Consider the following 115,343-nt stretch of genomic DNA (forward strand, 5'->3'; position numbering starts at 1 on the left):
GCCCATCTTCGCGATGGTTTCCATCACCAGGTTAATCGTCAGATCGCCGCCGCGAAAAGCGTGGTGAAAGGAGACCGTCATGCCGTCGCGTAAACCGGAACGGCGGATGGCCTCTTCCAGGCTGGCGCACAGTTTGTGGTCGCGCGGTTTTTGCGCTTGTAGATCCAATTTTGCCGCACTGTGGTAAGCGCTCAGTTCGCTTTCAGCGTGACGGCTCCAGGCGGCTACGCGATCCTGGCGTTGAGATTCATTTTTCTGCGTCATTTTTTTGCCTTATTCTTCGCGAATACCGGAAAGTTCTGCACGGGAGAGCACCAGACGGGCGCGTTCAATCACCGGGCTGTCGACCATCTTGCCGTTAAGGGAAACGACGCCGAGACCTTCGCGGGCGGCGGCTTCTGCGGCCTCAACGACCAGACGCGCATGGGCGACCTCTTTACGCGTCGGCGCATAAAGGTTGTGCAGCAGTTCTATCTGGCGGGGGTTGATCAGTGACTTACCGTCAAAGCCCAACTGTTTAATGTGGGCGGCTTCTTGCAGGAAACCGGCTTCGTTGTTGGCGTCGGAATAGACGGTATCGAAGGCCTGAATGCCGGCGGAACGCGCGGCCTGCAAAATGGCGCAGCGGGCGAACAGCAGTTCGGTGCCTTCCGGAGAGCGTTCGGTGCGCAGGTTGCGAACATAGTCTTCCGCGCCCAGCGCAATCCCGATCAACCGTTCAGAGGCGTGGGCGATTTCTACCGCGCGGGTAATACCCAGCGGCGATTCCACGGCGGCTAACAGGCCGGTACTGCCCGGTTCGCGACCGCAGGCGTTTTCAATGCGCAGAATTTCGTTTTCGATATCAATGACGTCCTGCGCGGTGTCGGTTTTCGGTAAACGCACCACGTCCGCGCCGCCGCGCACGACCGCTTCCAGATCGTTGACGCCCCATTCGGAATCCAGCGCATTCACGCGGACAATGGTTTCGACGTCACGGTAAAGCGGGTGTTGCAGCGCGTGATATACCAGACGGCGCGCCGCGTCTTTTTCGCGTAATGCAACGGAGTCTTCCAGGTCGAACATCAGCGCGTCGGCCGGGTAGATAAACGAATTGCTCACCATCGCCGCGTTGGCGCCCGGTACGAATAACATACTGCGGCGGGTGCGGGTTTTACGTTGTTGCAGAGAGGCGGAAATCATTGGCGATCCTCCCAGGGCAGAGCGGCAATACCGCTGGCGCGCGCCAGTAGCGTTTCCAGTCGGGCGCGCAAAATGCAGTCCAGAGCGCCTTTATCATCGACGTTCAGTTGTACGCCGCGCACGTCGTAGCGAGAAAGCACCTCCAGGATGGTGGCGCGAATGGCCTCGCCAAACTGTTTTTCAACGCTACTGTTGATTTGCAGGTCAATATCCTGCGTATCGAGCGGCGCAATGCGTATCATCACATCGCCGGACTCAAGCGTGCCTGCGACGGCTAGCTGGTTTATTTTCATTTTTCACCTGTTGCTAATACGGGGGACTTTTGACGGGCTGCCGCGCTGCCCGGATGGCGTTCGACCATGCCCTGCAAATAGCGCAGGGTGGCGTCGGGAACCAGCGGCGCGATAGCCGTGAGATCGTGTTTAACCAGCAGCTTGCGTACCCAGGAGGCGGATATCGGCGTCTCCTGGAAGCAAAGCCGCTCTATTTCCACCAGCGTAATGGGTGGGGCGGGAAGCGTTGGCGTCTCCAGCCAGAAACGCATATCAAGGTTGTACTGGGCGGTAACGGTGCAAAACGGCTCCGTACCGACAAAGCGGTGTGTGATGCCAAGCGCGGGCGCCAGATACTGGCGGAAAATCTTCAGGTCGATTTCGGTATAACAGTGATTAATGACGCTCTGCTCTTTAATGAAATAGCAGGGGAACGTCGCACGAGAAATAATGTATTCGGAGCCGCGGTGAACGGTTAAGCGCGGGATATCGGTAGTCCCTTTAAGGACCAGATCGAGTCGGTCTTCATAGGGAAAGCGTGACGTATCTTCTTTGACCAGGAACAGATGCAGCCAGTCGCACTGTGCCGCCGCCTGTTGGATCAGATAGCGATGGCCGTGCGTGAAAGGATTGGCGTTCATCACAATACAGCCAATTTTCTTTCCCTCATGACGCAATGTCGCCAGCGATTCCGCATACCGTTTCAACCGGGTCGCGCTATTTTCCATTAAGACCATCACGCCAGGGACGCTGGCTATCGTCGAAAAGCTGCACTGTTTAAACAGCGCTTCGTATTCCGTTTTGGTATAAATAAAAAGATGGGTGCAGTGCCGTTCCCAGGCGAGATTAATCAATTCCGTCGCCAGCGTTAACGCTAAGCCTTCGCCGCGTACTGATTCGCTAATGGCCACGCATTTAATGATATTTCCGGCAATACCGCCGCAGGCAATAAGACGGTCATCACGGCTGACGGTAATAAACACTTCTACAGTGGTATCGACGCTTAAATCATTCTCTTTGAGAAAGTGAGCGATCTCCGCCATTTTTTTATTTTCAGAGCGTTTTACCCGAGTGAATACATTATTGCCAAACATAGTAAGAAATATCCTGGTGATATGCTTGTTGCCACTTTTCTGTATATGTTGCGCTGTGTTGCAACTTGATAACTTTTTCTTTTCAGTCAGAGTGGGAGTATTTTTATGACGAGTTATTTATTTTTCTCTCTGACGTATACATCGTAAGGAGTATTTTGGTGGTAAATTTTGATTTATTTCACAAAGCGTTAGATGGTTTTTAAGTGTTTTATGGTTTTAAGTTTTTTAATTAATTTAATCGCCATTCCGGCGGTGGGTTTTAGTTGTTTAATTGATTTAATGTGGGGAATCTGTAACGATTGGTTTTTATATGCTTCAAGATACTCAAAACATTTTTATTACATTTGCGATAAATCTGAAGAGAAATGCCCATAAGGAACCTTAATGTCCTATCAGAAAAATAAAAAGCTGTTTCCTTTTTTTCGGCAACTCGCGTTTCCGTTACGTATTTTTCTGCTCATTCTGGTGGTTTCTGTTTTCATCGTGGCAGCGTTAGCACAATATTTGTCTGCCAGTTTCGAAGATTATCTGGCGTCCCATGTTCGTGATATGGCGATGAATCAGGCAAAAATTATTGCTTCTAACGACAGCATTATCGCTGCCGTAAAAAGCCGGGACTATAAACGCCTGGCGATAATTGCGAATAAACTGCAGCGCGGGACGGATTTTGACTATGTGGTGATAGGCGATCGCCACTCGATCCGGCTTTACCATCCGAATCCGGAAAAAATCGGCTATCCCATGCAGTTTACGAAACCCGGCGCGCTGGAAAGAGGAGAAAGTTATTTCATTACCGGTAAGGGCTCAATAGGGATGGCGATGCGCGCCAAAACGCCTATCTTTGACAACAAAGGCAACGTGATCGGCGTTGTTTCAATTGGCTATCTGGTCAGTAAAATCGACTCCTGGCGGCTGGACTTCTTATTACCGATGGCGGGGGTTTTTGTCCTGTTGCTGGTGGTATTAATGCTGCTTTCCTGGTTTTTCGCCGCGCATATCCGCCGACAAATGCTGGGCATGGAGCCGAAACAGATTGCGCGCGTGGTACGCCAGCAGGAGGCGTTATTTAGCTCGGTTTATGAAGGGCTGATCGCCGTTGATCCGGAGGGACATATTACCGCGATTAACCGCAGTGCGAGAAAAATGTTGGGGCTGCCGTCGCCGGGGCGTCAGTGGCTGGGCAAGCTGATAGCGGAAGTCGTCAATCCGGCAGACTTTTTTACCTGCCAGATCGCGGAAAGACGCCAGGACGTGATGGCCAACTTCAATGGCCTGAGCGTCATCGCCAATCGTGAGGCTATCCGTTCCGGCGAGGAGCTGCTGGGCGCTATTATTAGTTTTCGCAGCAAAGATGAAATCGCGACGTTGAACGCGCAGCTAACCCAGATTAAACAGTATGTTGAGAGCCTGCGCACGCTACGCCATGAGCACCTGAACTGGATGTCGACTCTGAACGGCCTGCTGCAAATGAAAGAGTATGATCGGGTCAGAGAGATGGTGCAGGGCGAATCGCAGGCGCAGCAGCAACTTATTGATAGTTTACGCGGCGCCTTCGCCGATCGTCAGGTGGCCGGTTTGCTGTTTGGCAAAGTTCAGCGCGCGCGTGAACTGGGGCTCAAGATGGTGATTGTTCCCGGCAGCCAGCTACATCAACTGCCGGAGGGGCTGGATAGCACGGAGTTCGCCGCCATCGTCGGGAATCTGCTGGATAACGCGTTTGAGGCGAGTTTGCGTACACAGGAAGGCGACAATACCATCGAACTTTTCCTGAGCGACGAGGGCGACGAGGTGGTGATAGAGGTCGCTGACCAGGGCTGCGGCGTTCCTGAAGCGCTGCGGGAAAAAATTTTTGAACAGGGCGTAAGTACCCGCACCGACGAACCCGGTGAGCATGGTATCGGGTTATATCTGATTGCAAGTTATGTGGGGCGCTGTGGCGGGGTCATTACGCTGGAAGACAATGATCCTTGTGGCACCTTATTTTCTTTATTCCTTCCGAAAGTGAAAAAAAACGATGACAGAACCATTAACCCTATTGATCGTTGAGGATGAAACGCTGCTGGCGGAGATGCACGCAGAATATATCCGCCATATTCCTGGCTTTAAGCAGATATGGCTGGCGGGCAATCTGGCGCAGGCGAGAATGATGATTGACCGGTTCAAACCTGGATTAATTCTGTTGGATAATTATCTGCCGGATGGGAAGGGGATTACGCTGCTGCATGAATTAATGCAGTCGCGCTATCCCGGCGGCGTTGTGTTTACGACCGCCGCCAGTGACATGGAGACGGTAGCGGAAGCGGTACGTAGCGGCGCGTTTGATTATCTGGTCAAACCTATTGCTTATGAGCGTTTGGGGCAGACGCTGACCCGCTATCAACAGCGCAGACGTATGCTGGCGAGCGCGGATAGCGCAAGCCAGAAGCAGATAGATGAAATGTTCAACGCCTATGCGCGCGGCGAACCGAAAGGGGATTTGCCGACAGGTATTGATGCCTTAACCCTTAATGCGGTGATGAAGCTGTTTGCCGATCCAACCGTACGCCATACGGCTGAAACGGTCGCGCAGGCCTTAACGATAAGCCGCACCACATCCCGACGCTACCTGGAATATTGCGCGAGTCGGCACCTGATTGTCGCAGAGATTATTCATGGCAAAGTGGGCAGGCCGCAGCGTATTTACCACGGCGGCTAAGCCTGGTTTAAGATGCCGGGGCGATGTTTTCCCTCGCCCCGGCTTACCGGCTATCAGCTGCCAGTAACGCTGGAAGAGGCGCCTGGCACCATAATTTCCGTGGCGATAATGACGATCAACAGACCGACGATGACCGGAACGGACGTGCGCTTCACCACTTCAAACGGTGATATTTTAGCCATCCCGGCGACAGCGACCACGACGCCGGAGACCGGCGAAATCGTGCGCCCCAGGTTTGAGGCTTGCAGCATTGGGATGGATAAATAGGCTGGGTTGATACCGGAGGAGTGCGCCAGTTTAGGGATCATCTCAACAAAGGCGTAAAAAGGCGCATTGCCTGAACCGGTGGTCATCGCGGCCAGCATGGTTAAAATCACTAATACCAGCATCAGAATAATGCTGGCGGAACCAAAAGAAGTGGCAATCGAGATCAGACTTTGGATAAAGCCAATGGTGCTCAGCCCCTGGGCGAAAACGCCCGCCGCGACCAGCAGCATCACAACGCCGGCAAACGCATCCGCCATGCCGCGATAAGCCACTTCCAGGCCGGAAAACACATTTTGCGTGTTGAAGCCGCGCACGAATTCCAGCACGGCGGCCAGCAGCATACAGATCACCAGAATGGTAATAATGTGCAACTGCGGCCCCCATTTACCGTCAAAAATCAGTACGCCGATAATGGGCGTGAACGGCAAAAGGGCATAAAACGCCGGGGCCGTGGTGGTAATCTCCGCCACGTCCAGCATCTCATGTGAAATGTTCTCTTTTTTATCCAGATAGCGTTGCCAGAAAAAATGCGCAATCGCCATACCGATAATGGCGGCGATGGAAATCGGCAGCGTGGTTTTGAACGCAAAATCGATTAACGGCATCTCCGCCGCTTTTGCGGCTAAAACCACATCGCCAGACGTTGGCGAGAGGATGATGGCGGCCGGCGAAGCGCAAATAGCCGCCGCCGCGCCGCGGCTAATGCCGACGTTGACCATCACCGGGAAGAGAGTAGCCATGAGCAGTACGCCAAGCCCCGTCGCGGAAGAGACGGCCAGCGACATCAGGCAGGCGACAAAATAGGCGGCAATCATCAACAGGTAGGGCGAGTTTATGTACTGTAAAGGTTTCGACGCTAGCTTCACGACCATATCATTCGCGCCGATATGCGTCATATAGGCGGCAAAGCCGCACAGCATCATGATCATCATGCCAAGATCGCCGCCGCGACTCATAAGCAAAATTTTGATGTATTCAACAATATCTGTTGCGGTATAGCCGGTACTGGTTTCGCTGGCAGGTAATACCTTATGCCCCATCAGCGCGCTGATAATAAGCAGAACCAGACCGCCGACAAATAAAACGCCAGTGGCGGAATATCCCTTAATGATGTAGCGCGCTACACCCACAATAACGACGACTCCGATAAGGAGCTCTATAACTGTTAGCATTGTTTCCCCTGTCTTATCGACACCCAGAGTAAAAATAAGAACCACAAAAGTGGTATAAAAATGTACCGAATAAAGGATGGCGCCTTACTGATTAAAATCACGGCGCGGTTATTTTTTCATGTCATCGCTAAAGATGAAATATGCTTATACGAATTTTCTGTAGCGCTATAAGTATTAATTTATTGTTATTTTATTGTTTTATTTGTTGTGCTTTGTTTTGTGTTTTTTGTGAAAGCTTATTAAGGAGCGCGCGACGGTTCTGAGTGCTAAATCAAACGCCGTTAACCCGATACTCTCTCAGATTATTCTCTGTTTATAGTTTGTTAAGATTTTATTCAGGTTAATGTTGTTATTATCACAGTCGAATTTTTGAACGGTATGGCTGTTGTGATGATTATCAGAAAGTATTTTCTTATTATTGCTCTCCTTGTTATGCCATGGCTGGCTATTCCTTCAGTCTCTGCGGCGGATAAAGGGTGGTTTAACACGTTTACCGATAACGTCGCAGAAACGTGGCGACAGCCTGAGCATTATGATTTGTATGTCCCCGCCATTACCTGGCATGCGCGCTTTGCCTACGATAAAGAGAAAACGGATCGCTATAACGAGCGGCCGTGGGGCGTTGGTTTTGGTCAGTCGCGCTGGGACGACAAAGGCAACTGGCATGGCCTCTATATGATGGCCTTTAAAGATTCATTTAACAAATGGGAACCCATAGGCGGTTATGGCTGGGAAAAAACCTGGCGACCGCTGGAAGACGATAATTTTCGTCTGGGACTGGGCTTTACCGCAGGCGTTACCGCGCGCGACAACTGGAATTATATTCCCATCCCTGTGCTGTTGCCTTTAGCGTCGATAGGCTATGGTCCCGCTACCTTTCAGATGACCTACATTCCGGGTTCGTATAACAACGGAAACGTCTATTTCGCCTGGATGCGTTTCCAGTTTTGACGGGGAAGGGCATTGTTCTGTTGTGAATTAAAAAGCCTTAAAAAACAATAAGTAGATAGGGTTTGCTAAAAATTAACGCGATATTTATCACTTTTTCGCAAAGTTCGACTGGACAAAATGCATCACAATTGTTGTACTGGTATCCGACACAGCATTTGTGTCTATTTTTCATGTAAAGGTAATTTTGATGTCTAAGATTAAAGGTAACGTTAAGTGGTTTAATGAATCCAAAGGATTCGGTTTCATTACTCCGGAAGATGGCAGCAAAGACGTGTTCGTACACTTCTCTGCAATCCAGACCAATGGTTTTAAAACTCTGGCTGAAGGTCAGCGCGTAGAGTTCGAAATCACTAACGGTGCCAAAGGCCCTTCCGCTGCAAACGTAACTGCTCTGTAAGCATACGTCCGACAGCAAGATTTCAAAACCCGCCCTTTCGGCGGGTTTTTTTTGCGCTTAACGCGCCGCTGCGGCGGAAAATAGCCAGAATGCCAGCGCCGTCATGGCAAACGAACCCAACAGGTTAATCAGCACATTCAGCAGCGCCCAGCCAAAGCGCCCCTCTTGCAGCAAGAATACCACTTCGGCAGAAAAAGTAGAAAAGGTCGTCAGGCCGCCGCAAAAGCCAGTCGTAATGAGCACTTTCCACATCGGATCGATATGTGTCATGCGGTTAAACCAGGCGAACCCCATGCCGATAATAAACGCGCCAAGCAAATTTGCTGTTAGCGTACCGATGGGAATCGCCTGATGAAGCGGATTAAAACGCATACTGAGCATCCACCGGGCTACGCTCCCCGTTCCACCGCCGATAAAAACTGCTAAAAGAAGCTGTAACACTGCCGAATCCTTTATTTAGTTGCTATACAGGAGGAGTGTAACGCCGAACACGCATAATTGGCGAGTCCTGACAGAGGTGTGGGAGGGGATATGTTCGTTGCAGCCGGGCAGTTTGTGGTGAGTTCTGTATGGGAAAAGAATGCGCAAGTTTGCGTTTCGTTAATGGCTCAGGCGGCGGGCCGCGGCGTATCGCTTCTGGTGCTGCCTGAGGGGATATTAGCGCGAGATGACATCGACCTTGACCTGCCGATTCGCGCCGCGCAGCCGCTGGATGGCGCGTTTATGACGCGGCTTCAGGAAGAAAGCGCTCATAATAATATGACGACGATATTCACTATCCTTGTCCCGTCAACGCCTGGACGGGCGGTTAATATGCTGGTGGCGCTACGGGCGGGTCACATTGTCGCGCGTTACGCGAAGCTGCATCTCTATGATGCGTTTTCGATGCAAGAATCCCAAAGTATTGATGCCGGAACCGTTATCGCGCCTGTGCTGGACGTGGAGGGGGTTAAGGTGGGGCTTATGACCTGTTATGACCTGCGCTTTCCGGACATGGCGTTAGCGCTGGCTTTACAGGGGGCTGACGTATTGGCGCTGCCGACGGGCTGGGTTCGCGGCCCGTTGAAAGAGCAGCAGTGGTCGACGCTGCTGGCGGCGAGAGCGCTGGATACCACCTGCTATATGATTGCGGCCGGGGAGTGTGGTAATCGTAATATTGGTCAAAGTCGTATTATCGATCCGTTGGGGGTAACGATAGCCGCGGCAGCCGATCGTCCGGCGCTGATCGTCGCGGAAATATTCAGAGAACGAATAGACCAGGTGCGGGAGCAACTTCCTCTTTTGCAGCAACGACGATTTGCGCCACCGCAATTATTATGATGTTTTTTTACGCAAAGCTTGATTCACCTTGTTACAGATTGCTATTGTGTGCGCGCGTCGAAAGACCGTTAATATTCTCAGGTTAATCCGGCGCGTTACGCAGCCTGTTTTTAGTGAAGAAGGTATCTATGGGTGAGATTAGTATTACCAAACTGCTGGTGGTTGCCGCACTGGTTGTTCTGCTGTTTGGTACCAAGAAGTTACGTACGCTGGGCGGAGACCTGGGCACGGCGATTAAAGGATTCAAGAAAGCAATGAACGATGAAGACGCGGGCGTTAAGAAAGACGTCGACGGTAGCGTTCAGGCTGAAAAACTCTCGCACAAAGAGTAATTGCGCGATGCGCTTGCTCCGCAGAGTAAAAAAACCGGCGAGTTGCCGGTTTTTTTTGCCTGAAATGTAAGCGTCTATTACACGATCATTTCACTTCCATGCCTTTGGCCTGGAGATCAGCATGGTACGAAGAACGTACAAAGGGGCCACAGGCGGCATGGGTAAAGCCCATCGCCAGGGCTTCCGCTTTCATCTCGTCAAACTCTTCCGGGCTGACATAACGCTGTACCGGCAGGTGATGGCGGCTTGGCTGTAGATACTGACCAAGCGTCAGCATGGTAACGCCGTGACGGCGTAAGTCGCGCATAACCTCAATGATTTCCGCATTGGTTTCGCCTAAGCCCACCATCAGACCCGATTTTGTCGGAATTTCCGGGTGCGCTTCTTTGAAGCGTTCCAGTAATTTCAGCGACCAGTTGTAATCGGCGCCCGGACGAACCTGGCGGTAAATACGCGGCACGTTTTCCAGGTTGTGGTTAAACACATCCGGCGGCGTCGCGTTAAGGATATCCAGCGCGCGATCCATACGTCCACGGAAGTCTGGCACCAGGGTCTCTATTTTTATCTCCGGGCTTTTGGCGCGGATGGCAGTGATGCAGTCAGCAAAATGCTGGGCACCGCCGTCACGCAGATCGTCACGGTCGACAGAGGTGATGACCACATAGCGTAGCGCCATGTCGGCGATCGTTTGCGCCAGTTTCTGCGGCTCTTCCGCATCCGGCGCAACGGGGCGGCCATGGGCGACATCACAGAACGGACAGCGGCGAGTGCAAATGGCGCCAAGGATCATAAACGTAGCGGTACCGTGGTTGAAACATTCAGCCAGGTTTGGGCAAGACGCTTCCTCGCAGACAGAATGCAGGCCATTTTTGCGCATTGCGGCTTTGATGCCCTGGATACGGGTAGAATCCGCCGGAAGTTTTATTTTCATCCATTCCGGTTTACGTAGTAGAGCGTCGCGCTCTGTGACCACATTTTTAACCGGGATAAGAGCCATCTTATCGGCATCGCGGTATTTTACACCGCGTTCCATCACAATGGGTTTACTCATAGCGTGCGTGTTCCAGTTGCGAATAACGAAGGAAAGCGTTTCAATTCAAGGGAAAGTTGTATTTATCAACTATTTTTGAATTTGTGACACGCAGTATATCATTGATAAGGGCCATAAAGCAGCCTGACAGCCCGGCAAAATGTAAAATAGTTGTTGTTTTGTGCTGTTTGCCCATATCTTCCGTGACCTGAATGCAACATTTTTGTCAGAACGCCTCACGGATGATATCAATGACGTTCTCCAGCACCGGATCGCGCAGACTCAGTTTATTGTAATGCAGCGAGAACTCGACCTGTTCACTATTCACCGGCGCGTAGGGAAGGCGTTCAAGCGGCCAGCAACGGCTAAATAAGTCGTAGAAGCGGGTGGGCATCAGTCCCAGCAGATCGCTGCTGGCGATCAGCGAGGCAATGGTAAAAATATTGTAGCTGCTAAAACTGATTTGCTGATCGGGAAATGTCTCCTGCAGTCGCTGGCGCAGCAGGGAAAGATGTTGTCCCTCCAGCATCAGAAAGGTGTGATCCGCGCTGTTCAGTCTCTCTTCAGTAATGGCGTTCGCCAGACACGGGTGATGCTGGCGGCAGACAATCTCAAGCGTATCGCTAAACAGGACGTGATGCTGAATGCTCCGGTTGTTATAGCTATGGGTATTGATAATGAGATCGGTCTGAAACTGACTAAGCTGGCTTTCGGCATCGTCTACCGGAATGTTGCGCAGCAAAAGCTGAGGATAACGCGGCCTGATGGCCTGGTAAATAATCGGCATCACTAGCGCGCCGACCGAAGGCGTCGTGCCAATTGTAATGGTGCGTTGCTTATCATAGCTGCCCGTAAGATCCAGGGCGCCAAGAATAGATTCCAGCCCCTGGCTGATGTATTCGTGCAGATGCGTAGCATACGTCGTGGGCGTTACGCCCTGGCCTTTGCGAATAAACAGCGGATCGGGAAATATAGTCCTTAATTTTTGAATGGACTGGCTAATGGCTGACGGCGTCAGGTTAAGAATTTTCGCTGCATTGACGATCCCTTTATGGACATATACGGCCTCGAAAATCGTCAACAGATTGAGGTCAATATTTCTCAGTGTTCTGAAAATTTGCGGTTTGTCTTGTAGGTGTTGATCGGCCGGTTGTCTTTCTGCCTGATTATTATCACTCACGCTCTGGCTCCGAATTCATTCGTATTATGAATAATAGATGAAATAGTATATTTTGCATTTATGAGTTGGTTTCAAAATTACTCTTATGAATGTATTTTTAGTCATTTCAATAAGATAAGTAACAGCAAGGCCGGGATTTTGTTCACGGAAAATTCCTCATCATGAGGACTGAAGAGGCCATGCCGCCTGGCGGCTACAGCAGGGATATAACGAAAATATAGAAAGCGGGGGGAGAAGTAAAGCATTCAAATCATATATGATTAATGACCCATAAATTTCTTGGGCCATTATATTTTACGCATTAAGCAGCAATATATTCATACGGTGGATTATTTAGCAGAGCTAAAATATTCGCCAGCAAGCGGGGCGCAATATTATCCGTGGTAGCGTCTTCCTTCCACTGCGTTATTTTAGCCATTTCCATGCCGGCATAACCACACGGGTTGATACGCAGGAAAGGAGAAAGATCCATGTTAACGTTTAGCGCTAAACCGTGGAATGAGCAGCCGCGACGGATACGTAAACCCAGCGAGCAGATTTTCTTTTCACCCACGTAGACGCCCGGCGCATCGGCGCGCGGATGCGCCTCAATACCCATTTCAGCCAGCGTATTTACCACGGTCTGTTCAAGTAGGGTGACTAAATCACGCACGCCCAGTTTACGTCGTTTCAGGTTAAGTAAAACGTACATTACCTGTTGGCCCGGACCATGATAGGTCACCTGTCCTCCACGATCGCTCTGCACAACGGGAATATCGCCAGGCATCAATATATGTTCCGCTTTACCGGCCTGGCCCTGGGTAAACACCGGGTAATGCTCAACCAACCAGATTTCATCATGGCTGTTTTCATCGCGCATATCGGTAAAGTTATGCATGGCCTGAGAGATAGCTTCATAGGGCTGAAGGCCGAGCTGGCGGACAAGGATTTTATCCTGATACAAAACGGCATCTCCGTAGAGAATGAAAAAAGAGAGGAAAGTATATCACAGCGGGGGAGGCGGGGAGTTACCCGGATAAGACCGGGTAACCGTCTGGATGTATTACAATACCATTCGCACGATATCAATATTGCCCAGTTCTTCGTACAGCGTTTCAACCTGTTCAATATGGGTGGCATTAATGGTGATAGAGACCGAGTGGTAGTTGCCTTTGCTGCTCGGTTTTACCGTCGGAGAGTAATCACCAGGCGCATGGCGCTGTACCACTTCAACCACCTGATCAACCAGCTCAGGTAACGCCTGCCCCATTACTTTGTAAGTAAATGGCGTAGGGAATTCAAGCAGTTCGTTAAGTTTGGTTTTCATGTCAGCTCCGGCATTACGTAAAAAAAATAACAACTCCCGCCACAGGGCGGGAGTTTTACTGATGCATAGTATATGGGGACGAAAATCACACTTTCAAGCGTTCAATTTTTATCCAAACCAGTGATGGAACATTAATTTAATGTAATCAATGATTTTACCGAAGAAGTTCCCTTCCGGGATCTCTTGCAGTACGACCAGCGGACGCTGCTCGATGGTTTTACCGTCCAGCTGGAAGTTGATGGTGCCGACTACCTGGTTTTTCTGCAGCGGCGCGTGCAGTTCTGCGGTATTCAGTACATAGCTCGCTTTCAAATCTTTCATGCGACCGCGAGGGATCGTCAGGTAAACGTCTTTATCGACGCCCAGCGAGGCGCGATCGGTATTACCAAACCAGGCGGGTTCAGAGGCGAACTCTTTACCAGCCTTCAGCGGATTAACGGTTTCAAAGAAACGGAAGCCCCACGTCAGCAGTTTTTTGCTTTCTGTTTCACGGCCTTTATAGGTCCGTCCGCCCATCACGGCGGAAATCAATCGCATCTGGCCTTCGGTTGCGGAAGCGACCAGATTATAGCCCGCTTTGCTGGTATGGCCGGTTTTGATGCCGTCCACATTCAGGCTGTTATCCCACAGCAGACCGTTACGGTTTAACTGGCGAATGCCGTTAAAGGTGAACTCTTTTTCTTTATAAACGGCATATTCGTTAGGCACATCGCGAATTAACGCCTGACCAATCAGCGCCATATCGCGAGCTGAACTGTATTGTCCGTCGGCGTCCAGGCCGTGTACGGTCTGGAAGTGGGTATTTTTCAGCCCCAACGCGTTCACATAGCTGTTCATCAGCCCGACGAAAGCATCCTGGCTACCGGCGGCGAAATCAGCCATCGCCACACAGGCGTCATTGCCGGATTGCAGATTGATGCCGCGTATCAACTGAGAGACCGGTACCTGCATTCCCGGCTTGAGGAACATCAGCGAGGAGCCTTTAAATACCGGATTGCCGGTGGCCCAGGCGTCATTACCGACGGTAACCAGGTCGGTTTCTTTAAATTTACCCGCTTTCATTGCCTGTCCGATGACGTAACTGGTCATCATCTTTGTCAGACTAGCCGGGTCGCGACGTTCGTCGGCGTTTTGTTCCGCCAGAACTTTGCCGGAGTTGTAGTCGATCAGGATGTAGGATTCCGCATCGATCTGCGGAACGCCCGGGATCATAGTTTTGATATTCAGGTCATCGGCATGTGCGGTTGAGATAAACGCGGCACAAAGCGCCGTGGTGAGCGCCATGCGCTGCATAAAACGAGCGGAAAAAGTGGTCTTCATGGTCTGAACTACGACGTCCGTGATGAAATTAAAAAAAGAGCCCTACTATAGCAAAAGCATAACTGGCAGGCATCTGACTTTCCGCGTGACTTTGTTAATGTCATTTACAGAAATTGACAGTACAGATACCTGCGATCGGTTACTGCGCGCTGGCGATAAAGGACTGTAATTGTGCTTCTGTTTGCAAACGTTGCTGTAACGCGCTGGCTTCGGCTTTACTGGCAAAAGGCCCCAGTTGAATACGCCAGACCGCGCCGTTTTGTATTACGCGCCCTGGTACGCTGAACTGCTGGCTTAAACGCTGTTGGTACTGCTGCGCACGCGTTTGATCGCTGACGGCGCCGACCTGGACGACGAAACGACCGCTCGCCGCGGTGGCTGGCGCACTCACCGGGGCAGCGGCGGCAGGCGCGCTTACCGGCGTCGCAGTCGCTGGAGCCGTCGCTGGAGCCGCCACCGGCGCGGAAACCGGCGCTGGCTGTGGCGCCGGCGTCGGTTCATTACCCTCCAGCACGCCAGGCGCCAGCGTGGTCGGCGCGCCGAGGAAGCCGCTGCTGCTCACCGGCGCGCCGGTGGTATCGTCACTTTTCAACGTGGAATTACTGACCGGAAGAACGTCGCCTTGCGGTTGCGCAGGCGCTGAAGAGGCGCTTCCCATTCCGCCGCTTAAATCAGGGCGCGGGGGCAGAGCGTAGGTCTGTTTCGCCACCGTCGTACAGGCCATCCCCGGGCCGGAGAGCGAACCATCCGGCGCCACGATAATAGGGTCAATCCGTACTTTAGTATTATTCGAGGTATTCAGACGATCCGCCGCCGCGCGGGACAGGGAGATGACCCGATCGGTGCCATAGGGGCCGCGATCGTTAATACGCACGACGATCATGCGACCGTTGGCCAGGTTGGTGATTCGCGCATAGCTGGGGATAGGCAGTGTCGGATGGGCGGCGGTAAGCTGCATCGGATCGAACATCTCCCCGGAGGCGGTTAAATTACTGCCGGGTTCCGCATCATAAATAGCGGCCAGGCCAGCCTGGCTAAAGCGGGACGGGTCCTGAACGATTTTATAACTTTTACCGTCACGCTGATAATCCTGGTTTGCGGTCGGATTCAGAGGTTCATAACGCGGTTCCGCTCCGCTGATTTCCACAGTCGGACCATTACATACCGCAGGTTGCGGCGCGACGGTGGTTTGCTGCTGACCGCCGTCATTAGTACATGCCGCGAGTAGTACTATCCCTGCCGCGACGCAGATTACAGGCAACTGCTTACGCATTGCGCACCCCTTATACGCTTTTCGACAACATTTTTCTGTGGGTGTGGATCGACATCACAATCCCGAACCCGGCCATCAGCACAATCAGTGCGGAGCCCCCGTAGCTGACCAGGGGTAAAGGTACTCCAACCACAGGCAGAATACCGCTCACCATACCAATATTTACGAAGACATAAACGAATAATATTAACATTAATCCGCCAGCCATCACGCGACCAAATGTAGTTTGCGCTCTGGCGGCAATCCACAGACCGCGCATTATTAGCAAAATATAGAGCGCGAGCAGAATCAGGATGCCCACCAGACCGAGCTCTTCCGCCAGTACCGCGAAGATAAAGTCGGTATGGCGTTCGGGTAAAAACTCCAGCTGCGACTGGGTGCCGTGGAGCCAGCCTTTACCGCGCAGGCCGCCTGAGCCAATGGCGATTTTAGACTGAATAATATGATAGCCCGCGCCCAGCGGATCGGTCTCCGGATCAAGGAGCATCATGACGCGCTGGCGTTGGTAATCGTGCATCAGGAAAAACCACAAAATAGGAATAAACGCAGCGATCAATACAATGGCGACCCCAATTAAGCGCCAGCTCAGGCCAGACAAAAATAGGACAAAGAGACCGGAAAGGGCGACCAGAATAGACGTCCCCAGGTCCGGCTGGGCGGCGACCAGCAGGGTAGGCATAAAGATTAATACCAGGGCGATGGCGGTATTTTTCAGCGAGGGCGGGCAGACGTCGCGGTTAATAAAGCGGGCGACCATCAGCGGCACGGCGATTTTGGCTATTTCCGAAGGCTGAAAGCGAACGATTCCCAGATCGAGCCAGCGCTGCGCGCCTTTGGATATTGCGCCAAAGGCATCAACGGCGACCAGCAAAATGATACAAATGATATAGAGATAGGGCGCCCAGCCTTCATACACGCGCGGCGGGATCTGCGCCATCACCACCATGACCACCAGCCCCATCGCAATCTGACCGATTTTACGCTCCATCATGCCGATGTCCTGGCCGCTGGCGCTCCAGATGACCAACGCGCTGTAAACCAGTAACGCCAGCAGAATGAGTAGCATCGTGGGATCGATATGAATTTTGTCCCAGAAGGTTTTTTTGTTCGGATTATCCGTCATGATTATTGGTCCTCCGCCGCTGCAACCACCGGGTTTTCCGCAGGCAAATGGGTGTTGTTGTCGCCCAGCATGATGTGATCAAGGATTTGGCGCATGATCGTGCCTACTGCCGGGCCTGCGCCGCCGTTTTCAAGGATGATCGCGACGGCGACCTGGGGATTGTTATACGGCGCAAAGGCGGTCATTAATTTATGGTCGCGCAGGCGCTCGGCGATTTTATGCGCATTGTACGTTTCGTTGGCCTTCAGGCCAAAGACCTGCGCGGTGCCCGACTTCGCCGCGATTTTATAGGGCGCGCTGGCAAAATATTTATGCGCCGTGCCGTTAGGGCGGTTGGCGACGCCATACATGCCATCTTTCGCAATTTCCCAGTAGCCGGAGTGAATATCGCCCACCGGCGGCTCATGCGGCTGTACCCACGGCACCTGTTTACCGTTTTCCGCGGTGCTCATTAACAGGTGCGGGACTTTAACTACACCGTCGTTAATAAGGATCATCAGCGCCTTACTCATCTGAATCGGCGTTGCCGTCCAGTAGCCCTGGCCGATGCCCACCGGAATCGTATCGCCCTGATACCACGGTTTTTTAAAGCGTTTCTGTTTCCACTCGCGGGTCGGCATATTACCAGAGCGCTCTTCTGCGAGATCAATTCCGGTATAGTGACCATAGCCGAACTTACCCATCCATTCTGACAGGCGATCGATCCCCATATCATAGGCCACCTGATAGAAGAAGGTATCCGCCGACTCTTCAAGGGATTTGGTGATATTCAGATGCCCGTGGCCCCATTTTTTCCAGTCTCGGTAGCGTTTCTCAGACCCTGGCAACTGCCACCAGCCAGGGTCGAAAAGACTGGTGTTACGGGTGATGACGCCAGCGCTTAACGCCGATACGGCGACGTAAGGCTTAACGGTAGAAGCGGGTGGGTAGACACCCTGAGTCGCGCGGTTCACTAATGGCGTGTTCGGGTCGTTAAGCAGCCCGGAGTAATCTTTGCTGGAGATGCCGTCCACGAAAAGGTTAGGGTCGTAACTTGGCATGGAGACCAGCGATAGCACGCCGCCGGTACGCGGATCGGTGACAATCACCGCCGCGCGACTGCCTGCCAGCAGCGTTTCAATATACTGCTGGAGCTTGAGATCCAGCGTCAGGTAGATATCGTGTCCGGCCTGCGGCGGCACCTCTTTAAGCTGGCGAATAACGCGGCCGCGGTTGTTGACTTCAACCTCTTCATAACCGGTTTGCCCATGCAGAATATCTTCATAGTAGCGCTCAATGCCCAGCTTGCCGATGTCATGGGTGGCGGCGTAGTTCGCCAGTTTGTTTTCTCTGTCGAGACGCTCGACGTCTTTATCATTGATTTTCGATACGTAGCCGATAACGTGGGTCAGCGCCGATCCGTATGGATAATAGCGGCGTTTATAGCCTTTGACTTCGACGCCCGGAAAACGGTACTGGTTGACAGCAAAGCGCGCGACCTGAACTTCCGTCAGGTTTGTTTTCACCGGAATAGAAGTAAAGCGATGGGATCGGGCGCGCTCTTTTTTAAAGGCGGCGATATCGTCGTCGTTTAAATCGACCACACTGCGTAGCGCATCCAGCGTTTGCTGAACGTTATCCACCTTTTCCGGCATCATTTCAATCTGATAGATAGTGCGGTTCAGCGCAAGGGGAATGCCGTTACGGTCGTAGATTATCCCGCGGCTTGGCGCAATTGGCACCAGCTTGATACGGTTTTCGTTCGAGCGGGTCTGGTAATCGGTAAAACGGAGAATTTGCAGATTATACAAATTGGCGATCAGTACGCCGGTCAGCAGCAAAATACCCAAAAAGGCGACCAGCGCCCGACGCACAAACAGTGCGGACTCAGCCGTATAGTCACGAAAAGAATTTTGTCGTTTCATCCGCTGCTTAATCTTCTCAAGACTTCACGATCACTCACGGTGATAAGGGTGGTTGGTTGTGATGCTCCACGCCCGGTACAAACTCTCCGCAACCAGAACCCGAACCAGCGGGTGAGGGAGCGTTAACGCCGAGAGCGACCAGCTCTGTTCCGCTGCCGCTTTGCAGGCGGGAGATAATCCTTCCGGGCCGCCAATCAGCAAACTGACGTCGCGCCCGTCCTGTTTCCAGCGCTCCAGCTCATTGGCTAACTGCGGCGTATCCCACGGCTTGCCTGGAATATCCAGGGTAACAATGCGATTCTTACCGGCGGCGGCCAGCATCTGCTCGCCCTCTTTGTCGAGAATGCGTTTGATATTCGCGTTCTTGCCGCGTTTGCCCGCAGGGATTTCGATCAGCTCAAAGGGCATATCTTTCGGAAAACGACGCAGATATTCCGTAAATCCCGTTTGAACCCAGTCGGGCATCTTCGTGCCGACAGCGACAAGTTGCAGCTTCACGCATTAACTCCAGAGTTTTTCCAGTTCATACAGGCGGCGACTTTCTTCCTGCATGACATGCACAATCACATCGCCCAGATCGACGACAATCCAGTCAGCCGCATTTTCGCCTTCGACGCCCAACGGCAGCATACCGGCCGCGCGCGACGACTGCACCACGTGGTCGGCAATAGACATAACGTGACGGCTGGAGGTGCCGGTACAAATAATCATACAGTCGGTGATACTGGATTTACCCTGAACATCTAAGGCGATGATGTCCTGACCTTTCAGGTCATCAATTTTGTCGATAACAAAATCCTGGAGTGCTTTACCCTGCAAGTTTTCCCCCTGGGTGAATAATTGCGTTATAACGATAGAAAAAAGGCCAACAGGCTGGACCGGTAAGGCGTTGCGAGTTAACGCTAACCTTCCGGCGGGACGCCGTGTAGTATACCTGAATCAGCGGCGATACCGGGACTTATGTCGCCGGATCGGCGTTTAAAACCAGATTATCATCCCATCCCACGTCACAGAAAGCATCGCCATTTTTGTAAAACAATTTCTGCAAAGCTCTGCAAGGTGAAAAAAGCCTGGCTGCGGAGAATAACAGCCTGTCGGGGGCTGTCAATGGGCGAAACCGCTGCGGCGAGAAAAAACGGAAAATTCATCACTCAGGCCGCCAGACGGCACGACTATTTAATACTTTCAGGGTGGCGAACCCTTCGCATATGTCGATTGTGCTCCAGCATCCCTGTTCTACCCGGAAATGCCATAGCGAGGCGGCGGGCATTGCGAGCAGGCGGGCAATCAACAGGCTGAGTACGCCCTGATGGCTGACGATCAGCAGGTTCTGGCAATCGCTGAACGCGCCGAGTCGCGAGATAAAGCGCTCTACGCGCCGGGTAAAAGCCTGAAAACCCTCGCCATTGGTCGGAACCGCATTCTGCCAGTCCGTACACCAGGCGGCATAGCTTTCGGCATCTTCATGGGTGAGGTCGCGGTGATGGCGCATTTCCCAGTCGCCGAAGTACATCTCATTAAGCTCAGGTAAGATGTGTTGCGGCACATCCCGGCCCTCCAGTACGAGCCGGGCGGTATGGCGCGCGCGCTCCAGCTCGCTGCATAACACCCGGTCAAATGGCGCGTGGCGCAATAAAGTATGTAGCGTTTTCGCCTGGCCAATCCCTTTTTCCGTTAACGGCGTGGGAGCATGTCCGCTATACAACCCGGCGACATTGGCCTCGGTTTCGCCATGACGCACCAGCCACAATCGCATGGTATTCCTCATGAGGTTAAATGCGCAAAACATGATAATGCCCCTGATTGCGCAACGTTTTTTTCACTAAAATAGCGTTTTTTGGCCGGAGGCATAATGGCGTTATTCAACAGCGCGCATGGCGGTAATATTCGGGAAGCCGCGACGGTGTTGGGCATCTCGCCTGACCAGTTACTGGATTTTAGCGCAAACATTAATCCGCTGGGTATGCCTGTCAGCGTGAAACGCGCGCTTATCGACAATCTGGACTGCATTGAGCGCTACCCGGACGCCGATTATTTTCATTTGCACCAGGCGCTGGCGCGTCACCATCAGGTGCCGGCATCGTGGATACTGGCGGGAAATGGCGAGACGGAGTCAATCTTTACCGTGGCGAGCGGTCTTAAACCGCGTCGTGCAATGATTGTCACGCCAGGTTTCGCGGAGTATGGCCGGGCGCTGGCGCAAATTGGCTGTGAAATTCGTCGCTGGTCTCTACGCGAAGCGGATGGCTGGCAGCTTACCGATGCCATTCTCGAGGCGTTGACGCCCGATCTGGACTGCCTGTTTCTGTGTACGCCCAATAATCCTACCGGCCTGCTGCCGGAGCGGCCGTTATTACAGGCCATTGCCGATCGCTGCAAATCGCTGAACATTAACCTGATCCTGGATGAAGCGTTTATCGATTTTATTCCGCATGAGACGGGCTTTATTCCTGCTCTTAAAGATAATCCGCATATCTGGGTGCTGCGTTCGCTGACCAAATTTTATGCCATTCCCGGCCTGCGGTTGGGATATCTCGTCAATAGCGATGACGCGGCGATGGCGCGGATGCGTCGCCAACAAATGCCGTGGTCGGTTAACGCGCTGGCGGCGCTTGCCGGTGAGGTAGCGTTACAGGATAGCGCCTGGCAACAGGCGACCTGGCATTGGTTACGGGAGGAGGGCACCCGGTTTTATCAGGCGCTTTGTCAGCTCCCCCTGCTGACGGTTTATCCCGGGCGGGCAAACTATCTGTTGTTACGCTGTGAGCGAGAGGATATTGATCTGCAGCGACGGTTGCTGACGCAGCGGATTTTAATCCGTAGCTGCGCTAACTACCCGGGGCTGGACAGCCGCTATTATCGTGTGGCGATACGCAGCGCTGCGCAAAACGAGCGTCTGCTGGCGGCGCTGCGCAATGTGCTTACCGGTATAGCCCCTGCTGATTGATGTAGTTCAGCACGTTTTCCGGCAACAGATCGTCGCAGGATTCGCCTTTTTCCAGCCGTTCGCGGATGAGGGTTGCGGAGATATTAAGCCAGGGCGTTTCCGCCAGGTAAATTTTACCGGCTGGCAACTGGTGCAGATCGTCCGGCGTATGGGTCAGATGCTGTTCCAGCCACTGCTGGTGTTGCGCCTGCGTCATTTCAAGGGGATAGCCCGGACGACGACAAACGATCAGGTGAGTGTTATCAAGGATGGTGTCGTAATCATGCCAGGTGGGGAAGTTAAGTAGCGAGTCCTGGCCGATAATAAACGCCAGCGGCGCTTCGGGCCCCTGTTCTTCGCGCCATGCTTTCAGCGTTTGCGCAGTGTAAGAGGGCGCGTTTCGCTGTAGCTCGCGTTCATCCAGCGTAAAAAGCGGCTTATCGGCGATAGCCAGCTCCAGCATATATTTACGCTGCGCGCTGGAGGCTTCCGGCTGGGGGCGATGCGGCGGCACATTGTTAGGCATAATAATCACCCGCGATAAGCCGATCAGATTCGCCAGCGTTTCAACAGGTTTAAGATGTCCATAATGCACCGGATCAAAGGTGCCGCCGAATAAAGCCTGTAACGATTTCATATCACCCATCAATAAATACGTCTGCCAGCGCCTTATGGCAGAGCAGGAGCGACAGCCCTTCAAGGTCTGCCCATACCGACTGACCATAATCCTGTTTGAGCGTAATTTCTGTACGCGTCAGTAACTGCACGGCCTGGCGAAGCTGTGCAGGATGGAGACGCTGCAACGCGTCGCCGATCATGGGGCGACGGTTTTGCCAGACCCGGTGTTTATCAAACAGCGCGCGTAACGGCGTATGCGCGGACTGACGTTTGAGATTGACCAGTAGCAGCAGCTCTCGCTGGAGGGTGCGCAGCAGAATAACCGGTTCGCTGCCTTCAAGGCGTAGCTGTTGCAGGATATGCAGCGCGCGTTTGCTTTTCCCCATCAGTAACGCATCCACCCAGTGGAAAGGGGTAAAGTGGGCGGCGTCATTGACGGCCTGCTCCACGCGAGGAAGCGTTAACTTACCGTCAGGCCAAAGCAGCGACAGCCGTTCCAGCGCCTGCGCCAGCGCCAACAGATTGCCCTCATAGCAATAGCACAGCAGTTGGTTCGCGGCGTCATCCAGTTGCAAATTCTGTGCTTTCGCTCTGGCGGCCACCCAGCGGGGAAGCTGCGCCTGCTCCGGCGTCTGACAACTGACCTGAACGCTACGGTCTGCCAGCGCGGTATACCAGGCGGCGTTTTCCTGCGCTTTGGTGAGCTTGTTTCCGCGTACTATTAATAACAGGTCGTCATGCAGCAGCTCGCTCAGGGTGGCGAGTTGCTCGTTCATTGCCGCGTTAGGCCCGTTTTCCGGCAGTTGCAGCACCAGCGTTTGACGGCTGGCGAACAGGCTCATCGCCTGGCAGAGTGAGAAAAGCGATCCCCAGTCGGTACTGGGATCGAGAGTAAAAGCGTGGTGCTCTTCGAAGCCTTGCGACGCAGCCGCCAGACGAATAGCGTCCTGACTTTCCTGCAGCAGCAGCGGATCGTTGCCCAATAATAGATATGCCGCACGCAGCCCTTCGTTGAGCTGCGCGCGGAGTTGTTCAGGATACAACCTGATCATTAGTTACTCAGCGTAGTGGAGACGCGTGCTGGCGTAGAGGCGGGCGCCGCCGTCTCATTGTCGGCGGTAGCCTCCTCTTTCGTCGCCTGAATATCCGCCGCGCGGACGCTGGTCAGCTTACGAATCAGCTGTTCAGCGGCTTTGTCATACATCTCCTGAACGATCATGGCCTGCTCGTTATCCTTCGCCAACGCCATCTGCGGGTTATCGAAGAACGAACGGTACACTTTCGTGCTGATAGGATAGATGTCATGGCCCGGAATCAATACCGAGGCATTGACGGTCATTACCATCTGATATTCCGCCGTCTGGCCATCCTGGAACACTGACGCCGTATCCTGCGAAATAGTCACCGTTCCAAGCCGCAGAGACGGAACGTCTTTGCGCGTTGTGTCTTTATCAAGCAGGTTTACGTTATTCAGCCGTAACTGATTACGTACCGCACGACTTAGCGGACCGTTCGGATCGCCGGAATCGAGGATCATCGTTTTCATTGAAGCCGGAACCTGCGTAGTGCTACGCAGATGCCAGCCGCATCCGGCGGTGACCAGCACCGCCAGAGATAACAACAGTGTTACCAGATATCGCACGCTTCCTCCCGCGCTTAGCCAACAACCAGATTGAGGAGTTTACCCGGAACGTAAATCACTTTACGCACGGTAACGCCATCAAGATATTTTGCCACCAGATGTTCCTGGCCTGCACGTTCACGCACCTGTTCTTCGGTGGCATCCACCGCAACGGTGATCTTACCGCGAACTTTACCGTTAACCTGCACGACAACCAGCGTGGTGTTTTCCACCATTGCCTGCTCGTCGGCAACCGGCCACGGCGCGTTGTCGATATCGCCTTCGCCGCCCAGTTCCTGCCACAAGGTAAAGCAGACGTGCGGGGTGAACGGGTTAAGCATACGCACGACGGCCTGCAGCGCTTCCTGAAGCAGTGCGCGGTCTTGTTCGCCTTCCTGCGGGGCTTTCGCCAGTTTGTTCATCAACTCCATGATCGCCGCAATGGCGGTGTTGAACGTCTGACGGCGGCCGATATCATCGGTCACTTTGGCAATGGTTTTATGCACATCGCGACGCAGCGCTTTTTGATCTTCGCTCAGTGCATCGACGTTCAGCGCCGCGACAGAACCTTTAGCAGTGTGTTCGTAAACCAGCTTCCAGACGCGTTTAATAAAGCGGTTTGCGCCTTCTACGCCGGACTCCTGCCATTCCAGAGTCATATCCGCCGGAGAAGCGAACATCATAAACAGGCGTACCGTGTCCGCGCCATAACGTTCAACCATTACCTGCGGGTCGATACCGTTATTTTTCGACTTGGACATTTTACTCATGCCAGTGTAGACCAGCTCATGACCCGCTGCGTCTTTTGCTTTGACAATGCGGCCTTTTTCATCGCGCTCGACGATAGCGTCAACTGGCGAAACCCAGTTACGTTCGCCGTTCTCGCCGACATAATAGAACGCATCCGCCAGTACCATGCCCTGGCACAGCAACTGTTTAGCCGGCTCGTCAGAGGTGACCATGCCCGCATCGCGCATCAGCTTATGGAAGAAGCGGAAGTAGAGCAGGTGCATGATGGCATGTTCAATACCGCCGATGTAGATGTCGACCGGCAGCCAGTAGTTTGCCGCTTTCGAATCCAGCATTCCTTCCTGATACTGCGGGCAGGTGTAACGCGCGTAGTACCATGACGATTCCATAAAGGTGTCGAAGGTGTCGGTTTCACGCAGCGCCGGCATACCGTTAACGGTGGTTTTCGCCCACTCAGGATCGGCTTTAATCGGGCTGGTGATGCCGTCCATGACGACATCTTCCGGCAGAATAACCGGCAGTTGATCTTCCGGCGTCGGCAGCACGGTGCCGTCTTCCAGGGTGACCATCGGGATCGGCGCGCCCCAGTAACGCTGACGGGAAACGCCCCAGTCACGCAGACGATAGTTCACTTTACGTTCGCCGACGCCTTTTTCCGCCAGTTTATCGGCAATGGCGTTAAACGCCGCTTCAAAGGCCAGACCGTCGAACTCGCCGGAGTTAAACAGCACGCCTTTTTCGGTCAGCGCCTGTTCGGAAAGATCCGGCTCGGAACCGTCGGCGGCCAGAATCACCGGCTTGATGGTCAAACCGTATTTGGAGGCAAATTCGTAGTCGCGCTGATCGTGACCCGGAACGGCCATCACCGCGCCAGTGCCGTACTCCATCAGCACAAAGTTTGCCGCCCAGACCGGGATCTCTTCGCCAGTTAACGGATGAATCGCTTTATAGCCGGTGTCGACACCTTTTTTCTCCATGGTCGCCATTTCGGCTTCGGCCACTTTGGTGTTACGGCATTCGTCGATGAACGCCGCCAGCTCGGCGTTATTCGCCGCCGCTTTTTGCGCCAGCGGATGACCGGCGGCCACTGCCAGGTAGGTGGCGCCCATAAAGGTATCCGGACGGGTGGTATAGACGGTCAGCGTGTTATCGTAACCCTTCACATCGAAGGTGATTTCCACGCCTTCAGAGCGGCCAATCCAGTTGCGCTGCATCGTTTTTACGGTATCAGGCCAGTGGTCCAGCTTATCCAGATCGCGCAACAGCTCGTCTGCGTAAGCGGTGATTTTGATAAACCACTGTGGGATCTCTTTACGCTCAACTTTGGTGTCGCAGCGCCAGCAGCAGCCGTCGATCACCTGTTCGTTGGCGAGAACGGTCTGATCGTTCGGGCACCAGTTAACGGCAGAAGTCTTCTTGTACACCAGGCCTTTTTTATACAGCTCGGTGAAGAACTTCTGTTCCCAACGGTAGTATTCCGGGGTGCAGGTCGCGATTTCACGGCTCCAGTCATAGCCAAAACCCAGCGTTTTGAGCTGGTTTTTCATGTACGCGATGTTGTCGTACGTCCACGGCGCCGGCGCGGTGTTGTTCTTCACCGCCGCGCCTTCCGCCGGCAGGCCGAAGGCGTCCCAGCCGATTGGCTGCAGCACGTTTTTGCCCAGCATACGCTGGTAGCGGGCAACCACGTCGCCGATGGTGTAGTTACGTACGTGGCCCATGTGTAGTCGGCCAGAAGGATAGGGAAGCATCGACAGGCAGTAATACTTCTCTTTGCTCTCGTCTTCGGTCACTTCAAATGTGCGCTTCTCATCCCAGTGAAGCTGTACTTTGGATTCTATCTCTTCCGGGCGGTATTGCTCTTGCATGGCAGCCAGTAGTCCTGTTTTCGATACAGCTACAAATGTAGCTTTAGAGGTGGTGTTTAGATCCGCATAGCATAGCCCAAACACGCACGTCAAAACAGGGGGTAGAACATTTGTCGCGCCAGGCGTCCATGAGCAGGTGACGCAAAATGCGACACGACTGAGGCAAATTACCGCAGTTCCTGTCATCGCCAGATCATCTCATGAAAATAAAGTCATATAAATCATGTTGTTAAAAAGTGGCACGTCTTTTGATTAGGGAAGACAGGACTAAAGCAAAGGAGTTAATCGTGAAAAAAAATGCAGTGGTGATTCACCCTCAGGATTGCGTCGCGACGGCTATTACGGCGCTCAAGGCCGGCGAAACCGCCACAATGTTCATTGGCGAACGCGAGATAAGCGTTGTGTTACATCAGGATGTGCCATTTGGCCACAAATTCGCCATCTGCGATGTGCCTTTTCATGGCGAAGTTTATAAATATGGCGAATCTATTGGCCGCGCCACTCAGGAAATAAAAAGTGGCGACTATGTGCACGTCCACAATGTGGAAAGCGAACGCGGACGTGGTGACTGGAAATAATATAAAACAAGGGAAAATGATTATGAGCAATGAGACTTTTTTGGGTTTCCGCCGCCCTGACGGCCGTTTTGGCATCCGTAATTATGTACTGATTTTACCTACCAGCGTTTGTGCGAATAAAGTTGCCCGGGATATTGCCCGGCAGGTAAAAGGCGCGACATGGGTGAATAACGATTTTGGCTGCTGCCAGGTAGCAGGCGATGCGCGTCTGACGGAAAAGACATTGATTAATGTGGCGAATAATCCCAACGTCGGCGCTATTGTGGTTGTGGGCTTAGGCTGTGAAGGCGCGGAGCCGCTGCGCATCGCAGAAGAGATTACCGCATTTGGCAAACCGACTTCCTGCATTACCATTCAGGAAGAGGGCGGCACGCTTAAATGTCAGGCCAGGGGGATTTCGCTGGCCCGCGACTATGCGCAACAACTCTCCATGCAAAAACCGCAGCAAGCGCCGGTTAGCGAGCTGCTGCTGGCGATGGAGTGCGGCGGGTCAGATACGACATCGGGGCTGGCGTCTAACCCTTCCTGCGGGGTCGCCTCGGATAAGCTGATACGCTGTGGCGGAAGCTCAATTCTTTCTGAAACGACGGAATTTATTGGCGCCGAGCATGTGATGGCGAAACGCGCGGTGACGCCGGAGGTTGGTCAACAGCTCATTGATTTAGTGGTCGGCTGCGAGGCGCGAGCAAAAGCGCTGGGCGAGGATATTCGCGGGGGACAGCCGACGCCGGGCAATATTAAAGGCGGGCTGACTACCATTGAAGAAAAATCGTTAGGCTGTATGCATAAAGCAGGTCATGCGCCGCTACAGGGCGTACTGGAATATGCCGATAGCCCAACGCATCCTGGCCTGTGGATTATGGATACCCCGGGGCAGGATATTGAATCTATTTCCGGCATGGTGGCGGGTGGAGCGCAGATCGTTATTTTTACTACCGGTCGCGGAACGCCTGCCGGTAACCCAATAGCGCCGGTAATAAAAATTACGGGTAATAAAGCAACGTGGGAAATGATGCAGGACAATATTGATATTGATGTGTCCGCCATTATGTCTGGCGAGGCTTCTATTACGCAAATGGGCGAGGAAATTTATCAGGAAATTTTACGCGTCGCGAATGGGAAAACGACTAAATCAGAAGATTTAGGTCATAACGAATTCTCTATTTATAAGATCGCGCCGACGTTCTGATACCAAATCGGGCAGCACAAGCTGTCCGGTTATCTCCTGGGAATAAGCTATGAAAATTAAAAAAACACTGGAACGTTTTCCTGGTGGTATGATGGTTGTACCGCTGATCATCGGCGCATTGTTTAAAACCTTTGCGCCGGAGGCGCTGGAAATAGGCGGTTTTGTCACCTCTATTTCGCATGGCGCAATGGCGATTTTAGGCATGTTTTTAGTCTGTATGGGCGCGGATATCCAGTTTAAAGCCGCGCCGAAAGCGTTGAAAAAAGGCGCTGCGATCACCTTTGCGAAATTTGCCAGCGGCGTGATTATTGGCATTCTGGTCGGGAAATTTTGCGGCCCGGATGGGTTATTAGGTCTGTCGGCTTTAGCGATTATTTCGGCGATGACCAACTCGAACAGTGGGTTATATGCCGCGTTGGTGGGGGAGTACGGCGATGAAACCGACGGCGGCGCGATTGCGGTAATATCGTTGAACGATGGTCCCTTTTTCACCATGCTGGCGTTAGGGTCGGCAGGCATGGTGTCGATACCCTTTATGAATCTGGTGGCGGTTATTATTCCCATTATCATTGGCATGATTTTGGGCAATCTGGATGAGGACATGCGCAAGTTTCTTAAACAGGGCAGCGTGGTAACGATTCCCTTTTTTGCCTTTGGGTTAGGATACGGTATTGATTTTGCACGACTTATCACGGCAGGCTCTTCAGGCATTTTACTGGGACTCATGACGGTGGCGATTGGCGGATTTTTTAATATTTTCGCCGATCGTCTGACGGGAGGCAGCGGCGTGGCAGGCGCGGCGGTATCCACCACCTCTGGCAACGCCGTCGCGACGCCAGCGGCAATCGCGCTGCTCGATCCGCATTTTACCGACCTGGCGTCGACGGCGGCGGCACAGGTGGCGGCCTCGACGATTATTACCGCTCTGTGCGCCCCCTTCCTGACCGTATGGATAAAAAAACGCTACGATCGTAAACTGAACCCAGCCGCCGCAGGCGGTTAGCGTTTCGGCGGAAAATAAATCACGACGGGCGGTCTCGCCCGTTCATAAACCAACAGGATGGTGAGTGATGAATAAGACGAAAGATATAGCCGCATCTCCTCTCTGTTTTGTCTCTCCTTACCCGCAACTGGCAAAGGCTGCCGAGGCGCTGGTCGCGCAGTTGGATTACGCCGTCACTATTCATCAAACGACGCTTAATCGTATCCTGGATGAGCTACCTTTATTAGAGTCCCGTGGGCACCAAGTACTGATTAGTCGTGGCGGATGTGCGGAAATATTAAAAAAGCACAGTAAATTACCGGTAGTCGAAATTAAAATGTCCGGCTACGACATTCTTGATGCGCTTATCCCTTTTAAAGGACAAAAAGGCACTGTCGGTATTGTCGGCTTTTCCAGTGTGATCAAAGGATGCGCGCGCGTAGCGGAACAGTTAAATATTAACTATAAAATTTTTACCTTACAGGGAAATGATAAAGAAACGATTTCTTGCCTGAAGCGGCAATTAGCGTCCACGCCATTAGATTGCATTGTTGGCGATACCGTTTGTCAGGATTATTTTTCACCGCTGGGCTCGCAATTCCGTTTACTTGATTCCAGCCCCGCCTCAATAACCGAAGCTCTGGAAGAAGCCCGCTCATTATATCTGGCTTTTCGCAGCCAATTACTCGAGCGTCATCATCTGCAGCTGATTCTCGATCAGTTTGATAAAGCTGTTATCACGCTTGATGATACCGGCGCGTTACTGCATTACAATAAATATGCGAGCCAACTTTTTAAAATTAACGCCTCCGGTGAGATTTATGACGCGTCTTTTCTGAAACAGGTATTGCTCCAGGAGCGGCATACATTACGTGAGGGAAAAACCGTCAGCGCGAAAGTCGTCGATACGCCGCAAGGCGCGATGGTGGTTAATCTGTATCCGGTATTTGCGGCCAGACAGTTAAGCCGGGTAGTGTTGACGATGCAAACCGTCTCCAGTTTACAGGGGGCGGAACATCATGTTCGCCGCCAGGAGCTGTCTCGCCGTGGCTTGAGCGCCCGCTATCATTTCGACGATCTGCTTACCGAAAACCCGGAAATGCTGCGTCGTCTGGCGATCATTAAAAATTATGCCGATACGGACGCGACTATCTTAATTAATGGCGAAAGCGGGACGGGAAAAGAGGTGCTGGCGCAAAGTATTCATAATGCCAGCCAACGCGTCAACGGCCCGTTTGTCGCCATTAACTGCGGCGCGATGGCCCCTCAGATTCTGGAGAGCGAACTCTTTGGCTATGTCGCCGGCGCATTTACCGGCGCGTCGCCGAAAGGCAAAATAGGCCTGTTTGAATTAGCGCACCACGGTACCATTTTTCTGGATGAGATTAGCGAGCTGGATAAACCGCTACAGACGCGCTTATTACGGGTATTGCAGGAGCGGCAGATTATGCGGCTGGGCTCAGACCAGATGATACCTGTTGATATTCGCGTGATTGCGGCGACCAATCAGACGTTAACGAAGCTCATTGCGGATGGGGCATTTCGCGAAGATCTTTACTATCGGCTTAACGTATTAAAAGTGACCACCATCCCGCTACGCAAACGTCCGGAGGATATCAAAGCCATCGGCCTGTCGCTGCTTACTAGTTTCAGCCAGCATTATAAACGCCCGGCACTAACGTTAACCCCGGCGCTGTGGCAAGAGCTTCAGCGCTTCGCCTGGCCCGGAAACGTCAGGCAGTTAAGCAATATTATCGAACGGCTGGTGCTCTCTATTGATCACTCCCCGGCAACGCTGGATGAGGGACGCCTCTTGCTGGACGATCTGGAAGAGGGGAGCCGACGCGAGCCAAGTACCTGCCACGACTGCCAGATGTTGGCTGGCGATTATAAAACGATTCGCCTGCGTATTTTGAGAAAATTATTAGAGGCGGAAAGGGATAATAAATCGTTAGTGGCGAAACGGTTAAATGTCGATCGTACCTCGCTGACGCGCTGGATACGTGAGTCGGCCTGACAAGAATTTACAGACTCTGTGGGCAGCCTTGCAAAGCGTAACGCAAATAACGTCTATTATTATAGGCAGTTAACGATCCAAGAGGTGAAGTGATGAACAAGGTTGCTCAATATTACCGTGAACTGGTGGCCTCATTAAGCGAGCGTTTACGCAATGGCGAGCGCGACATTGATGCGCTGGTGGAGCAGGCGCGCCAGCGCGTGATGCAAACAGGGGAGTTAACGCGAACCGAGGTGGACGAACTGACGCGCGCTGTCAGACGCGATCTGGAAGAGTTCGCCATGAGCTACGAAGAGAGCCAGGACGATAGCGTCTTCTTACGGGTGATTAAAGAGAGTCTCTGGCAGGAACTGGCGGACATTACCGACAAAACCCAGCTGGAATGGCGCGAGGTATTCCAGGATTTGAATCACCACGGCGTGTATCATAGTGGCGAAGTGGTGGGATTGGGGAATCTGGTGTGCGAGAAATGCCACTATCATCTGGCGGTTTACACGCCGGATGTGTTGCCGCTCTGCCCGAAGTGTGGCCACGATCAGTTCCAGCGCAGGCCGTTTGAGCCGTAAGGTTCATTATCGTGAGCGGACGGTTGCCGTCCGCCATGTTAAGCGTGTAGTTGGGCTTCCAGCCGGTAATAGCCATCGGCAAAGAGTGAAAACAGCGGCGTCAGGGCGGTAAATGCTTCGTTCAACCCGACTCCTGGCTGATTCCACTCGGCAAGTGAGGATAAAAACTGCGCGGCGCCTTCATCATCATTGCTAAAACCGGCATAAACAAATTCTGCACAAGTTGGGCACCAGGCTTCAGTGTAAAAACGAATCAGCGGCGAGCCATGCCAGGAGAGCGTATGAATACCGGCGTAAGAGTCGGGATCGTGGATAACGCAGGGACGAAGCAATGCTTTTCCGTTACGTACTGAAAACGTAATATGGGCTACGTCGTGCTGTAGCAGGCTGATTTCAGGTCTATTGTTACGCCAAAACATCGCTATTCATCCCTGGATTCTACTTTGCGCTTTATGCGTAGTATTGCAGCCGTTCCGCCAGCAAATCGACAAATCCCTGGCGGTCTACATCGACCATCACCGTCGCATTCGGCTTATTCCCCGTCAGGAAATAATAATCCACCACCGTCATCCCCTGGGTGTATTTCCCCTGGGTTTCCACGCCAACCCAACGCTCAACGGTGGTGAAAATCTCGGGTTTCAGCAGCCAGGCGATGGTGCACGGGTCGTGCAGCGGCGCGCCGACAAATCCCCATTTTTCGTCTTTGTGGTACTCCATAAAGAAGTCCAGCAGTTCGGCGACGATGGTGGAAATCGGGTTACCGATGGCGCGAAAGCATTCGATATCGGCGGCGTGAATCTGTGCCTTATGAGTGACGTCCAGCCCGGCCATCACCACCGGAATGCCTGACTGGAAGACAATTTCTGCCGCTTCCGGATCGACGTAAATATTAAATTCCGCAGCGGGCGTCCAGTTACCCAGCGCCATCGCGCCGCCCATGATCACAATGCGGGCGATTTTCGTATGCAGTTCCGGATGGCTATTCAGCAGCAGCGCCACGTTGGTCTGTGGGCCAGTGGAGACGATGGTGACTGGCTGTGAACTTTCACGCAGTGTTTTTGCCATCAGCTCAACGGCAGTGCCGCTTTGCGGGGCGAATGACGGCTCGGGCAGCGCCGGGCCGTCGAGGCCGCTTTCGCCGTGAACGTTATCGGCGATAATCAGTTCGCGCATGAGCGGTTTCACCGCGCCGCCCGCCACCGGAATATCCGGGCGTTTGAGCAGCGTCAGCATCCGCAGCACGTTGCGCAGCGTCTTATCCGGCGTCTGGTTGCCGGCGGAAGAGGTGATCGCTTTCACTTCCAGTTCAGGGGAGGCGAGGGCGAGAACGAGGGCGATCGCGTCATCATGACCCGGATCGCAATCAATAATAATGGGCAGTGCCATTGTGGCTCCTTGTAAGCGGTACTTTGTGACAAGGTTAACGCCCGGCTGGATACGTTTCGAGAAGCGAAGAAGTAAAGCGTGAGATAGCGCGCACTCTGACGTGCGCGCCGGGAAGATTAGTGCAGGATTTTCGCAAGGAAGTCTTTTGCGCGATCGGAACTGGGGTTAGCGAAGAACTCCTCTTTTGGCGAATCTTCGACGATTTTACCTTCATCCATAAAGATCACCCGGTTAGCCACTTTACGGGCAAAGCCCATTTCGTGCGTCACCACCATCATGGTCATCCCTTCGTTCGCCAGCTCGACCATCACGTCCAGTACCTCGTTGATCATTTCCGGATCGAGCGCGGAAGTCGGTTCATCGAATAACATGGCAATGGGGTCCATACATAGCGCGCGGGCGATCGCCACGCGCTGCTGCTGACCGCCGGAAAGCTGCGCCGGGAACTTGTTGGCATGCGCAGACAGGCCAACGCGCTCCAGTAGCTTCAGGCCTTTATCGCGGGCGGCGGCCTTATCGCGTTTCAGCACTTTCACCTGCGCCAGCGTCAGGTTTTCGATGATCGACAGGTGGGGAAACAGCTCGAAGTGCTGGAATACCATGCCCACGCGGGAACGCAGTTTCGCCAGATCGGTTTTTTTGTCGTTCACAATAATGCCGTTAACGGTAATTTCGCCTTTTTGCACCGGTTCCAGACCGTTGACGGTCTTAATCAGCGTGGATTTACCGGAACCCGATGGCCCGCAGACTACCACCACTTCACCTTTTTTCACTTCTGTTGAACAATCGGTCAGCACCTGAAAGTGACCATACCATTTTGAAACATTTTTCAGGGTAATCATTAAACTGTCCTTTTCTTCAAATAGCTGACCAGCAACGACGCGCTCAGGCTGATAACAAAATAAACGGCGCCGGCGAACAGAATCATTTCGACCTGAGTACCGTCACGCTCGCCGATAGTCGACGCGGTGCGGAAGAAGTCCGCTAGGCTGAGTACATAAACTAAAGAGGTGTCCTGAAATAGCACGATGCCCTGCGTAAGCAACAGCGGCACCATCGCCCGAAACGCCTGCGGCAGAATAATGAGCTTCATCGACTGCCAGTGGGTCATCCCCAACGCCAGCGCGGCGCTGGACTGCCCGCGGGAAATACTTTGAATACCGGCGCGAATAATCTCGGAATAGTAGGCCGCTTCAAACATGGAGAATGCCACCATCGCGGAGATCAGGCGGATATCGGTTTTCGGCGATAGTCCCAGCACGTTTTGCAGAAAGCCGGGTACAATCAGATAGAACCACAGCAGCACCATCACCAACGGGATGGAACGGAAAACGTTAACATACGCTTTAGCAAACCAGGCGATAGGGGCAAAGCTTGAGAGGCGCATGACGGCCAGAATGGTTCCCCAGACTATCCCCACGACAACGGCGGTGACGGTGATCTTCAGCGTGATGACCAACCCGGCCAGCAGGTAAGGCAGTGAGGGGATAATCGAACTCCAGTCAAATTCGTACATTATTTGCTCCCCACGTTGCCCGGCAGGCGGACTTTGCGTTCAACCAGGCTCATGACCAGCATGATAACGGCGTTAATCAGCACATAGGCCAGCGTAATGGCGGTGAAGGATTCCCAGGCGTGCGCCGAGTAATCCAACAGTTTGCCTGCCTGCGCCGCCATATCCACCAGGCCGATGGTTGAGGCAATAGCCGAGTTTTTCACCAGGTTCATCATCTCTGACGTCATTGGCGGCACGATAACGCGATAGGCATTCGGCAGCAGGACATAGCGATAAGCCTGCGGCAGCGTTAGCCCCATCGCCAACGCCGCGTTCTTCTGCCCGCGAGGCAGAGACTGAATCGCGGCGCGCACCTGTTCGCAAACGCGGGCGGCGGTAAACAGTCCCAGACAGATCATTGAGGAGAGGAAAAACTGAATATTGGGATCGAGTTCCGCCTTAAACCACATGCCAAGATCTTCCGGCAACAGTTCAGGCACCACCAGGTACCAGGTGAAGAATTGCACGATCAGCGGCACGTTGCGGAACAGTTCTACGTACAATGTGCCCAGTCCGGAGAGGAAACGGTTGGGAACGGTACGTAAAATGCCGAAAATAGATCCTACCAGGAAAGCGATAATCCAGGCGGTAATCGAAAGGGCTACGGTGACCTGAAAACCACTCCATAGCCAGCCGAGATAGGTGGTATTGCCGAAGGGGGCTTCCTGTAAAAAAATACCCCAGTTCCAGTCTATTGACATACATCTACTCCGAAAAAAAAGGGTAGCAGCGCTACCCTCGAAGATTGTTGCCCGGCGATCTGCGGTTTCAGGCCCGATGGGGAACGACCATCAGGCTTATAGTCTGTCCGTGCTGAGCGACAATCGAGAGGACAGGAGTCCCGTCCCATTTAGTTTTAGTTAGTTAAGCGCTTTATCATTCGGTGCTTTGAACAGGGCTTTCATCTCGTCAGACAACTCGAAATTCATGTTCAGGTTTTTCGGTGGGATCGGATTTTTAAACCACTTATCAAACCACTTTTCCGCTTCGCCGGAGGTTTGCGCCTGGGCGATGGTATCGTCCATCAGCTTTTTAAACTCAGGGTCGTTTTTACGCAGCATACAGCCGTAGGCTTCCTGGGACTGCGGTTTACCGACAATCTCCCAGTTATCCGGTTTCTTGGCTTTGGCGCGCTCGCCGGCCAGCAGCGCGTCATCCATCATAAAGGCGACGGCGCGACCGCTTTCCAGGGTGCGGAACGAGTCACCGTGGTCTTTCGCGCTAATAATACGCATCCCCATCTTTTGCTCTTCGTTAAGCTTATGCAGCAGAATTTCAGAGGTCGTCCCGGAGGTGACGACGACCGCTTTGCCTTTCAGATCCGGGAAATCTTTAATATCGCCGCCTTTTTTAGTCAGCAGTCGCGTCCCGACGACGAAAATCGTATCGGAGAAGGCGGCCTGTTTCTGGCGCTCAAGGTTGTTAGTCGTTGAACCACATTCAAAATCGAAGGTTCCGTTTTGCAACAGCGGAATACGGTTTTGCGAGGTGATCGGGATCAGCTTCACCTGCAGATCGGGCTTGTTAAGTTTCTTTTTTACCGCTTCCACAATGGCGTTGGAGTAGTCCTGGGAATAGCCGACCACTTTCTGCTGGTTGTCGTAATAAGAAAAGGGCACAGAAGATTCGCGATGCCCGACGACGATCACGCCATTTTTAGCGATCTTGTCCAGGGTGCTACCAGCGGCAGGCGCGCCATCTTCTGCGTGCGCAAGGCCCGCAGACAGTCCCATGACCAGCATTGCTGTGGTTAGCTTACGTAATTGCATATCCAACTCCTTTATCATCTGCGCCGTCGACGCATTGATAGCTATTGTGATGTTGTTATTGCCTGCAACTTGCGCGTGCAGTGTTATGTGTGTTTGTTAACATTTAGTGTGGCTTGTTGTAAATATTTTGCTGCGATATTGTTTATTTTTGCGAAGTGCGCCGCACCGTTCAGAGGCAAAAATCCTACATTGCACCGTTCAGGTGCTACCGATGATCGATTTTGGTGCGCCCAGGTTGCACAAGCAGCCAGAACAGGTTTGCCATGTTTAACAAAGCAATAGACGTGCCAGAATGAGGGAAAAAGGAGGATTTTCAGGCCGGATAAATGAAGCGCTATCCGGCCTGGGGAGAGATTATTTCCGTCGTTGTCGCAGACTCATCACTACCGCGCCAAAAGCAAACAGCGCGGTCAGTACCCATAGCGGCCAGTTGCCGGTACGGGCATAGGGAGTTAAACCCGTGGTTGGCGTGACATTGGTGGTCAGTACCTGGCGTGTGAACTGCGGGATCATCGCCTGAATTTCGCCCTGCGGGCCAATCACCGCCGTAATACCGTTATTAGTACTGCGCAGTAACGGACGCGCCAGCTCCAGCGAACGCATCCGCGCCATCTGGAAATGTTGCCACGGGCCAATGGACTTACCAAACCAGGCGTCGTTAGAAATCGTCAGCAGGTAGTCGGTGTCCGGGCGGAAGTTATCTCGCACCTGCTCGCCAAGAATAATTTCATAACAGATTGCCGCCGTCAGCTTATAGTCGTGCGCATGTAACTGCGGCTGGATATAAGGGCCGCGGCTAAAGGAGGACATGGGCAGATCGAAGAACGGCGCCAGCGGACGCAGGATAGACTCCAGCGGAACGAACTCGCCAAAGGGCACAAGGTGATTTTTATTGTAGCGATTGGGCGAGTCATAACTGTATGGATTATCCTTGCCCAACGTAATAATCGTATTGTAGGTGTCGTATCGATTCTGTTTATTGAGACGCGCATCGACAATACCGGTGATCAGCGTGCTATTTTTTTCGCGTAACATCTCGTCCAGCGAACGAAGGAAAGGCTGCTGATTGATTTCGAGATCCGGAATCGCCGACTCAGGCCAGATAATAATCTGTGATTTGCCTAACTCTGGGCGAGTTTCGTTGAGATAAATTTTTAGCGTATTCAGTAGCTGGTTTTCGTCCCACTTTAGCGACTGCGGGATATCGCCCTGCACCAGCGATACCCGGGTCGCTTTGGCCGGTTCCAGCGTAAACCACTGGATATAACGTAGCGGAAAGGGCAAAGCAAACAGAATCACGGCGACAGCCAGCGGACGCCAGTTCCGCGTCGCCAGTGCCAGCGCTAACAGGCCGCTGACCATCATCAGCAGGAAGTTGATCGCTTCGACGCCCATTACCGGCGCCAGGCCTTTTAGCGGGCCATCGACCTGACTATAGCCAAATTGCAGCCAGGGGAAGCCGGTCAGCACCCAGCCGCGTAAAAATTCGGTGATTTGCCATACTGCAGGCGCGGCGATAGCGACGCGCAGCCAGTTGGTTTTTGGCCACAGGCGCGACAAAATCCCGGCAAACAGTCCGGTATACAGCGAGAGATAAGCTGCAAGCAGCACCACCAGAAAAACGTTAACCGGGCCCGGCATGCCGCCAAACTGCGCGATACTGACATAAACCCAGTTAATCCCGCTACCGAAAAGTCCGAGTCCCCAGCAATAGCCGATGGCGGCAGACTGGAGCGGGCGGCGATTAAACGTTAAGGCCTGCAGCCCGATAAGCGACACTATCGCTGCGGGCCAGACGTCATACGGAGAGAAAGCCAGTGTTCCGCAGGCGCCGAATAATAACGCCAGCAGCAGGCGAATACGCTGGCGTTCAATTAACGAGGCAAATGCCATTTTTAGTCCACTATTGCTGTTATTCGTCCAGTTTTGGCTGGGGCGAGTCATCCGGGATCCTGACATGCACCTGAATAATACGACGACTATCGGCCATCACCACTTTGAACTGGTAACCATCAATGTCAATGGTTTCGCCGCGGGCCGGTAAATGGCCGAATGCCTGCATCACCAGTCCGCCGATGGTATCGACTTCTTCATCGCTGAAGTGGGTGCCGAAAGCGTCATTGAAGTCTTCAATCGACGCCAGCGCGCGAATCGTCCAGGTATGGCGGCTAAGCTGACGGAAGTCGATATCGTCTTCTTCGTCATACTCATCTTCAATTTCACCGACAATCAGTTCGAGGATGTCTTCGATAGTTACCAGGCCGGAAACGCCGCCAAACTCATCAATCACGATCGCCATATGGTAGCGCTGGGAGCGGAATTCCTTGAGCATACGGTCAACCCGTTTGCTTTCCGGTACGACAACCGCGGGGCGTAACACTTTGTCCATGCTGAAGGCTTCGGCATCGCTGCGCATAAACGGCAGCAAATCTTTGGCCATCAGAATCCCTTCAATGTGATCTTTATCTTCGCTGATCACCGGAAAACGCGAGTGGGCGGACTCGATGATAACATCGAGACATTCGTCCAGCGTCTGGTTGCGTTTCAGGGTAATCATCTGGGAGCGCGGGATCATAATATCGCGAACGCGCTGGTCGGCGATGTCCATTACGCCTTCGAGCATATCGCGCGTATCTTCATCGATAAGCTCGTTCTGCCCGGAATCACGGATCAGCGCCAGCAACTCATCACGGTTTTTAGGTTCACCGTGGAAAAGCTGGCTGAGTAGCAGGGAAAAAAATCCCTTTTTACTGTTTACTGTGTCACTACTGTGTGAATTGTCGTCGCTCATGGCGTCGTATGGGTTCTCATGTTAGTTAATACAAAGCTCGTCATGCGTATACTCAGCTGTGACGGCATGTTTTGCCTGATGGCGCTACGCTTATCAGGGCTACAAAAGGCATGAATGTAGGCCGGATAAGGCGCAAGCGCCGCCATCCGGCAAGCTACTATTCTGCAATCTTCTCGGCAATGTACGGATCCTCATAGCCCATAGCAAGCATAATCTCCGTTTCGAGAGACTCCATCTCTTCTGCTTCGTCATCGTCGATATGATCGTAACCCAGCAAATGCAGGCTACCATGTACGACCATGTGCGCCCAGTGCGCCTCCAGCGGCTTGCTCTGTTCCTGCGCTTCCTGCTCCACGACCTGACGGCAAATAATCAGATCGCCCAGTAGCGGCATTTCAATGCCGGGGGGCGCTTCAAACGGGAAGGAGAGAACATTAGTGGGTTTATCTTTCCCGCGGTATGTCAAATTAAGGTCGTGGCTTTCGGCCTCATCCACCAGACGGATTGTGACTTCCGCCTCTTCCTGAAACTGCGGAATAACGCCGTCCAGCCAGCGTTGAAACTGAGCTTCATCCGGCAGGCCCGCGTGGTTTTCACAGGCCAACTGTAAATCGAGGATCACCTGGCTCATTTCTGTTCCTGCTCCTGGGCTTCACGCTTACGCTCTGCCGCCAACGCCGCTTTGCGTTTTTGTTCGGCCTCTTCCCAGGCTTCATAGGCGTTAACAATGCGGGCAACGACCGGATGGCGCACCACGTCTTCGCTGTGGAAGAAGTTGAAACTGATTTCATCGACTTCCGCCAGCACTTCAATGGCATGACGCAAGCCGGATTTGGTGTTGCGTGGCAGGTCAATCTGCGTCACGTCGCCGGTGATCACCGCTTTCGAGTTAAAGCCGATACGCGTCAGGAACATCTTCATCTGTTCGATAGTGGTGTTCTGGCTTTCATCCAGAATGATAAAGGCGTCGTTTAATGTGCGTCCGCGCATATAGGCCAGCGGCGCGACTTCAATCACATTGCGCTCAATCAGCTTCTCGACTTTTTCAAAGCCGAGCATTTCGAACAGCGCGTCATACAGCGGACGCAGGTATGGGTCCACCTTCTGACTTAAATCGCCTGGCAGAAAGCCGAGTTTTTCGCCCGCTTCCACTGCCGGACGGGTCAGTAGAATACGGCGAATCTCCTGGCGCTCCAGGGCGTCTACCGCAGCGGCGACCGCAAGATAAGTTTTACCGGTACCCGCCGGGCCGACGCCAAAGGTAATATCATGATCGAGAATATTGGCGATGTACTGCGCCTGGTTCGGGGTACGCGGTTTAATCACGCCGCGCTTGGTTTTGATATTAATAGCTTTGCCATAGTCAGGCACGCTTTCCGCGCTCTGTTCCAGCACCCGCGCTTCTTTGATCGCCAGATGAATTTGTTCCGGTTCGATATCCTGAGTCTGGCCGCGCATCGGTGCGGTATCGACATACAGACTTCGCAAAATATCTGTCGCCGCGGTCACGCAAATCGGACGACCGGTCAGTTTAAAGTGATTGTCACGGCGGTTGATTTCAATACCGAGACGACGTTCGAGCTGTTTAATATTGTCATCAAACGGCCCGCAAAGGCTCAACAGACGGGCGTTGTCTGCGGGCTCAAGGGTAATTTCGCGAGTGTCTATATTCAAACTGTTCCTCTTGTGTCTGTATCGCCGGACGCTGAACATTTACCGGCATCTAAGGAAATTATTCACGCCATAGGGAAAAGGCGCAAGCATTGCAATGAAGATGGGGATGAAGAGAGAAAATTGCAAGGCCCGTCGGGCGACAGGCCATGACCAGGAAGCCCGACAGGTGTAGCACCATCGGGCATTATTGCCTTTCCTGCAGGATTAAGGCTGGTAGAATCCTACGCCCAGCTCATTTTCTTTGCGGGTACGGGCAATGACGGACTCCGGCGTTTCGGCGACGCGCAGCCCCATTTCATCTTCGGTACGCACCACTTTTCCGCGCAGGGAGTTCGGATAGACGTCAGTAATTTCCACATCGACAAACTTACCAATCATCTCCGGCGTGCCTTCAAAGTTCACCACCCGATTGTTTTCGGTACGGCCAGACAGTTCCATAATGTTTTTACGTGACGTGCCTTCCACCAGAATGCGCTGTGTCGTGCCGAGCATACGGCGGCTCCATGCCATCGCCTGCTGATTGATACGCTCTTGCAGAATATACAGACGCTGCTTCTTCTCTTCTTCCGGTACGTCATCAACCATATCGGCAGCCGGCGTTCCCGGACGCGCAGAGAAGATAAAGCTGTAGCTCATATCAAAGTTGACGTCAGCGATAAGCTTCATGGTTTTTTCGAAATCATCGGTAGTTTCGCCAGGGAAACCGACGATAAAGTCAGAGCTTATCTGAATGTCCGGCCGCGCCGCGCGCAGTTTACGGATGATTGCTTTATATTCCAGCGCAGTGTGGGTGCGCCCCATCAGATTCAACACGCGATCGGAACCGCTCTGTACCGGCAGATGCAGGAAACTGACCAGTTCCGGCGTATCGCGGTACACCTCGATAATATCGTCGGTGAACTCAATCGGATGGCTGGTGGTAAAGCGAATACGGTCAATGCCGTCGATGGCGGCAACCAGACGCAGCAGATCGGCAAAGGTGCCGGTGGTGCCGTCGTAGTTTTCTCCGCGCCAGGCGTTAACGTTCTGGCCCAGCAGGTTGACCTCACGCACGCCCTGCGCCGCTAGCTGGGCGATTTCGAACAGGATATCGTCTGAGGGACGGCTGACTTCTTCACCGCGGGTATACGGCACCACGCAGTAAGTACAATATTTATTGCAGCCTTCCATGATAGAAACAAACGCGGTCGGGCCTTCTGCGCGCGGTTCCGGCAAACGGTCGAACTTCTCGATTTCCGGGAAGCTGATATCGACCACCGGGCTACGGTCGCCACGCACGGAGTTAATCATCTCCGGCAGGCGGTGTAAGGTTTGCGGGCCAAAAATAATGTCGACGTAATGGGCGCGTTGACGAATGTGCTCGCCTTCCTGGGAAGCCACGCAGCCGCCGACGCCGATAATCAGATCGGGATTTTTCTCTTTTAACAGTCTCCAGCGACCTAATTGATGGAAGACTTTTTCCTGAGCCTTCTCGCGGATTGAGCAGGTATTCAACAGCAGCACATCCGCCTCTTCCGCCACGTCGGTCAGTTGATAGCCGTGGGTGGCGTCCAGCAGATCGGCCATCTTCGATGAATCGTACTCGTTCATCTGACAGCCCCAGGTTTTAATATGGAGTTTTTTAGTCATCGACTTGCTCTTGCGAAATAGTGGCTGAAAAGCAGGGCGCATAGTGTAATGCTTTGGCGCGGTTGTGACCAGTATGACTGACGTCAGCCCTAATGGGTAAAAAATCCTGTAAACTTGTCTAAAACGTAACAGGATGAATGACCATGACAAATCAACCAACGGAAATTGCCATTGTCGGCGGGGGAATGGTCGGCGGCGCGCTGGCGCTGGGTCTGGCGCAGCAAGGGTTTACGGTGATGGTAATAGAACATGCCGCGCCTGCGCCGTTTGTGGCTGACAGTCAGCCTGACGTGCGGATTTCGGCCATTAGCGCGGCATCCGTGGCGCTGCTCAAGGGACTGGGCGTTTGGGAGGCGGTGCAGGGGATGCGTAGCCATCCTTATCGGCGACTGGAGACCTGGGAGTGGGAAAACGCCCATGTGGTGTTCGACGCCGCTGAACTCAAGCTGCCGCTGTTAGGCTATATGGTAGAGAACAACGTCCTGCAACAGGCGCTGTGGCAGGCGCTGGAAACGCACCCCGGCGTGACGCTGCGCGTTCCGGCTTCACTGGCGGCATTGCACCGCCGCCACGATGGTTATGCGCTGGAACTGGCCGACGGCGAATGGGTAACGCCGAAGTTAGTGATTGGCGCCGACGGCGCGAATTCGCAGGTTCGGCAAATGGCGGGAATTGGCATTCATGCCTGGCAATATGCGCAGTCGTGTATGCTTATCACCGTCAAGTGTGAAAATGCGCCAGGCGACAGCACCTGGCAGCAGTTTACGCCAACGGGACCGCGCGCCTTTTTGCCGCTGTTCGACGATTGGGCGTCGCTGGTGTGGTATGACGCTCCGGCACGTATTCGCCAGCTACAGAGTTTATCGATGACGCAATTGCAGGTGGAAATTAACCAGCACTTTCCGGCGCGTCTGGGGGCGGTGATGCCTGTCGCGGCGGGCGCGTTTCCGCTAACCCGTCGTCACGCGTTGCAGTATGCGCAACCGGGGCTGGCGCTGGTAGGCGACGCGGCGCATACCATTCATCCGCTGGCCGGGCAGGGCGTCAACCTGGGGTATCGGGATGTTGATGCGTTGATTGATGTGCTGGCGAGTGCCCGTAGCTATGGCGAGTCCTGGGCCAGCCATTCGGTGTTGAAACGCTATCAGACGCGGCGCATGGCAGATAATTTTATGATGCAAAGTGGAATGGATCTGTTTTATGCCGGGTTCAGCAATGAACTGCCGCCGCTGCGTATTTTACGCAATATGGGGCTGATGGCGGCGCAGCGCGCAGGCGTGCTAAAACGTCAGGCGCTGAAGTATGCGTTGGGGTTGTAGTTTGTGTTATACCTTACCCGGCCTGTATTCGCCCGTAGGCCTGATAAGCGTAGCGCCATCAGGCAGTCCGAATTGCCAGAAAAGCAAAAAGCTCGCCGAAGCGAGCTTTTTAAAGGTGGCTGGGGTACGAGGATTCGAACCTCGGAATGCCGGAATCAGAATCCGGTGCCTTACCGCTTGGCGATACCCCAATTGTCGTACTTCTTGCGCTCGTTAGTAGAGCGTCTTTAAAACTGGCTGGGGTACGAGGATTCGAACCTCGGAATGCCGGAATCAGAATCCGGTGCCTTACCGCTTGGCGATACCCCAACAAATTATTTTCGAACCGGTCGAATACCTCGACGCGTTCTGAATATGGTGGCTACGACGGGATTCGAACCTGTGACCCCATCATTATGAGTGATGTGCTCTAACCAACTGAGCTACGTAGCCAGATGATTTCTTCGATGGCTGGGGTACCTGGATTCGAACCAGGGAATGCCGGTATCAAAAACCGGTGCCTTACCGCTTGGCGATACCCCAATACCGTCGCGGTGAACCGCAAACTCGAAGAAATATGGCTGGGGTACCTGGATTCGAACCAGGGAATGCCGGTATCAAAAACCGGTGCCTTACCGCTTGGCGATACCCCATCCGTACAACGCTTATCGGTGAATGGTGCGGGAGGCGAGACTTGAACTCGCACACCTTGCGGCGCCAGAACCTAAATCTGGTGCGTCTACCAATTTCGCCACTCCCGCAAAAAAGATGGTGGCTACGACGGGATTCGAACCTGTGACCCCATCATTATGAGTGATGTGCTCTAACCAACTGAGCTACGTAGCCATCTTTTTTCGCGTTACCTTATCGGCGTTGCGGGGCGCATTATGCGTATTGAGCCTTGAAGCGTCAACCTCTTTTTCATCGAAAAACGACGGAAAGTGTCTGTTTGGTTAGGTTGCGAACAGCGTGGCGCAATATTCGGCAATTATTGGTTATTAATCGTTTTTCCGAAAGTGGGTTGCTATAAAAAAAGAGCCCCTAGGGGCTCTTTCGTCATCGTTAATTTACTGGTACGCCGACTGATGCACGCCGACCGCGCGGCCTGACGGGTCATCCATCGTTTTGAATGCTTCATCCCACTCAATGGCTTTGGCGGAAGAACAGGCGACGGACGGGCCGCCGGGTACGCATTCCGCCGCGCTCGGCACCGGGAACAGCTCTTCAAAAATTTCCCGGTACAGATACGCCTCTTTAGACGACGGCGTGTTGTATGGAAAGCGGAAGCGGGCGGTTTCCAGTTGTTGATCGGAAATCTGTTTCGCCGCCACCTCTTTCAGCGTATCAATCCAGCTGTAGCCTACGCCGTCAGAGAACTGCTCTTTCTGACGCCACGCCACGCTTGCTGGCAGATAAGACTCGAAGCACTCGCGCAGCACGTGTTTTTCCATCTTGCCGTTGCCGCACATTTTATCCTGTGGGTTGATACGCATCGCCACGTCGAGGAATTTTTTATCCAGGAACGGTACGCGCGCTTCCACGCCCCAGGCGGACATCGCTTTGTTGGCGCGGGCGCAGTCATACATATGCAGCGCCTGTAGCTTACGGACCGTCTCTTCATGTAACTCTTTGGCGTTCGGCGCTTTATGGAAGTACAGGTAGCCGCCAAACACCTCATCGGAACCTTCGCCGGAGAGCACCATTTTGATGCCCATCGCTTTGATCTTACGCGACATCAGATACATTGGCGTTGAGGCGCGGATAGTGGTTACGTCATAGGTTTCAATGTGGTAAATCACGTCGCGAATCGCATCCAGACCCTCCTGGACGGTGAAGTGAATTTCATGATGCACGGTGCCGAGGTGGTTAGCCACTTCCTGGGCCGCCTTCAGGTCAGGCGAACCTTCCAGACCTACCGCAAAAGAGTGCAACTGTGGCCACCAGGCTTCGGAGCGCTCCTGATCTTCGACGCGACGGGCGGCGAATTTTTTGGTGATTGCCGAGATAACCGACGAGTCCAGGCCGCCGGAGAGCAGTACGCCGTAGGGCACGTCGGACATCAGGTGGCTTTTCACGGATTCTTCCAGCGCCTGACGCAGCGCGTTTTTGTCGGTGACGTTATCTTTTACCGCATCGTAATCGAACCAGTCGCGCTGATAGTACTGACGAATTTCGCCGTCTTTGCTCCACAGGTAGCTGCCCGCCGGGAACTCTTTAATGGTGCGGCAGACCGGGGTCAGCGCTTTCATTTCTGACGCTACGTAGAAGTTGCCGAATTCGTCATAGCCCATGTAGAGCGGAATAATACCGATATGGTCACGACCAATCAGATAAGCGTCTTTTTCGCTGTCATACAGGGCGAAGGCGAACATCCCCTGTAAATCGTCAAGGAAATCCGGCCCTTTTTCCTGATATAGCGCGAGAATAACTTCGCAGTCGGAGCCAGTCTGGAACGCGTAACGATCGCCATACTCCGCGCGTAACGTCTGATGGTTATAAATTTCACCGTTCACCGCCAGCACGTGAGTTTTCTTAGCGTTATACAGGGGCTGGGCGCCGGCGTTAACATCAACAATCGACAAGCGTTCATGTGCGAGAATCGCGTTATCGCAAGCGTAGATGCCGGACCAGTCCGGGCCGCGATGGCGCATCAGGCGTGACAATTCAAGGGCTTTTTTACGCAGTTCCGCTGCATCTGTTTTGATATCGAATACGCCGAAAATAGAACACATAGCCTTCTCCGTTAATCTGTTGCGTCGTACTTTTTGTGTTTGCTTGACTAAAAAATGCCGCAAAGGCGTGGAAGGCGCAAGGGGATTACGGTCTGAAAAATGAAAAATGCAATCGTCATTGTTGATTAGTGAAAAATGATTACATATTGCGCGGATTTATTGATGGATCTTCAGTTTTATCGTGGTTTAATTGAATTATGTTTTTCCTGATGACGTTTCGCTTATCAGGCCTACAATGTTGTTCGAACCGTAGGCCTGAAAGCGGCGCGTCATCGGGCAGGGGACAGGTTTAGATAACGTCTATCTCGGCGACGGAAGGGTAAATCCAGCTTGGGCGGAACGGCATACTGTCAATATCATCGATCGTTGATACGCCAGAAAGCACCAGAATGGTCTCCAGACCGGCCTGGAACCCCGCCAGAATGTCAGTGCGCAGGTTGTCGCCGACGATAACGGTCTCTTCCGAGTGCGCCTGCATTTTGTTTAACGCCGCGCGGATGATCCACGGGCTGGGTTTGCCGACATAAAACGGCTTCCGGCCGGAAATTTTTTCAATGCCTGCGCACAGCGCGCCGCAGGCCGGATAAAAGCCGCGACCGTGGGTATCCGGGTTAGTGGCGATAAAGCGCGCGCCATTGGCGACGAAAAATGCTGCTTTATGCATCATGTCCCAGTTGTAGGAGCGGGTTTCTCCAACGATGACAAAATCAGGGTTCACATCGGTAATGGTAAACCCCGCTTTATAGAGCTCGTGAATGAGCGCGCCTTCGCCCACGACATACGCTTTCTTACCTTCCTGACGGCGCAGAAAATCGGCTGTCGCCATTGCTGAAGTATAAAACACGCTGTCCGGCACGTTAACGCCAGCGGTAGCAAAACGGTTCGCCAGATCCTGGCCGGTTTGCGACGGGTAATTGGTCAGCAGCACCAGCGGCAGACCTTTTTCCAGAATCCCCGTCAGAAATTCCGCCGCACCGGGTACGGCTACGTTGTCGTGCATCAGCACGCCGTCGATATCGCAGATTACATTCTTGATGGTCATGAACTACCCAGGGAATTTGTGAATAATCCGATACTATAAGAGCGCATCAACTTTCCAGCAAACGTTGCAGCAATGTTCCGTTGAGCATGGCGCGTTTAACTAAGGCAAATGCGCCGATAGCAGAACGGTGATCCAGCGTGGAGCGTACCACCGGCAAATTTTTGCGAAATGCCTTTAACGCCTGCGTATTGATACAGCTTTCGATAGCGGGCAACAGGACTTTATCGGCTTCAATGATCTCGCCGGCAATGACGATTTTTTGCGGATTAAACAGGTTGATAGCAATGGCGATCGTTTTGCCCAAATGGCGGCCAACATGCTCAATGACTTCCGAGGCCAGGCTGTCGCCCCGGTTTGCCGCCTTACAGATGGTTTTAATCGTGCAGTCGTCAAGCGGAACACGGCTTTGATACCCTTGTTTAAGCAAATTCAGCACCCGTTGTTCAATAGCCGCATTGGCGGCAATGGTTTCCAGACAGCCGAAATTACCGCAGTGGCAGCGCTCGCCCAACGGCTCCACCTGAATATGCCCAATTTCACCGACGTTGCCGTTACGGCCAATGAAGATGCGTCCGTTGGAGATAATCCCGGCGCCTGTACCACGATGAACGCGCACCAGAATCGAGTCCTCGCAATCCTGACTGGCGCCGAAGTAGTGTTCCGCCAGCGCCAGGCTACGGATATCGTGTCCCACGAAACAGGTAACGTGAAACCGTTTTTCCAGCGCTTCGACCAGTCCCCAGTTTTCAACCTGAATGTGCGGCATGTAACGAATCACGCCGCTTTCCGGATCGACAAGCCCTGGCAGGATCACCGAGATAGCGATCAATTCACGAATTTTACGCTGACAGCTATCAATAAAGACGGCGATGGTGTTGAGCAGCGCATGTTCCAGCGTCTCCTGGGTGCGCTCCGGCAGCGGATAATGCTCCTCAGCGACCACTTTACTGCTCAGATCGTAGAGCGTTAAAGTGGTGTCATGACGGCCCAGGCGAACGCCAATGGCGTGGAAGTTACGGGTTTCCGTGACGATAGAGATAGCGCGGCGGCCTCCGGTAGAGGCCTGCTGATCGACTTCTTTGATCAGCCCGCGTTCAATGAGTTGACGCGTAATTTTCGTTACGCTGGCGGGAGCAAGCTGGCTTTGCTCGGCAATTTGTATGCGCGAGATAGGACCATGCTGGTCAATCAGGCGGTAAACGGCCGCGCTGTTAAGCTGTTTTACGAGATCAACGTTACCTATCTGAGCTTGTCCGCCTGGTGTCATATTCTCACTTACTCAAGTCAACGACCTCGTCACCATTAACGATGGTCTTGATAATTTTAAAATCGTGGGTGAACGCGGTCAGGTTGGCGACTTTACCCGGCGCAATGCTACCGAGATGTTTATCAACGCCGATAGCGCGAGCCGGATAGAGCGTTGCCATGCGCAGCACTTCATCCAGCGCGATGCCGCAATGCGCGACCAGGTTGCGTACGCCTTCAATCATGGTTAAGGACGAACCGCTCAACGTACCGTTTTCATCCACACACAGTCCATTGCGGTAGTATATTGTTTTACCTGCGAAAATGAACTGCTCAATATTGGCCCCCGCCGGTGCGGTGGCGTCTGTCACCAGACAAAGTTTGTCGCCTTTCAGGCGTTTGGCATTGCGAATGTTGGCGTAGTCGACATGCAGACCATCGGCGATAACGCCGCAATAAATATCCGCTTCGTCCAGAACAGCGCCAGCAAGGCCCGGCTCACGCCCTGTAATGTACGGCATCGCGTTAAACAGGTGAGTCGCAAAGGTAATCCCGGCGCGGAAGCCCGCTTTTGCCTCTTTTAACGTCGCGTTGGAGTGACCTGCGGAAACCACAATGCCCGCATTCGCCAGTTTAGCGATTACGTCAGCAGGCACCATTTCCGGCGCGAGAGTGACTTTGGTGATGACGTCGGCATTATCGCATAAGAAATCGACCAGCGCAGCGTCTGGTTTACGCACGAAATCAGGATTATGGGTGCCTTTTTTTACCAGATTAAGCCAGGGGCCTTCCAGGTGGAGACCCAGCGCCTGGTGCGGATGTTTTTCCAGGTATTCGCGCATGACGCGAATGCCCTGTTTCATCAATTCATCGCTGGTAGTGATAAGCGTTGGCAGAAAGTTAGTACAGCCCGATTTTTCATTGGCTTTCTGCATAATTTCCAGCGTTTCAACGCTGACGGCTTCTGCGGTATCGTTAAACTGCACGCCGCCGCAGCCGTTTAGCTGCACATCAATAAAACCGGGGGAGAGAATGGCCCCATTCAATGAGCGTTGTTCTATTCCCGGCGGCAGTTCGGCCATCGGACAAACGCGGTCAATCAGGCCATTAGCGACAACAAGCGCATGGTCATCAAGAATTTCGTGACCGGTAAAGATCCGGCCCTGGGTTAAAGCATACATTCTGACCCCCGATATCAAAAATTTACCGCCCCGCATTGACTGGCGGGGCGGAGACAACATTACAGACCTTTAATATTTTCTGCTTCTAATTCATTGAAATATTTCAATGTTTTAACTTTAAGTTCCATTGTGGAAGGCTCATCGCATACCACAACCGCTTTCGGATGGAGTTGCAGGCAGCTAATGGTCCACATGTGGTTGACGTTGCCTTCAACCGCCGCCTGCAGCGCCTGGGCTTTCTGATGGCCCAGCACCAGAATCATCACTTCTTCCGCATCCAGCAGCGTGCCTACGCCTACCGTCAGCGCGTATTTCGGCACCTGGTTTACGTCACCGTCAAAGAAGCGGGAGTTCGCTACGCGAGTATCATGGGTTAACGTTTTGATACGGGTACGGGAAGCCAGGGAAGACGCCGGTTCGTTAAAGGCGATGTGACCGTCGTTGCCGACGCCGCCCATAAACAGATGGATTTTACCGTAAGAACGAATTTTTTCTTCATATTGACGGCATTCCGCATCGATATCCGGTGCGTTACCGTTGAGAAGATTGATGTTTTCTGCTGGAATATCAACGTGATCGAAAAAGTTACGATGCATAAAGCTGTGGTAGCTTTCCGGGTGCTCTTTCGGCAGGCCAACATATTCGTCCATATTAAAGGTGACCACATGCTTAAAGCTGACCTCGCCCGCTTTGTGCATCTCAACCAGCGCTTTGTACGCCGTTAGCGGCGTGCCGCCGGTAGGCAGCCCAAGGACAAACGGACGATCGGCGGTCGGTTTGAACGCATTAATACGGTTAACGATATGGCGAGCGGCCCATTTGCCAACCTGTTCTGCGGTACTCAGGGGGATCAGTCTCATTCTTCACCTCAATAATCAATGTCAAAATTTGGCGGATCGTATTAAGCGTAACCTGGATATCCAGGGTTCGTGTTCAATCCGTCCTGATTTTTTGAATCATAAAATAAGTTTTCCGTGTTAGCCAGTGGATGGTGGGGGTAATTACGATATTTAGTGATTATAATCACAAAAAACACCCGTTTAATTTGCGAGGCGAATTAATTTTCCACACACTCTGCAGAAGATGATCTCACCGTTCGATTACAGAACATCACGTTTTTAACGTTTGCAGCACAATAAAAAACGGCTTCAAAGAAGCCATATCGGCGTCTCGTAGGGGGAATAAGATGAATATTTTAGGTTTTTTCCAGCGGCTGGGTAGGGCGTTGCAGCTCCCTATCGCCGTGTTGCCGGTGGCAGCGTTGTTGCTGCGATTCGGCCAACCAGATTTGCTGAATATGCCGTTTATCGCGCAAGCGGGCGGGTCTATTTTCGATAACCTGGCGCTGGTTTTCGCTATCGGCGTGGCCTCCAGTTGGTCTAAAGATAGCGCGGGCGCGGCAGCACTGGCGGGAGCCGTGGGTTACTTCGTCATGACCAAAGCGATGGTGACGATTAACCCGGAAATCAACATGGGCGTGCTGGCGGGGATTATTACCGGTCTGGTCGGCGGCGCGGTTTATAATCGCTGGTCTGGTATCAAACTGCCTGATTTTCTCAGTTTCTTCGGTGGAAAACGTTTTGTGCCGATCGCAACGGGCTTTTTCTGTCTGGTGCTGGCCGCTATTTTCGGTTACGTCTGGCCGCCGGTACAGCATGGCATCCATGCGGGCGGTGAATGGATCGTTTCCGCAGGCGCGCTGGGTTCCGGTATCTTTGGCTTCATCAACCGTCTGCTGATCCCAACCGGTCTGCATCAGGTACTGAACACCATCGCCTGGTTCCAGATTGGCGAATTCACCAATGCCGCAGGCACTGTATTCCACGGCGACATCAACCGCTTCTATGCTGGCGACGGCACGGCGGGGATGTTTATGTCCGGCTTCTTCCCGATCATGATGTTTGGTCTGCCGGGCGCCGCTCTGGCGATGTATTTCGCCGCGCCGAAAGAACGTCGTCCGATGGTGGGCGGTATGCTGCTGTCTGTCGCGATCACCGCGTTTCTGACCGGCGTAACCGAGCCGCTGGAATTCCTGTTTATGTTCCTGGCGCCGCTGCTGTACCTCCTGCACGCCATTTTGACTGGTATCAGCCTGTTCGTCGCGACGTTGCTGGGTATCCATGCGGGCTTCTCTTTCTCGGCAGGCGCGATCGACTATGTTCTGATGTATAACCTGCCAGCGGCCAGCAATAACGTCTGGATGTTGCTGGTGATGGGCGTTGTATTCTTTATCATCTACTTCCTGCTGTTCAGCGCGGTTATTCGTATGTTTAACCTGAAAACGCCGGGCCGCGAAGATAAAGTTGATGAGATGGTAACGGAAGAAGCCAACAGCAACACCGAAGAAGGGTTAACGCAACTGGCGACCAGCTATATTGCTGCGGTTGGCGGTACGGACAACCTGAAAGCGATCGATGCGTGTATTACCCGTCTGCGCCTGACCGTGAATGACTCTGCTCGCGTTAACGATGCGGCCTGCAAACGCCTCGGCGCTTCCGGCGTGGTTAAACTGAACAAACAGACCATTCAGGTTATTGTCGGCGCGAAAGCAGAATCGATTGGCGATGAAATGAAGAAAGTGGTGGCGCGGGGGCCGGTCGCGGCAGCATCTGCTGATGCGGCTCACGTTGCAACACCTGCTCCGGCGGCCAAACCCCAGGCGGTGCCGAATGCGGTGACTATCGCTGAACTGGTCTCTCCGATTACCGGTGAGGTAGTGGCGCTGGATCAGGTACCGGATGAAGCTTTCGCCAGCAAAGCGGTCGGCGACGGCGTGGCGGTGAAACCCACCGATAAAACCGTGGTTTCTCCGGCGGCGGGTACTATCGTGAAAATCTTCAACACTAACCACGCGTTCTGTCTGGAAACCGAAAAAGGCGCGGAGATCGTTGTCCATATGGGTATCGATACCGTCGCGCTGAACGGTCAGGGCTTCAAGCGTCTGGTAGAAGAGGGTGCGGAAGTCACGGCAGGTCAGCCGGTTCTGGAACTGGATCTGGACTTCCTGAATGCCAATGCGCGTTCCATGATAAGCCCGGTTGTTTGCAGCAACAGCGATGACTTCAGCGCTCTGGTCATCAAAGCGGATGGTCACGTGGTAGCGGGTCAAACGCCACTGTACGAGATCAAGAGTAAATAATCGCTTCCTGGCCGGATAAGGCGTAAGACGTCATCCGGCGATATCACAGAAAACATAAGCGGCAGAGGGAAACCTTCGCCGCTTTTTTTTACCGCAATTAGCCCCAATATTTTCTGCAAAGCCACTTTTTAAGTAACTAAAGGTTGTCAGTCTGTCCGGCTTATAAGATCATATGCCGTTATACGTTGTTTACGCTTTGAGGAATCCACGATGAGTGAGGCTGAAGCCCGCCCGACTAACTTTATTCGTCAGATTATTGATGAAGATCTGGCGAGTGGTAAACATACCACTGTCCATACCCGTTTTCCGCCGGAGCCGAATGGCTATCTGCACATCGGCCACGCGAAATCTATCTGCCTGAACTTTGGCATTGCGCAAGATTATCAGGGCCAGTGCAACCTGCGTTTCGATGACACCAACCCGGTAAAAGAAGATATCGAGTACGTTGATTCGATCAAAAACGACGTCGAGTGGTTAGGCTTTCACTGGTCTGGCGATATTCGCTACTCCTCCGATTACTTTGACCAACTGCACGCCTATGCGGTCGAGCTCATCAATAAAGGCCTGGCCTACGTTGATGAGCTGACGCCGGAGCAGATCCGCGAATACCGCGGTACGCTGACCGCGCCGGGTAAAAACAGCCCGTTCCGCGATCGCAGCGTGGAAGAGAACCTCGCGCTATTTGAAAAAATGCGTACCGGCGGTTTTGAAGAGGGTAAAGCCTGTCTGCGCGCCAAAATCGACATGGCGTCGCCGTTTATCGTGATGCGCGATCCGGTGCTGTATCGCATTAAATTCGCCGAGCATCATCAGACCGGCAACAAGTGGTGCATCTATCCGATGTACGACTTTACTCACTGCATCAGCGATGCGCTGGAAGGCATTACTCATTCTCTGTGTACGCTGGAGTTCCAGGATAACCGTCGTCTGTACGACTGGGTGCTGGACAACATCACCATTCCGGTTCACCCGCGCCAGTACGAATTCTCGCGGCTGAATCTGGAATACACCGTGATGTCCAAGCGTAAGCTGAACCTGCTGGTGACCGACAAACACGTCGAAGGCTGGGACGATCCGCGTATGCCGACTATTTCCGGTCTGCGCCGTCGCGGCTATACCGCGGCCTCCATTCGGGAGTTCTGCAAACGCATCGGCGTCACCAAGCAGGACAACACCATTGAGATGGCGTCGCTGGAATCCTGCATTCGCGAAGATCTGAACGAAAACGCGCCGCGCGCAATGGCGGTAATCGATCCGGTAAAACTGGTTATCGAAAACTACCCGCAGGGTGAGAGCGAAATGGTTACCATGCCTAACCATCCGAATAAACCGGAGATGGGCAGTCGTGAAGTGCCGTTTAGCGGTGAGATCTGGATCGATCGCGCAGATTTCCGCGAAGAAGCGAACAAGCAGTACAAGCGTCTGGTGATGGGCAAAGAAGTGCGTCTGCGTAATGCCTACGTCATTAAAGCGGAGCGCGTAGAGAAGGATGCCGAAGGGAATATCACCACCATCTTCTGTACCTATGATGCTGATACGCTGAGTAAAGATCCGGCTGACGGGCGTAAAGTGAAAGGCGTAATCCACTGGGTTAGCGCAGCACATGCGCTGCCGATTGAAATTCGTCTCTACGACCGTCTGTTCAGCGTGCCGAACCCGGGTGCCGCGGAGGACTTCCTGTCTGTTATCAACCCCGAATCATTAGTGATTAAGCAGGGGTATGGCGAGCCGTCGCTGAAAGCGGCGGTAGCAGGGAAAGCTTTCCAGTTTGAACGTGAAGGCTACTTCTGCCTCGACAGCCGCTATGCAACGGCCGATAAGCTGGTCTTTAACCGTACCGTGGGCCTGCGTGATACCTGGGCGAAAGCGGGCGAATAAGCACTGCGCCAACAGGCGAATGCTGTAAAAATACCTTGACAACGCCGCGTTCTGCGGCGTTTTTTCTCTGCATTTCTAAGAGCCTATCCCATTAGGGCTATTTTACTTGCCATTTTGGACCTGGGCAGTGCTCGCCAAAACGCGTTAGCGTTTTGAACGCCGCTAGCGGCGGCCCGAAGGGCGAGCGTAGCGAGTCAAACCTCACGTACTACGTGTACGCTCCGGTTTTTGCGCGCTGTCCGTGTTCAAACTGGCTGCGCCAATAACGCCTGGTGGGATAGGCTCTAAGTCGATTCTCTTTTTTGCGAGGCGAATTAATTATTTTCTGAAAATTATTGATCTGATAAATGATTATTAATCTAAATGTTATAAGCGTCAGGTCAACAGGAGACAATTATTTTCATGCCTATGGAAAACAAGTCAATTTTCTTTCTGGCGGTCTGCTTCCCTCACCAGCAGTTGAATGTAACAGAAAGCAATTAAATATGTGCGGTTGCTCATATTATTACATACTGGTTACAGAAAGAGATTGATAATTCGCATCGCGAAAAATAGTCTATTTAACGTAGTAAATGAGGTTTCTCAGCGCTACTTTTTATTTTTATTTTTTCGCTGTTCGCTTTTGTCGGCAGCAATTTATACGTCAAAGAGGATTAACTTATGCGTACGTTTAGTGGCAAACGTAGTACGCTGGCTCTGGCTATCGCCGGTATCACAGCAATGTCGGGGTGGATCGTTGTTCCGCAGGCGCAAGCCTCCGGCTTTTTCGACGACTCCACGTTAACGGGCGGCATCTATTATTGGCAGCGTGAACGCGATCGCAAAGATGTGACCGACGGCGACAAATATAAAACTAACCTTTCTCATGCGACCTGGAACGCTAACCTGGATTTTCAGTCTGGTTACGCTGCGGATATGTTCGGTCTGGATATCGCGGCGTTTACCGCGATTGAAATGGCAGAAAACGGCGACAGCGGTCATCCAAACGAAATTGCCTTCTCGAAAAAGAATAAAGGCTACGACGAAGACTATTCCGGCGATAAGAGCGGTATCAGTCTTTATAAAGCCGCCGCGAAATTTAAATATGGCCCGGTCTGGGCGCGCGCCGGTTATATTCAGCCTACCGGTCAGACGCTGTTAGCACCGCACTGGAGTTTTATGCCGGGTACCTATCAGGGTGCGGAAGCCGGCGCCAGTTTTGACTATGGCGATGCGGGCGCGTTAAGTTTTTCCTACATGTGGACTAACGAATATAAAGCGCCGTGGCATACCGAAATGGATAAGTTTTATCAGGCGGATAAAAAAACCAATGTGGACTACCTCCACTCCATCGGCGCGAAGTACGACTTCAAAAATGATCTGGTGCTGGAAGCGGCGTTTGGTCAGTCCGAAGGCTATGTCGATCAATATTTCGCGAAGGCCAGCTATAAATTTGATTTAGGCGGCAATCCGTTCACCACCAGTTACCAGTTCTACGGCGCGCGCGACAAAGTAGACGATCGCAGCGTGAATGACATTTACGACGGTACGGCCTGGCTGCAGGCGTTGACCTTCGGCTACAAAGTCGCGGAAGTGGTTGACCTGCGTCTGGAAGGCACTTGGGTGAAAGCGGACGGTCAGCAGGGCTATTTTCTGCAACGTATGACGCCAACCTACGCCTCTTCAAACGGTCGTCTGGATATCTGGTGGGATAACCGCTCCGACTTTAACGCTAACGGTGAAAAGGCGGTTTTCTTCGGCGCGATGTATGACCTGAAAAACTGGAATCTGCCGGGCTGGGCTGTGGGCGCGTCTTATGTTTACGCCTGGGATGCTAAACCGGCAACCTGGCAAAGTAACCCGGATGCTTACTACGACAAAAACCGCACTATCGAAGAGTCCTCATACAGTCTGGATGCGGTCTATACCCTGCAGGAGGGGCGTGCTAAAGGCACCATGTTCAAACTGCACTTCACCGAATATGACAACCACTCCAATATTCCAAGCTGGGGCGGTGGTTACGGCAACATCTTCCAGGATGAACGTGACGTGAAATTTATCGTTATTGCGCCATTCACTATTTTCTGATGTCAGATGCGGCAGGCTGCCGGTCTGCCGCGCTGTTGAGGAACGACCTATGAAAAAAATTTTACTCATCGCCAGCATGACCGCCGGTTTGACGGCCTGCGCGTCATCACCCGCGCCGGAAGAAGATAGCCGGCTGAAAGAGGCGTACAGCGCCTGTATCAATACCGCACAGGGCTCGCCTGAGAAGATAGAGGCCTGCCAAAGCGTACTGAATGTCCTTAAAAAAGAGCGCAAACATCAGCAATTTGCTAACGAAGAAAGCGTGCGGGTACTGGACTATCAGCAGTGCATTCAGGCGACGCGCACGGGTAACGATCAGGCGGTCAAGGCTGACTGCGATAAGGTCTGGCAGGAAATTCGCAGTCATAATAACGTGCAATAAAACCCTGCCTTGCCACCCACGGGCGAATGTTTTCCGCCCGTGGTTTTTTCAGGCTTTATTTTCTGCCGCGATATAGCCGCGACTCAGACGTACAAACAGCATCGCCGTCGCGGCAAGTCCACATAATGCCGCGCACATCAGCCACCAGCCGGGCGAGCTTTTGTCGCCGGTTAACTTTACCAGCGCGGTAGAGATGGCCGGCGTCAGGCCGCCAAAAATCGCCGTCGCCAGGCTAAAGGCCAGCGAGAAACCAACGGTACGCACATAGACTGGCATCACTTCGGTTAACGCCGCGACCATTGCGCCGTTATACATGCCAAAAAAGAAAGAGAACCACAGCAGTACCAGCGTCATGCGGGTAAAGTCGGGTGCGGCGGTCAGCCACTGCATGACGGGCCAGGTGGTGATCAGCGCCAGCAACGTAATGCTCATTAACACGGCGCGACGGCCAATCCGGTCGGAAATCGCGCCGCCAATGGGTAACCAGATAAAATTGGACACGCCCACCAACATGGTGACGATCAAACTGTCCCGCGCGCTGAGATTAAGCACGGTTCTGCCATAGGTCGGCGTATAAACGGTGATAAAATAAAACGTTGTGGTGGTCATCGCCACCAGCAGCGTTCCGGCCGTAATAATGCGCCAGTTTTTGGCGATAGTTGCAAAAATTTCCCTGGTGTCGGGGCGATGCTTGCGTTGTAAAAACGCTTCTGTTTCTTGTAATGAACGACGTAAAACAAAAATCAGCGGAATGATCATACAGCCGATAAAGAACGGAATTCGCCAGCCCCACTCCGATATCGCGTCGTGTCCCAGCGTGATATTCAGGCTATAACCAATCAACGCGGCGACAACGATCGCGACCTGCTGACTGGCGGATTGCCAGCTGGTATAAAACCCTTTATTGCCTGGCGTTGCGATTTCGGACAGATAGACCGAGACGCCGCCTAACTCAACGCCCGCAGAAAATCCTTGTAATAACCGGCCCAACAGCACCAACGCAGGCGCTGCCAGGCCGATCGTTTGGTAGCCGGGGACGAGGGCGATGAGCAACGTACCGCAGCCCATAATCGCCAGCGTCACCATCAGCCCTTTACGGCGTCCGATTCTGTCAATATAGGCGCCAAGCACAATCGCGCCGACGGGGCGCATTAAAAAACCGGAGCCAAAGACGGCAAAGGTCAACATTAATGAGGCAAATTCGCTTTCCGCCGGAAAAAACGTTCTGGCGATATAGGTGGCGTAAAATCCGAACAAGAAAAAATCAAACTGTTCAAGAAAATTGCCGCTTGTCACGCGCAGTATTGCGCCGAACGTGCCGGCGCGCGATGTTGCAGGTGTGTGTTGTGCCATAGGGTTTGCTCTCCACTGTCTTTATTGTTTTATGGGTAAGATGTTGCGGGTCAGTTGCCTGTATCCCCCGCATGTTTTCCGCGTCGCTTCTCAACTGCCCATTTGAGTAAGGCCGCGCAGCGGAAAAATCCGTGGGCGAATTTTCCGTAGGGAAGGGTGAGAAAGAGCGCCATCACCACGCCTAAATGGAGCGCCAGCAATATGCCCATTCCGCTGGTGTCTCTGCCTGCCAGCAGCGCCAGCCCGGTCAGACTGGTTAAGAACAGCAGCAGAATAAAGCCGCGATCCATGGGTTTCTGGCGCGCATCGCCATGTAACGGCGACCGCCGCAGATTGAGCCACAGTAGCCCGGCCGGGCCGATAAGCAGGCCGATACCGCCCAGCGTGCCGAGTATGACCGGCAGGCTAAAGAACGGATAGGGCGCTTCCCAACCGGCGACGTAGTGATAGCCCGTCGCCACGACCGTGGCGGCAAAACAGAGCATAAAACCGTAAAAGGTAAAGTGATGAAAGCGACGGCGCAGCAGCGTGAATGCATCGTCCGCTTCGTTACAGCCTTTGCCGTGACCGCCGTCGAGATATTTCAGCGTTAACGCATTGTGCGACGCTTCCGCAATCTCCGCCGAACGCGGTACGCCCGGCGAGATCTCACGCCAGAAGCGGATTACGCCCGCCATAAGCAAACCGATTGCCAGCACAAAAACTGAGCCAAACATCCATGCCAGCAGGCTATGCGGAAAAATTTGATAGAAGTCACCGGCCAGCGGCGGATGAATCAGCGACCCTTTCAGCGCCATCGCCAGTAATAAAAAGAGCGTCAGACCGACTATCAGCGCCAGCGCGACGGTGATCCCCGCCCGACGGTATAACGCGCCAAAAGCGGCGGGCTGGGCATACTGTTGATACGTCTCCAGGCGGGCTTGCGCCATCGCTTTCGGCACGTTAATGGCAAATTCATGGGGCGGCGCGTACTGGCACGCGTGCAGGCAGGCACCGCAGTTATGACATAAATTCGCCAGATAATGAATATCGGCTTTACCGAATTCGAGTCGCTGGGTCATCGCCGGAAATACCGCGCAAAAACCTTCGCAGTAGCGACACGCGTTACACACTTGCATGACGCGTTCGACCTCGGCTTCCGGTTCGGTAAGCACGGTGGCCTCAATGATTAATTTTTCAAGCTGTTTCATGCTGCGCCTCCTTGTGCGCCGCGCGGGCGGCTTCTATTCCCGCAATGCGGCCAAAGGTTGTGCCGATAGACATGCCTACGCCTGCGGTATACCCCTTGCCCAGAACATTTCCTGCCATCATCTCGCCGGCAACAAACAGGTTGCGGCTTGGATGACCGGCAAAATGCACCGCGGCACGTTCATTGACTTTCAGACCCAGGTAGGTAAACGTGATGCCGGGTCGCAGCGCATAACCGTAGTAGGGCGGCGCATCAAGCGGGCGCGCCCAGTGGGTTTTCGCCGGCGTCAGGTTTTTAGTAGCGCAGTCATCAAGCAAGGTATGATCAAAATGACCGGGTTGGCAGGCCTGGTTATACTGCGTGACGGTATGGGTAAATTTTTCCGCGTCCAGCCCCAACTGGCAGGCCAGCTCAGCTAGCGTATTGGCCTGCGCGCCAGGAAAAACCGGCGGCATAAAGTGGCCGATGGCTTTGCTGTCAATAATCGAATAGCCAATTTGTCCTGGCTGTTGAGCAACCAGCCGCCCCCAAATGGCGTAACGCTTCGGCCAGAAATCTTCGCCTTCATCATAAAAACGTTCGGCGTCGCGATTCACGACAATACCCAGCGATACGCAATCCACGCGAGTACAAATACCGCCGTCGTACAGCGGCGCCCTGGCATCAATCGCTACGCAGTGCGACTGGGACGGATCGCCAATGATATCCGCGCCGGCATCCATCATAAATTTGAGTAATACGCCCTGGTTAAAACGCGTGCCGCGAATCAGGAAATTATCCGCGGGCCATTCGCCGCGGGCGTTTTCTCCCCAGGCCTCCCGCAGCCATTCACGGTTTGATTCGAAACCGCCAGCCGCTAATACGCAGGCTTTGGCGGTAATACGTTCGCTACCTGCCAGCGCTGCCACGAATTCGCCGTCATGAAGTTCAAGCGCGTGAACCGGCGTGTTATAGCGAATCTGTATGCCCAGCCGTTCGGCGCTACGGTAATAGGCATTGACGAGCGCTTTCCCTCCGCCCATAAAAAACGCATTGGTGCGCGCAACGTGGAGCGCCCCAGATAGCGGCGGTTGAAAGTTAACGCCATGTTTGCGCATCCAGTCGCGGCATTGCGAAGAGGTGCGAATGACCAGCCGCGCCAGCGCCTCGTTGGTGTTGCCGTCGGTGACTCGCCACAGATCCTGCCAGAATTCCTCTTCAGGATAGCTTTCTACCAGCACATCCTGCGGCGCATCATGCATACAGCGCAGGTTTCGTGTGTGCTGAGAATTTCCGCCGCGCCATTCTTGCGGGGCAGCCTCCAGCAGCAGAACCGATGCGCCCGCTTCCCGTGCGGTCAGGGCGGCGCATAATGCGGCATTGCCTCCGCCTATCACCAGTACATCAACCATCTTATACTCCCGTACCATTTAACTATTTGTTAAATTTGTAATTGAAATGTATACGGATAAATAAGCGGCGCGCTATCAGGTAGCGCTAAACAGGGGTTTAGTAAGCGTAAAGGGTTGCGCCCGGCCATTCGCCGGCGTCGACTAACTGACGCATAACTTTGGTAAGGACTACTCTGGCGGCAAGGCCGGCGGGCGTCAGTTCATCATCCGACAGGCTGACTAAAAAATTGGGGCGGCTGAGTACCGGATTATGGACGCCGATCACGCGTAGCGCGTCGTTATCCAGATGAGAAATTGCCGCGCCGGGCTGTAACGTGGCGCCAAGACCGTCGCGCACGGCGCGCATCAACAACGCCAGGCCGTCAATTTCCGCGACGATTTCAACGTTAAGCGCATGTTCCTGGCAGACAGCGTCCAGCCTGCCGCGCAGCCCATGTCCCTGGCTTGGCATAATGAGCGGAATGCCTGCCAGTTGTTCAGGTGTGATCGGGTTATCAGGAAGCGCCGCCAGCAGGGCATGGGAGCCAATCAGAAAAAGCTGTTCTTCAAGGATCGGTCTGGCGCTCCAGCGCAGGATTTTATCTTTTTGAAAGACAACGGCTAAATCAATCTGGCGGGTATTGATCATTCTTTCCAGATTACCGGACAAGCTTTCCACCACATGCAGTCGGACATCGGCATAGTTTTCCTGCATGGCATGGATAAACGGTATACCCAGTATGGAGGCGGTACTGGGGGCCATTCCTACGCTCACATGACCGGAAAGGCGCGCTTCTCTGGCGGCGAGAATCGCGTCGTCGGCATGACGCAGGGCGAGTTGCGCCTGTGAATAAAAGGCCAGCCCGGCGTTGGTTGGCGTTACGCCGCGCGAGGTGCGCTGCAGCAGACGGATAGCAAGCTCGTTTTCCAGACGGGACATCTGTTGACTTAATGCTGAAACGCCAATATCAAGATCCTGTGCGGCGCTGCCCATACTGCCGGTTTCAATAATACGCACGAAATAGCGTAACTGGCGAAGCTCCATTCCTGCTCTCCTGAGATGCGATAGCGTTTTTTTACATTAAATCAACATCAAGCGGCAGGAAAGAGGAGGATATAAAAAAGCCAACCGGGCGGTTGGCTCTTCGAAAGATTTACACTTATTTAGTCGCGTCATCGTGCGCGTGCTCGTCTTCGCGGCAGTCGCCTTCAGCGCAGTGGCCGTAAAGATAGAGGCTGTGATTAGTTAAACGAATACCGTGTTTCGCCGCAATTTCACGCTGGCGCGCTTCAATAGAGTCATCACTAAATTCAATCACTTTTCCGCAGTCAAGGCAGATAAGATGGTCGTGATGATGCTGTTGCGTCAGTTCAAAAACGGATTTACCGCCTTCAAAATTATGGCGGGTCACGATACCGGCATCGTCAAACTGGTTCAGCACACGGTACACGGTTGCCAGACCGATTTCTTCACCCATGTCGATCAGGCGTTTGTATAAATCTTCCGCACTGACGTGATGGTTATCTGGTTCCTGAAGAACTTCCAGAATTTTTAAACGAGGAAGCGTTACTTTCAGGCCAGCCTTCTTTAATGCGGTATTGTTGTCAGTCATGCGGAATCTGTCCTGTTGCTAAACGATTCACTTCATTAGAGAAGTGACAGAAATTGCACTCAAGATAATGCGTATCATTATAGGACTGCCATGCCGAAATGAAAACCGCAAGTCTCTTGCAGATGTTAATAAAACTGTGGTTTTGCCTGCAAATTTTGGCGCCACCTGATTACACCCGGACATTGTACAGGGATGGGTGCGAAAGTTACAAATTTGTAGCAATTATTTTGATTGGTCTTGTCTATTGATGCGGCGCAGATATAACGCTGCGCCGCATAAGATTAGGCGTTGAGGATGTCGTCGAGGTGCAATTCAGCCGAAACTTGCTTAACCCATTTTTCAACACGCTCGGCGGTCAGTTCAGGCTGACGGTCTTCGTCAATCGCCAGACCGACAAAATGATCGTCGTCAGCCAGACCTTTAGAGGCTTCAAAATGATAGCCTGCAGTTGGCCAGTGACCCACAATCGTGGCGCCGCGCGGCTCAATAATGTCGCGAATCGTGCCCAGCGCATCACAGAAGTATTCCGCGTAGTCTTCCTGATCGCCACAGCCAAACAGCGCCACCAGCTTACCGTTAAAGTCAATCTCTTCGAGAGTCGGGAAGAAGTCATCCCAGTCACATTGCGCTTCGCCATAGTACCAGGTTGGGATGCCCAGCAGCAGAATGTCATACCCTTCCAGGTCTTCTTTACTGCTTTTTGCAATGTCATGCACATCGGCAACGTCTTTACCAAGCTGTTTTTGAATCATTTTTGCGATATTTTCGGTATTACCGGTGTCGCTGCCGAAAAAGATGCCAGTGATTGCCATGAGTAAAATAACCTCTTGAAACTTATTGAAATGGTGGTGGCGAATTGCCCACGGATAAGGGCAATCATAGCAGAACAGGCAGATATGCGGAAACAGCAATCACGCGGGACTGCACGCTCTGCTACACGAAATATGAAACAAAACTTATTTTCAGACTAAACCCTGGCCGCGCAGCGCCATAAGCTGCTTCATTAATATTTCTTCAATGAGCTCGCTGCGGCTAATGTTGCGCGCTTCGGCCAGCTCATTCAGCGCGTCAACCGCTTGTGCGTTGAGTTTTAATTCGACACGCTTGAGGCCACGAACTTTGTCGCGTTTTAACTGGTTGCGCTTGTTGATGCGTAACTGTTCATCGCGCGAAAGCGGATTCGTTTTAGGTCGTCCCGGGCGACGCTCGTGCGCGAACAGATCTAATGTCGTACGGTCCGTTTGTTCTTTGGCCATGATTTTGGTGACTTCGGGGGAAACAATCAGCCAGGCTTATGCCCGGATGGATAGCGCGCCATCATACATCAGCGAGGAAGCGACGCCAACGCCCGCGCGCGTAATCGCGCACAGGCGATGAGTTTTTAATCAGTTAGCGTTTATCGTGCAGATAACGGCGGATGGCGCGCAGAACCGCCTCTGGTTTTTCGGCATGTACCCAGTGGCCCGCGCCGGCGATCACATGCGCGCGCGCCAAAGGGAATTGCGCCAGCAGCGCGTCGCGGTACGCTTCGGTGACGTACGGCGAGTTACCGCCTGGAATAAACAGCGCCGGATGTTCCCAGGGCGGAATGGTTTCCCAGCCGACGATATGCGGATACTGCTCCCATAATACCGGAACATTAAAACGCCATTCGCCTTCAGCCCAGGATTTTAACAGAAACTGGATCACGCCTTCTTCGTTGAGGTGCTGGCGCATAATCCCTGCCGCCTGTTGGCGGGATGTCGCGTCGGATTCGCTGACGGCGTTAATGGCCGCGAAAATACGATCGTGGCGGCGAACGTGATAATCCACGGGTGCGATATCAATCGCGACCAGACGATCGATGCGATCGGGCGCCAGCGCCGTCAGCGCCATTACCGCTTTTCCGCCCATGGAATGACCAATAAACGTCGCTTTTTCAATCTGCTGCGCGTCAAGCGTATCCAGAAGATCCTGGGCCATTGCCGGATAATCCATGACCGGATCGCGCGGCGATAAACCATGATTGCGCATATCGACCTGAATAATGTCGTGATCGGTCACCAGATCGCGCGCCAGTACGCCGAGGTTGTCCAGGCTGCCAAACAGGCCATGAACGAGAACGATGGGGGAATTATTGTGCAGGTTTTGTGCAGATTGCGCTCGGATGTTTAATTTCATGGCAAAGTTCTTTTTTTCGCTCTGTCGGGTTAGGGTATTATGTTGACCATTCTGCCACTGGGCTGCAACCTCTAAGGTTTACTCCGAGTTTTTTTGTCAGCCGGGCTTAACGCTATCCGCTGTTGGGATTTGTTCCTATAATCCCAATGACTTGTATTCAGCAAAGACATCGCACTGGATTAAGATGAAAACGATTGAAGTTGATGATGAACTCTATAGCTATATTGCCAGCCACACCAAGCATATCGGCGAGAGCGCATCCGACATTTTACGGCGTATGTTGAAGTTTTCCGCCACGACACAGCCAACGGCTTCAGCGGTGAAGGGGACGCCTGCGGCGCAACCCGTTGCCGAAGCGAAACCGGTCAACCCGGTAAAAGACAAAGTTCGCGCGATGCGTGAGCTGTTGTTGTCTGACGAATATGCCGAGCAGAAAAAAGCGGTCAACCGCTTTATGCTGATTCTGACTACACTCTATTCACTGGATCACCACGCGTTTGCGGAGGCGACGGAGTCGTTGCATGGCCGCACGCGCGTCTATTTTGCGGCGGATGAACAAACGCTGCTGAAAAATGGGAATCAAACTAAACCTAAGCACGTTCCCGGCACGCCGTACTGGGTGATCACCAACACCAACACCGGCCGTAAATGCAGCATGATCGAACACATCATGCAGTCAATGCAATTCCCGGCGGAATTGATTGAAAAGGTTTGCGGAACAATTTAATCCTTGCATTAGAAGGACCAGGCAATGGCAATCCACAACCGCGCAGGACAACCCGCGCAACAGAGTGATTTGATTAACGTCGCCCAACTGACGGCGCAGTATTATGTACTGAAACCGGAGGCAGGGAATGCAGAACATGCCGTGAAATTTGGCACTTCCGGCCATCGCGGCAGCGCAGGTCGTCACAGTTTCAACGAACCGCATATTCTGGCGATCGCCCAGGCGATTGCTGAAGAGCGGGCGAAGAATGGCATTACCGGCCCCTGCTATGTGGGGAAAGACACCCATGCGCTCTCGGAACCGGCCTTCATTTCCGTGCTGGAAGTGCTGGCGGCAAACGGCGTAGACGTTATCGTGCAGGAAAATAATGGCTTCACGCCAACGCCTGCCGTGTCAAATGCTATCCTGGTCCATAACAAAAAAGGCGGCCCGCTGGCAGATGGTATTGTCATTACACCGTCGCACAACCCGCCGGAAGATGGCGGTATTAAATATAATCCGCCCAATGGCGGCCCGGCGGATACCAACGTCACTAAAGTGGTAGAAGATCGCGCCAATGCGCTGCTGGCGGGCGGCCTGCAAGGCGTTAAGCGCATCTCTCTGGATGCGGCAATGGCCTCGGGCCACGTTAAAGCGGTAGATCTGGTGCAGCCATTTGTCGAAGGGCTGGCGGATATCGTTGATATGGCGGCGATTCAGAAAGCCGGTCTGACGCTGGGCGTTGATCCGCTGGGCGGCTCTGGTATTGAATACTGGAAACGTATCGCTGAGCATTACAAGCTTAACCTGACGTTAGTTAACGATCAGGTTGATCAAACCTTCCGCTTTATGCACCTTGATAAAGATGGCGCGATCCGTATGGATTGCTCCTCCGAATGTGCGATGGCGGGTTTACTGGCGCTGCGTGACAAGTTTGACCTGGCCTTCGCCAACGACCCGGACTACGACCGTCATGGCATCGTGACGCCTGCAGGGCTGATGAACCCGAACCATTATCTGGCGGTCGCCATTAACTATCTGTTCCAGCATCGTCCGCTGTGGGGCAAAGACGTGGCTGTCGGTAAAACGCTGGTCTCTTCCGCGATGATTGACCGCGTGGTGAATGACTTGGGACGCAAGCTGGTAGAAGTGCCGGTTGGCTTCAAATGGTTTGTTGACGGTTTGTTCGACGGCAGCTTTGGTTTCGGCGGGGAAGAGAGCGCGGGCGCTTCGTTCCTGCGTTTCGACGGTACGCCGTGGTCTACCGATAAAGACGGTATCATCATGTGCCTGCTGGCGGCGGAAATCACCGCTGTTACCGGGAAAAACCCGCAAGAGCATTACAATGAACTGGCAGCGCGTTTTGGCGCGCCGAGCTATAACCGTCTGCAGGCGGCAGCGACCTCGGCCCAGAAAGCGGCATTGTCTAAACTGTCTCCGGAAATGGTCAGCGCCAGCACTCTGGCAGGCGACCCGATCACCGCGCGTCTTACCGCAGCGCCGGGTAATGGCGCATCGATTGGCGGCCTGAAGGTAATGACCGACAACGGCTGGTTCGCCGCGCGTCCATCCGGTACGGAAGACGCTTACAAGATCTATTGCGAAAGCTTCCTGGGGGAAGAACATCGCAAGCAGATTGAGAAAGAAGCCGTTGAAATCGTTAGCGAAGTATTGAAAAACGCCTGATGGGCGATATGGAAGAAAAAGGAGCCTTACGGCTCCTTTTTTGTATTAACGGCGCTGCGCTTATCAGGCCTGTAAATCGCCTCCAGGCCAGATAAGGCGCTTTTGATATCTGACTTATTCGCTCTGAGTCGCCAGATGTCGGCGGCAGGTGAGGGCGTCGCATTCGATACGCACCACGCAAACCGCTTTCATCATATCTTCCCGATAACTGAAGGTTTTTCCCGGATCGGTCTGGCGCATAATGACGTCCAGGCCGTGGCGCATCTCCTCGCGCGTTTGCAATATCGATGCCAGTCCGGTGGCGAAAACGCTGGTGTAGGCGTAGCTATAATCACAGGGGTCATCGGCACGTAGTAATGCATGGTCGCCGTCCATTTCAATGCATACTGCCGGGTTCTTACGTAACAGACGCATCTTTTTCCCGGTGCGTGCGCCGTGAAAATAAAATATCCAGCGTCCGTTCTGATACTCGTAGCCAAAATTTACGGGGACAACATACGGACAGAGATTGTCGTTAAACCCTATCCGACACACTTCGTGTTTACTGAGAATAGCCAGTATTTCTGCTATATCAGTGACTTCCCGTTCTGGATTACTCATTTCTATTATCTTATTCAAAGAGTGAAAATGCCCGGGCTATCGTTACCGCAGCCCGGGCGCGCCATCAGCCGTGTTTATTTTTCAATTCAAAACGCGGTGAGACCAGGCCGTATAACGTCCAGCCGAGGAAGGTCACAATTGAGCCGTACAGCATGGCTTCTTCACCGGAGGAATATAGCGCGTAGAAGCTATACATGGCGCCAACGAAGGCCACGAAGTTAGCGACTTTCGCTTTTGATGACGGCACATTCGCCATTTTCTGAATGATAACCAGCGCGGCCATCGACAGAATATACGGAATAATGTTCGTCACCACCGCCAGGTTAACCAGGACGTTAAACTGACTATTCAGCGACGGGCTAATGGTCATCAGCGACAGGCCAGTCTGAATAATCACAATAATCAGCATCCCCTGTACCGGCGCGTCGACTTTCGTTACACGAGAGAAGACTTTCGGGAAATAGCCTTCGTCAGCGGAGGATTTAAAGACCTGGGCGATAGTGAACTGCCAGCCCAGCAGCGAGCCGCAGCAGGACATTACCATCAGCGCCATGATCACTTTACCTACCGCAGGCGTGAACATCTGTGCAAACGCCAGACCAAACGGCGCCGTGGAGTTCGCCAGATCCATGTTCGGCACAATCCCGGCAATCACGTTAGTCGAAACGATATAGATGACCGCCGCGCCCAGCGTACCGCCCAGTACCGCGATGGGGACGTTCTTTTCCGGATTCTCGACCACGTCTGCGTTGGCGCAGGCGGATTCCAGTCCAAGAAATGCCCACAACGTCATGGCGATGGAAGAACCGACCGCGCTAAAGAACGGAACATGGTGCGGGTTCCATGACGCTACGTACATGCTGGGGCTAAACCAGAACCAGCCAATGATGCACAGGCCGACAACCGGAATGATGACGCCCCAAACGGTAACGCTACTGATCTGTCCGGTAATACGCGCGCCGCCAAAGTTTGCGATGGTACAAACCCACAATACGGCGATAGTCGCCAGACCGATCTGGAGCGGCGTCAGCGCGGCGCCGAACAGTTCGGTACCATAGCCGACAGCGGAGATGGCGATAGCCACGTTGGCGATCAGTAGCGAGACGCCGTAGGTATAGTTCGCCATAAAGTTACCGGATTTACCGAAGGCATATTCGGCGTAACCGCCCATGCCGCCGGATTTACGGCTAAACATACCGCATTTCGCAAACGCCCAGGCCAGCGCCATCGAGCCGACGGCGGTGACCAGCCAGGAGATAATGGATATCGTGCCGACTTCAGACAGTTTGGTCGGTAGCATGATGATCCCGGAGCCCATCATGTTGACCATAGTCAGAATTGTGAGCTGCACGACACCCATTTTATTGGATTTAGGTTTACTCATAATTTTTCCTCCTTCAGCAGGGAGCGCTGCGCGTCACGAGGTTTAATGACGTAGCACCAGACCTGCTTACGGCCGTCGTGTTCTTCGATATAAACGCCCTGCAGTTCAGGCGCAAAGCCCGGCAGCAGGTTGATCCCTTCTTCCAGGGCGCTGAAGTAACGCAGGACAGAACCGCCCCAGATTTCACCCGGAACTACACACAGCACTCCCGGCGGGTAAGGCAGAGCGCCTTCAGCCGCGATACGACCTTCGGCTTCCGGCAGGCGAACCAGTTCGACCTCGCCGCGCAGATAGGCATAGTTGGCCTCTTGCGGATTCATACTGACTTTCGGGAAATGCGATTTACGGAACATCTCTTTTTGCAGCTGTTTCACGTTGTGCCGCGCATAGAGATCGTGCATCTCCTGGCAAAGCTGACGCAGGGTATAGCCGGCATAACGCGCTTCATGCTGTTTGTAGATGGACGGTAATACTTCCGCTAACGGCGCATCAGCTTCCAGCAGTTTTTCGAAACGAGCCAGCAGGGCGACAAGTTGTTGTAACTTCGCCATGTCTTCTGCCGGCGTCAGCAGGAACAGAATGGAGTTGAGGTCGCATTTTTCCGGCACAACGCCGTTCTCGCGCAGGAAGTTGGCGAGGATCGTGGCAGGAACGCCAAAGTCTTCATATTCGCCGCTCGCTGCATTAATGCCCGGTGTGGTGAGCAGCAGTTTGCAAGGGTCGACAAAGTACTGATGTTCGGCATAGCCTTCAAACGCATGCCAGTGTTCTCCCGGAACGAAGTGGAAGAAGCGCAGATCGCTGGCGATCTCTGACGTCGGGTATGACTGCCACGGCTTACCATCAATCAGTTCCGGTACGAACGGACGGATGTGATGACAGTTTTCGAGGATCAATTTACGGGCATCGATGCCGTTAACCACGCAATCCATCCACATATTGCGACCGCTGACGCCTTCGTGCATTTTGGCGTTAACGTCCAGCGCGGCGAACAGCGGATAGAACGGGCTGGTGGAGGCGTGCATCATAAAGGCGTTGTTCATGCGCTTATGCGGAACGTAGCGCGATTGCCCTTTGATATGGCTATCTTTTTTATGGATCTGCGAGGTCTGGGAGAAACCGGCTTGTTGTTTATGAACGGACTGCGTCACCAGAATACCCGGATCGTTTTCGTTCAGTTCCAGCAGCAGCGGCGAACAATCGGCCATCATCGGAATAAATTGTTCATAGCCGACCCAGGCGGAGTCAAACAGGATGTAGTCGCACAGATGACCAATTTTATCAACGACCTGACGGGCGTTATAAATGGTACCGTCGTAGGTGCCTAACTGGATGACGGCCAGACGGAATGGACGTGCTTCGCGGGCACGCTGCGGCGCGACTTCGCTAATCAGCTCGCGCAGGTAATCTTCTTCGAAGCAGTGAGCGTCGATCCCGCCGATAAAACCATACGGGTTACGCGCGGTTTCCAGATAAACTGGCGTTGCGCCCGCCTGCAATAATGCGCCGTGGTGGTTAGATTTGTGGTTGTTACGGTCAAACAGTACCAGATCGCCCGGCGTTAACAGCGCGTTGAGTACGACTTTGTTAGAGGAGGAGGTCCCGTTCAGCACAAAGTAGGTCTTATCGGCGTTAAAGACTTTCGCCGCATGTTGCTGCGCAATGCAAGGCGCGCCTTCGTGAATCAGCAGATCGCCCATCGCCACGTCCGCGTTGCATAGGTCGGAGCGGAAGAGCGTTTCGCCAAAGTATTCCACGAACTGATTACCGGCAGGATGACGGCGGAAGAATTCGCCGCCCTGATGCCCCGGGCAGTCAAATGCGCTGTTGCCCTGGTTGACATAATCCACCAGCGCGCGGAAAAACGGCGGGCGTAACTGCGTTTCGTAGTGGCTTGCCGCGGTTTCCAACTGGCGACCATAGAAGGCAGTACGGGATTCATTATATTCGAATACACCAGAGATACGCGGCAAATACTCAGGCGGTACGCGCCCTTCGTCATGTGTCGCGACAAACACGGGAATACCGTAACCCGTTGCGTCGATTTCATCGAGTTTTCCGTGTTCAATGTCGTCGATGGATAACACGATGGCAGCCACGTCGATGAAACGACTCTCATCAACATTTACAATATTACGGTGTGTAGAAAAACAATCCGGGCAATGACGGCTAACGGCAATTTTTAATTCTGACATTTTTTCATCTCTTTATTTCAGGTAATAGCAGGCCCTCAATTTCTCGCATGAGAAACTGATTCTTCCGGAAAAAATCAAAGCTATCCCGCTGATAAAAAAATCAGTAAATTAGCTTTATTTTAGATGTAATAAATCCCAACCCGTCCGGTTGCAGGAAATTCAGGATTTAAGGAGTTGAGTACTACGATATACAGGCAGAAACCGTGATAACTAAAATTGCGCTGAGTCGGAATTTCTTCTGTCAAACCACATAGTTAGCTGGCTGCGCGTAAAGGAATTACCGTACTGTCGCTTTTAACAATTCGAGTTATTTAGGCAATAGACCTGAATGACATAAGGGTCGGAAAGACCTGTATGCTGAAGTACCCGTAGCAGAAAAACTACCGGGCATTAAAGAAATGAAAGTCGAAACTATTACGGTGGGCAAACATCATAATATGCGTTGTCCGCCTTATATGGGGCATAAAACGATTATTATTTTCCATTTTGAGATCCTTTCATTGATTTATTGAAAGCATGGATATTTTATCCAGGAAGCGCCAGCAATCTGTGAACCAGATCAACAAAAAACGATCATTTGAAAAATAATTAGTCGGCGATTATGCATATCGTGCTGTGAAATAACGGATTGTTTCTTAAATGTTAATTATATGTTTTTTATATCCTCTATAAAATATAATATCGCCGCGAAAATAATTATTCGCGACGCCGAAAATAAATGACATAAAAATTAGAAGTTATTTAAAAATAATGAATAGCTATTCACGGCATAAAGCGATAGCCAATTCCGGTTTCGGTAATAAAATGGCGTGGGCGGGTGGGATCTTGTTCCAGTTTCTGGCGTAAATGTCCCATATAGATGCGCAAATAGTGGCTATGCTCCACGGCGTTAGGGCCCCAGACCTGGTTTAATAACTGCCGTTGGGTTAATACCTTGCCGGCATTATTGAGTAATACCGCCAGCAGGCGGAACTCAATCGGCGTCAGATGGATTTCTTCGTCGCCACGGTGGATCAACCGTGCGGCGAGATCGACCGTCACGCCGGAAAAGCGGACGATCGGATCGGCGCAAGGGCTGGCGGCGTGCCGTCGCAGCGCGACACGCAAACGCGCCTGCAGCTCGCCAATGCCGAATGGCTTGCTCAGGTAATCATCAGCTCCGGCGTCAAGCGCGGCAATCTTATCGCTTTCTTCGCTGCGGGCGGAAAGGACAATCACCGGTATTGCGCTCCACTGACGCAGGTCGCGAATAAAATCGATTCCGTCGCCGTCCGGCAGGCCGAGATCGAGAATAATCAGATCGGGCTTTCGCGTGGCGGCTTCCAGTAAACCACGTTGTAATGTTTCAGCTTCATACACGCGCAGGCCGTCGCCTTCCAGCGCGGCGCGCAGAAAGCGGCGGATGGCCTGTTCATCTTCAACAATCAGAACGTTTGTCACATATCCTCATGAAAATCATCAAGTCCAGGTGGCTTTCCTTGCGGCAGCGTCACACGGAAACAGGCGCCGCCCTGCGGTCGATTATAGGCGGTAAGCGTGCCGCCGTGTACCTCTACGATAGCATGGCAAATCGCCAGCCCCAGCCCCACGCCGGGGACGGCGGACTCTTTGTTGCCGCGGGCGAATTTATCGAAAATCTTCTGTTCTTGCCCCGCAGGAATACCCGGCCCGTTATCCCAGACATCCAGTTGTAAACGATCGTCCTTAACCGCAGCATCAATGCCGATACTGGCCTGCGGCCCGGCGTACTTAACGGCGTTTTCCAGCAAGTTGATCAGGACGCGCTCAAATAAGGGGCCATCGACATGGATAAGCGTTAACTGTTGCGGCAGCGACAATGTAATCGGATGCAATAAACCCGGCTCTAACATCTGTAACGCGCTACCGACGACCTCTTCCAGCGTCAGCCACTCTTTTTTAAGATTAAACCCGCCGGACTGAATACGCGCCATATCCAGCAAATTATTCACCAGCCGGGTGGTGTTGAGAATATGCTGGCGGATTTCACTGGCCTGACGCGCGTGGGGCGATCCTGCGCTGGCTAAATCCAGCGTCAAAATTTCCGCCTGGCCGAACAATACCGTCAGCGGCGTGCGTAAATCATGCGACAGCGCCGCCAGCAGAGCGTTGCGAATACTTTCGCGCTCGCTGGCGAGACGCGCCTGTTCTTCGCTGGCGGTCAGCGTCAGTCGTTCCAGCGCGTTGGCGACAAGCAGAGTAAATGTTTCCAGCAGGCGTTGCTGCTCCGGCACCATTAACTGACGCAAATTACCCGGTTCGACGATAGCCAGACCGTACGTTTTATCGGCGCTTTTCAGCGGCAGGATTTGATAAGGCACGCCAGGGAGGGTATCGGTGCCTGCGCCGGCAGGCTGGCCTTTATCAAAACTCCAGCGCGCAATTGCGTCGTCCCACGGCCTCATGCCTTGCTGGTGGGTGAGAGGCAGCAACTTACCGTTAGTATCAGGTAATAAAATTTGGCTGCGCGCCTGAAACGTCGAGGCGATAAACCGCTCGCTGGTCGCGGCGATATCATGTTCGCTACGCCCGACGGCCAGCGCTTTAGACATTTCATATAAATGACGGGTACGCTGTTCCCGATAACGGGCGACGCGCGCCTGATAGCGCACCCCGGCAGTAAGATTGCCAATCACCAGACCAACCGTCAGCATCACGGCAAAGGTCAGCAAATACTGCACGTCCGAAACGGCGAGCGTACCGCGTGGCGCGATAAAAAAGAGATCGAAACTCGCCACGTTAATCACCGTCGCTACCACCGACGGCCAGCGTCCGTAAAGCAGCGCAATCACCACTACGCCCAGCAAATAGAGCATCACCAGATTGGCGGCGTCGAAGGTGACAAGCCACTGCATAGCGATAAGCGTGGTGATGGCGCAAAGCGCCACGGCGACCAGACAGCCCTGAATCTGCCCACGCCATTTCTCTTTAAAAGGTCGGTTATCAGGCGTTTGCGCCAACGCGCGGGCAGGCGGTTCTTCCAGCGCGACGATCACCTGATCGAGATCCGGCGCGCGTCTGGCAAGACGATCGGCGAAAGCGTCACGTCGCCACCAGCGTCGCGACGCCGGGCGGCCCATGACGATTTTCCCCAGATTGTGCTCGCGGGCATAGCGCACGACCGCTTTCTCTTCGGCGGGATCGGACAGGGTGGCGGTTTCCGCGCCAAGCTCCTGCGCCAGGCGCAGCGCGCTTAAAATAGCCCGCCGTTGTTTTTCCGGTAAGCGGTGTAACGTTGGCGTTTCGACATAGACGGCGTGCCAGACGCTGCCGAGCCGGGAGGCCAGACGCGCCGCGGTACGCACCAGTTTTTCGCTGCCGGTGTTATGCCCGATACACAGTAAAATCGCATCGCGGGTATGCCATACTTTTTCTTCGCCCGGATGCGCGCGCCAGGCGCGCATCTGATCGTCCACGCGATCGGCTGTCCGGCGTAGCGCCAGCTCGCGGAGGGCGATCAGATTGCCCTTGCGGAAAAAATGTTCAATAGCGCGTTCCGCCTGGCCGGCGATATACACTTTACCTTCGTTGAGCCGTTGGCGCAGATCGTCGGGCGGCAGATCGACCAGTACGACTTCATCGGCGGCATCAAAAAAGGGATCGGGGACGGTTTCGCGCACCTGAATCCCCGTGACGCCGCTCACCACATCGTTCAGACTTTCCAGATGTTGTACGTTCACGGTGGTGAAAACGTCGATTCCCGCTTCCAGCAGCTCTTCAATATCCTGCCAGCGCTTAGGATGGCGTGAGCCAGGCGCGTTACTGTGCGCCAGCTCATCCATTAAAATCAGCGCCGGACGCCGGGCGAGGGCGGCATCCAGGTCAAATTCGCGAATTTGCCGCCCCCGGTGCGAGTGACGTTTTGGCGGCAGAATGGTCAGCCCGTCAAGTAGCGCGGCGGTCTCTTTACGGCCATGCGTCTCTACCACGCCGATCACCACATCCAGCCCCTGCGCTCGCAGCCGCTGCGCTTGCGCCAGCATCGCCCAGGTTTTTCCGACGCCTGCGCAGGCGCCGAAGAAAATTTTCAACTTCCCCCGGTGGGGCGGGGGCGTTTGTTCCAACAAGCGATCCGGATCAGGACGCAAGGGTTCGTCGTTCATTTCGCTCTGTGTCCCTGTAGCGCATCCAGCGCCAGATTAAGCTCAACAATATTCACCACCGGTTGCCCAAGAAAGCGCGCCAGCGGCCTGTGCGTATATTCTGCAACCAGTTGCGCGACCTGTTCAACGGGAAGCTGGCGAGCCGCCGCCACGCGGGGGATTTGCCATGCCGCGGCGCCGGGCGTCAGATTATTATCCAGCCCGCTTGCCGAGGCCGTCGCCAGCTCAACCGGAACCGCGGAACTCGCCTGGGGGTTAGCGGCGCGTAGCGAGGCGACGCGGGCCTGTATTTGCGCATCCAGTTCGGGATTGCTGGCGGCCAGGTTGCTTCCGCCCGACGCCAGTGGATTATAAGGCGTATCGGCGGTGGCGGAGGGCCGGCCATGAAAATAGCCCGCGGCGGTAAACGATTGTCCGATAAGCGCTGAGCCGCGTATCACATTGTCTTTATGAATCAGCGAGCCATTAGCCTGCCAGGGAAACCACCACTGCCCCAGCGCCGTGGTCAGAAGCGGATACACGCCGCCGGTCAATAACAGCAGAAATAACATTGTCGAAAAAGCAGGACGTAAACCGATCATCATACACCTCACGCCAGACCCAGCAGGGTCAGCAGCACATCAATCACTTTGATACCAATAAACGGCACCACCAGACCACCCAGACCATAGATCCATAAATTACGGCGCAGCATGGCCGATGCGGAAAGCGGCTTATAACTCACGCCTTTTAATGCCAGCGGGATCAGAAAAATAATAATCAGGGCGTTAAAGATCACCGCGCTCAGAATGGCGGAGTTCGGCGAATGCAGCCCCATCACGTTGAGCGCGTTTAGCTGCGGATAGGTAGCGGCAAACGCGGCGGGAATAATGGCGAAATATTTCGCTACATCATTCGCGATACTGAAGGTGGTGAGCGAGCCGCGCGTCATCAGCATCTGCTTACCGATATGCACCACTTCAATCAACTTGGTCGGGTTAGAGTCCAGATCCACCATATTACCGGCTTCTTTCGCCGCCTGGGTGCCGGAGTTCATCGCCACCGCGACGTCAGCCTGCGCCAGCGCCGGGGCATCGTTAGTGCCGTCGCCGGTCATGGCGACCAGCCGTCCTTCCGCCTGATATTGACGGATCAGCGCCAGCTTGGCTTCCGGCGTGGCTTCGGCAAGAAAATCGTCCACACCGGCTTCGGCGGCAATCGCTGCCGCCGTCAGGCGGTTATCGCCAGTGATCATCACCGTTTTAATACCCATCTTTCGCAGCTGGGCGAAACGTTCTTTAATGCCGCCTTTAACGATATCCTTGAGGGCGATAACACCCAGTACGCGTGCGCCTTCCACGACCACCAGCGGCGTCGCGCCCAGACGCGCCACGTTCTCGACGTTTTGCTCGACATCGGCGGGAAAATGACCGCCATTGCTCTCGACATGACGCCGAATCGCGTCCACCGAGCCTTTACGGATCATCCGGTTATCGATATTAATCCCGCTCATGCGGCTTTGCGCGGTAAACGGAACAAAGGTGGCATGAAGCGACTGCACATCGCGTTCACGCAGGTTAAAGCGCTGTTTGGCGAGGATCACAATGCTGCGGCCTTCCGGCGTTTCGTCGGCCAGCGAAGCGAGCTGCGCGGCGTCAGCCAGCGTGCGTTCGTCCACCCCTCGGGCGGGTATAAAATCGGACGCCTGGCGGTTGCCGAGCGTGATAGTGCCGGTTTTATCCAGCAGCAGCACGTCGACATCGCCCGCGGCTTCTACGGCGCGGCCGCTGGTGGCGATGACGTTCGCGCCCAACATTCGGCTCATTCCGGCTACGCCAATGGCGGAGAGTAGCCCGCCGATGGTGGTGGGGATCAGGCACACCAGCAACGCCACTAACACGGTGACGCTGACTGCGTTACCGCCCCAGGCGGAGAAGGGCCACAGGGTGGCGGTCGCCAGTAAAAAGACAATGGTCAGGGCGATGAGCAAAATCGTCAGGGCAATCTCGTTAGGCGTTTTCCGCCGCTGCGCGCCTTCCACCATCGCGATCATCCGGTCAAGAAAGGTTTCGCCAGGATTGACGCTACAGGCAATCACCAGCCAGTCGGAAAGAATTCGCGTGCCGCCGGTGACAGAGGCGAAATCGCCGCCGGACTCGCGGATCACCGGGGCGGATTCGCCGGTAATCGCACTTTCATCCACCGACGCGCCGCCTTCGATCACCTCGCCGTCGCAGGGAATAATATCGCCCGCTTTGACCAGGACAATGTCGCCTTTTCGCAGTTCAGCGGCGGGCACGTTATCGGCCTGCGCATCATGGCGCGGGGCGCGCAGGCGGCGAGCGAACGCGGTCTTTTTCACCCCTTTCAGACTGTTTGCCTGGGCTTTGCTGCGGCCTTCCGCCAGCGCTTCGGCAAAATTGGCGAACAGTACGGTGAACCATAACCACAGACTGATAATCCCTGTAAACAGGGCGCTTCCCGCTATTTGTCCTGTTACCATAGCGAGCGTTAACAGAGTGGTTAGCACGCTGCCGGCCCAGACCACAAACATCACCGGGTTACGCCACTGGGCGCGTGGGCTTAATTTTTTTACGGCATCCGTTAGCGCCTGTACGAGTAAAACAGGTTCAAACAGCGCCAGTTGCTTGCGACTCATATCAATGTACTCCGCATCGCTCAAGGTAAAGAGAAATGTTCCGCTACCGGGCCAAGCGCCAGGGCAGGAATAAACGTCAGCGCGCCGACCAGCAGTACCGTGCCGATGAGCAGTCCAATAAATAGCGCGCCGTGGGTCGCCAGCGTTCCCTGACTGGCCGGCTGTACTTTTTTACTGACCAGCGATCCGGCGATGGCCATGACAGGAATAATCACGCCGAAACGGCCGACGAACATGCAGAACGCCAGCAAACAGTTCCAGAAAGGCGAGTTAGCGCTCAGACCCGCAAAGGCGCTACCGTTGTTGTTGGCGGCAGAGGAGACGGCATATAGCACTTCGCTAAAACCGTGCGGGCCAGGGTTCAGCATTGCGCTGCGTCCGGCATCCGTCATCATCGCCAGCGCCGAACCCAACAAGACCAGCATCGGCGTGACCAGAATCGCCAGCGCGGTCATTTTCATTTCGCGCACGTCGATTTTTTTCCCCAGATACTCCGGCGTGCGACCGATCATCAGCCCCGCGATAAACACCGCCAGCAGGACAAACAGCAACATGCCGTACAGCCCTGAACCGACGCCGCCAAAGACCACTTCGCCAATTTGCATCAGCCACATCGGCACCATACCGCCCAGGGCGGTAAACGAGTCGTGCATGGCATTTACCGCCCCGCAGGACGCCGCGGTCGTGACGACGGCAAACAGGCTGCTGGCCAGCACGCCAAAGCGTGTTTCTTTACCCTCCATGTTGACGCTACTGTCCGCGCCTGCCGCTAACAGATGTGGATTTCCCTGAACTTCCGCCCACATCACTACCGCTACGCAGACCACAAAAATGCATGACATCGCCCACAGTAGCGCGCGTCCCTGACGGCGATCGCCCGCCGCTTCGCCAAAGGCGAAACAGAGCGCGGCTGGAATCAAAAATATCGCCAGCATCTGCGCCAGATTAGTGAGCGCGGTGGGGTTTTCGAACGGATGCGAAGAGTTGGCGTTAAAGAAACCGCCGCCGTTGGTGCCAAGCATTTTGATCGCCTCCTGCGAAGCAACCGGCCCCATCGGCAAGAGTTGTTTAGCGCCTTCAAGGGTGGTGATGGGCTGATAAGCCGACAGGTTTTGCGGTACGCCTTGTTGGATAAAAAACAGCGCGATAATTAACGCGACAGGAAATAATATCCATAGCGTAATGCGTACCAGATCCTGCCAGGCATTACCCAGCGTGTGCACATTCTGGCGCGTAAAGGCGCGGATAAGCGCAAAAACCACCGCAATCCCGGTCGCCGCCGACAGGAAATTTTGCACCGTCAGCCCGGCCATCTGGCTAAAGTAGCTCAGCGTGCTTTCGCCGCTGTAGGCTTGCCAGTTGGTATTGGTGACAAAGCTGACGGCGGTATTCAGCGCCAGATCCCAGGACAGCCCCGGTAGCCGCTGCGGATTTAAGGGCAGCCACTCCTGCCAGAACAGCAGGCAAAACAGGATGCCCAGTCCCAGCAGATTGAGCGTCAGTAGCGCCAGTAAATACTGACGCCAGTTCATTTCGTGGTCGGTAATGCCAAGAGTCCGCCAGAGGATACGCTCAATGCCAGCCACGCCCGGCAACGGAACGGCGGCGATGAGCCTTGCCAGGCCCGAACCCAGTGGTTTCGCCAGTACCAATAAAATCAGTAAAAAACTGGCGATCAGTAAAAATCCTTGCGCGGCCATCAGAACGCCTCCGCATTAATCAGGGCATAGACCAGATAACCTAAAAGTAAGAAAACCAGCACGATGCCGGTTATCACGCCTGCACTCACAGAGCACCTCCAGTGGCATTGTTTTACTCCTGAGAAAGGTAATTTTTTGGCTGCAAAGATTTCGCAAAAATTGGCGGGCGGAGTGTAAAAAAAGTATAAAAATGGCAAAGACCATTATTTAACTAATGGTTAGTATTAATTTAACCTTTTTGTAACTAATTTACGCTTTGAATGTAAATCTGCTGGAAAAGCGTGAAAATAAGTGGTCGGATGAGTAGTAAAATTACACCGAAAGCGGTACTATTTTAATCAGGTAACGAGGTTCAATTTTTCGGTGCTATTCACCGATTCAATCTATACCGGGGCGGGTAGCGTCGGTATAAAGGGGGGAAACGTATGGAACACTATAAAGACTATCCGGCGCATGTCATTTTTGCCCGTCGTGCTTTCGCGGTGATCGCAGGCGTGCTGGCGTTGCCGGTGATGCTCTTCTGGAAAGACCGCGCGCGTTTTTATAGTTATCTGCACCGTGTCTGGTCGAAAACCAGTGATAAACCGGTATGGATGGCGCAGGCTGAAAAAGCCACCTGCGACTTTTATTAATCGCGACCAGCCTGAAAAACCGTCAGCCGCCACGCTGGCGGTTTTTGTCTATGAGCAATCCGGCGATCTCAGGTTCAAATACCGCAGCAGAGATTTGATATGGTGGGAAAAGACAGCGTAAATTTCAGGACCAATGCTTTGCTTTGTTAAAGGTGTTGGCGCTTTATCCTGCAACTCAAAATATTTAAAGCACATATAAAGTTTGCCAGCATTATCATGCCGGGAAACTAATTCGACAATTCTTTGAAAAATACGCTTTTATTGGCAAATAAAATTTATCTATGTTGTTTATATTTTTATTTGCAATATCCGCATGAAATATAGAAGTGATAAATATATATGAGCGATATTATTTATTTAAAAATAGTCGGCGAACGTCAGGGGATGATATCCGAAGGCTGCGGCAGTGAACCCTCTGTCGGTAATCGTTACCAGACCGGACATGAAAATGAAATTTTTGTTTTTAGCCTGCAGGCGCTGGTCAGCAGTACTGTGGACGGCGTCAACGATCATGGGATTCGCTTTTGTAAGCCGATTGATAAAAGCTCGCCGCTGTTTGCCCAGGCAATAAATAACAATGAGCGTTGCTCTCTGGATTTTAGCTTTTATCGTATTAACCGCTGGGGAAGGTGGGAGAAGTATTATCATATTGAGGTTCGTGGAGCGGGTATTACAACATACTCAATGCATTCCCAAACAGAGGGGATACCTGAAGAACTTATCACAATACATTATGATTATATTCGCTCAAAACATCTGATAGCCAATACGGAATACAGTGTCCTGTTAACGCCAGAAAACTACAATCGACTTTTTCCGGCAACCCTTCCCGTGGTTGAACCACCTGATATCCCTGCAAAAAAACGAGAAATTGTCTTAACCATTGGCGTCTTCTTTGACGGTACGGGGAACAACCTGCTCAACACGAATTTACGGATGCAGAAATGCAATCCAGAAAACTATGGCCTTGATGCGCGGACGTTAACGGAGTTTAACCAGCGTTGTATAAAGAAAACGGGCTTTGACGGAACGGAAGCAGGTAGTTATCTGAATTATTATACGAATATTTACTGGTTGAATAAGTTGTATCATATAGATGTAAAAATAGATGATGAATTAGTGCATATTCAGAAAAAAATTTATATCGAAGGTATTGGCACCGAGAATAACAAAGCCGATTCTCTGTGGGGGATGGGGCTGGGAAACAACGATACCGGGGTTATCGCCAAAACCGATCGCGCGATGATCCAACTGCGCAGGATACTGACGGAAGTAACTGGCGCTCTTCAGGGCAAAGACATTACGATCGCGGGTTTGCAGTTTGATGTCTTTGGGTTCAGCCGCGGCGCCGCAGCCGCCCGCCACTTTACCAACCGCGTCTTTGAGCAAGATCCTGTGTTGGTCAGGACGATCGCGACCGCTTTTCAGCCCGTTGAATACTTGGGGAAACCGGCAGGTGAGGTGCAATTTTTAGGCCTTTTCGACACCGTCACCGCCGTGGGGGGAATGCTGGACGGTCTTGACCCCCATGACGGTAATAATCTGGCGGTTAAAATAGGTTTACCGCCGGGGGTGGCAAAACAGGTTTTTCATCTGACGGCGATGCACGAGTGCCGTTATAACTTTTGCCTCAATAGCATCAAAGCGCAATGGCCTGAATTAAGCTTGCCGGGGGCTCATGCCGATATTGGCGGGGGATATAACCCGCAGGAAGAGGAATATCTTTTTTTGAGTCGGCCCGCTGTTGAAACCGTATTAGCCGACGTGCCGACAGAGGCGACCCGCGTCTATCAGAAGGCGGTCCAGCAGGCAGACACTTTGCCGTATTACTTTGTGCTGGCGCCCATGTTGCCGTCAGGCGTTATGAAGGTCGAGACCAATACGGATGAAAAGGTGTCGCCGGATCACCTTGGCAATGCGAAAAAGCGCGTAGCCGCTGCGGTCACCTTCCAGCGAATTGTCAGCAATGACTGGTCTAAAGTTGCCCTCAGGGTGATGTATGAGGTCGCCAAAGAGGCTGGCGTTGTGTTTGATGCTATGCAGGAGAATAATGATTATTCCTGGCCGACGGAACTGGATGCGATATGCCAGAAAGCCATATCACAAGCAAAAAATGCCTTTAATGGGGCCAATTCGCTTCAGTTTTCTTCAGATGAGTTGAACACTATCGGCAAGTATATTCACTGTTCGGCCAACTGGAATGCCGTTGATTATCATCTGAAAAATAATATTTCCTCTGCGGTTTCGTCTTCTGAGACATTTAGTTTTGTTAACCGGCCGGATGAAAACTGGACCCGGACCGTTTATGACATGGCAGGGAATCCTCAAAAATGACGCCTAATTTCAGGTTGTTACTGCTGGGCGTTTTGCTGGGGCTGTCGGTTACCGCAACCAGTAAAGAGTTAACTTCGCTACTTGCTCCCTATGATGAGTGGTATTTCAATTTTTTCTATCCAAATGCGTTGCCAGCAGATGTGACTTATGTGGAGTTGCTGGACACGGATGGAATACTGTATCGGTACAGGATGCTGGGAAGCACAAACGCCAGTTCAGCCAGTGTTGGAAAATGGAATGAAGAGGTGATGGGTATCCATTCAGATTTCAATAAGGCCAAAAATCCTCCCCAGGCTATGCATTTCTGCTGGGATTCGATAATCGATAAAAAAGTGTATGAGACGTGGATAACGTTTGGTTATCCGGTCTGGGAAATGATGCTGACCCCTTACCCGTCGCCATGGGATGCCGGCGTACAGGAGTATCACCGTTATCTGGTAATCGGTCTGGCGCCGGAAGGCAGGGTGCGAGTCTGGCTGGTAAATAATGGCAAGCCCAATACGCGATTAACGGAGGACAAAGATATCGTGGTTGAGACGGTATCCGGTGAAAAACTGGTGATGTGCAAAAAAATTACCAACCATAGTTTTAGCGGTGGGTATAACGATTACATCCTTAATTTTATCAAAGATAAAAAATACCCTTACGGTAACTGGTAAGCGATGATGAAAATACAATCCGGCGTGACGACCATACTGATGTTGACGCTTTTGCTGTGCGCAGAAATACCCGTTCAGGCGGCGGATAAAAAGCTGACCTCGCTACTTGCTCCCTATGATGAGTGGTATTTCAATTTTTTCTATCCAAATGCGTTGCCAGCAGATGTGACTTATGTGGAGTTGCTGGACACGGATGGAATACTGTATCGGTACAGGATGCTGGGAAGCACAAACGCCAGTTCAGCCAGTGTTGGAAAATGGAATGAAGAGGTGATGGGTATCCATTCAGATTTCAATAAGGCCAAAAATCCTCCCCAGGCTATGCATTTCTGCTGGGATTCGATAATCGATAAAAAAGTGTATGAGACGTGGATAACGTTTGGTTATCCGGTCTGGGAAATGATGCTGACCCCTTACCCGTCGCCATGGGACGCTGGCGTACAGGAGTACCGCCGTTATCTGCTAATTGGTCTGGCGCCGGAAGGCAGGGTGCGAGTCTGGCTGGAGAACACTAAAAAGCCCAATACGCGATTAACGGAGGACAAAGATATCGTGGTCGAGACGGTATCCGGTGAAAAACTGGCGATGTGCAAGGGGGTAACCAGATTTAGCCGTGGATATAAATATATAAAAGAAACCGAAGATTTTATCAAAGATAAAAAATACCCTTACGGTAACTGGTAAGGGGAATGGGGCATCCGAAAAAACCGTCAGCCGCCACGCTGGCGGTTTTTTTATGCGCCAGGGTCTACACTGTTTAACGCTATTCGCCGTGACGTTTCATCTTTCAGGAGTTGTATGCCCACCCATTTAGTCTGGTTCAGGCGCGATCTGCGTTTACAGGATAACCTTGCGCTGGCCGCCGCCTGCCGCGATGCATCCGCGCGGGTGCTGGCGCTTTATATTTCCACCCCCGCGCAGTGGCAGGCCCATGATATGGCGCCGCGGCAGGCGGCATTCATCAGCGCGCAGCTCAATGCGCTACAGGCGGCCCTTGCAGAGAAAGGCATTCCGCTGCTGTTTCATGAAGTGGCGGATTTTAACGCCAGTATTGAAACGGTCAAAAACGTTTGCCGACAGCATGACGTCAGCCATCTGTTTTATAACTATCAGTATGAGTTTAACGAGCGTCAGCGTGATGCGGCGGTGGAAAAAATGCTGCCCTCTGTCATCTGCGAAGGCTTTGACGATAGCGTGATTCTGGCGCCCGGCGCGGTGATGACCGGCAATCATGAAATGTATAAAGTTTTTACGCCGTTTAAAAACGCCTGGTTGAAACGGCTAAAAGAGGATATCCCGCCGTGCGTTCCGGCCCCGAAGATCCGGGTGAGCGGCGCGCTTTCTACACCCTTAACGCCAGTCTCGCTTAACTACCCGCAACAGGCGTTTGACGCTGCGCTTTTCCCGGTGGAAGAAAACGCGGTCATCGCGCAGCTACGTCAGTTTTGCGCGCAGGGCGCAGACGGGTATGAGTCACAGCGGGATTTCCCTGCGGTTGAAGGCACCAGTCGGCTTTCCGCCAGCCTGGCGACGGGCGGCCTGTCGCCGCGACAGTGCCTGCACCGATTACTGGCGGAGCAGCCGCAGGCGCTGGACGGCGGACCGGGAAGCGTCTGGTTGAATGAGCTCATCTGGCGGGAATTTTACCGTCATTTAATGACCTGGTATCCGGCATTATGCAAACACCAGCCGTTTATCCGCTGGACAAAACGCGTCGCGTGGCAGGAGAACCCGCACTATTTTCAGGCATGGCAGAAAGGCGAAACCGGTTATCCCATTGTCGATGCGGCGATGCGCCAGCTTAACGCGACGGGCTGGATGCATAACCGTTTACGCATGATTACCGCCAGCTTTCTGGTAAAAGATCTGTTGATTGACTGGCGGTTGGGGGAGCGCTATTTCATGTCGCAGCTTATTGACGGCGATCTTGCCGCCAATAATGGCGGCTGGCAGTGGGCCGCCTCAACCGGTACTGACGCCGCGCCTTATTTTCGTATTTTTAATCCCACGACTCAGGGAGAGAGGTTCGATCGCGACGGCGAATTTATCCGCCAGTGGCTACCGGCATTACGCGATATCCCTGGAAAAGCGATTCACGAGCCGTGGCGGTGGGCGGAAAAAGCGGGAGTCGTGCTTGATTATCCTCGGCCTATTGTGGAACACAAACAGGCGAGAATCGCGACGCTTTCCGCCTATGAGGCGGCGAGAAAAGGGGCGTGATACAGGCCCGGTAGCGCAAACTATCGGGCCTTCTGCTATCAGGATTCGACGGCCAGCGCGCGGCTTTTGAATTTGAAGGACTGATACAGCCAAATCAGCAGGACAACCCCTACGCAGGCTAACGCGCCCCAGGTGATCTGTTCAAAAACATCCACATAGGCGTTGATGGCGTAATTAACCGCGCCGCTGGCGTCGAAGGCGCTTTGCGAGGTCTGGTCAGCGATGACGCCTGCCAGATAGTTAGCTATCGCGCCGGACAGCAGCATATAAATTCCGGTTAATACGCCGGTGACGCCGGGGATATCAATGCGCGTAATTTGCGACATGGCGACCGGGTCGATAAATAGCTCGGCAAAGCCCATCACCGCCAGTCCCAGCACCATTAGCGGCATTGAAGAGTGTCCGTAAGCGGCGGACCAGCGTGCGCTCAGGGTCAGAATACAGAATCCGGCGCTCATCAGACCGAGACCCAGCGCGAATTTGCCCCAGATACGCACGGTGCGATTACCGCTTACGCTCTCTTTAACCAGCCAGGCCAGGACGACCCCACACAGCATCACGGCAAAGGCGTTCACCGACTGGAACATGGCGGTAGGAACGGAATAGCCCAGAATATCGCGGTTCACAAAGCGGTCGATATACAGGCTGATAGAACTGCCGTCCTGCTGGGCAAACGCCCAGAACAGCATACTGAACAGGGTCAGGGTGACAATCAGCCCCAGTTCTTTGCGCTGTTTGGCCGTTTGCGCCTGGCGATAAATTTTTGCCAGCACGACCAGGCCGATCGCGGTCGCCACGATTAAGGCATAGACAGACCATTCTTTCCAGAACAGAACGGTAATCAGCAACGGCGCCGCTACCAGCAGAATTAACAGCCAGCCCCAGTTCGGCAGCAGGTAGTTTCTGGCGCACAACACGGCTTTATTCACGCCGGTGGTGTGGGTGAAATGACGATTTCCACACAGGAAGATCACCAGCCCCGCCAGCATACCAATGGCGGCGAGCGCAAAGCCCATCGCCCAACTGTACTCCTCTTGCACATAGCCGCAGGCGATAGGCGCCACGATCGAACCAATATTGCCCGCTGCGTAAAGCAGCGAGAACCCGCCGTCGCGGCGCGGATCTTCCGGCTGGTACAGTTCGCCCAGCAGGCAGCTAATATTCGATTTAAACAGGCCGTAGCCGCAGACAATGATCGCCAGCGACAGATAAAGGAATGTCGGCGCGATCTCACTGGCGCCCAGCACTAAATGACCTATAGCCATTAAAAATGCGCCCAGCATGACTGCCATTCGGTTGCCAAGCACCTTATCCGCCAGATAGCCGCCAAGAATCGGCGTTACGTAGACCAGCGAACAATAAGCGCTGAATAACTCATAGGCGTGGTTATCGTCGTATTTTAGCTGATTGGTGAGATAAAGAATCAGTAGGGCGCGCATACCATAAAAGCTGAAGTACTCCCAAATTTGCAGGGCGACAACGTAGTAAATAGCGCGGGGTTGAGATGCTTGTTTATTCATCGTATTTCCGGGATAGAGACGCTGCGGCAAGAAAGCGGCATTCTCAGATAATGCCTTTCTTTGTGGGCTTATTAAGCCTGCCGTATCGCCGTGTTTCCTTAAAGTTACCAACATGATACAGAACTGATTTTTTCTGCAATATGCGTTCTGATTGCATAAATATACATGAAACCGATCGTGTTTTGCTAAGTAATTTGCGCCAAATCCGGGGGTGATTGTTTCTTGATGTGTCAAACAAATGTTTATCGACGAACGGCTAACGGGAGGCTATGTTAACGGAGGCTGAACCCGTAACGGGAAAGTAGAACGTGGGTTAAAGGGAGCGATGATGAAAAACACCGAGCTGGAACAACTGATTAACGACAAGCTGAACAGTGCGGCAATAAGCGATTATGCGCCGAATGGTTTACAGGTCGAAGGAAAAGAGACGGTACAGAAAATCGTTACCGGCGTGACCGCAAGTCAGGCGCTGCTCGATGAGGCGGTGCGTTTGCAGGCCGATGCGGTCATTGTTCATCATGGTTACTTCTGGAAAGGCGAGTCTCCGGTTATTCGCGGGATGAAACGCCGTCGCTTAAAAACGTTACTGGCAAATGATATTAACCTTTACGGTTGGCATCTGCCGCTGGATGCGCACCCTGAGCTGGGCAATAATGCGCAGTTGGCGGCGCTATTGGGCATTACCGTGAAAGGAGAAATTGAGCCGCTGGTGCCGTGGGGAGAACTCTCAATGCCGGTGCCAGGGCTGGAACTGGCCTCATGGATTGAAGCGCGTCTGGGGCGTAAACCGCTATGGTGCGGCGATACCGGGCCAGAGAATGTGCAGCGTGTCGCCTGGTGTACCGGCGGCGGACAAAGTTTCATTGATAGCGCCGCCCGCTTCGGCGTGGATGCTTTTATTACCGGTGAGGTGTCTGAACAGACCATTCATTCCGCGCGCGAACAGGGGCTGCATTTTTATGCCGCCGGGCACCATGCCACTGAACGCGGCGGTATTCGCGCCCTGAGCGAATGGTTGAACGAAAACACGGCGTTGGATGTGACGTTTATTGATATCCCTAACCCGGCATAACTGAGAGGTAATAAAGTGCAGCGAGCGCGTTGTTATCTGTTAGGCGAAACGGCGGTCGTCCTGGAACTTGAACCGCCGATTACGCTGGCGAGCCAGAAACGCATCTGGCGTCTGACGCAGCGTCTGGTCGATATGCCGAACGTGGTGGAAGCCATTCCCGGGATGAACAATATCACCGTGATCTTGCGGGAACCGCAAACCCTGGCGCTGGATGCGATTGAGCGTCTGCAGCGCTGGTGGGAAGAGAGCGAGGCGCTGGAGCCGGACTCGCGTTCGGTTGAGATCCCGGTGATCTATGGCGGCGCAGGCGGGCCGGATCTGGCGGCGGTGGCACGGCACAGCGGTTTGAGTGAAAAGCAGGTCGTGGAGCTACATGCCTCCGTTGAGTATGTCGTCTGGTTTTTAGGCTTTCAGCCTGGCTTTCCCTATCTTGGGAATTTACCAGAACCGCTCCATATGCCCAGACGTGCGGAGCCGCGCCTGCAGGTTCCGGCCGGTTCTGTCGGCATCGGCGGCGCGCAGACGGGTATTTATCCATTATCCACGCCGGGCGGCTGGCAGCTGATCGGCCTCACGCCGTTGAAGTTATTCGATCCGATGCGGGAGCCTCCGGTTCTGCTACGCCCTGGCGATAGCGTACGCTTTGTGCCGCAAAAGGAGGGAATATGCTGAATATTATTCGCGCGGGGATTTATACCTCCGTGCAGGATAGCGGGCGTCACGGCTTTCGTCAGTCGGGGCTGAGTCACTGTGGCGCGCTGGATAAACCCGCCTTTCAGACCGCTAATCTCCTGGTCGGGAACGATGCGAATGCCCCAGCGCTGGAAATCACTCTCGGTCAACTGGTTGTCGAATTTGAAAATGAGACCTGGTTCGCTCTTACCGGCGCAGGCTGCGAAGCGCAGTTGGATGATCAACCGGTCTGGACAGGCTGGCGATTGCCGGTAAAAGCGGGTCAACGTCTTACGCTGCATCGACCGCTTCACGGGATGCGTAGCTATCTGGCGGTGGCTGGCGGTATTGCTGTGCCGGAGGTGATGGGATCGTGTAGTACCGATCTGAAGTCCGGTATCGGTGGGCTGGAAGGACGGCTGCTAAAAGATGGCGATCGGTTGGCGACGGGTAAACCATCGCGACAGTTTAGCGGGCCGCAGGGCGTGAAGCAGTTACTGTGGGGGAATCGCATCCGTGCGCTGCCGGGGCCGGAATACCGTGAATTCGATCGCGCCTCGCAAGAAGCGTTCTGGCGTTCGCCATGGCAGCTCAGTCCGCAAAGTAATCGCATGGGCTATCGTTTGCAGGGACAATCGTTAACGCGGACAACGGATCGCGAACTGCTGTCGCACGGTTTGCTGCCCGGTGTCGTGCAGGTGCCTTACAACGGCCAACCTATTGTGTTAATGAATGATGCCCAGACAACTGGCGGCTATCCGCGCATTGCCTGCATCATCGAGGCAGATATGTACCATCTGGCGCAGATCCCGCTAGGGCAACCGATCCATTTTGTGCAATGTTCGCTGGAGGAGGCGCTCAACGCGCGCCGCGAGCGTCAGCGCTATCTGGAACAGCTTACCTGGCGACTTCAGCATGAACATTGATTTAAATGCGGATTTGGGCGAAGGTTGCGCCAGCGACAGCGAATTATTAACGCTGGTCTCCTCCGCCAATATCGCCTGTGGTTTTCACGCCGGTGATGCGCAAACCATGCTGACCTGTGTGCGCGAGGCGCTGAAAAACGGCGTGGCGATCGGCGCGCATCCCAGCTTTCCGGATCGGGATAATTTTGGGCGGACGGCGATGGTTTTGCCGCCGGAAACGGTATACGCCCAGACGCTGTACCAAATCGGCGCGCTGGGGGCGATTGTTCAGGCGCAAGGCGGCGTAATGCGCCATGTCAAACCGCACGGTATGCTCTATAACCAGGCGGCGAAAGATCCTCATCTGGCACAGGCGATTGCGAAAGCGGTACACGACTATGATCCGTCACTGATACTGGTTGGACTAGCGGGAAGTGAGCTGATCCGGGCCGGTGAGCGCCATCGCCTGGTGACGCGGCAGGAGGTGTTTGCCGATCGCGGCTATCAGGCCGACGGTAGCCTGGTGCCGCGCATGCAACCTGGCGCGCTGATTCACGACGAAGAGCAGGCGCTGGCGCAAACGCTGGATATGGTACAAGCCGGGAGAGTGAAAAGCGTTATTGGTGTGTGGACGACTGTTACGGCGCAAACGGTGTGCATTCATGGCGACGGCGAGTATGCGCTTGCATTCGCTCGCAGGTTACGCGCCGCGTTCAATGCGCGTAATATACACGTTATTGCCTGAGAGCCCGACGATTGAAGCTATTATATTACGGCTGCTAAAAATTATCGTGTTCTGTTCTCTTAATGTCAGGAAGAGGGATTTATTCAATACTATATAAATCCCCTTATAATATATTATTTTAAAAATAACCAAGTGATGCTGTAATAGCCAGTATGATGAGCTTATTGCTGTTAGCAGCAGAGTTTTTGAAAATCATTATGATATTGTTAGCTATCGCCATCTAATCAAACCTCCGGGGCGGGTAAACTACCTGACTCTTTATTACCCCTTTCTGATTGATTTACCTCACGATAGCCTCATTTTTAGCATTTATATTCCTCATCATGACGACTTATCAGGAGATTGAAGCCAGATTGATTCGCTGTTTCACTATCACGTCATGGATAGCGTGCCAGATTGCCAGCTATATGGATTTTAAGCTGTTTACGCATAGCAACTTTTTTAGCGAAAATTAAACTCATCTGATCAGTGATTTTTTAGTATATTACTCATTTTGTTATGATGGATTTGTTTTGTGAAAAGAAAATATCTTACGCAAGAAGAGATTGAAAAACTGCTGTCAGCGACCGACAGAATGCCCTTCCCGGAAAGAAACCGCTGCTTAATCCTGATGGCGTTTATTCACGGCTTCCGGGCCAGTGAGCTGCTGGGGCTGCGCTTGTCGGATATTGATCTTGCAGGAAGACAGCTTTATATCCGGCGCCTCAAAAATGGCTTTTCAACGTGTCACCCCCTCCTTCCCGATGAGTATAACGTACTGAAAAGCTGGCTCAGGGCCAGGAAGTATCTTGAGAAAGGGGCTGACGGAGACTGGCTGTTCCTGTCGCTACGACGGCATCCGCTCAGCAGGCAACAATTTTTTTACATACTTCGTGAGGCAGGGCGGTTGGCCGAATTAACGATAGCGCCACATCCTCATATGCTGCGACATGCCTGCGGCTACGCCCTTGCTGATAAAGGGATTGATACACGACTCATACAGGACTATCTGGGGCACAGGAATATCCAGCACACCGTAAGATACACCGCAAGTAACGCCGGGCGTTTTCATGGAATATGGCGAAAAAAACGTCGAGTATAACCGTACGTTCTGATTCAAAAAGTTAAGTCCGCTTCGCGCTTTCATCATCCTCTCAGATTTACCCCTTCCACACAAGAGTCATGCAATCGTAATCTCTTGCTTATTAAGGAGTTATCCATATAACAATAAAAAAACTAAGGGAAAATTCACCTGGTCCAACCAGCACTATGCTGTATCCATTTTTGTCCTGCCTGCACAAAATGTTAATTTTAAGTGTTAAAAAAATGTATTAAATAATATTTAATGCTGATTAATTATCATATCAAAGAATTAAATCCTTTATTTTACTTTTTGAATCATATTGTTAAATCACAGAGAAATCTGTTCAGGGAAAGCTGATTTACATAATCAACATATAAATCAATAGATTACTGTGTTTTCTATTTGTCATTTTGTACTCCGCACAGGGCAGAATTACCCTGCGGCAGGAGCATTTACTACCAGGGGGACTGACGGCCTGTGCAGCCGAAAAGCAGAACCGGACAGGGTGTCAGAGTGCTGTGTTTAGATAGGGCCAGACGTCATTTTTCATACAGACATGGAATGGCTCCCGGTCCACGAAAGGGTGCGGACATGTTGTTTCCACAACACGAAGCTGCCGTTGCTGGCGCAGTGCCGGGTCGGCAATGGCCAGAGGAGAACAATCTGATGACGCAAGAATATGCGGAAATATCCACCGGAAGGGGGGGCACCAGTAAGTGCCGGTACAGTATGGGGGCGAAAATATTTTTGCTCCTGCTGGCGGTCTCCACCGTCGCAGCGTTGTTCAGCCTGTATCAGGTTCTGACGTACTGATATGCAGACGTTAACCAGAGTACTGCCGCCTCTCCGGCTGATTATGTTTTGTCAGTCAGGCGAAAATCCTGCGCAGTTTCCGGATACCGGCGGCCTTTGCGTGGAGGACTGCGTTCGTCTCAGGACACCAGAAGGGCTGCTGGATCGGTTGCGTCGGTGGCCCGGCGCGATGGTGATATCCGCCGGACGGCCATCAACCCAGCTTCTGCTGTGGCAACAGGTTTTTCAGCGTTATCCGCGGACAGTGGTTTTTTGCAGCAGTAACGCGTTTTTACCGGTTGACGTCAGCGTGGAAGGTTACTTCCGCCATCTGAGGCTGATTAAACGCGCCATGTCGGTAAGGGTTCTGGCCAGAATGGCTGAGCTTGCCATATGGTCATCACTACAGACATCGCCTTACGAGGAGGAGATGAAAAGCGCGTTGAGCGTGCCGGAGCTGGTGATGGAGATAAACAGCCGCACGCTGGTCAGGTTACTGTCAGAGCGTCTGCCAAAACAGGGACGGCGGGTGCTGGGATTACTGTTGTCAGGCTGTAGCCCGGAAATGACGGCCCGTATGCTGGGAACCGGCGTGAGGCAGGTCTGGCTCGCGGAGCAGACGCTGAAACAACGCTGGGATATCCCGACAGGAGTACCGCTATCTGATGCGGTAAGAATAAGGATACCGGACGTCGGCCCGGACATCAGTCAACAGAGTGGGTTGGTAAAAACTGGGGCCGGTAACGCACCGGATTTATGCTGACAGCATATTTACATCATGCCGCGCGGTATTCAGACCCATAATGTTGCGTTCTGAATGAGTTATCTTCACAAAATAAATGTGGCAATCATCGTTGTCCGGAAATACCGCATAACGTGTGACATTAATGAATCTGTAATCAGTGCGAGGGTTTACGCGCTGTGGCGGTAGCGTGGAATTATCTGGATGCGTTGAGTAAATTTCACTTTACCCTTCTGATATAAATGAAAATGGTTCTGGATAAACTATCTAATATTATCTGTGTCTGCGAACAGAGTGACAAAAATAATGCAACGTAAAAAGATACTAATTGTAGGTGCGGGCCTTTCAGGCGCAGTAATAGCACGCCAGTTAGCCGAGCAGGGACATGTAGTCAATATTATTGATCAACGTTCGCATATCGGTGGTAACGCTTATGATGCCCGAGATGAGCACACGGGTATTATGGTGCACGTTTATGGTCCTCATATTTTTCATACTGATAATGAAACTGTATGGGATTATGTAAATAAATACGCTGAGATGATGCCTTATATCAATAAAGTTAAGGCCACAGTAAATGGTCAGGTATTTTCTTTACCTATCAATCTTCATACCATCAATCAATTTTTTGGTGTCGCCTGCTCACCTGATGATGCCAGGAAATTACTGCTTCAAAAATGTGATAGCACCATTCTGGAACCACAAAATTTTGAGCAACAGGCCTTGCGTTTCATTGGTGAAGAGTTATATGAAGCCTTTTTTAAAGGTTATACCATTAAACAATGGGGGCTTCATCCTTCCGCGTTACCCGCTTCTGTATTGAAACGTATCCCTGTTCGCTTTAATTATGATGATAACTATTTCAATCATAAGTTTCAGGGAATACCAAAATTTGGTTATACACAAATGGTCAAGTCCATTGTCGAACACGAAAATATCGCTGTTGAACTATGTCGCTCCTTCACTCAGGAAATGCGGACAGATTATGATCATGTTTTTTTTAGTGGCGCGCTGGATGCCTTTTACTCCTGTCAATATGGCCGACTGGAATATCGTACATTAGACTTTAAAAAAATAATTTGCCAGAGTGATTATCAAGGATGCGCAGTAATGAATTATTGTTCAATAGATACTCCTTATACTCGGATTACTGAGCATAAATATTTTTCTCCGTGGGAGAGACATGAAGCTTCAATATGTTATCAAGAATATAGTCGGGAATGTGAAGCTGGTGATATACCCTACTATCCTGTTCGCAGGGCAGATAAAATGGATTTACTGAATAAATATCTGTCGCGGGCTAAAAAAGAAAAAAATATTACTTTCATTGGTCGTCTTGGCACTTATCGTTATCTCGATATGGACATCACGATAGCTGAAGCATTACAGACGGCGGATGTATACTTAACGTCGCTATATGAACAAAAAGAAATGCCAGCTTTTACAGTTACCGTTTGATGAAGTGTACAGCGCTAATCGTAACTTTTAACCGTCTTGAAAAATTAAAAAAAAGTGTGCGAGAGACTGTTAAGGCGGGTTTTTCCTCTATTGTTATCGTTAATAATGGCTCAAGCGACGGTACCAGGGAATGGCTTTCTTCATTAAGTGAACCTGGCATCACGATACTTAATCTTAAAGATAATCTTGGTGGTGCTGGCGGATTTAAAGTAGGTAGTCAATATATATGCTCATATAGTAATGCCGATTGGGTATTTTTCTATGATGATGATGCTTACCCGGAAATTAATATTTTAAAGCATTTCTCGTTATTAGATACCTCAAGATACCGTATATTTGCGTCGCGAGTTCAGGACACCTATGGGCGGTCTTGTCGGATGAATTTGCCTTTCATTAGGGTCCCATCTACGGTGTTTGAGACTATTTATTATGCGATGCGCCCAGAGAGGTTTTCTCCAGTAAGAACTCAGGTTACTGATGTTCAAACTGTGTCATTCGTTGGTATGATTATTGATCGAAAGGTATTGAATAACCATCTTAACGATATCCATGATGAACTTTTCCTTTATTATGATGATTTTTTCTTTGGTTATAAGCTAGTATTGTCCGGGCAGAAAATTCGTTACTCCCCAGAAATTAAATTTATTCATGATATCTCTATTCATGGAAAGTGTATCTGCCCCGAATGGAAAGTATATTATCTTTGTAGAAATTTGTTGCTGCTGAGAAAACTTTTACCCGTTCCCAGGATATTCAGTGTTCTTTCTATAGTGTTACGCCTCTCTAAATATCTCGCCATATTACCATGGCAGCGTAAGAAATTTCGTTATCTATATTTTATCTGGCAGGGAATACTTCATGGACTTAAAGGTATTAGTGGGAAATATCATTAGCAGGACGAAGAGATGAAAAGGTTATGTTATTTTGTAAATTCAGACTGGTACTTTGATTTACATTGGACAGAACGTGCGATAGCGGCAAGGGATGCGGGTTATGAAATTCATATCATAAGTCATTTTATTGGTGAAGAGATTATAAAAAAATTCAAAACGCTTGGTTTTATTTGTCACAATGTGTCTCTTGTTGCTCAGTCATTTAATATGTTTGTTTTTTTTAGAGCATTCCTTAACGCTCGGAAAATTATTAAAGAGATTAATCCTGACTTATTGCATTGTATTACGCTCAAACCTTGCCTGATTGGTGGGGTTAGCGCCAGGAGAAGTAATAGTCCAGTTGTTATCAGCTTTGTCGGACTTGGTCGAATCTTTTTATATAATACCGTGCCAATGAGAATATTGCGTGCGTTAACCGTTTTGGTTTACAAATATATTGCCGGTAATAAGCGTGGTGTTTTTATTTTTGAACATGATAAAGATCGACGAAAAATATCGCGTTTAGTAGGTATTGATTATCATAAAACTATCGTTATCGAAGGTGCTGGAATTAACCCGGATATTTATAAATTCTCTATAGAGAAAAAACATGAGATACCGATAGTCCTTTTTGCAAGCCGAATGTTATGGAGTAAAGGTCTTGGCGATCTCATTGAAGCAAAAAAGATCCTCAGACAAAAAAATATTCATTTTGTTTTAAATGTTGCAGGTATATTGGCCGAGGACGATAAAGATGCTATCCCTTTGGAGCTCATTCATCACTGGCATAATGAAGGACTAATTAACTGGCTGGGACGCTCTTCGAATGTATATGAGCTTATTCAGAAATCGAATATCGTTGCATTACCATCTATTTATCCGGAAGGAGTACCACGGCTTTTATTAGAGGCATCATCTGTAGGACGTGCATGTATTGCTTATGATACCGGCGGATGTGATAGCTTAATTATTCATAACTATAATGGGTTGATCGTGAAAAGTAATTCAGCTCAGGAGTTAGCGGTAGAATTAGAGTATTTGTTAAAAAATCCACAGATTCGCTTAGAGATGGGGGCGAATGGAAGAAAACGTGTAAAGGAATTGTTTTCCAGCATATTAGTCATTAATAAGACATTGCAAATTTATAAAGACACTATTGGTTGCTAACACCATAAAGTGCTTATGAAGTAGGTCAGTGTTTAGATAAATAGTATGTAAATATTATAGAAAATAAATAAGTTATATTTTCATATCGTTAAAGAATAAGTTCTTCAGGTAAAGGTGACACGGAAACAATGAATGATTTGAAAGAAGCTCTGGCCAGGCACCAACTTTGGATTTCGCTAGGTTGGAATGATGTCCTGGGACGATACCGGCGATCGGTGTTAGGGCCTTTTTGGATAACGATTTCGATGGGGGTCACCATATCAGCGATGGGACCTCTTTACGGTTCGCTGTTCAGTTCTGGTTCCGAAAATTTTATCATGCATCTTACTTTAGGTATGATCTTTTGGGCCTTTCTATCAGCAACTATTAATGAGTCATGCGGAATATTTAATGAGTCCGCATCAATTATTAAACAATCTGACCTTCCGCTATATTTATATATATTACGTGTTTTCTATCGGCAGTTTATGATTATGTTGCATAATTTTATCATTATACCTTTCGTGATTTTTTTTACCAATACATCGGTAAATCTTGATATTCTCCTTTTTATACCTGCAATTGTAATAACATCCATCTCATTAATTTCTACAGGTATGATTCTCGCCATTTTTTGCACAAGATATCGTGATATGGGACCGGTTGTTCAAAGTGTGGTAACGTTGTGTTTTTTTATAACTCCCATCATTTGGACATCGGAACAATTACTAAAGGGAAGAAAGGAATTTGTTGATTATAATATTTTTTATTACTTTATGGAGATGCTCAGGAAACCATTAATGGGAACTGTACCAGATGTAACTATATGGTTTTACACAATAATAACCTCTATTATTATGTTGATGGTCTCAACCTTAGTGTTGACTAAATATCGCTCAAGAATCGTATACTGGTTATAATTAATGAAAATCTCTTGCAAAAACGTTGGCGTAATACTCCCTATATTTAACTCCAGCCACCGTTCATTTAAAAAAACTTTTCTACAGGCTGCTTCAGGTGGACGAATTGGCTCATCGAATACCGGGATTATTGAAGTAGAGGCATTAAAAAAAATTGATTTTACGCTTACCGAAGGTAACCGTCTTGCGCTTATCGGACACAATGGTTCGGGCAAAACAACTCTTCTGAGAGTACTTGCAGGGGCCTATAAACCAACTTCAGGGAAGTATGAATGTATTGGTCGAGTCACCAGCCTCATTGATCCCATGATGGGAATGGATGGTGAGCTTACCGGCCTGGAAAATATAAAACTGAGGGGACTATTTCTCGGTCTGTCAAAAAATGAAATAAAAAATATTACAGAAGATGTCATCGAGTTCAGCGAGTTAGGTGATTTTATTAAAATCCCCGTTAGAACGTATTCTAGTGGTATGGTTCTGAGGCTTGGTTTTTCTATTTCTACTGCAATTAATCCTGAAATTTTACTGATGGATGAATGGATGAGCGTGGGTGATAGTGATTTTAAAAGAAAAGCAGAGATGAGATTAAATAGCTTTATCTCTAAAGCGGGCATTATGGTAATGGCCACTCACGATGATGAACTGGCTAAATCTGTATGTAATAAGTTCATCAGGCTTGAGCACGGTGAGATAGTTAGCAAAGGCGGATTTTAATATTCTTATTGCAGTATTTATATCACTACGCGGTGAGAAATTTACTATTTTATAATAGCGTTACCCCAGATAATATAAATTTATAGGTTCGTTATGTATTTTTTACTTCAAAAAGTAATTTTACCAAACATTGATCTATGCACGGAAGAGCAGCTTTATTTCAGAACTCAGGGCGGGAAGTATAACTATACCTCACGTAACTTACTTGTTCCGCGTCATAAGGTTGCATATTTTGATACTTTTTTTAATGCATTCTCAATTAAGAAATGGAAAAAATATACAACCTTAACATCACTTTTTTTGCGGGTTAATATAATTGGTCGCGGAACTATAACTGTAAGGCATAAAGAGAATGGTGTCATTAGAGTATTAAAGCAAATTGATTTTAAATCGTCATGTAATATTAGTGATGAGATTGAGATTGATATATCAAAAATAAATTTTGGATATATCTATGTGGAGTGGCAATCAGACGAAGACTCTGTTTTAAATGGATTTGAATTTCTGACTAAAGATCATGTTAGTAAATCATCTATGGCTTTAGTTATAACAACTTATAATAGAAAAGAAGCTGTTACTAAAACAATCAATAGAATTAATAAAACACTCTTAACCCAGAGCGAATTTAAAGATCGTTTTAAATTGATTGTCGTTAATAATGGCGAGGCGATTAATCACCCGTCAGGAAACGGCATTATAGTTATCAATAATGAAAACCTCGGTGGGTCAGGCGGGTTTATGAGAGGTTTGATAGAGGCAGGGAAAATCAACGATGTCAAACATGTCATATTTATGGATGACGACGGCTCATGTGAAATTGAATCGATTTGTCGAACTCATGCTTTTTTACTGATGGCTAAAGACAAAAATACAGTTGTTACTGGCTGTATGCTTTTTGAAGATAACCCGGCAATCATACATGAATCTGGTGCCATATGGCATAGAGATTTTTTACATTACCCGGATAAACATTATCTGGATGCTCGGGAAATAGATTCTTTAGATACTTTTGATAATGAAAGAAAAATAGGCTACGGTGGATGGTGGTTTTTTGCCTTTAATATTAACGCTATTGAATATTACTCATTTCCTTTCTTTGTTCGTGGTGATGACCTGCTATTTGGATATATGCATAAAAAACATAATATTGTCACACTTAATGGTGTGGCTTCGTGGCAAATGGATTTTGAAAGAAAAATATCGGTTCTAAATAGCTATTTGAACTTCAGGACTGTTGCTGTACCTGCATTAATTAGTAAAAGAAAGTTTGCTGCACTACTGTTAAGTGTTTTCTTTGTGCGGGAAGTCTTTCTTGCGAGTTTTTCATGCCGCTATGAACTTGCCAGAGCAATGATTATGTCATATAACGATTGTCTTTCTGGACGGGAGTTTTGGGAAGATAATGTAGATCTTCTGGAGATAAGAAAAAGAATTAATGCAATAACTCATAATGAAAAATTCAATGTAGAAGGTATTGATATTGTTAATGGTTGTGTTGATTACCCATGTTCTGGTAAAGAAAAAGCCATCTACAAATTTTTTAGATGCATAACCCTTAATGGACACTTAATTCCAGCTTTCTTTTTAATTAAAAAACCAATCGTGGTTGATTATCGTCATTATCACCCTAATAAGTTTTCATTCCGGAGAATTACTATCTATCATTTAAATATAGAAAATGGCAAATTATTAAAACTTACCCACTCAAAAATGGAGTTTTTTAAAGTTATTATTAATGGTTTGTTTACGGCAGTCAAAAATTTTTATCGGTTTAAATCTGCAAAAAAAGAGATGAAAAATAGTTTGCCCTATCTTACCTCAAAGCTCTTTTGGTATAAAAAATTCAATAAAAAATCTGAAGATAAATATTAAACATGATGTAAGTGGTGTTGATGAGAATTATACCGATTTTTTAATTATATGACTATGATAATCTTAGGTATGGTTCTGTTGCTACACCTTATCTGGTGTCAGTCTAATAAAATATTATAATCCTTACCCAATGTCAGCATTCATTCATAGGGTGTTAATTTTTATATATACCGTAAAACGCGAAATCAGAATATGGAAAAGAGTCTTTTAGTTATTGTCCGACATAAACCTGGGCGTACTCGTCTATTAATGCGGGCCTTGCAATCCATTAATGACCAGACGTTCAAAAAAATAAATATCATCATTTTCTGCATGGAGGAAGAATTGAAATGTCACAATGTGGATGATTTTTATCTGAAAGAACTGTCAAATATATATAGTGTTATCTACGACGAAAACTGTATCTTTAATGCTATTAAGATGTCTGAATCTAATTATTTATGCTTTATGGATGATGACGATTCCTGGGCCCCTGAATATGTGTCAAGGCTACTCAGTGTTTTGGCGAATATACAGTCAACGTATTCATCTGTAAATGCAATAGCATGCCATACAAATAAAGTTGCTGAGATTGCGGAAAATAATAGAATAATTATAAATTCAACGCAACCATGGAACCACTATTTAAATGCTGGCCCTGTTAGTTTTGATGTTATTTATTACAGGAATTCTATTCCACTTTCCTCGTGTTTATTCGATAGAAATTCTGTTATCGATGTGATTGAAAGTCATAAATTATCCTCTCCTGCATTTTTCTGGCCTTTTTTTATTCATTACCTAGCAGGAAATGATGTTTGGATCTTACCTGAAGCACTGGCATTTTATCATTTCAGAGAAAATGATGACTTTGAATTTGGCAATTATACCGTAATTAACAATGAGTTATTTGATATAGAATGCAAAATTGCAGAAAATAAAATGATGAGAAGTATTGATGGCTCATCATTGCTCAATGTGTTACTTTCAAATATTGCTAACAATAGTCTTTTTCATAAAATTTCTTATATTGAAAATAAGATTAAATAAAATATGGATATGAAATTTAAAAAATACAAGACCGTAAGCTTTGATATCTTTGATACATTGGTTAGCCGGAGGATTTACCGTCCCAGAGATTTGTTTTCATTAATGCAATCAACTTTAGCAACTGAGAAATTTTTTATATCAGCGTACGAGATTGGTATTATTGATAATTTCCCAGAGATAAGAGTTCAGGCGGAAGTAAGTGCCAGAGAGAATAGGGTCAGGCGTTTTGGCGGCGAGCCGGAAATACTTATATCTGAAATATACGATGAAATTTTAAAAAAGCATCCGCAGCTTTCACCAGCGACAGTAAAAAAGATAATCGATCTGGAAATACAAATGGAGAAGATTGTTTTATATAAAAATGCGCGTGGAAGCTGTTTGTTTGAAAAGGCTATTAGTGATGGTTGCAAAGTCATTTTAATTAGTGATATGTACCTTCCATCAGCAATATTAAAGGAGTTGTTAACATCATGTGGCTATGATATCAGTAACATTCCAGTTTATTCATCTGGCGAAGAGCGGTACTCTAAAAATAGTGGTAAATTATTTTCAATAGTCAAGAAAAATGAAAATGTAGATATTGCATCGTGGATACATGTTGGCGACAATGTTCATGCTGATATACTGAATGCTAAAAAACTCGGCATAAATACTCTCCATGCTGATTGGTCAGAGTATAATCATGGGATATCTAATCATTGGAAAGCTAAAGATATTATTGGTGAATCTATTTGTAAGGCTTTATTACTTAAACAAGTTTCTGCTTTCCATCAAAATGATCCTTTAAACGAGATAGGATTTAAAGTATTTGGTCCGTTATTATTAGGTTATGTATCCTGGTTAGCGAATCAGTTAAAGATTCATAAAATTGATAAAGCGCTTTTTTTAGCACGCGATGCTCACTTAATCTATAAAATTTATAATGAATACTTTTCAGAAGAACATGTAAAATGTGAATATTTATATATATCCCGCGCATCAGCTTATATGGTGGGGATGACTGATTGGCCGATGCACAGGATTTGGCATCTTTTTGGTGGTAAGAATAAGAAAAGTATTAAAAAGATACTTGCTATCGCGGGGTTAGATGCGAGTGAGCATATTTCAGATATACATCATGTTGGTTTTCCTGACGAGGAGTATATTCCTGTTTCAGGAGAGGAACATAAGGTTCACTGGCTTATAAATAAATTATTTCCATATATTTTATTAAAAAATACTCAGCACAGGGAAGTTTACGCTGATTACTTTAAAACGGCCTGTGAAGGTTTTAAAAATATAGCACTTATCGATGTAGGATGGATGGGTAATATTCAATCAGTATTTGCTCGTTCTTTAGGTGCGCAATGGGCAGAAAAACAAATTCATGGGTTTTATTTGGCAACTTTTTCTGGCGCCAATGATAACCGATCTATTTATAATAAGATGTTTGGTTGGCTAACCAACTATGGCCATCCCAACGATAAGTGTGAACTTTTCTTATCAGGAGGGGTGGAAATAATGGAGTTCGCTATGGCTGATAATACTGGGTCAACAATTGGCTATAAAAAAACGGATAATGGAATAATTCCTGTACGTGAAGATAGCAGTGGTTCTGAAATTGAGTATTTAAAAAAAGCGGCAAGATTGCAATCAGGGATTATTTCTTTTTTTGAGTACGTCAAACCGCTCATACAAAAAGGAAATTATGCAGCACTTAGTAGTGTTGTATTGTCAGAACCTTTTTTTGAATTGATAGCCAGACCCTCAAGCGCTCAACTGGACGCCTTATCTTCCCTCACACATTCAGAGTCCGCGGGATCTAACGCAGAAAGAATCGTGCTAGCCAAGAAACTGCCTTTAAAGGATAAACTTTTTCCCGGAGAAAATTATATCAAAGAGTTGAATGCCAGTTATTGGAAAGAAGGCTTTAAAAGGATCAACAGAAAAAAATTTTGGGCAAAATATAACTAAGCGTCATTTAATTCCGGTAGGCAGACAATCATTATTGGGCGCTCGCCCGACAAGGGCTGAGTCGATTATGCCCTGGCGCGATCATGTTAACCCTGACGGGGAAGTGGTCTCGTGCTGCGATAATGTTATTATCACTGGATACCACCGCCTGTTTGTCCATCCGCTGTGGATGTTCATTATGGCGTTCGATGTGCATTCCAGACAGTCAGAGGCGGTGTAGTCCATTAATCAACTGTTAACAAAGGATATTATCATGCCTGAAGGCCCGGAAATTCGTCGTGCGGCGGATAATCTGGAGGCGGCAATCAAAGGCAAACCCTTAACCGATGTCTGGTTTGCCTTTGCACAGTTAAAACCGTATGAATCGCAGCTTACCGGTCAACTTGTTACCCGGATAGAGACGCGGGGAAAAGCGTTATTGACCCACTTTTCAAATGGCCTGACGCTCTACAGCCACAACCAACTCTATGGCGTATGGCGGGTGATCGATACTGGTGAAATACCGCAGACCACGCGTATATTGCGCGTCAGGCTACAAACGGCGGATAAAACTATTCTGCTTTATAGCGCGTCTGATATCGAAATGCTGACAGCAGAGCAGCTCACGACGCACCCCTTTTTACAGCGAGTCGGTCCGGATGTGCTGGACGCGCGTCTCACTCCGGAAGAGGTTAAAGCTCGATTGCTGTCGCCGCGTTTTCGCAACCGACAATTTTCCGGACTGTTGCTGGATCAGGCCTTTCTGGCGGGATTGGGGAATTATCTGCGCGTTGAAATCCTCTGGCAGGTAGGGTTAACCGGACAGCATAAAGCGAAAGATCTCAACGAGGCGCAACTGAATGCGCTTTCTCACGCGCTGTTGGATATTCCGCGCCTGTCCTACACGACTCGCGGTCAGGCGGATGAAAACAAGCATCATGGCGCACTGTTTCGCTTTAAGGTTTTCCACCGTGACGGCGAAGCGTGCGAGCGGTGTGGCGGCATTATTGAAAAGACAACACTGTCCTCACGCCCGTTTTACTGGTGCCCGCATTGCCAGAAATAGCCGGAACCGCCATCGGCGAGCGGCTATTGTCTGATGGCGCGACGCTTATCAGCCCTACAAAGGTTGTCTGGGCGCATAGGTTGATATAAAACGGGCCACTGCTGGCCCAGTTAACAGAATGCTGAACAGCCGTAGGGTTTGCATTGCCATGATGAGCGCCATATCGGCACTGCTTCCTGCCGCGATCGCGGCAACCGTATCCAGACCACCGGGACTGGTGGCGAGATAAGCCGTCATAAAATCAATCTGCATGTAGTAAGCCATTCCCCACGCCATCGCGGCGCAAATCGCCATCAGCGCGAAAATTGACAATAAGATTTGCGGCAATGGCCGCAGCGCCATAAAAAACACCTGTCTGTCAAAACCCAGCCCAATACGCCAGCCTATCGCCATATACGCCACGGCCAGCAGCCATTCGGGTAATTCAATCTCAATGATGCCTTGCGAATGGAGAAGCGCGCCTGCCAACATGGGGAGCAGCATCGTGCCGGAAGGGATACGCATCAGGCGACCGGCAATGCCCGCCACGATCGCTAATAACAGCGTCGTCAATAAATTACCGCTAAGCGGCGGAAACCAGATCACCTGTTGGCTGACCGCTGCCGCGCTGTCGCCGAGTATCAGGCGTGTCACCAGCACCGCCGCGCCAGCCACAAACAGTACCCGTAGATACTGCATAAACGCCACCAGGCGGATATCCGCCCCGTAATCTTGCGCCATCGCTACCATTGCCGCCGCGCCGCCCGGCGAAGACCCCCATGCGCCGGTGTTGCCGGGCAGCGAGCTGTAGCGTACCAGCAGCCAGCCGACTATCGCGCTGGAAAGCAGCGTCACCAGCAACACTAAAAGCACGACCGGCCAGTAGAGGGCGAGGGTGGTCAATATCGAACCGGTTAGATTTTGGGCGATCATACAGCCGAGAATTGCCTGCGCGGCGAGAAAAATACCGCGCGGAAGTTGTAGCGTACTACCTCGCAAACTCAACACGATACCCGCAATCATTGGACCGAGCAGCATCGCCGCCGGAAGGTGCAGATAGAGAAAAATAAGGGAAATGAGCAGCGATAACAGGAACAACAAAAACCACTGCAGAATCGGCATTCCATGCTCCCTGAATGATATTTAGCGAAACCTTAATTAATCATAGAGAGTAACGGGGTAAGAATAAAATAATGAGGATAAGAAAAAAGGGAAAATGTACCGGATGGCGAGGGTTGTGTCGCCATCCGGTTGTCAATTAACGCTTCAGCGCCGATTTAAAATCGCGTTTATCGTAGCCGGTATACAGCTGACGAGGACGGGCGATTTTCATGCCGTCAGTGTGCATTTCATTCCAGTGGGCTATCCAGCCAACGGTACGCGCCATGGCGAAGATCACGGTAAACATCGAAGATGGAATGCCCATCGCTTTCAGAATGATGCCGGAGTAGAAGTCTACGTTCGGGTACAGTTTCTTCTCGATGAAGTACGGGTCGTTGAGCGCAATGTGCTCAAGCTCCATCGCCACTTCCAGCAGATCATCTTTGGTGCCCAGCTCTTTCAGCACTTCGTGGCAGGTTTCACGCATCACGGTGGCGCGCGGATCGTAGTTTTTGTAAACACGGTGACCGAAGCCCATCAGGCGGAAAGAATCATTCTTGTCTTTCGCACGGCGAACAAATTCCGGAATGTGTTTAACAGAGCTGATTTCTTCCAGCATTTTCAGCGCGGCTTCGTTGGCGCCGCCGTGCGCGGGTCCCCACAGGGAGGCGATCCCGGCGGCAATGCAGGCGAACGGGTTGGCGCCGCTTGAACCTGCGGTACGTACCGTTGACGTAGAGGCGTTCTGCTCATGGTCAGCGTGCAGGATCAGAATACGGTCCATAGCGCGCTCCAGTACCGGATTCACTTCATAGGTTTCACACGGCGTGGAGAACATCATGTTCAGGAAGTTACCGGCGTAGGAAAGGTCGTTGCGCGGATAAACAAACGGCTGACCGATGGAATATTTGTAACACATCGCCGCCATGGTCGGCATTTTGGACAGCAGGCGGAACGCCGCGATTTCACGGTGGCGCGGATTGTTCACATCCAGCGAGTCGTGGTAGAACGCCGCCAGCGCGCCAGTGATCCCACACATTACCGCCATCGGATGTGAGTCGCGACGGAAAGCATGGAACAGGCGAGTGATTTGCTCATGGATCATCGTATGGCGGGTGACTGTCGTTCTGAACTCGTCATACTCTTCCTGCGTCGGTTTTTCGCCATACAGCAGGATGTAACAGACTTCCAGATAGTTGGAATCGGTAGCAAGCTGGTCAATCGGGAAACCGCGATGCAACAAAATGCCTTCGTCGCCGTCGATGAAGGTGATTTTAGATTCGCAGGATGCGGTAGAGGTGAAACCAGGGTCAAAAGTAAAAATTCCTTTTGAACCGAGACTACGAATATCAATAACATCTTGACCGAGTGTACCTTTTAGCACATCCAGTTCAATAGCAGTGTCACCAGTAAGGGTGATTTTTGCCTTTGTATCAGCCATTTACGGTCTCCTTAGCGCCTTATTGCTTAAGACTGCCGGAACTCAGACTTGCCTTCTACCCGTCATCTTCCTCGTCGTTAGTGCAGGGAAGATTCTGTGTATGCATCAATCAACCGTTACCAGTTTGTTATTTGGCTCGCCGCTCTGTGAAAGAGGGGATGACCTGGGTACAGAGCAATGGGCGCTTGCAGGTAACGGCTTGATTAATTTCGAATTAGCAGCAAATCAGGAACGTAGCAATCCGAGTAATGTAACCTGTCTATCACTAATAACTGTCCTGAAAGAATGGGTCAATATCATTGTACTGTTGCATAACTTATTAACAGGTGAAAGAGTGACCCCATAACTTTTACGCATTATATGCTTTTTCTGGTGTCGTTTGTAACAATTTTGTTTAATGTTTGTCAAATCAGATGATTGAAAATTAAAAAAATGTTGTTATCGTGACCTGTGTCACTGTTCAGGATAAAACCTGACAAACTATATGTAGGTTAATTGTAATGATTTTGTGAACGTCCTATACTGCCGCCAGGTCTCCGGAATACCCTGCAATCCCGAGCCACCCAGCGTTGTAACGTGTCGTTTTAGCTACTGGAAGCAGTGTTTTACATGACGCGCAGTTATAGAAAGGACGCTGTCTGACCCGCACGCAGACCGGAGGAAGGAAATCCCGTCGTCTTTCTGGCTACAGGTAGATTCATCTCTGTAACCGAAGTCTTAAGGGAATAATAAGAACAGCATGTGGGCGTTATTCATGATAAGAAATGTGAAAAAACAAAGACCTGTCAATCTGGATCTACAAACGATTCGGTTCCCCATCACAGCGATAGCGTCCATTCTCCATCGCGTATCCGGTGTGATTACTTTCATCGCAGTCGGCATACTACTGTGGCTACTGGGCACCAGCCTCTCTTCTCCGGAAGGATTCCAGCAGGCCGCCGACATTATGGACGGCTTCATCGTTAAATTTATCATGTGGGGCATCCTTACCGCGCTGGCGTATCACGTCATCGTGGGAATTCGTCACATGTTAATGGATTTTGGCTATCTGGAAGAAACATTCGAAGCGGGTCAACGCTCTGCCAAAATCTCTTTTGTTATCACTGTCGTGCTTTCACTTCTCGCAGGAGTCCTCGTATGGTAAGCAACGCCTCCGCATTAGGACGCAATGGCGTACATGACTTCATCCTGGTCCGTGCTACCGCTATCGTTCTGACGTTATACATCATCTACATGGTGGGTTTTTTCGCCACGAGCGGCGAACTGACCTTTGAAGCCTGGACCGGTTTCTTCTCATCGGCCTTCACCAAAGTCTTCACCCTGCTGGCGCTTTTTTCCATCTTGATTCATGCCTGGATCGGCATGTGGCAGGTGTTAACCGACTACGTTAAACCACTGGCAGTGCGTCTGATACTGCAACTCATTATCGTTGTTGCGCTGGTGGTTTACGTCATCTATGGATTTGTTGTGGTGTGGGGTGTGTAATGAAACTGCCAGTCAGAGAATTTGATGCTGTTGTGATTGGTGCCGGTGGCGCAGGTATGCGCGCGGCGCTGCAAATTTCCCAGAGCGGCCAAACCTGTGCGCTGCTCTCGAAAGTCTTCCCGACCCGTTCCCATACCGTTTCCGCGCAGGGCGGTATCACCGTGGCGCTCGGCAATACCCATGAAGATAACTGGGAATGGCACATGTACGACACCGTAAAAGGGTCGGACTACATTGGTGACCAGGATGCCATCGAATATATGTGTAAGACCGGACCGGAAGCGATTCTGGAACTGGAGCACATGGGGTTACCGTTCTCCCGTCTTGATGATGGACGTATCTATCAGCGCCCGTTCGGCGGCCAGTCGAAAAACTTTGGCGGCGAGCAGGCGGCACGTACCGCGGCAGCGGCTGACCGTACCGGTCACGCCTTGCTACATACGCTGTATCAACAGAATTTGAAAAACCACACCACGATTTTCTCCGAATGGTATGCGCTGGATCTGGTGAAAAACCAGGATGGCGCGGTGGTGGGGTGTACCGCACTGTGCATCGAAACCGGTGAAGTGGTGTACTTCAAAGCCCGCGCGACGGTGCTGGCGACCGGCGGCGCAGGCCGTATCTACCAGTCCACCACCAACGCTCATATCAATACCGGTGACGGTGTCGGTATGGCGCTGCGTGCCGGTGTCCCGGTGCAGGACATGGAAATGTGGCAGTTCCACCCAACCGGTATCGCCGGGGCGGGCGTGCTGGTGACAGAAGGCTGCCGCGGCGAAGGCGGCTACCTGCTGAACAAACACGGCGAGCGCTTTATGGAGCGTTATGCGCCGAACGCCAAAGACCTGGCGGGTCGTGACGTGGTGGCGCGTTCCATCATGATCGAAATCCGTGAAGGCCGCGGCTGTGATGGTCCGTGGGGGCCGCACGCTAAACTGAAACTGGATCACCTGGGTAAAGAGGTGCTGGAATCTCGCCTGCCGGGTATCCTGGAGCTGTCCCGCACTTTCGCCCACGTCGATCCGGTGAAAGAGCCGATTCCGGTTATCCCGACCTGCCACTACATGATGGGCGGTATTCCGACTAAAGTGACCGGTCAGGCGCTGACCGTGAACGAGCAGGGCGAAGACGTGGTGATTCCGGGGCTGTTTGCGGTAGGCGAAATCGCCTGTGTATCGGTTCACGGCGCCAACCGTCTGGGCGGTAACTCACTGCTGGATCTGGTGGTCTTTGGCCGCGCGGCGGGGCTGCATTTACAGGAATCCATCGCCGAGCAGGGCGTGCTGCGCGACGCCAGCGAGTCTGACGTTGAAGGTTCTCTGGATCGCCTGAATCGCTGGAACAATAACCGCAATGGCGAAGATCCGGTGGCTATCCGCAAAGCGTTGCAGGAGTGTATGCAGCATAACTTCTCCGTATTCCGTGAAGGCGACGCGATGGCGAAAGGGCTTGAGCAGTTGAAAGTGATCCGCGAGCGTCTGAAAAACGCCCGTCTGGATGACACGTCCAGCGAGTTTAATACCCAGCGTGTTGAGTGTCTGGAGCTGGATAACCTGATGGAAACCGCCTACGCCACTGCCGTATCAGCCAACTTCCGAACGGAAAGCCGCGGCGCGCATAGCCGCTTCGATTTCCCGGAGCGTGATGATGCCAACTGGTTGTGTCATACCCTGTATCAGCCGCAAACGGAATCCATGACGCGCCGAAGCGTCAATATGGAACCGAAACTGCGTCCGGCGTTCCCGCCGAAGATTCGTACTTATTAATTGCGGAGACAGGATGATGAAACTCGAATTTTCGATTTATCGTTATAACCCGGATGTCGATAACGCTCCGCGTATGCAGGATTACACCCTGGAAGGCGAAGAAGGGCGCGACATGATGCTGCTGGATGCGTTAATCCAGCTTAAAGAAAAAGATCCCAGCCTTTCTTTCCGCCGTTCCTGCCGCGAAGGTGTGTGTGGTTCTGATGGTTTGAATATGAACGGTAAGAATGGTCTGGCCTGTATTACCCCTATTTCGGCGCTGAACCAGCCGGGTAAAAAGATTGTGATTCGCCCGCTGCCCGGTTTGCCGGTGATCCGCGATTTGGTGGTAGACATGGGGCAATTCTACGCACAATATGAGAAGATTAAGCCTTACTTATTGAATAATGGGCAAAATCCACCGGCTCGTGAGCATCTGCAGATGCCGGAGCAGCGTGAAAAACTCGATGGGCTGTATGAATGTATTCTTTGCGCCTGTTGCTCAACATCCTGCCCGTCATTCTGGTGGAACCCGGATAAGTTTATCGGTCCGGCGGGGCTGCTCGCGGCGTATCGATTCCTGATCGATAGTCGTGATACCGAGACCGACAGTCGTCTGGAAGGGATGAGCGATGCATTCAGCGTATTCCGCTGTCACAGCATTATGAACTGCGTCAGTGTATGTCCTAAGGGACTAAACCCGACGCGCGCTATCGGCCATATTAAGTCGATGCTGTTGCAGCGTAGCGCATAAGTAGTTGTAGTGGTTGCCGGATGGCGACGTACCGTCTTATCCGGCCTACAGGCGCAATCCCGTAGGCCTGATAAGCGCAGCGCCATCAGGCAATAGAAGTGCAGGAAACCTCTAAAAACTGCCATATGATTAGTAATAATCGAGATGTTCAGAACGAGACAAGGCGCGGTCTGAACGAATCTTCGGGAGCATAGTTAACTATGTGACCGGAGTGAGCGAAGGCCGCAACGCAGTCGTAGCCTGAACAGCGAAGATTATTAGACAGTTTTTAAAGGTTCCTTAGCGGACGCAGATGACACGACAGTCCGCAACAAGTGAACCCCGGCACGCATACGGCGTATGCGTGGTTAGTATCCACGGCGAAATACTCGTCATAGTTCACGTTGCATGTGCGTTGGCTGCACTTGCTCACCCCGGTCACTTACTGGATGTAAGCTCCCAGGGATTCGCAAGCTTGCCGCCTTCCTGAAACGTGACCTATTTAGAGTATTAAATAAGCAGAAAAGATGCTTAAGGGATCACGATGCAGAACAGCGCTTTGAAAGCCTGGTTGGACTCTTCTTACCTCTCTGGTTCGAATCAGAGCTGGATAGAACAGCTCTATGAAGACTTCTTAACCGATCCTGACTCGGTAGACGCTAACTGGCGTTTGACGTTCCAGCAGTTACCTGGTACCGGAGTCAAACCGGATCAACTCCATTCAAAAACACGTGAATATTTCCGGCGGCAGGCGTTGGCTGGCTCACGTCACTCTTCTACGATTTCCGACCCTGACACCAATGTGAAGCAGGTTAAAGTCCTGCAGCTTATCAACGCTTATCGTTTCCGTGGCCATCAGCATGCAAACCTCGATCCGCTGGGACTGTGGAAACAAGAACGCGTGGCGGATCTGGACCCTTCTTTCCATGATTTGACCGAGGCCGATTTCCAGGAAACCTTCAATGTTGGCTCCTTTGCCAGCGGCAAAGAGACGATGAAGCTGGGCGAGCTGCTCGACGCGCTCAAACAGACCTACTGCGGCCCGATTGGCGCTGAGTATATGCACATCACCAGCACCGAAGAGAAACGCTGGATCCAACAGCGCATCGAAGCCGGTCGTGCGGCTTTTAGCGCTGACGAGAAAAAACGCTTCCTGAACGAACTGACCGCCGCTGAAGGGCTGGAACGTTATCTGGGCGCCAAATTCCCGGGTGCGAAACGTTTCTCGCTCGAGGGGGGAGATGCGCTGATACCCATGCTGAAAGAGATGGTTCGCCATGCGGGTAACAGCGGCACTCGCGAAGTGGTGCTGGGGATGGCGCACCGCGGTCGCCTGAACGTGCTGATCAACGTACTGGGTAAAAAACCGCAGGATCTGTTCGACGAATTTGCCGGTAAGCATAAAGAACATCTGGGTACCGGCGACGTGAAGTATCACATGGGCTTCTCGTCAGATATCGAAACCGAAGGCGGTCTGGTTCACCTGGCGCTGGCGTTTAACCCATCGCATCTGGAAATTGTGAGCCCGGTGGTGATGGGCTCCGTGCGCGCCCGTCTGGACAGACTGGACGAACCGAGCAGCAACAAAGTGTTGCCGATCACTATTCACGGCGACGCCGCGGTGACCGGCCAGGGCGTGGTTCAGGAAACCCTGAACATGTCGAAAGCGCGCGGTTACGAAGTGGGCGGTACGGTACGTATCGTTATCAACAACCAGGTGGGCTTCACCACCTCTAACCCACTGGATGCGCGTTCAACGCCTTACTGCACCGATATCGGTAAAATGGTCCAGGCGCCGATTTTCCACGTCAATGCGGACGATCCGGAAGCCGTCGCTTTTGTGACCCGTCTGGCGCTGGACTTCCGTAATACCTTTAAACGCGATGTGTTCATCGATCTGGTGTGCTACCGCCGTCACGGCCACAACGAAGCCGACGAGCCAAGCGCAACCCAGCCGCTGATGTACCAGAAAATCAAAAAGCATCCGACGCCGCGTAAAATCTACGCCGACAAACTGGAAGCTGATAAGGTCGCAACGCTGGAAGATGCCACCGAAATGGTCAACCTCTATCGCGATGCGCTGGATGCAGGCGAATGCGTGGTGAAAGAGTGGCGTCCGATGAATATGCACTCGTTCACCTGGTCGCCGTATCTAAACCACGAATGGGATGAAGCATACCCGAACAAGGTAGAAATGAAGCGTCTGCAGGAGCTGGCAAAACGTATCAGCACCGTGCCGGAAGCCATTGAAATGCAGTCTCGCGTGGCGAAAATTTATGGCGACCGTCAGGCAATGGCGGCAGGCGAGAAATTGTTTGACTGGGGCGGCGCGGAAAATCTGGCTTACGCCACGCTGGTCGATGAAGGCATTCCGGTGCGCCTGTCCGGGGAAGACTCCGGTCGCGGCACCTTCTTCCATCGTCATGCGGTGATCCACAACCAGACGAACGGCTCAACGTATACGCCGTTGCAGCATATTCACAGCGGTCAGGGACAGTTTAAAGTCTGGGACTCCGTGCTGTCTGAAGAAGCGGTACTGGCTTTTGAATACGGTTATGCCACGGCGGAACCACGTACCCTGACTATCTGGGAAGCGCAGTTTGGCGATTTTGCCAACGGCGCGCAGGTAGTGATTGACCAGTTCATCTCCTCCGGCGAGCAGAAATGGGGCCGGATGTGCGGTCTGGTGATGTTGTTGCCGCACGGCTATGAAGGGCAGGGGCCGGAGCACTCCTCCGCGCGTCTGGAACGTTATCTGCAACTTTGCGCCGAGCAGAATATGCAGGTTTGCGTGCCGTCCACTCCGGCGCAGGTCTACCATATGCTGCGCCGTCAGGCGCTGCGCGGGATGCGTCGTCCGCTGGTGGTGATGTCGCCGAAATCGCTGCTGCGTCACCCGCTGGCGGTTTCCACGCTTGATGAACTGGCGAACGGTTCCTTCCAGCCGGCCATTGGCGAAATTGACGAGCTGGATCCTAAAGCCGTAAAACGCGTGGTAATGTGTTCTGGTAAGGTTTATTACGATCTGCTGGAACAACGGCGTAAAAACTCACAGAAAGATGTCGCTATCGTGCGCATCGAACAGCTCTATCCGTTCCCGCATAAAGCGGTGCAGGAAGCGCTGCAACCATACGCTCACGTCCATGATTTTGTCTGGTGCCAGGAAGAGCCGCTCAACCAGGGCGCATGGTACTGCAGTCAGCATCATTTCCGTGAAGTGATTCCGTTTGGGGCCGCTCTGCGTTATGCAGGTCGCCCGGCCTCCGCCTCTCCGGCGGTAGGGTATATGTCCGTTCACCAGAAACAGCAACAAGATCTGGTTAATGACGCGCTGAACGTCGATTAAATAAAGGATAAATAATGAGTAGCGTAGATATTCTTGTTCCCGACCTGCCTGAGTCCGTAGCGGACGCGACCGTCGCCACCTGGCATAAAAAACCGGGCGATGCGGTTGTTCGTGACGAAGTGCTGGTAGAAATCGAAACTGACAAAGTGGTACTGGAAGTACCGGCATCAGCGGACGGCATTCTGGATGCGGTTCTGGAAGAGGAGGGGACGACTGTCACCTCTCGCCAGATCCTGGGTCGCCTGCGTGAAGGCAACAGCGCGGGTAAAGAGACCAGCGCCAAATCTGAAGAGAAAGCGTCTACGCCGGCACAGCGCCAGCAGGCGTCGCTGGAAGAACAAAACAACGATGCGCTCAGCCCGGCGATCCGTCGCCTGCTGGCTGAACACAATCTGGAAGCCAGCGCCATTAAAGGCACTGGTGTGGGTGGGCGTCTGACCCGTGAAGATGTGGAAAAACATCTGGCGAAAGGCGAGTCTAAAGCACCCGCTGTTGAACCTGTAGCACAACCCGCTCTGGGCGCGCGTGGCGAAAAACGCGTGCCAATGACCCGCCTGCGCAAGCGCGTGGCCGAGCGTCTGCTGGAAGCGAAAAATTCCACCGCCATGCTGACGACCTTCAATGAAGTCAACATGAAGCCGATTATGGATTTGCGTAAGCAGTATGGCGAAGTGTTTGAAAAACGTCATGGTATCCGCCTGGGCTTTATGTCCTTCTACGTGAAAGCGGTAGTAG

106 protein-coding genes, 7 tRNA genes and 2 pseudogenes (2 of these 115 running past the window's edge) are annotated in these 115,343 nt (G+C 51.7%); 48 read left to right on the top strand and 67 right to left on the bottom strand.

All coding sequences use genetic code 11. From position 1 onward, the window contains the following. The 4 genes in view from citF to citC are tightly spaced (at most 9 nt apart) and all read right to left on the bottom strand, a layout consistent with a single transcriptional unit that may run on beyond the window. A protein-coding gene (citF, locus tag NA197_RS09980; RefSeq protein ID WP_052932426.1) for a citrate lyase subunit alpha crosses the window boundary here: on the bottom strand, positions 1-264 show its 5' end (the start). The gene continues 1,266 nt to the left of window position 1, outside the view; 264 of the gene's 1,530 nt are visible here — the first part of the coding sequence; the start codon lies at positions 262-264; the stop codon falls past the left edge of the window. 9 nt (positions 265-273) lie between these two features. Further along, positions 274-1,182, bottom strand: coding sequence for a citrate (pro-3S)-lyase subunit beta (gene citE / locus NA197_RS09985; protein ID WP_000622342.1), 909 nt, complete (start codon positions 1,180-1,182; stop codon positions 274-276). Continuing rightward, complete coding sequence (citD, locus tag NA197_RS09990) at positions 1,179-1,475, bottom strand: citrate lyase acyl carrier protein (RefSeq protein WP_000700679.1); 297 nt, start codon at positions 1,473-1,475, stop codon at positions 1,179-1,181. The genes citE and citD overlap by 4 nt, the downstream gene beginning before the upstream one ends. After that, positions 1,472-2,548, bottom strand: a complete 1,077-nt coding sequence (gene citC, locus NA197_RS09995) for a [citrate (pro-3S)-lyase] ligase (protein WP_000467872.1) — start codon at positions 2,546-2,548, stop codon at positions 1,472-1,474. Before citC ends, citD begins: the two co-directional genes overlap by 4 nt. 384 nt (positions 2,549-2,932) lie before the next feature. Here citC and dpiB point away from each other — a divergent pair, with 384 nt between their 5' ends. Next, positions 2,933-4,594 carry a sensor histidine kinase DpiB gene (dpiB, locus tag NA197_RS10000; RefSeq protein WP_023227393.1) on the top strand — a complete coding sequence of 554 codons (1,662 nt, stop codon included), beginning with the start codon at positions 2,933-2,935 and terminating at the stop codon, positions 4,592-4,594. Continuing rightward, on the top strand, positions 4,563-5,243 hold the full coding sequence (gene dpiA, locus NA197_RS10005; protein ID WP_000138779.1) for a two-component response regulator DpiA: 681 nt from the start codon (positions 4,563-4,565) through the stop codon (positions 5,241-5,243). The genes dpiB and dpiA overlap by 32 nt, the downstream gene beginning before the upstream one ends. Before the next feature lie 53 nt (positions 5,244-5,296). On the opposite strand, the gene dcuC is transcribed toward dpiA, so the two are convergent. After that, complete coding sequence (dcuC, locus tag NA197_RS10010; RefSeq protein ID WP_023227394.1) at positions 5,297-6,682, bottom strand: anaerobic C4-dicarboxylate transporter DcuC; 1,386 nt, start codon at positions 6,680-6,682, stop codon at positions 5,297-5,299. Between the two features lie 378 nt (positions 6,683-7,060). Here dcuC and pagP point away from each other — a divergent pair, with 378 nt between their 5' ends. Beyond that, entirely contained in the window at positions 7,061-7,633 is a 573-nt protein-coding gene (gene pagP, locus NA197_RS10015; protein ID WP_001623090.1) for a lipid IV(A) palmitoyltransferase PagP, read from the top strand. A gap of 187 nt (positions 7,634-7,820) precedes the next feature. Continuing rightward, positions 7,821-8,030: a transcription antiterminator/RNA stability regulator CspE gene (gene cspE / locus NA197_RS10020; RefSeq protein WP_000034826.1), complete on the top strand. Its 210-nt coding sequence runs from the start codon at positions 7,821-7,823 to the stop codon at positions 8,028-8,030. A gap of 57 nt (positions 8,031-8,087) precedes the next feature. Here the strand turns inward: cspE and crcB are convergent, their stop codons facing one another. Then, a complete protein-coding gene (gene crcB / locus NA197_RS10025; RefSeq protein ID WP_000939753.1) occupies positions 8,088-8,471 on the bottom strand; it encodes a fluoride efflux transporter CrcB in 384 nt (127 codons plus the stop codon). A gap of 90 nt (positions 8,472-8,561) precedes the next feature. Between crcB and NA197_RS10030 the strand changes: the two genes are divergently transcribed. Together NA197_RS10030 and tatE are read left to right on the top strand one after the other, a co-directional pair. Beyond that, on the top strand, positions 8,562-9,350 hold the full coding sequence (locus NA197_RS10030; protein WP_023227395.1) for a deaminated glutathione amidase: 789 nt from the start codon (positions 8,562-8,564) through the stop codon (positions 9,348-9,350). Positions 9,351-9,478: 128 nt separating this feature from the next. Then, a complete protein-coding gene (gene tatE, locus NA197_RS10035; RefSeq protein ID WP_000503938.1) occupies positions 9,479-9,682 on the top strand; it encodes a twin-arginine translocase subunit TatE in 204 nt (67 codons plus the stop codon). Positions 9,683-9,767: 85 nt separating this feature from the next. Here the strand turns inward: tatE and lipA are convergent, their stop codons facing one another. The 11 genes from lipA to NA197_RS10090 form a co-directional block, all read right to left on the bottom strand. Further along, positions 9,768-10,733, bottom strand: a complete 966-nt coding sequence (lipA, locus tag NA197_RS10040) for a lipoyl synthase (protein ID WP_000042640.1) — start codon at positions 10,731-10,733, stop codon at positions 9,768-9,770. 205 nt (positions 10,734-10,938) lie between these two features. Next, positions 10,939-11,892 carry a YbeF family transcriptional regulator gene (locus tag NA197_RS10045; RefSeq protein ID WP_001282817.1) on the bottom strand — a complete coding sequence of 318 codons (954 nt, stop codon included), beginning with the start codon at positions 11,890-11,892 and terminating at the stop codon, positions 10,939-10,941. Between the two features lie 301 nt (positions 11,893-12,193). Then, positions 12,194-12,835 (bottom strand): lipoyl(octanoyl) transferase LipB, encoded by a 642-nt coding sequence (gene lipB, locus NA197_RS10050; RefSeq protein WP_000284016.1) that lies wholly within the window; start codon positions 12,833-12,835, stop codon positions 12,194-12,196. A gap of 99 nt (positions 12,836-12,934) precedes the next feature. Further along, positions 12,935-13,198, bottom strand: coding sequence for a DUF493 family protein YbeD (gene ybeD, locus NA197_RS10055; RefSeq protein WP_000850547.1), 264 nt, complete (start codon positions 13,196-13,198; stop codon positions 12,935-12,937). 108 nt (positions 13,199-13,306) lie between these two features. Continuing rightward, positions 13,307-14,518 (bottom strand): D-alanyl-D-alanine carboxypeptidase DacA, encoded by a 1,212-nt coding sequence (gene dacA / locus NA197_RS10060; RefSeq protein WP_000858711.1) that lies wholly within the window; start codon positions 14,516-14,518, stop codon positions 13,307-13,309. Between the two features lie 139 nt (positions 14,519-14,657). After that, entirely contained in the window at positions 14,658-15,791 is a 1,134-nt protein-coding gene (rlpA, locus tag NA197_RS10065) for an endolytic peptidoglycan transglycosylase RlpA (protein WP_023227396.1), read from the bottom strand. 10 nt (positions 15,792-15,801) lie between these two features. Then, positions 15,802-16,914, bottom strand: coding sequence for a peptidoglycan glycosyltransferase MrdB (gene mrdB / locus NA197_RS10070; protein WP_000131713.1), 1,113 nt, complete (start codon positions 16,912-16,914; stop codon positions 15,802-15,804). 2 nt (positions 16,915-16,916) lie between these two features. Continuing rightward, positions 16,917-18,818: a peptidoglycan DD-transpeptidase MrdA gene (gene mrdA / locus NA197_RS10075; RefSeq protein WP_000828700.1), complete on the bottom strand. Its 1,902-nt coding sequence runs from the start codon at positions 18,816-18,818 to the stop codon at positions 16,917-16,919. A 30-nt stretch (positions 18,819-18,848) separates the two neighbouring features. Then, positions 18,849-19,316: a 23S rRNA (pseudouridine(1915)-N(3))-methyltransferase RlmH gene (gene rlmH, locus NA197_RS10080; protein ID WP_064043000.1), complete on the bottom strand. Its 468-nt coding sequence runs from the start codon at positions 19,314-19,316 to the stop codon at positions 18,849-18,851. A gap of 3 nt (positions 19,317-19,319) precedes the next feature. Continuing rightward, entirely contained in the window at positions 19,320-19,637 is a 318-nt protein-coding gene (gene rsfS / locus NA197_RS10085) for a ribosome silencing factor (protein ID WP_001161670.1), read from the bottom strand. A 328-nt stretch (positions 19,638-19,965) separates the two neighbouring features. Next, complete coding sequence (locus tag NA197_RS10090; protein WP_064043001.1) at positions 19,966-20,574, bottom strand: adenosylcobalamin/alpha-ribazole phosphatase; 609 nt, start codon at positions 20,572-20,574, stop codon at positions 19,966-19,968. A 96-nt stretch (positions 20,575-20,670) separates the two neighbouring features. Between NA197_RS10090 and cobD the strand changes: the two genes are divergently transcribed. Continuing rightward, positions 20,671-21,765: a threonine-phosphate decarboxylase CobD gene (cobD, locus tag NA197_RS10095; RefSeq protein WP_064043002.1), complete on the top strand. Its 1,095-nt coding sequence runs from the start codon at positions 20,671-20,673 to the stop codon at positions 21,763-21,765. Here the strand turns inward: cobD and nadD are convergent. The 4 genes from nadD to leuS are packed head-to-tail and all read right to left on the bottom strand — an operon-like array spanning position 21,740 to position 26,601. Next, on the bottom strand, positions 21,740-22,381 hold the full coding sequence (gene nadD / locus NA197_RS10100) for a nicotinate-nucleotide adenylyltransferase (RefSeq protein WP_001518902.1): 642 nt from the start codon (positions 22,379-22,381) through the stop codon (positions 21,740-21,742). The two genes, cobD and nadD, sit on opposite strands and share 26 nt — an antisense overlap. A gap of 1 nt (position 22,382) precedes the next feature. Then, positions 22,383-23,414 (bottom strand): DNA polymerase III subunit delta, encoded by a 1,032-nt coding sequence (gene holA / locus NA197_RS10105; protein ID WP_000620491.1) that lies wholly within the window; start codon positions 23,412-23,414, stop codon positions 22,383-22,385. Continuing rightward, the gene (gene lptE, locus NA197_RS10110) at positions 23,414-24,004 is read right to left on the bottom strand and encodes an LPS assembly lipoprotein LptE (protein ID WP_001269950.1); all 591 of its coding nucleotides are present in this window, start codon (positions 24,002-24,004) and stop codon (positions 23,414-23,416) included. The genes holA and lptE overlap by 1 nt, the downstream gene beginning before the upstream one ends. Before the next feature lie 14 nt (positions 24,005-24,018). Continuing rightward, complete coding sequence (leuS, locus tag NA197_RS10115) at positions 24,019-26,601, bottom strand: leucine--tRNA ligase (protein WP_001157919.1); 2,583 nt, start codon at positions 26,599-26,601, stop codon at positions 24,019-24,021. 236 nt (positions 26,602-26,837) lie between these two features. On the opposite strand from leuS, the gene NA197_RS10120 reads away from it, so the two are divergent. The 5 genes from NA197_RS10120 (at position 26,838) to NA197_RS10140 (ending at position 31,933) form a co-directional block, all read left to right on the top strand. Next, positions 26,838-27,179: a UxaA family hydrolase gene (locus tag NA197_RS10120; RefSeq protein WP_001574029.1), complete on the top strand. Its 342-nt coding sequence runs from the start codon at positions 26,838-26,840 to the stop codon at positions 27,177-27,179. Positions 27,180-27,195: 16 nt separating this feature from the next. Then, complete coding sequence (locus NA197_RS10125) at positions 27,196-28,368, top strand: UxaA family hydrolase (protein WP_001675440.1); 1,173 nt, start codon at positions 27,196-27,198, stop codon at positions 28,366-28,368. A 49-nt stretch (positions 28,369-28,417) separates the two neighbouring features. Next, positions 28,418-29,371: a 2-keto-3-deoxygluconate permease gene (locus NA197_RS10130; RefSeq protein ID WP_000694477.1), complete on the top strand. Its 954-nt coding sequence runs from the start codon at positions 28,418-28,420 to the stop codon at positions 29,369-29,371. Between the two features lie 67 nt (positions 29,372-29,438). Further along, positions 29,439-31,367 carry a sigma-54 interaction domain-containing protein gene (locus NA197_RS10135; RefSeq protein WP_023227398.1) on the top strand — a complete coding sequence of 643 codons (1,929 nt, stop codon included), beginning with the start codon at positions 29,439-29,441 and terminating at the stop codon, positions 31,365-31,367. A gap of 92 nt (positions 31,368-31,459) precedes the next feature. Next, on the top strand, positions 31,460-31,933 hold the full coding sequence (locus tag NA197_RS10140) for a zinc ribbon-containing protein (protein ID WP_001044884.1): 474 nt from the start codon (positions 31,460-31,462) through the stop codon (positions 31,931-31,933). Positions 31,934-31,989: 56 nt separating this feature from the next. On the opposite strand, the pseudogene NA197_RS10145 reads toward NA197_RS10140, so the two are convergent. The 11 genes and pseudogenes from NA197_RS10145 to miaB all read right to left on the bottom strand — a co-directional run. Beyond that, positions 31,990-32,352, bottom strand: a pseudogene (locus NA197_RS10145) (hypothetical protein); the annotation flags it as partial. Between the two features lie 31 nt (positions 32,353-32,383). After that, on the bottom strand, positions 32,384-33,319 hold the full coding sequence (rihA, locus tag NA197_RS10150) for a pyrimidine-specific ribonucleoside hydrolase RihA (RefSeq protein ID WP_023227400.1): 936 nt from the start codon (positions 33,317-33,319) through the stop codon (positions 32,384-32,386). A 116-nt stretch (positions 33,320-33,435) separates the two neighbouring features. After that, a complete protein-coding gene (gene gltL / locus NA197_RS10155; RefSeq protein WP_000631369.1) occupies positions 33,436-34,161 on the bottom strand; it encodes a glutamate/aspartate ABC transporter ATP-binding protein GltL in 726 nt (241 codons plus the stop codon). After that, the gene (gene gltK / locus NA197_RS10160; protein WP_000272799.1) at positions 34,161-34,835 is read right to left on the bottom strand and encodes a glutamate/aspartate ABC transporter permease GltK; all 675 of its coding nucleotides are present in this window, start codon (positions 34,833-34,835) and stop codon (positions 34,161-34,163) included. The genes gltL and gltK overlap by 1 nt, the downstream gene beginning before the upstream one ends. Beyond that, positions 34,835-35,575: a glutamate/aspartate ABC transporter permease GltJ gene (gene gltJ, locus NA197_RS10165; RefSeq protein WP_000020930.1), complete on the bottom strand. Its 741-nt coding sequence runs from the start codon at positions 35,573-35,575 to the stop codon at positions 34,835-34,837. Before gltJ ends, gltK begins: the two co-directional genes overlap by 1 nt. A gap of 159 nt (positions 35,576-35,734) precedes the next feature. Then, positions 35,735-36,643: an amino acid ABC transporter substrate-binding protein gene (locus NA197_RS10170; RefSeq protein ID WP_001518176.1), complete on the bottom strand. Its 909-nt coding sequence runs from the start codon at positions 36,641-36,643 to the stop codon at positions 35,735-35,737. A gap of 354 nt (positions 36,644-36,997) precedes the next feature. After that, positions 36,998-38,536 carry an apolipoprotein N-acyltransferase gene (lnt, locus tag NA197_RS10175; RefSeq protein WP_064043004.1) on the bottom strand — a complete coding sequence of 513 codons (1,539 nt, stop codon included), beginning with the start codon at positions 38,534-38,536 and terminating at the stop codon, positions 36,998-37,000. 19 nt (positions 38,537-38,555) lie between these two features. Then, entirely contained in the window at positions 38,556-39,434 is an 879-nt protein-coding gene (gene corC, locus NA197_RS10180) for a CNNM family magnesium/cobalt transport protein CorC (protein ID WP_064043003.1), read from the bottom strand. 157 nt (positions 39,435-39,591) lie between these two features. Then, entirely contained in the window at positions 39,592-40,065 is a 474-nt protein-coding gene (gene ybeY, locus NA197_RS10185) for an rRNA maturation RNase YbeY (RefSeq protein ID WP_000084477.1), read from the bottom strand. Further along, the gene (locus NA197_RS10190) at positions 40,062-41,108 is read right to left on the bottom strand and encodes a PhoH family protein (protein ID WP_001018045.1); all 1,047 of its coding nucleotides are present in this window, start codon (positions 41,106-41,108) and stop codon (positions 40,062-40,064) included. Before NA197_RS10190 ends, ybeY begins: the two co-directional genes overlap by 4 nt. A gap of 204 nt (positions 41,109-41,312) precedes the next feature. Next, positions 41,313-42,737, bottom strand: a complete 1,425-nt coding sequence (gene miaB / locus NA197_RS10195; protein WP_001519200.1) for a tRNA (N6-isopentenyl adenosine(37)-C2)-methylthiotransferase MiaB — start codon at positions 42,735-42,737, stop codon at positions 41,313-41,315. Positions 42,738-42,880: 143 nt separating this feature from the next. Here miaB and ubiF point away from each other — a divergent pair, with 143 nt between their 5' ends. Beyond that, on the top strand, positions 42,881-44,056 hold the full coding sequence (gene ubiF / locus NA197_RS10200) for a 3-demethoxyubiquinol 3-hydroxylase (protein ID WP_064043537.1): 1,176 nt from the start codon (positions 42,881-42,883) through the stop codon (positions 44,054-44,056). 116 nt (positions 44,057-44,172) lie between these two features. On the opposite strand, the gene NA197_RS10205 is transcribed toward ubiF, so the two are convergent. The 12 genes from NA197_RS10205 to nagB all read right to left on the bottom strand — a co-directional run bounded on the left by NA197_RS10205 (position 44,173) and on the right by nagB (position 51,095). Then, positions 44,173-44,247, bottom strand: a tRNA-Gln gene (locus NA197_RS10205). Positions 44,248-44,290: 43 nt separating this feature from the next. After that, positions 44,291-44,365 (bottom strand) — tRNA-Gln (locus tag NA197_RS10210). 46 nt (positions 44,366-44,411) lie between these two features. Further along, positions 44,412-44,488, bottom strand: a tRNA-Met gene (locus NA197_RS10215). A 15-nt stretch (positions 44,489-44,503) separates the two neighbouring features. After that, a tRNA-Gln gene (locus NA197_RS10220) sits at positions 44,504-44,578 on the bottom strand. Positions 44,579-44,613: 35 nt separating this feature from the next. Next, positions 44,614-44,688: transfer RNA gene (locus NA197_RS10225), tRNA-Gln, on the bottom strand. Between the two features lie 23 nt (positions 44,689-44,711). Next, positions 44,712-44,796 (bottom strand) — tRNA-Leu (locus NA197_RS10230). A gap of 8 nt (positions 44,797-44,804) precedes the next feature. Then, a tRNA-Met gene (locus tag NA197_RS10235) sits at positions 44,805-44,881 on the bottom strand. 221 nt (positions 44,882-45,102) lie between these two features. Further along, positions 45,103-46,767: an asparagine synthase B gene (gene asnB, locus NA197_RS10240; RefSeq protein WP_000337025.1), complete on the bottom strand. Its 1,665-nt coding sequence runs from the start codon at positions 46,765-46,767 to the stop codon at positions 45,103-45,105. 289 nt (positions 46,768-47,056) lie between these two features. Continuing rightward, positions 47,057-47,809, bottom strand: a complete 753-nt coding sequence (gene nagD / locus NA197_RS10245) for a ribonucleotide monophosphatase NagD (protein WP_000153142.1) — start codon at positions 47,807-47,809, stop codon at positions 47,057-47,059. Positions 47,810-47,855: 46 nt separating this feature from the next. Next, positions 47,856-49,076, bottom strand: coding sequence for a DNA-binding transcriptional regulator NagC (nagC, locus tag NA197_RS10250; protein WP_000187578.1), 1,221 nt, complete (start codon positions 49,074-49,076; stop codon positions 47,856-47,858). A gap of 4 nt (positions 49,077-49,080) precedes the next feature. Further along, the gene (gene nagA, locus NA197_RS10255; RefSeq protein ID WP_000271186.1) at positions 49,081-50,235 is read right to left on the bottom strand and encodes an N-acetylglucosamine-6-phosphate deacetylase; all 1,155 of its coding nucleotides are present in this window, start codon (positions 50,233-50,235) and stop codon (positions 49,081-49,083) included. 59 nt (positions 50,236-50,294) lie between these two features. Beyond that, positions 50,295-51,095 carry a glucosamine-6-phosphate deaminase gene (gene nagB / locus NA197_RS10260; protein ID WP_001237059.1) on the bottom strand — a complete coding sequence of 267 codons (801 nt, stop codon included), beginning with the start codon at positions 51,093-51,095 and terminating at the stop codon, positions 50,295-50,297. Between the two features lie 326 nt (positions 51,096-51,421). On the opposite strand from nagB, the gene nagE reads away from it, so the two are divergent. From nagE to chiQ, 4 genes are all read left to right on the top strand, one after another. Next, a complete protein-coding gene (gene nagE / locus NA197_RS10265) occupies positions 51,422-53,374 on the top strand; it encodes a PTS N-acetyl glucosamine transporter subunit IIABC (RefSeq protein WP_001023069.1) in 1,953 nt (650 codons plus the stop codon). 210 nt (positions 53,375-53,584) lie between these two features. Continuing rightward, complete coding sequence (glnS, locus tag NA197_RS10270; protein ID WP_001287181.1) at positions 53,585-55,252, top strand: glutamine--tRNA ligase; 1,668 nt, start codon at positions 53,585-53,587, stop codon at positions 55,250-55,252. Positions 55,253-55,912: 660 nt separating this feature from the next. Further along, a complete protein-coding gene (gene chiP / locus NA197_RS10275) occupies positions 55,913-57,319 on the top strand; it encodes a chitoporin ChiP (RefSeq protein ID WP_001258803.1) in 1,407 nt (468 codons plus the stop codon). Positions 57,320-57,368: 49 nt separating this feature from the next. Further along, a complete protein-coding gene (gene chiQ / locus NA197_RS10280; protein WP_000722260.1) occupies positions 57,369-57,701 on the top strand; it encodes a ChiQ/YbfN family lipoprotein in 333 nt (110 codons plus the stop codon). A 48-nt stretch (positions 57,702-57,749) separates the two neighbouring features. On the opposite strand, the gene tcuC is transcribed toward chiQ, so the two are convergent. From tcuC to ybfF, 9 genes and pseudogenes are all read right to left on the bottom strand, one after another. Further along, positions 57,750-59,054 carry a tricarballylate/proton symporter TcuC gene (tcuC, locus tag NA197_RS10285; protein WP_023233582.1) on the bottom strand — a complete coding sequence of 435 codons (1,305 nt, stop codon included), beginning with the start codon at positions 59,052-59,054 and terminating at the stop codon, positions 57,750-57,752. Between the two features lie 50 nt (positions 59,055-59,104). Continuing rightward, positions 59,105-60,244, bottom strand: coding sequence for a tricarballylate utilization protein TcuB (tcuB, locus tag NA197_RS10290; protein WP_051129162.1), 1,140 nt, complete (start codon positions 60,242-60,244; stop codon positions 59,105-59,107). Beyond that, positions 60,231-61,634, bottom strand: coding sequence for an FAD-dependent tricarballylate dehydrogenase TcuA (gene tcuA, locus NA197_RS10295; protein WP_051129163.1), 1,404 nt, complete (start codon positions 61,632-61,634; stop codon positions 60,231-60,233). Before tcuA ends, tcuB begins: the two co-directional genes overlap by 14 nt. A gap of 97 nt (positions 61,635-61,731) precedes the next feature. After that, complete coding sequence (gene tcuR, locus NA197_RS10300) at positions 61,732-62,658, bottom strand: tricarballylate utilization LysR family transcriptional regulator TcuR (protein ID WP_000423371.1); 927 nt, start codon at positions 62,656-62,658, stop codon at positions 61,732-61,734. A gap of 115 nt (positions 62,659-62,773) precedes the next feature. Beyond that, positions 62,774-63,226 (bottom strand): ferric iron uptake transcriptional regulator, encoded by a 453-nt coding sequence (gene fur, locus NA197_RS10305; RefSeq protein WP_000131699.1) that lies wholly within the window; start codon positions 63,224-63,226, stop codon positions 62,774-62,776. Beyond that, positions 63,219-63,304: pseudogene (locus NA197_RS10310) on the bottom strand (fur leader peptide). The gene fur and the pseudogene NA197_RS10310 overlap by 8 nt, the downstream one beginning before the upstream one ends. 203 nt (positions 63,305-63,507) lie before the next feature. Next, complete coding sequence (gene fldA / locus NA197_RS10315; protein ID WP_001018621.1) at positions 63,508-64,038, bottom strand: flavodoxin FldA; 531 nt, start codon at positions 64,036-64,038, stop codon at positions 63,508-63,510. A gap of 150 nt (positions 64,039-64,188) precedes the next feature. Next, positions 64,189-64,482: a LexA regulated protein gene (gene ybfE, locus NA197_RS10320; protein ID WP_001040939.1), complete on the bottom strand. Its 294-nt coding sequence runs from the start codon at positions 64,480-64,482 to the stop codon at positions 64,189-64,191. Between the two features lie 133 nt (positions 64,483-64,615). Next, positions 64,616-65,386, bottom strand: a complete 771-nt coding sequence (gene ybfF / locus NA197_RS10325) for an esterase (protein ID WP_000773245.1) — start codon at positions 65,384-65,386, stop codon at positions 64,616-64,618. A gap of 184 nt (positions 65,387-65,570) precedes the next feature. Here ybfF and seqA point away from each other — a divergent pair, with 184 nt between their 5' ends. Together seqA and pgm are read left to right on the top strand one after the other, a co-directional pair. Next, positions 65,571-66,113, top strand: a complete 543-nt coding sequence (gene seqA, locus NA197_RS10330; RefSeq protein WP_000848395.1) for a replication initiation negative regulator SeqA — start codon at positions 65,571-65,573, stop codon at positions 66,111-66,113. Positions 66,114-66,137: 24 nt separating this feature from the next. Then, positions 66,138-67,778: a phosphoglucomutase (alpha-D-glucose-1,6-bisphosphate-dependent) gene (gene pgm, locus NA197_RS10335; RefSeq protein ID WP_000974385.1), complete on the top strand. Its 1,641-nt coding sequence runs from the start codon at positions 66,138-66,140 to the stop codon at positions 67,776-67,778. Between the two features lie 114 nt (positions 67,779-67,892). On the opposite strand, the gene NA197_RS10340 is transcribed toward pgm, so the two are convergent. From NA197_RS10340 to kdpF, 10 genes are all read right to left on the bottom strand, one after another. Next, positions 67,893-68,378: a pyridoxamine 5'-phosphate oxidase family protein gene (locus tag NA197_RS10340; protein WP_000070053.1), complete on the bottom strand. Its 486-nt coding sequence runs from the start codon at positions 68,376-68,378 to the stop codon at positions 67,893-67,895. A 64-nt stretch (positions 68,379-68,442) separates the two neighbouring features. After that, a complete protein-coding gene (potE, locus tag NA197_RS10345; RefSeq protein WP_000042658.1) occupies positions 68,443-69,762 on the bottom strand; it encodes a putrescine-ornithine antiporter in 1,320 nt (439 codons plus the stop codon). Beyond that, the gene (gene speF / locus NA197_RS10350; protein ID WP_001292402.1) at positions 69,759-71,957 is read right to left on the bottom strand and encodes an ornithine decarboxylase SpeF; all 2,199 of its coding nucleotides are present in this window, start codon (positions 71,955-71,957) and stop codon (positions 69,759-69,761) included. Before speF ends, potE begins: the two co-directional genes overlap by 4 nt. Positions 71,958-72,337: 380 nt before the next feature. Beyond that, positions 72,338-72,442 (bottom strand): leader peptide SpeFL, encoded by a 105-nt coding sequence (speFL, locus tag NA197_RS10355; RefSeq protein WP_015632840.1) that lies wholly within the window; start codon positions 72,440-72,442, stop codon positions 72,338-72,340. 277 nt (positions 72,443-72,719) lie between these two features. Then, a complete protein-coding gene (gene kdpE, locus NA197_RS10360; RefSeq protein WP_000186053.1) occupies positions 72,720-73,397 on the bottom strand; it encodes a two-component system response regulator KdpE in 678 nt (225 codons plus the stop codon). Further along, positions 73,394-76,078, bottom strand: a complete 2,685-nt coding sequence (gene kdpD, locus NA197_RS10365; RefSeq protein ID WP_438796686.1) for a two-component system sensor histidine kinase KdpD — start codon at positions 76,076-76,078, stop codon at positions 73,394-73,396. The genes kdpE and kdpD overlap by 4 nt, the downstream gene beginning before the upstream one ends. Then, on the bottom strand, positions 76,075-76,659 hold the full coding sequence (gene kdpC / locus NA197_RS10370) for a potassium-transporting ATPase subunit KdpC (protein WP_024137244.1): 585 nt from the start codon (positions 76,657-76,659) through the stop codon (positions 76,075-76,077). The genes kdpD and kdpC overlap by 4 nt, the downstream gene beginning before the upstream one ends. Before the next feature lie 8 nt (positions 76,660-76,667). Beyond that, the gene (gene kdpB, locus NA197_RS10375; RefSeq protein ID WP_000088026.1) at positions 76,668-78,716 is read right to left on the bottom strand and encodes a potassium-transporting ATPase subunit KdpB; all 2,049 of its coding nucleotides are present in this window, start codon (positions 78,714-78,716) and stop codon (positions 76,668-76,670) included. Between the two features lie 20 nt (positions 78,717-78,736). Next, positions 78,737-80,416 carry a potassium-transporting ATPase subunit KdpA gene (gene kdpA, locus NA197_RS10380; RefSeq protein ID WP_079849400.1) on the bottom strand — a complete coding sequence of 560 codons (1,680 nt, stop codon included), beginning with the start codon at positions 80,414-80,416 and terminating at the stop codon, positions 78,737-78,739. After that, positions 80,416-80,505 (bottom strand): K(+)-transporting ATPase subunit F, encoded by a 90-nt coding sequence (gene kdpF, locus NA197_RS10385; RefSeq protein WP_001670793.1) that lies wholly within the window; start codon positions 80,503-80,505, stop codon positions 80,416-80,418. The genes kdpA and kdpF overlap by 1 nt, the downstream gene beginning before the upstream one ends. Positions 80,506-80,841: 336 nt before the next feature. Here kdpF and NA197_RS10390 point away from each other — a divergent pair, with 336 nt between their 5' ends. The 5 genes from NA197_RS10390 to phrB all read left to right on the top strand — a co-directional run bounded on the left by NA197_RS10390 (position 80,842) and on the right by phrB (position 86,261). After that, positions 80,842-81,048, top strand: a complete 207-nt coding sequence (locus NA197_RS10390; RefSeq protein WP_000401433.1) for a YbfA family protein — start codon at positions 80,842-80,844, stop codon at positions 81,046-81,048. A gap of 339 nt (positions 81,049-81,387) precedes the next feature. Beyond that, positions 81,388-83,382, top strand: a complete 1,995-nt coding sequence (tssD, locus tag NA197_RS10395; protein WP_064043600.1) for a type VI secretion system tube protein TssD — start codon at positions 81,388-81,390, stop codon at positions 83,380-83,382. Continuing rightward, positions 83,379-84,041 carry a DUF2931 family protein gene (locus NA197_RS10400; protein ID WP_064043599.1) on the top strand — a complete coding sequence of 221 codons (663 nt, stop codon included), beginning with the start codon at positions 83,379-83,381 and terminating at the stop codon, positions 84,039-84,041. The genes tssD and NA197_RS10400 overlap by 4 nt, the downstream gene beginning before the upstream one ends. Positions 84,042-84,044: 3 nt before the next feature. Next, on the top strand, positions 84,045-84,725 hold the full coding sequence (locus tag NA197_RS10405; protein WP_438796687.1) for a DUF2931 family protein: 681 nt from the start codon (positions 84,045-84,047) through the stop codon (positions 84,723-84,725). A gap of 114 nt (positions 84,726-84,839) precedes the next feature. After that, a complete protein-coding gene (gene phrB / locus NA197_RS10410; protein ID WP_064043597.1) occupies positions 84,840-86,261 on the top strand; it encodes a deoxyribodipyrimidine photo-lyase in 1,422 nt (473 codons plus the stop codon). Between the two features lie 38 nt (positions 86,262-86,299). Here the strand turns inward: phrB and NA197_RS10415 are convergent, their stop codons facing one another. Next, positions 86,300-87,781, bottom strand: a complete 1,482-nt coding sequence (locus NA197_RS10415) for an MFS transporter (protein WP_064043596.1) — start codon at positions 87,779-87,781, stop codon at positions 86,300-86,302. A gap of 328 nt (positions 87,782-88,109) precedes the next feature. On the opposite strand from NA197_RS10415, the gene ybgI reads away from it, so the two are divergent. The 18 genes from ybgI (at position 88,110) to nei (ending at position 104,778) form a co-directional block, all read left to right on the top strand. Further along, entirely contained in the window at positions 88,110-88,853 is a 744-nt protein-coding gene (gene ybgI, locus NA197_RS10420; protein ID WP_000798844.1) for a radiation resistance protein YbgI, read from the top strand. 15 nt (positions 88,854-88,868) lie between these two features. Then, positions 88,869-89,525, top strand: coding sequence for a 5-oxoprolinase subunit PxpB (gene pxpB, locus NA197_RS10425; protein ID WP_001188371.1), 657 nt, complete (start codon positions 88,869-88,871; stop codon positions 89,523-89,525). Continuing rightward, positions 89,519-90,451, top strand: a complete 933-nt coding sequence (gene pxpC / locus NA197_RS10430) for a 5-oxoprolinase subunit PxpC (protein WP_000932044.1) — start codon at positions 89,519-89,521, stop codon at positions 90,449-90,451. The genes pxpB and pxpC overlap by 7 nt, the downstream gene beginning before the upstream one ends. Beyond that, complete coding sequence (gene pxpA / locus NA197_RS10435; protein WP_001017908.1) at positions 90,441-91,175, top strand: 5-oxoprolinase subunit PxpA; 735 nt, start codon at positions 90,441-90,443, stop codon at positions 91,173-91,175. The genes pxpC and pxpA overlap by 11 nt, the downstream gene beginning before the upstream one ends. A gap of 323 nt (positions 91,176-91,498) precedes the next feature. Then, complete coding sequence (locus NA197_RS10440; protein WP_001521652.1) at positions 91,499-91,630, top strand: hypothetical protein; 132 nt, start codon at positions 91,499-91,501, stop codon at positions 91,628-91,630. Positions 91,631-91,689: 59 nt separating this feature from the next. After that, a complete protein-coding gene (locus NA197_RS10445) occupies positions 91,690-92,256 on the top strand; it encodes a tyrosine-type DNA invertase (protein WP_000824704.1) in 567 nt (188 codons plus the stop codon). 459 nt (positions 92,257-92,715) lie between these two features. Then, the gene (locus tag NA197_RS10450) at positions 92,716-93,051 is read left to right on the top strand and encodes a hypothetical protein (RefSeq protein ID WP_001182680.1); all 336 of its coding nucleotides are present in this window, start codon (positions 92,716-92,718) and stop codon (positions 93,049-93,051) included. A gap of 1 nt (position 93,052) precedes the next feature. Continuing rightward, entirely contained in the window at positions 93,053-93,793 is a 741-nt protein-coding gene (locus NA197_RS10455) for a hypothetical protein (protein ID WP_001194237.1), read from the top strand. A 285-nt stretch (positions 93,794-94,078) separates the two neighbouring features. After that, positions 94,079-95,230, top strand: coding sequence for a UDP-galactopyranose mutase (gene glf / locus NA197_RS10460; RefSeq protein WP_001652020.1), 1,152 nt, complete (start codon positions 94,079-94,081; stop codon positions 95,228-95,230). Continuing rightward, the gene (locus NA197_RS10465) at positions 95,227-96,123 is read left to right on the top strand and encodes a glycosyltransferase (protein WP_000973916.1); all 897 of its coding nucleotides are present in this window, start codon (positions 95,227-95,229) and stop codon (positions 96,121-96,123) included. Before glf ends, NA197_RS10465 begins: the two co-directional genes overlap by 4 nt. 12 nt (positions 96,124-96,135) lie before the next feature. Next, complete coding sequence (locus tag NA197_RS10470) at positions 96,136-97,269, top strand: glycosyltransferase family 4 protein (protein WP_000824901.1); 1,134 nt, start codon at positions 96,136-96,138, stop codon at positions 97,267-97,269. 128 nt (positions 97,270-97,397) lie between these two features. Further along, positions 97,398-98,168 carry an ABC transporter permease gene (locus NA197_RS10475; protein WP_064043595.1) on the top strand — a complete coding sequence of 257 codons (771 nt, stop codon included), beginning with the start codon at positions 97,398-97,400 and terminating at the stop codon, positions 98,166-98,168. A 3-nt stretch (positions 98,169-98,171) separates the two neighbouring features. Continuing rightward, a complete protein-coding gene (locus NA197_RS10480) occupies positions 98,172-98,882 on the top strand; it encodes an ABC transporter ATP-binding protein (protein WP_000702849.1) in 711 nt (236 codons plus the stop codon). 93 nt (positions 98,883-98,975) lie between these two features. After that, a complete protein-coding gene (locus NA197_RS10485; RefSeq protein WP_371062090.1) occupies positions 98,976-100,754 on the top strand; it encodes a glycosyltransferase in 1,779 nt (592 codons plus the stop codon). Positions 100,755-100,946: 192 nt separating this feature from the next. Then, a complete protein-coding gene (locus NA197_RS10490; protein ID WP_064043594.1) occupies positions 100,947-101,780 on the top strand; it encodes a glycosyltransferase family A protein in 834 nt (277 codons plus the stop codon). Positions 101,781-101,837: 57 nt separating this feature from the next. Continuing rightward, positions 101,838-103,733, top strand: coding sequence for an HAD family hydrolase (locus NA197_RS10495; protein ID WP_077950681.1), 1,896 nt, complete (start codon positions 101,838-101,840; stop codon positions 103,731-103,733). Positions 103,734-103,800: 67 nt separating this feature from the next. Continuing rightward, complete coding sequence (locus tag NA197_RS10500) at positions 103,801-103,953, top strand: hypothetical protein (protein WP_001145918.1); 153 nt, start codon at positions 103,801-103,803, stop codon at positions 103,951-103,953. A gap of 33 nt (positions 103,954-103,986) precedes the next feature. Continuing rightward, positions 103,987-104,778 carry an endonuclease VIII gene (gene nei / locus NA197_RS10505; protein ID WP_001113967.1) on the top strand — a complete coding sequence of 264 codons (792 nt, stop codon included), beginning with the start codon at positions 103,987-103,989 and terminating at the stop codon, positions 104,776-104,778. Positions 104,779-104,832: 54 nt separating this feature from the next. On the opposite strand, the gene NA197_RS10510 is transcribed toward nei, so the two are convergent. The 3 genes from NA197_RS10510 to NA197_RS10520 form a co-directional block, all read right to left on the bottom strand. Then, a complete protein-coding gene (locus NA197_RS10510) occupies positions 104,833-105,879 on the bottom strand; it encodes an AbrB family transcriptional regulator (protein ID WP_001122054.1) in 1,047 nt (348 codons plus the stop codon). 136 nt (positions 105,880-106,015) lie between these two features. Next, positions 106,016-107,299, bottom strand: a complete 1,284-nt coding sequence (locus NA197_RS10515) for a citrate synthase (protein ID WP_000785808.1) — start codon at positions 107,297-107,299, stop codon at positions 106,016-106,018. A gap of 225 nt (positions 107,300-107,524) precedes the next feature. Beyond that, positions 107,525-107,656, bottom strand: coding sequence for a hypothetical protein (locus NA197_RS10520; protein WP_418142699.1), 132 nt, complete (start codon positions 107,654-107,656; stop codon positions 107,525-107,527). A gap of 382 nt (positions 107,657-108,038) precedes the next feature. Here NA197_RS10520 and sdhC point away from each other — a divergent pair, with 382 nt between their 5' ends. From sdhC to odhB, 6 genes are all read left to right on the top strand, one after another. Continuing rightward, positions 108,039-108,443: a succinate dehydrogenase cytochrome b556 subunit gene (gene sdhC, locus NA197_RS10525; protein WP_000263340.1), complete on the top strand. Its 405-nt coding sequence runs from the start codon at positions 108,039-108,041 to the stop codon at positions 108,441-108,443. Then, positions 108,437-108,784 carry a succinate dehydrogenase membrane anchor subunit gene (gene sdhD, locus NA197_RS10530; protein WP_000254355.1) on the top strand — a complete coding sequence of 116 codons (348 nt, stop codon included), beginning with the start codon at positions 108,437-108,439 and terminating at the stop codon, positions 108,782-108,784. The genes sdhC and sdhD overlap by 7 nt, the downstream gene beginning before the upstream one ends. Continuing rightward, positions 108,784-110,550 carry a succinate dehydrogenase flavoprotein subunit gene (gene sdhA / locus NA197_RS10535; protein WP_000775559.1) on the top strand — a complete coding sequence of 589 codons (1,767 nt, stop codon included), beginning with the start codon at positions 108,784-108,786 and terminating at the stop codon, positions 110,548-110,550. The genes sdhD and sdhA overlap by 1 nt, the downstream gene beginning before the upstream one ends. Before the next feature lie 16 nt (positions 110,551-110,566). Continuing rightward, positions 110,567-111,283, top strand: a complete 717-nt coding sequence (sdhB, locus tag NA197_RS10540) for a succinate dehydrogenase iron-sulfur subunit SdhB (protein WP_001727709.1) — start codon at positions 110,567-110,569, stop codon at positions 111,281-111,283. A 523-nt stretch (positions 111,284-111,806) separates the two neighbouring features. After that, on the top strand, positions 111,807-114,608 hold the full coding sequence (gene sucA / locus NA197_RS10545; protein ID WP_023233590.1) for a 2-oxoglutarate dehydrogenase E1 component: 2,802 nt from the start codon (positions 111,807-111,809) through the stop codon (positions 114,606-114,608). 14 nt (positions 114,609-114,622) lie between these two features. Further along, positions 114,623-115,343 carry the 5' portion of a 2-oxoglutarate dehydrogenase complex dihydrolipoyllysine-residue succinyltransferase gene (odhB, locus tag NA197_RS10550; RefSeq protein ID WP_048591379.1) on the top strand. Its footprint extends 488 nt past the window's final position, so the window shows 721 of its 1,209 coding nt (coding positions 1-721); its start codon is at positions 114,623-114,625; its stop codon lies off the right edge, out of view.

Origin of the sequence: Salmonella sp. NW884, from assembly GCF_051700745.1 — a bacterium.
In the GTDB taxonomy this organism is placed as follows: domain Bacteria; phylum Pseudomonadota; class Gammaproteobacteria; order Enterobacterales; family Enterobacteriaceae; genus Salmonella; species Salmonella enterica.

Bases quoted from the DNA above. Each gene is read 5' to 3' on its own strand.
- citE (WP_000622342.1), bottom strand. From the start codon at position 1,182: ATGATTTCCGCCTCTCTGCAACAACGTAAAACCCGCACCCGCCGCAGT.
- citD (WP_000700679.1), bottom strand. From the start codon at position 1,475: ATGAAAATAAACCAGCTAGCCGTCGCAGGCACGCTTGAGTCCGGCGAT.
- citC (WP_000467872.1), bottom strand. From the start codon at position 2,548: ATGTTTGGCAATAATGTATTCACTCGGGTAAAACGCTCTGAAAATAAA.
- dpiB (WP_023227393.1), top strand. From the start codon at position 2,933: ATGTCCTATCAGAAAAATAAAAAGCTGTTTCCTTTTTTTCGGCAACTC.
- dpiA (WP_000138779.1), top strand. From the start codon at position 4,563: ATGACAGAACCATTAACCCTATTGATCGTTGAGGATGAAACGCTGCTG.
- dcuC (WP_023227394.1), bottom strand. From the start codon at position 6,682: ATGCTAACAGTTATAGAGCTCCTTATCGGAGTCGTCGTTATTGTGGGT.
- pagP (WP_001623090.1), top strand. From the start codon at position 7,061: ATGGCTGTTGTGATGATTATCAGAAAGTATTTTCTTATTATTGCTCTC.
- cspE (WP_000034826.1), top strand. From the start codon at position 7,821: ATGTCTAAGATTAAAGGTAACGTTAAGTGGTTTAATGAATCCAAAGGA.
- NA197_RS10030 (WP_023227395.1), top strand. From the start codon at position 8,562: ATGTTCGTTGCAGCCGGGCAGTTTGTGGTGAGTTCTGTATGGGAAAAG.
- tatE (WP_000503938.1), top strand. From the start codon at position 9,479: ATGGGTGAGATTAGTATTACCAAACTGCTGGTGGTTGCCGCACTGGTT.
- lipA (WP_000042640.1), bottom strand. From the start codon at position 10,733: ATGAGTAAACCCATTGTGATGGAACGCGGTGTAAAATACCGCGATGCC.
- ybeD (WP_000850547.1), bottom strand. From the start codon at position 13,198: ATGAAAACCAAACTTAACGAACTGCTTGAATTCCCTACGCCATTTACT.
- dacA (WP_000858711.1), bottom strand. From the start codon at position 14,518: ATGAAGACCACTTTTTCCGCTCGTTTTATGCAGCGCATGGCGCTCACC.
- rlpA (WP_023227396.1), bottom strand. From the start codon at position 15,791: ATGCGTAAGCAGTTGCCTGTAATCTGCGTCGCGGCAGGGATAGTACTA.
- mrdB (WP_000131713.1), bottom strand. From the start codon at position 16,914: ATGACGGATAATCCGAACAAAAAAACCTTCTGGGACAAAATTCATATC.
- mrdA (WP_000828700.1), bottom strand. From the start codon at position 18,818: ATGAAACGACAAAATTCTTTTCGTGACTATACGGCTGAGTCCGCACTG.
- NA197_RS10090 (WP_064043001.1), bottom strand. From the start codon at position 20,574: ATGCGATTGTGGCTGGTGCGTCATGGCGAAACCGAGGCCAATGTCGCC.
- cobD (WP_064043002.1), top strand. From the start codon at position 20,671: ATGGCGTTATTCAACAGCGCGCATGGCGGTAATATTCGGGAAGCCGCG.
- nadD (WP_001518902.1), bottom strand. From the start codon at position 22,381: ATGAAATCGTTACAGGCTTTATTCGGCGGCACCTTTGATCCGGTGCAT.
- holA (WP_000620491.1), bottom strand. From the start codon at position 23,414: ATGATCAGGTTGTATCCTGAACAACTCCGCGCGCAGCTCAACGAAGGG.
- leuS (WP_001157919.1), bottom strand. From the start codon at position 26,601: ATGCAAGAGCAATACCGCCCGGAAGAGATAGAATCCAAAGTACAGCTT.
- NA197_RS10125 (WP_001675440.1), top strand. From the start codon at position 27,196: ATGATTATGAGCAATGAGACTTTTTTGGGTTTCCGCCGCCCTGACGGC.
- NA197_RS10130 (WP_000694477.1), top strand. From the start codon at position 28,418: ATGAAAATTAAAAAAACACTGGAACGTTTTCCTGGTGGTATGATGGTT.
- NA197_RS10135 (WP_023227398.1), top strand. From the start codon at position 29,439: ATGAATAAGACGAAAGATATAGCCGCATCTCCTCTCTGTTTTGTCTCT.
- NA197_RS10140 (WP_001044884.1), top strand. From the start codon at position 31,460: ATGAACAAGGTTGCTCAATATTACCGTGAACTGGTGGCCTCATTAAGC.
- rihA (WP_023227400.1), bottom strand. From the start codon at position 33,319: ATGGCACTGCCCATTATTATTGATTGCGATCCGGGTCATGATGACGCG.
- gltL (WP_000631369.1), bottom strand. From the start codon at position 34,161: ATGATTACCCTGAAAAATGTTTCAAAATGGTATGGTCACTTTCAGGTG.
- gltK (WP_000272799.1), bottom strand. From the start codon at position 34,835: ATGTACGAATTTGACTGGAGTTCGATTATCCCCTCACTGCCTTACCTG.
- gltJ (WP_000020930.1), bottom strand. From the start codon at position 35,575: ATGTCAATAGACTGGAACTGGGGTATTTTTTTACAGGAAGCCCCCTTC.
- NA197_RS10170 (WP_001518176.1), bottom strand. From the start codon at position 36,643: ATGCAATTACGTAAGCTAACCACAGCAATGCTGGTCATGGGACTGTCT.
- lnt (WP_064043004.1), bottom strand. From the start codon at position 38,536: ATGGCATTTGCCTCGTTAATTGAACGCCAGCGTATTCGCCTGCTGCTG.
- corC (WP_064043003.1), bottom strand. From the start codon at position 39,434: ATGAGCGACGACAATTCACACAGTAGTGACACAGTAAACAGTAAAAAG.
- ybeY (WP_000084477.1), bottom strand. From the start codon at position 40,065: ATGAGCCAGGTGATCCTCGATTTACAGTTGGCCTGTGAAAACCACGCG.
- miaB (WP_001519200.1), bottom strand. From the start codon at position 42,737: ATGACTAAAAAACTCCATATTAAAACCTGGGGCTGTCAGATGAACGAG.
- ubiF (WP_064043537.1), top strand. From the start codon at position 42,881: ATGACAAATCAACCAACGGAAATTGCCATTGTCGGCGGGGGAATGGTC.
- asnB (WP_000337025.1), bottom strand. From the start codon at position 46,767: ATGTGTTCTATTTTCGGCGTATTCGATATCAAAACAGATGCAGCGGAA.
- nagD (WP_000153142.1), bottom strand. From the start codon at position 47,809: ATGACCATCAAGAATGTAATCTGCGATATCGACGGCGTGCTGATGCAC.
- nagC (WP_000187578.1), bottom strand. From the start codon at position 49,076: ATGACACCAGGCGGACAAGCTCAGATAGGTAACGTTGATCTCGTAAAA.
- nagA (WP_000271186.1), bottom strand. From the start codon at position 50,235: ATGTATGCTTTAACCCAGGGCCGGATCTTTACCGGTCACGAAATTCTT.
- nagB (WP_001237059.1), bottom strand. From the start codon at position 51,095: ATGAGACTGATCCCCCTGAGTACCGCAGAACAGGTTGGCAAATGGGCC.
- nagE (WP_001023069.1), top strand. From the start codon at position 51,422: ATGAATATTTTAGGTTTTTTCCAGCGGCTGGGTAGGGCGTTGCAGCTC.
- glnS (WP_001287181.1), top strand. From the start codon at position 53,585: ATGAGTGAGGCTGAAGCCCGCCCGACTAACTTTATTCGTCAGATTATT.
- chiP (WP_001258803.1), top strand. From the start codon at position 55,913: ATGCGTACGTTTAGTGGCAAACGTAGTACGCTGGCTCTGGCTATCGCC.
- chiQ (WP_000722260.1), top strand. From the start codon at position 57,369: ATGAAAAAAATTTTACTCATCGCCAGCATGACCGCCGGTTTGACGGCC.
- tcuC (WP_023233582.1), bottom strand. From the start codon at position 59,054: ATGGCACAACACACACCTGCAACATCGCGCGCCGGCACGTTCGGCGCA.
- tcuB (WP_051129162.1), bottom strand. From the start codon at position 60,244: ATGAAACAGCTTGAAAAATTAATCATTGAGGCCACCGTGCTTACCGAA.
- tcuA (WP_051129163.1), bottom strand. From the start codon at position 61,634: ATGGTTGATGTACTGGTGATAGGCGGAGGCAATGCCGCATTATGCGCC.
- tcuR (WP_000423371.1), bottom strand. From the start codon at position 62,658: ATGGAGCTTCGCCAGTTACGCTATTTCGTGCGTATTATTGAAACCGGC.
- fur (WP_000131699.1), bottom strand. From the start codon at position 63,226: ATGACTGACAACAATACCGCATTAAAGAAGGCTGGCCTGAAAGTAACG.
- fldA (WP_001018621.1), bottom strand. From the start codon at position 64,038: ATGGCAATCACTGGCATCTTTTTCGGCAGCGACACCGGTAATACCGAA.
- ybfE (WP_001040939.1), bottom strand. From the start codon at position 64,482: ATGGCCAAAGAACAAACGGACCGTACGACATTAGATCTGTTCGCGCAC.
- ybfF (WP_000773245.1), bottom strand. From the start codon at position 65,386: ATGAAATTAAACATCCGAGCGCAATCTGCACAAAACCTGCACAATAAT.
- seqA (WP_000848395.1), top strand. From the start codon at position 65,571: ATGAAAACGATTGAAGTTGATGATGAACTCTATAGCTATATTGCCAGC.
- pgm (WP_000974385.1), top strand. From the start codon at position 66,138: ATGGCAATCCACAACCGCGCAGGACAACCCGCGCAACAGAGTGATTTG.
- NA197_RS10340 (WP_000070053.1), bottom strand. From the start codon at position 68,378: ATGAGTAATCCAGAACGGGAAGTCACTGATATAGCAGAAATACTGGCT.
- potE (WP_000042658.1), bottom strand. From the start codon at position 69,762: ATGAGTAAACCTAAATCCAATAAAATGGGTGTCGTGCAGCTCACAATT.
- speF (WP_001292402.1), bottom strand. From the start codon at position 71,957: ATGTCAGAATTAAAAATTGCCGTTAGCCGTCATTGCCCGGATTGTTTT.
- speFL (WP_015632840.1), bottom strand. From the start codon at position 72,442: ATGGAAAATAATAATCGTTTTATGCCCCATATAAGGCGGACAACGCAT.
- kdpD (WP_438796686.1), bottom strand. From the start codon at position 76,078: ATGAACGACGAACCCTTGCGTCCTGATCCGGATCGCTTGTTGGAACAA.
- kdpC (WP_024137244.1), bottom strand. From the start codon at position 76,659: ATGATCGGTTTACGTCCTGCTTTTTCGACAATGTTATTTCTGCTGTTA.
- kdpB (WP_000088026.1), bottom strand. From the start codon at position 78,716: ATGAGTCGCAAGCAACTGGCGCTGTTTGAACCTGTTTTACTCGTACAG.
- kdpA (WP_079849400.1), bottom strand. From the start codon at position 80,416: ATGGCCGCGCAAGGATTTTTACTGATCGCCAGTTTTTTACTGATTTTA.
- NA197_RS10390 (WP_000401433.1), top strand. From the start codon at position 80,842: ATGGAACACTATAAAGACTATCCGGCGCATGTCATTTTTGCCCGTCGT.
- tssD (WP_064043600.1), top strand. From the start codon at position 81,388: ATGAGCGATATTATTTATTTAAAAATAGTCGGCGAACGTCAGGGGATG.
- NA197_RS10400 (WP_064043599.1), top strand. From the start codon at position 83,379: ATGACGCCTAATTTCAGGTTGTTACTGCTGGGCGTTTTGCTGGGGCTG.
- NA197_RS10405 (WP_438796687.1), top strand. From the start codon at position 84,045: ATGATGAAAATACAATCCGGCGTGACGACCATACTGATGTTGACGCTT.
- phrB (WP_064043597.1), top strand. From the start codon at position 84,840: ATGCCCACCCATTTAGTCTGGTTCAGGCGCGATCTGCGTTTACAGGAT.
- NA197_RS10415 (WP_064043596.1), bottom strand. From the start codon at position 87,781: ATGAATAAACAAGCATCTCAACCCCGCGCTATTTACTACGTTGTCGCC.
- ybgI (WP_000798844.1), top strand. From the start codon at position 88,110: ATGAAAAACACCGAGCTGGAACAACTGATTAACGACAAGCTGAACAGT.
- pxpC (WP_000932044.1), top strand. From the start codon at position 89,519: ATGCTGAATATTATTCGCGCGGGGATTTATACCTCCGTGCAGGATAGC.
- pxpA (WP_001017908.1), top strand. From the start codon at position 90,441: ATGAACATTGATTTAAATGCGGATTTGGGCGAAGGTTGCGCCAGCGAC.
- NA197_RS10440 (WP_001521652.1), top strand. From the start codon at position 91,499: ATGACGACTTATCAGGAGATTGAAGCCAGATTGATTCGCTGTTTCACT.
- NA197_RS10455 (WP_001194237.1), top strand. From the start codon at position 93,053: ATGCAGACGTTAACCAGAGTACTGCCGCCTCTCCGGCTGATTATGTTT.
- glf (WP_001652020.1), top strand. From the start codon at position 94,079: ATGCAACGTAAAAAGATACTAATTGTAGGTGCGGGCCTTTCAGGCGCA.
- NA197_RS10470 (WP_000824901.1), top strand. From the start codon at position 96,136: ATGAAAAGGTTATGTTATTTTGTAAATTCAGACTGGTACTTTGATTTA.
- NA197_RS10475 (WP_064043595.1), top strand. From the start codon at position 97,398: ATGAATGATTTGAAAGAAGCTCTGGCCAGGCACCAACTTTGGATTTCG.
- NA197_RS10480 (WP_000702849.1), top strand. From the start codon at position 98,172: ATGAAAATCTCTTGCAAAAACGTTGGCGTAATACTCCCTATATTTAAC.
- NA197_RS10485 (WP_371062090.1), top strand. From the start codon at position 98,976: ATGTATTTTTTACTTCAAAAAGTAATTTTACCAAACATTGATCTATGC.
- NA197_RS10490 (WP_064043594.1), top strand. From the start codon at position 100,947: ATGGAAAAGAGTCTTTTAGTTATTGTCCGACATAAACCTGGGCGTACT.
- NA197_RS10500 (WP_001145918.1), top strand. From the start codon at position 103,801: ATGCCCTGGCGCGATCATGTTAACCCTGACGGGGAAGTGGTCTCGTGC.
- nei (WP_001113967.1), top strand. From the start codon at position 103,987: ATGCCTGAAGGCCCGGAAATTCGTCGTGCGGCGGATAATCTGGAGGCG.
- NA197_RS10510 (WP_001122054.1), bottom strand. From the start codon at position 105,879: ATGCCGATTCTGCAGTGGTTTTTGTTGTTCCTGTTATCGCTGCTCATT.
- NA197_RS10515 (WP_000785808.1), bottom strand. From the start codon at position 107,299: ATGGCTGATACAAAGGCAAAAATCACCCTTACTGGTGACACTGCTATT.
- NA197_RS10520 (WP_418142699.1), bottom strand. From the start codon at position 107,656: ATGCGTAAAAGTTATGGGGTCACTCTTTCACCTGTTAATAAGTTATGC.
- sdhC (WP_000263340.1), top strand. From the start codon at position 108,039: ATGTGGGCGTTATTCATGATAAGAAATGTGAAAAAACAAAGACCTGTC.
- sdhD (WP_000254355.1), top strand. From the start codon at position 108,437: ATGGTAAGCAACGCCTCCGCATTAGGACGCAATGGCGTACATGACTTC.
- sdhA (WP_000775559.1), top strand. From the start codon at position 108,784: ATGAAACTGCCAGTCAGAGAATTTGATGCTGTTGTGATTGGTGCCGGT.
- sdhB (WP_001727709.1), top strand. From the start codon at position 110,567: ATGAAACTCGAATTTTCGATTTATCGTTATAACCCGGATGTCGATAAC.
- sucA (WP_023233590.1), top strand. From the start codon at position 111,807: ATGCAGAACAGCGCTTTGAAAGCCTGGTTGGACTCTTCTTACCTCTCT.